The 115,343-nt window shown below is 34.7% G+C and carries 88 protein-coding genes, 1 pseudogene and 1 riboswitch (2 of these 90 running past the window's edge); of the genes and pseudogenes, 42 read left to right on the top strand and 47 right to left on the bottom strand.

What is annotated here, in order from left to right; translation table 11 throughout:
* From AC5ZCW_RS01990 to AC5ZCW_RS02000, 3 genes are all read right to left on the bottom strand, one after another.
* Positions 1–288: the start of a sensor histidine kinase gene (locus AC5ZCW_RS01990; protein WP_343544530.1), read on the bottom strand. 807 nt of this gene lie to the left of the window's left edge; the window shows 288 of its 1,095 coding nt (coding positions 1–288); it begins with the start codon at positions 286–288; its stop codon lies off the left edge, out of view.
* Positions 289–327: 39 nt separating this feature from the next.
* Positions 328–1,374: a beta-ketoacyl-ACP synthase III gene (locus tag AC5ZCW_RS01995; protein ID WP_177209785.1), complete on the bottom strand. Its 1,047-nt coding sequence runs from the start codon at positions 1,372–1,374 to the stop codon at positions 328–330.
* Between the two features lie 615 nt (positions 1,375–1,989).
* On the bottom strand, positions 1,990–2,823 hold the full coding sequence (locus AC5ZCW_RS02000) for a universal stress protein (RefSeq protein ID WP_343544531.1): 834 nt from the start codon (positions 2,821–2,823) through the stop codon (positions 1,990–1,992).
* Between the two features lie 630 nt (positions 2,824–3,453).
* Between AC5ZCW_RS02000 and AC5ZCW_RS02005 the strand changes: the two genes are divergently transcribed.
* Complete coding sequence (locus AC5ZCW_RS02005; protein WP_198855885.1) at positions 3,454–3,849, top strand: DoxX family protein; 396 nt, start codon at positions 3,454–3,456, stop codon at positions 3,847–3,849.
* Between the two features lie 207 nt (positions 3,850–4,056).
* Here AC5ZCW_RS02005 and AC5ZCW_RS02010 read toward each other — a convergent pair whose 3' ends face one another.
* The 8 genes from AC5ZCW_RS02010 to AC5ZCW_RS02045 all read right to left on the bottom strand — a co-directional run bounded on the left by AC5ZCW_RS02010 (position 4,057) and on the right by AC5ZCW_RS02045 (position 13,533).
* Positions 4,057–4,824: a LytR/AlgR family response regulator transcription factor gene (locus AC5ZCW_RS02010; RefSeq protein WP_338839065.1), complete on the bottom strand. Its 768-nt coding sequence runs from the start codon at positions 4,822–4,824 to the stop codon at positions 4,057–4,059.
* Positions 4,805–5,821, bottom strand: coding sequence for a sensor histidine kinase (locus AC5ZCW_RS02015; RefSeq protein ID WP_496117602.1), 1,017 nt, complete (start codon positions 5,819–5,821; stop codon positions 4,805–4,807). The genes AC5ZCW_RS02010 and AC5ZCW_RS02015 overlap by 20 nt, the downstream gene beginning before the upstream one ends.
* A gap of 232 nt (positions 5,822–6,053) precedes the next feature.
* Positions 6,054–6,782, bottom strand: a complete 729-nt coding sequence (locus tag AC5ZCW_RS02020) for a DUF1223 domain-containing protein (RefSeq protein WP_496117604.1) — start codon at positions 6,780–6,782, stop codon at positions 6,054–6,056.
* Between the two features lie 89 nt (positions 6,783–6,871).
* Positions 6,872–7,282 carry an organic hydroperoxide resistance protein gene (locus tag AC5ZCW_RS02025; protein WP_496117606.1) on the bottom strand — a complete coding sequence of 137 codons (411 nt, stop codon included), beginning with the start codon at positions 7,280–7,282 and terminating at the stop codon, positions 6,872–6,874.
* A gap of 92 nt (positions 7,283–7,374) precedes the next feature.
* The gene (locus AC5ZCW_RS02030; RefSeq protein ID WP_496117608.1) at positions 7,375–8,361 is read right to left on the bottom strand and encodes an alpha/beta fold hydrolase; all 987 of its coding nucleotides are present in this window, start codon (positions 8,359–8,361) and stop codon (positions 7,375–7,377) included.
* Between the two features lie 275 nt (positions 8,362–8,636).
* Positions 8,637–9,047, bottom strand: a complete 411-nt coding sequence (locus AC5ZCW_RS02035) for a cupin domain-containing protein (protein WP_496117610.1) — start codon at positions 9,045–9,047, stop codon at positions 8,637–8,639.
* Positions 9,048–9,546: 499 nt separating this feature from the next.
* The gene (locus AC5ZCW_RS02040; RefSeq protein WP_496117612.1) at positions 9,547–10,803 is read right to left on the bottom strand and encodes an aspartyl protease family protein; all 1,257 of its coding nucleotides are present in this window, start codon (positions 10,801–10,803) and stop codon (positions 9,547–9,549) included.
* A gap of 171 nt (positions 10,804–10,974) precedes the next feature.
* A complete protein-coding gene (locus AC5ZCW_RS02045) occupies positions 10,975–13,533 on the bottom strand; it encodes a dermokine domain-containing protein (RefSeq protein ID WP_496117614.1) in 2,559 nt (852 codons plus the stop codon).
* Positions 13,534–14,056: 523 nt separating this feature from the next.
* Here AC5ZCW_RS02045 and AC5ZCW_RS02050 point away from each other — a divergent pair.
* The 4 genes from AC5ZCW_RS02050 to AC5ZCW_RS02065 all read left to right on the top strand — a co-directional run bounded on the left by AC5ZCW_RS02050 (position 14,057) and on the right by AC5ZCW_RS02065 (position 16,229).
* The gene (locus AC5ZCW_RS02050) at positions 14,057–14,290 is read left to right on the top strand and encodes a hypothetical protein (RefSeq protein ID WP_095931884.1); all 234 of its coding nucleotides are present in this window, start codon (positions 14,057–14,059) and stop codon (positions 14,288–14,290) included.
* 293 nt (positions 14,291–14,583) lie between these two features.
* A complete protein-coding gene (locus AC5ZCW_RS02055; RefSeq protein ID WP_167398322.1) occupies positions 14,584–15,129 on the top strand; it encodes a DUF488 domain-containing protein in 546 nt (181 codons plus the stop codon).
* A 5-nt stretch (positions 15,130–15,134) separates the two neighbouring features.
* Entirely contained in the window at positions 15,135–15,614 is a 480-nt protein-coding gene (locus AC5ZCW_RS02060; RefSeq protein WP_496117616.1) for a DUF488 family protein, N3 subclade, read from the top strand.
* Positions 15,615–15,617: 3 nt separating this feature from the next.
* Entirely contained in the window at positions 15,618–16,229 is a 612-nt protein-coding gene (locus tag AC5ZCW_RS02065) for a dual OB domain-containing protein (RefSeq protein WP_496117618.1), read from the top strand.
* A 61-nt stretch (positions 16,230–16,290) separates the two neighbouring features.
* Here AC5ZCW_RS02065 and AC5ZCW_RS02070 read toward each other — a convergent pair whose 3' ends face one another.
* Both AC5ZCW_RS02070 and AC5ZCW_RS02075 read right to left on the bottom strand, forming a co-directional pair.
* Entirely contained in the window at positions 16,291–17,211 is a 921-nt protein-coding gene (locus tag AC5ZCW_RS02070; protein ID WP_496117620.1) for a DUF8370 family protein, read from the bottom strand.
* A 77-nt stretch (positions 17,212–17,288) separates the two neighbouring features.
* Entirely contained in the window at positions 17,289–17,417 is a 129-nt protein-coding gene (locus AC5ZCW_RS02075) for a hypothetical protein (protein ID WP_262510123.1), read from the bottom strand.
* A gap of 145 nt (positions 17,418–17,562) precedes the next feature.
* Here AC5ZCW_RS02075 and AC5ZCW_RS02080 point away from each other — a divergent pair, with 145 nt between their 5' ends.
* The 3 genes from AC5ZCW_RS02080 to AC5ZCW_RS02090 are packed head-to-tail and all read left to right on the top strand — an operon-like array spanning position 17,563 to position 19,311.
* Positions 17,563–18,222, top strand: coding sequence for an RNA polymerase sigma factor (locus AC5ZCW_RS02080; protein ID WP_496117621.1), 660 nt, complete (start codon positions 17,563–17,565; stop codon positions 18,220–18,222).
* Complete coding sequence (locus AC5ZCW_RS02085) at positions 18,219–18,515, top strand: hypothetical protein (protein WP_496117623.1); 297 nt, start codon at positions 18,219–18,221, stop codon at positions 18,513–18,515. Before AC5ZCW_RS02080 ends, AC5ZCW_RS02085 begins: the two co-directional genes overlap by 4 nt.
* The gene (locus tag AC5ZCW_RS02090; protein WP_496117625.1) at positions 18,508–19,311 is read left to right on the top strand and encodes an ImmA/IrrE family metallo-endopeptidase; all 804 of its coding nucleotides are present in this window, start codon (positions 18,508–18,510) and stop codon (positions 19,309–19,311) included. The genes AC5ZCW_RS02085 and AC5ZCW_RS02090 overlap by 8 nt, the downstream gene beginning before the upstream one ends.
* Before the next feature lie 48 nt (positions 19,312–19,359).
* On the opposite strand, the gene AC5ZCW_RS02095 is transcribed toward AC5ZCW_RS02090, so the two are convergent.
* Positions 19,360–20,103: an SDR family oxidoreductase gene (locus tag AC5ZCW_RS02095; RefSeq protein WP_496117626.1), complete on the bottom strand. Its 744-nt coding sequence runs from the start codon at positions 20,101–20,103 to the stop codon at positions 19,360–19,362.
* 334 nt (positions 20,104–20,437) lie between these two features.
* On the opposite strand from AC5ZCW_RS02095, the gene AC5ZCW_RS02100 reads away from it, so the two are divergent.
* Positions 20,438–20,773 carry a winged helix-turn-helix transcriptional regulator gene (locus AC5ZCW_RS02100; protein ID WP_248726574.1) on the top strand — a complete coding sequence of 112 codons (336 nt, stop codon included), beginning with the start codon at positions 20,438–20,440 and terminating at the stop codon, positions 20,771–20,773.
* 554 nt (positions 20,774–21,327) lie between these two features.
* Entirely contained in the window at positions 21,328–22,404 is a 1,077-nt protein-coding gene (locus AC5ZCW_RS02105; protein ID WP_496117627.1) for a calcium:cation antiporter, read from the top strand.
* 99 nt (positions 22,405–22,503) lie between these two features.
* Here AC5ZCW_RS02105 and AC5ZCW_RS02110 read toward each other — a convergent pair whose 3' ends face one another.
* Both AC5ZCW_RS02110 and AC5ZCW_RS02115 read right to left on the bottom strand, forming a co-directional pair.
* On the bottom strand, positions 22,504–24,357 hold the full coding sequence (locus AC5ZCW_RS02110; RefSeq protein WP_496117628.1) for a peptidase associated/transthyretin-like domain-containing protein: 1,854 nt from the start codon (positions 24,355–24,357) through the stop codon (positions 22,504–22,506).
* A 104-nt stretch (positions 24,358–24,461) separates the two neighbouring features.
* The gene (locus AC5ZCW_RS02115; protein ID WP_496117629.1) at positions 24,462–24,956 is read right to left on the bottom strand and encodes a hypothetical protein; all 495 of its coding nucleotides are present in this window, start codon (positions 24,954–24,956) and stop codon (positions 24,462–24,464) included.
* Positions 24,957–25,389: 433 nt separating this feature from the next.
* On the opposite strand from AC5ZCW_RS02115, the gene gnd reads away from it, so the two are divergent.
* The 4 genes from gnd (at position 25,390) to AC5ZCW_RS02135 (ending at position 31,115) form a co-directional block, all read left to right on the top strand.
* Positions 25,390–26,799 (top strand): NADP-dependent phosphogluconate dehydrogenase, encoded by a 1,410-nt coding sequence (gene gnd / locus AC5ZCW_RS02120; RefSeq protein WP_496117630.1) that lies wholly within the window; start codon positions 25,390–25,392, stop codon positions 26,797–26,799.
* A gap of 34 nt (positions 26,800–26,833) precedes the next feature.
* Positions 26,834–28,366, top strand: coding sequence for a glucose-6-phosphate dehydrogenase (gene zwf / locus AC5ZCW_RS02125; protein ID WP_496117631.1), 1,533 nt, complete (start codon positions 26,834–26,836; stop codon positions 28,364–28,366).
* Entirely contained in the window at positions 28,347–29,063 is a 717-nt protein-coding gene (gene pgl / locus AC5ZCW_RS02130; protein ID WP_496117633.1) for a 6-phosphogluconolactonase, read from the top strand. Before zwf ends, pgl begins: the two co-directional genes overlap by 20 nt.
* Positions 29,064–29,390: 327 nt before the next feature.
* On the top strand, positions 29,391–31,115 hold the full coding sequence (locus tag AC5ZCW_RS02135) for a tetratricopeptide repeat protein (RefSeq protein WP_496117635.1): 1,725 nt from the start codon (positions 29,391–29,393) through the stop codon (positions 31,113–31,115).
* 233 nt (positions 31,116–31,348) lie between these two features.
* Here AC5ZCW_RS02135 and AC5ZCW_RS02140 read toward each other — a convergent pair whose 3' ends face one another.
* From AC5ZCW_RS02140 to AC5ZCW_RS02150, 3 genes are all read right to left on the bottom strand, one after another.
* Positions 31,349–31,873 carry a hypothetical protein gene (locus AC5ZCW_RS02140; protein WP_496117637.1) on the bottom strand — a complete coding sequence of 175 codons (525 nt, stop codon included), beginning with the start codon at positions 31,871–31,873 and terminating at the stop codon, positions 31,349–31,351.
* A gap of 125 nt (positions 31,874–31,998) precedes the next feature.
* Positions 31,999–32,598 (bottom strand): REP-associated tyrosine transposase, encoded by a 600-nt coding sequence (locus tag AC5ZCW_RS02145; protein ID WP_496117639.1) that lies wholly within the window; start codon positions 32,596–32,598, stop codon positions 31,999–32,001.
* Positions 32,599–32,782: 184 nt separating this feature from the next.
* Positions 32,783–33,142, bottom strand: a complete 360-nt coding sequence (locus AC5ZCW_RS02150; RefSeq protein WP_343544554.1) for a nuclear transport factor 2 family protein — start codon at positions 33,140–33,142, stop codon at positions 32,783–32,785.
* A gap of 240 nt (positions 33,143–33,382) precedes the next feature.
* Between AC5ZCW_RS02150 and AC5ZCW_RS02155 the strand changes: the two genes are divergently transcribed.
* The 7 genes from AC5ZCW_RS02155 to AC5ZCW_RS02185 all read left to right on the top strand — a co-directional run bounded on the left by AC5ZCW_RS02155 (position 33,383) and on the right by AC5ZCW_RS02185 (position 42,098).
* Positions 33,383–33,742 (top strand): hypothetical protein, encoded by a 360-nt coding sequence (locus tag AC5ZCW_RS02155; protein WP_177209817.1) that lies wholly within the window; start codon positions 33,383–33,385, stop codon positions 33,740–33,742.
* A 216-nt stretch (positions 33,743–33,958) separates the two neighbouring features.
* Positions 33,959–35,053: an efflux RND transporter periplasmic adaptor subunit gene (locus AC5ZCW_RS02160; RefSeq protein ID WP_496117641.1), complete on the top strand. Its 1,095-nt coding sequence runs from the start codon at positions 33,959–33,961 to the stop codon at positions 35,051–35,053.
* Positions 35,054–35,103: 50 nt separating this feature from the next.
* Positions 35,104–38,220 carry an efflux RND transporter permease subunit gene (locus AC5ZCW_RS02165; protein ID WP_496117643.1) on the top strand — a complete coding sequence of 1,039 codons (3,117 nt, stop codon included), beginning with the start codon at positions 35,104–35,106 and terminating at the stop codon, positions 38,218–38,220.
* Positions 38,221–38,422: 202 nt separating this feature from the next.
* A complete protein-coding gene (locus tag AC5ZCW_RS02170) occupies positions 38,423–39,913 on the top strand; it encodes a TolC family protein (protein WP_496117645.1) in 1,491 nt (496 codons plus the stop codon).
* Positions 39,914–40,300: 387 nt separating this feature from the next.
* Positions 40,301–40,861: a Crp/Fnr family transcriptional regulator gene (locus tag AC5ZCW_RS02175; protein WP_198855914.1), complete on the top strand. Its 561-nt coding sequence runs from the start codon at positions 40,301–40,303 to the stop codon at positions 40,859–40,861.
* Positions 40,862–40,934: 73 nt separating this feature from the next.
* Positions 40,935–41,261 (top strand): DMT family transporter, encoded by a 327-nt coding sequence (locus AC5ZCW_RS02180; protein ID WP_026728926.1) that lies wholly within the window; start codon positions 40,935–40,937, stop codon positions 41,259–41,261.
* Between the two features lie 390 nt (positions 41,262–41,651).
* Entirely contained in the window at positions 41,652–42,098 is a 447-nt protein-coding gene (locus tag AC5ZCW_RS02185) for a GNAT family N-acetyltransferase (protein ID WP_496117648.1), read from the top strand.
* 4 nt (positions 42,099–42,102) lie between these two features.
* Here AC5ZCW_RS02185 and AC5ZCW_RS02190 read toward each other — a convergent pair whose 3' ends face one another.
* Entirely contained in the window at positions 42,103–42,966 is an 864-nt protein-coding gene (locus AC5ZCW_RS02190; protein ID WP_198855916.1) for a LysR family transcriptional regulator, read from the bottom strand.
* Between the two features lie 62 nt (positions 42,967–43,028).
* Between AC5ZCW_RS02190 and AC5ZCW_RS02195 the strand changes: the two genes are divergently transcribed.
* Both AC5ZCW_RS02195 and AC5ZCW_RS02200 read left to right on the top strand, forming a co-directional pair.
* Positions 43,029–43,550, top strand: a complete 522-nt coding sequence (locus tag AC5ZCW_RS02195) for a GNAT family N-acetyltransferase (RefSeq protein WP_496117650.1) — start codon at positions 43,029–43,031, stop codon at positions 43,548–43,550.
* 1 nt (position 43,551) lies between these two features.
* Positions 43,552–44,439, top strand: coding sequence for a DMT family transporter (locus AC5ZCW_RS02200; protein ID WP_496117652.1), 888 nt, complete (start codon positions 43,552–43,554; stop codon positions 44,437–44,439).
* Between the two features lie 259 nt (positions 44,440–44,698).
* Here AC5ZCW_RS02200 and AC5ZCW_RS02205 read toward each other — a convergent pair whose 3' ends face one another.
* Together AC5ZCW_RS02205 and AC5ZCW_RS02210 are read right to left on the bottom strand one after the other, a co-directional pair.
* Positions 44,699–46,033, bottom strand: coding sequence for a sensor histidine kinase (locus AC5ZCW_RS02205; protein ID WP_496117654.1), 1,335 nt, complete (start codon positions 46,031–46,033; stop codon positions 44,699–44,701).
* 2 nt (positions 46,034–46,035) lie between these two features.
* Positions 46,036–47,385, bottom strand: a complete 1,350-nt coding sequence (locus AC5ZCW_RS02210) for a sigma-54-dependent transcriptional regulator (protein ID WP_496117656.1) — start codon at positions 47,383–47,385, stop codon at positions 46,036–46,038.
* A 286-nt stretch (positions 47,386–47,671) separates the two neighbouring features.
* Between AC5ZCW_RS02210 and AC5ZCW_RS02215 the strand changes: the two genes are divergently transcribed.
* Genes AC5ZCW_RS02215 through AC5ZCW_RS02225 form a run of 3 tightly spaced genes read left to right on the top strand, consistent with a single transcriptional unit; the run spans position 47,672 to position 53,253 of the window.
* The gene (locus AC5ZCW_RS02215) at positions 47,672–48,382 is read left to right on the top strand and encodes an ABC transporter ATP-binding protein (protein ID WP_496117657.1); all 711 of its coding nucleotides are present in this window, start codon (positions 47,672–47,674) and stop codon (positions 48,380–48,382) included.
* A gap of 4 nt (positions 48,383–48,386) precedes the next feature.
* Positions 48,387–50,798, top strand: coding sequence for an ABC transporter permease (locus AC5ZCW_RS02220; protein WP_496117658.1), 2,412 nt, complete (start codon positions 48,387–48,389; stop codon positions 50,796–50,798).
* A gap of 31 nt (positions 50,799–50,829) precedes the next feature.
* Positions 50,830–53,253, top strand: a complete 2,424-nt coding sequence (locus AC5ZCW_RS02225) for an ABC transporter permease (RefSeq protein ID WP_496117659.1) — start codon at positions 50,830–50,832, stop codon at positions 53,251–53,253.
* A gap of 67 nt (positions 53,254–53,320) precedes the next feature.
* Here the strand turns inward: AC5ZCW_RS02225 and AC5ZCW_RS02230 are convergent, their stop codons facing one another.
* Positions 53,321–53,932, bottom strand: a complete 612-nt coding sequence (locus tag AC5ZCW_RS02230) for a DUF417 family protein (protein WP_496117660.1) — start codon at positions 53,930–53,932, stop codon at positions 53,321–53,323.
* Positions 53,933–54,011: 79 nt separating this feature from the next.
* Positions 54,012–54,824, bottom strand: coding sequence for a helix-turn-helix domain-containing protein (locus AC5ZCW_RS02235; protein ID WP_496117661.1), 813 nt, complete (start codon positions 54,822–54,824; stop codon positions 54,012–54,014).
* A 252-nt stretch (positions 54,825–55,076) separates the two neighbouring features.
* Here AC5ZCW_RS02235 and AC5ZCW_RS02240 point away from each other — a divergent pair, with 252 nt between their 5' ends.
* Together AC5ZCW_RS02240 and ilvD are read left to right on the top strand one after the other, a co-directional pair.
* Positions 55,077–55,646, top strand: coding sequence for a Crp/Fnr family transcriptional regulator (locus AC5ZCW_RS02240; RefSeq protein WP_496117662.1), 570 nt, complete (start codon positions 55,077–55,079; stop codon positions 55,644–55,646).
* Positions 55,647–55,704: 58 nt separating this feature from the next.
* Positions 55,705–57,396, top strand: coding sequence for a dihydroxy-acid dehydratase (ilvD, locus tag AC5ZCW_RS02245; protein ID WP_496117663.1), 1,692 nt, complete (start codon positions 55,705–55,707; stop codon positions 57,394–57,396).
* A gap of 110 nt (positions 57,397–57,506) precedes the next feature.
* On the opposite strand, the gene AC5ZCW_RS02250 is transcribed toward ilvD, so the two are convergent.
* Positions 57,507–58,061 (bottom strand): NAD(P)-binding domain-containing protein, encoded by a 555-nt coding sequence (locus tag AC5ZCW_RS02250; protein WP_343544573.1) that lies wholly within the window; start codon positions 58,059–58,061, stop codon positions 57,507–57,509.
* 163 nt (positions 58,062–58,224) lie between these two features.
* Here AC5ZCW_RS02250 and AC5ZCW_RS02255 point away from each other — a divergent pair, with 163 nt between their 5' ends.
* Positions 58,225–61,236, top strand: a complete 3,012-nt coding sequence (locus AC5ZCW_RS02255) for a sensor histidine kinase (protein WP_496117664.1) — start codon at positions 58,225–58,227, stop codon at positions 61,234–61,236.
* Here AC5ZCW_RS02255 and AC5ZCW_RS02260 read toward each other — a convergent pair.
* From AC5ZCW_RS02260 to AC5ZCW_RS02285, 6 genes are all read right to left on the bottom strand, one after another.
* Positions 61,233–61,862: a response regulator gene (locus AC5ZCW_RS02260; RefSeq protein ID WP_496117665.1), complete on the bottom strand. Its 630-nt coding sequence runs from the start codon at positions 61,860–61,862 to the stop codon at positions 61,233–61,235. The genes AC5ZCW_RS02255 and AC5ZCW_RS02260 overlap by 4 nt on opposite strands.
* Positions 61,863–61,867: 5 nt before the next feature.
* A complete protein-coding gene (locus AC5ZCW_RS02265; protein ID WP_496117666.1) occupies positions 61,868–63,298 on the bottom strand; it encodes a glycosyltransferase family 2 protein in 1,431 nt (476 codons plus the stop codon).
* An 11-nt stretch (positions 63,299–63,309) separates the two neighbouring features.
* A complete protein-coding gene (locus tag AC5ZCW_RS02270) occupies positions 63,310–64,131 on the bottom strand; it encodes a hypothetical protein (protein WP_496117667.1) in 822 nt (273 codons plus the stop codon).
* Position 64,132: 1 nt separating this feature from the next.
* Positions 64,133–65,347 carry a YaiO family outer membrane beta-barrel protein gene (locus tag AC5ZCW_RS02275; RefSeq protein WP_496117668.1) on the bottom strand — a complete coding sequence of 405 codons (1,215 nt, stop codon included), beginning with the start codon at positions 65,345–65,347 and terminating at the stop codon, positions 64,133–64,135.
* Positions 65,347–65,712, bottom strand: a complete 366-nt coding sequence (locus tag AC5ZCW_RS02280; protein ID WP_496117669.1) for a response regulator transcription factor — start codon at positions 65,710–65,712, stop codon at positions 65,347–65,349. The genes AC5ZCW_RS02275 and AC5ZCW_RS02280 overlap by 1 nt, the downstream gene beginning before the upstream one ends.
* Positions 65,713–65,789: 77 nt before the next feature.
* A complete protein-coding gene (locus AC5ZCW_RS02285; RefSeq protein WP_496117670.1) occupies positions 65,790–67,775 on the bottom strand; it encodes a GAF domain-containing hybrid sensor histidine kinase/response regulator in 1,986 nt (661 codons plus the stop codon).
* Positions 67,776–68,003: 228 nt separating this feature from the next.
* Between AC5ZCW_RS02285 and AC5ZCW_RS02290 the strand changes: the two genes are divergently transcribed.
* Positions 68,004–68,567: a hypothetical protein gene (locus AC5ZCW_RS02290; protein WP_496117671.1), complete on the top strand. Its 564-nt coding sequence runs from the start codon at positions 68,004–68,006 to the stop codon at positions 68,565–68,567.
* Positions 68,568–68,605: 38 nt separating this feature from the next.
* Here the strand turns inward: AC5ZCW_RS02290 and AC5ZCW_RS02295 are convergent, their stop codons facing one another.
* From AC5ZCW_RS02295 to AC5ZCW_RS02340, 10 genes are all read right to left on the bottom strand, one after another.
* Positions 68,606–69,244 (bottom strand): NAD(P)H-binding protein, encoded by a 639-nt coding sequence (locus AC5ZCW_RS02295; RefSeq protein ID WP_496117672.1) that lies wholly within the window; start codon positions 69,242–69,244, stop codon positions 68,606–68,608.
* A 195-nt stretch (positions 69,245–69,439) separates the two neighbouring features.
* Positions 69,440–71,719 (bottom strand): T9SS type A sorting domain-containing protein, encoded by a 2,280-nt coding sequence (locus AC5ZCW_RS02300; protein ID WP_496117673.1) that lies wholly within the window; start codon positions 71,717–71,719, stop codon positions 69,440–69,442.
* Between the two features lie 164 nt (positions 71,720–71,883).
* Positions 71,884–73,083 (bottom strand): cell surface protein, encoded by a 1,200-nt coding sequence (locus tag AC5ZCW_RS02305; protein ID WP_496117895.1) that lies wholly within the window; start codon positions 73,081–73,083, stop codon positions 71,884–71,886.
* A 26-nt stretch (positions 73,084–73,109) separates the two neighbouring features.
* A complete protein-coding gene (locus tag AC5ZCW_RS02310; RefSeq protein WP_496117674.1) occupies positions 73,110–74,255 on the bottom strand; it encodes a YncE family protein in 1,146 nt (381 codons plus the stop codon).
* The gene (locus AC5ZCW_RS02315; protein ID WP_496117675.1) at positions 74,252–76,300 is read right to left on the bottom strand and encodes a TonB-dependent receptor; all 2,049 of its coding nucleotides are present in this window, start codon (positions 76,298–76,300) and stop codon (positions 74,252–74,254) included. The genes AC5ZCW_RS02310 and AC5ZCW_RS02315 overlap by 4 nt, the downstream gene beginning before the upstream one ends.
* A gap of 110 nt (positions 76,301–76,410) precedes the next feature.
* Positions 76,411–76,614, bottom strand: a riboswitch (cobalamin riboswitch).
* A gap of 105 nt (positions 76,615–76,719) precedes the next feature.
* Complete coding sequence (locus tag AC5ZCW_RS02320; protein WP_496117676.1) at positions 76,720–77,367, bottom strand: porin family protein; 648 nt, start codon at positions 77,365–77,367, stop codon at positions 76,720–76,722.
* Between the two features lie 64 nt (positions 77,368–77,431).
* Positions 77,432–83,578 carry a M4 family metallopeptidase gene (locus AC5ZCW_RS02325; protein ID WP_496117677.1) on the bottom strand — a complete coding sequence of 2,049 codons (6,147 nt, stop codon included), beginning with the start codon at positions 83,576–83,578 and terminating at the stop codon, positions 77,432–77,434.
* Between the two features lie 384 nt (positions 83,579–83,962).
* On the bottom strand, positions 83,963–85,588 hold the full coding sequence (locus tag AC5ZCW_RS02330; protein WP_496117678.1) for a tetratricopeptide repeat protein: 1,626 nt from the start codon (positions 85,586–85,588) through the stop codon (positions 83,963–83,965).
* A gap of 100 nt (positions 85,589–85,688) precedes the next feature.
* A complete protein-coding gene (locus AC5ZCW_RS02335) occupies positions 85,689–86,600 on the bottom strand; it encodes a YybH family protein (protein ID WP_496117679.1) in 912 nt (303 codons plus the stop codon).
* 213 nt (positions 86,601–86,813) lie between these two features.
* The gene (locus tag AC5ZCW_RS02340; protein WP_496117680.1) at positions 86,814–87,878 is read right to left on the bottom strand and encodes an NAD(P)H-dependent flavin oxidoreductase; all 1,065 of its coding nucleotides are present in this window, start codon (positions 87,876–87,878) and stop codon (positions 86,814–86,816) included.
* Positions 87,879–88,121: 243 nt separating this feature from the next.
* On the opposite strand from AC5ZCW_RS02340, the gene AC5ZCW_RS02345 reads away from it, so the two are divergent.
* The 3 genes from AC5ZCW_RS02345 (at position 88,122) to AC5ZCW_RS02355 (ending at position 89,809) form a co-directional block, all read left to right on the top strand.
* Positions 88,122–88,715, top strand: a complete 594-nt coding sequence (locus AC5ZCW_RS02345) for a hypothetical protein (RefSeq protein ID WP_496117681.1) — start codon at positions 88,122–88,124, stop codon at positions 88,713–88,715.
* 126 nt (positions 88,716–88,841) lie between these two features.
* On the top strand, positions 88,842–89,327 hold the full coding sequence (locus AC5ZCW_RS02350) for a GNAT family N-acetyltransferase (protein ID WP_496117682.1): 486 nt from the start codon (positions 88,842–88,844) through the stop codon (positions 89,325–89,327).
* 2 nt (positions 89,328–89,329) lie between these two features.
* Positions 89,330–89,809, top strand: coding sequence for a MarR family winged helix-turn-helix transcriptional regulator (locus AC5ZCW_RS02355; RefSeq protein ID WP_496117683.1), 480 nt, complete (start codon positions 89,330–89,332; stop codon positions 89,807–89,809).
* Here the strand turns inward: AC5ZCW_RS02355 and AC5ZCW_RS02360 are convergent.
* A complete protein-coding gene (locus tag AC5ZCW_RS02360; RefSeq protein WP_035690806.1) occupies positions 89,806–90,162 on the bottom strand; it encodes a winged helix-turn-helix transcriptional regulator in 357 nt (118 codons plus the stop codon). The two genes, AC5ZCW_RS02355 and AC5ZCW_RS02360, sit on opposite strands and share 4 nt — an antisense overlap.
* A 109-nt stretch (positions 90,163–90,271) precedes the next feature.
* Between AC5ZCW_RS02360 and AC5ZCW_RS02365 the strand changes: the two genes are divergently transcribed.
* The 3 genes and pseudogenes from AC5ZCW_RS02365 to AC5ZCW_RS02375 form a co-directional block, all read left to right on the top strand.
* Positions 90,272–90,904: a nitroreductase family protein gene (locus AC5ZCW_RS02365; RefSeq protein WP_496117684.1), complete on the top strand. Its 633-nt coding sequence runs from the start codon at positions 90,272–90,274 to the stop codon at positions 90,902–90,904.
* A 269-nt stretch (positions 90,905–91,173) separates the two neighbouring features.
* On the top strand, positions 91,174–91,551 hold the full coding sequence (locus AC5ZCW_RS02370; protein ID WP_496117685.1) for a hypothetical protein: 378 nt from the start codon (positions 91,174–91,176) through the stop codon (positions 91,549–91,551).
* 286 nt (positions 91,552–91,837) lie between these two features.
* A pseudogene (locus AC5ZCW_RS02375) lies at positions 91,838–92,284 on the top strand (transposase); the annotation flags it as partial.
* Between the two features lie 220 nt (positions 92,285–92,504).
* Here the strand turns inward: AC5ZCW_RS02375 and AC5ZCW_RS02380 are convergent.
* The gene (locus tag AC5ZCW_RS02380) at positions 92,505–93,023 is read right to left on the bottom strand and encodes a hypothetical protein (RefSeq protein WP_496117686.1); all 519 of its coding nucleotides are present in this window, start codon (positions 93,021–93,023) and stop codon (positions 92,505–92,507) included.
* 310 nt (positions 93,024–93,333) lie between these two features.
* Here AC5ZCW_RS02380 and AC5ZCW_RS02385 point away from each other — a divergent pair, with 310 nt between their 5' ends.
* The 6 genes from AC5ZCW_RS02385 to AC5ZCW_RS02410 all read left to right on the top strand — a co-directional run bounded on the left by AC5ZCW_RS02385 (position 93,334) and on the right by AC5ZCW_RS02410 (position 111,838).
* Complete coding sequence (locus AC5ZCW_RS02385; protein ID WP_496117687.1) at positions 93,334–94,092, top strand: DUF6597 domain-containing transcriptional factor; 759 nt, start codon at positions 93,334–93,336, stop codon at positions 94,090–94,092.
* A gap of 30 nt (positions 94,093–94,122) precedes the next feature.
* Complete coding sequence (locus AC5ZCW_RS02390; protein WP_496117689.1) at positions 94,123–95,313, top strand: FAD-dependent oxidoreductase; 1,191 nt, start codon at positions 94,123–94,125, stop codon at positions 95,311–95,313.
* Between the two features lie 122 nt (positions 95,314–95,435).
* Complete coding sequence (locus tag AC5ZCW_RS02395) at positions 95,436–96,503, top strand: BamA/TamA family outer membrane protein (protein WP_496117691.1); 1,068 nt, start codon at positions 95,436–95,438, stop codon at positions 96,501–96,503.
* Between the two features lie 415 nt (positions 96,504–96,918).
* Positions 96,919–108,915 (top strand): PKD domain-containing protein, encoded by an 11,997-nt coding sequence (locus AC5ZCW_RS02400; protein WP_496117693.1) that lies wholly within the window; start codon positions 96,919–96,921, stop codon positions 108,913–108,915.
* A 55-nt stretch (positions 108,916–108,970) separates the two neighbouring features.
* Positions 108,971–109,894 carry a PorP/SprF family type IX secretion system membrane protein gene (locus AC5ZCW_RS02405; RefSeq protein ID WP_343543180.1) on the top strand — a complete coding sequence of 308 codons (924 nt, stop codon included), beginning with the start codon at positions 108,971–108,973 and terminating at the stop codon, positions 109,892–109,894.
* Positions 109,895–109,906: 12 nt separating this feature from the next.
* Entirely contained in the window at positions 109,907–111,838 is a 1,932-nt protein-coding gene (locus AC5ZCW_RS02410; RefSeq protein WP_496117695.1) for an OmpA family protein, read from the top strand.
* 290 nt (positions 111,839–112,128) lie between these two features.
* On the opposite strand, the gene AC5ZCW_RS02415 is transcribed toward AC5ZCW_RS02410, so the two are convergent.
* The 4 genes from AC5ZCW_RS02415 to AC5ZCW_RS02430 form a co-directional block, all read right to left on the bottom strand.
* A complete protein-coding gene (locus AC5ZCW_RS02415; protein ID WP_177209863.1) occupies positions 112,129–112,542 on the bottom strand; it encodes a 3-hydroxyacyl-ACP dehydratase FabZ family protein in 414 nt (137 codons plus the stop codon).
* Between the two features lie 613 nt (positions 112,543–113,155).
* Positions 113,156–113,863, bottom strand: a complete 708-nt coding sequence (locus AC5ZCW_RS02420; RefSeq protein WP_343543185.1) for a LytR/AlgR family response regulator transcription factor — start codon at positions 113,861–113,863, stop codon at positions 113,156–113,158.
* Positions 113,863–115,029 carry a sensor histidine kinase gene (locus tag AC5ZCW_RS02425; protein ID WP_343543186.1) on the bottom strand — a complete coding sequence of 389 codons (1,167 nt, stop codon included), beginning with the start codon at positions 115,027–115,029 and terminating at the stop codon, positions 113,863–113,865. Before AC5ZCW_RS02425 ends, AC5ZCW_RS02420 begins: the two co-directional genes overlap by 1 nt.
* A gap of 49 nt (positions 115,030–115,078) precedes the next feature.
* A protein-coding gene (locus AC5ZCW_RS02430; protein WP_496117698.1) for a CPBP family intramembrane glutamic endopeptidase crosses the window boundary here: on the bottom strand, positions 115,079–115,343 show its final stretch. Its footprint extends 464 nt past the window's final position; the window shows 265 of its 729 coding nt (coding positions 465–729); the start codon falls outside the window, past its right edge — the gene reads right to left on this strand; it ends in the stop codon at positions 115,079–115,081.

Raw genomic sequence — 115,343 nt, forward strand, 5'->3', positions numbered from 1 at the left:
TTGGGCAATGGCCCTAAAAGCCGGATTTTGTTCCCAACTTATGTAATAGTTTAATTTTCGGCCAACAAACAAAGTAAGTTCTGTAAGTATGGCGCAATACAATAAAATAATGAAGATATCGAAGGTCTGATCTAAGTCGAGCAAACCTTCCTCTTCAAAATTTCTATACGGATTCAAGAAATAATAAGACGAAAGATACACCAAAAAAACGGCTGGAATTACTATAACCCTGTAGTATTTATAGAAAAAATTCTTGCTCGATTTTTTATTTTGGTTCTTTCTCCCCATTAATTCACCCAACTTGTAAAAATTGAAAAATCCTATTTATTAGTGTTCTACTAAAACACCTTCTGCCTTATTGATGGCTGTAATAGTTTCAACTGATTTTCTCTCACGCATAACACCCCATTTCAAGCAAGTTGCTCCCCATGAAAATCCTGCTCCAAAAGTAGTTATCAATACATTCTGTCCTTCTTTAAAATCGTCTTTGAAATCCCACAAACACAACGGAACTGTTGCAGATGTTGTATTTCCGTAACGATCAATATTTACTTTTACTTTTTCAAAATCAATTCCTAAGCTTTCACCTACAGCAGTAATAATTCTCAAATTAGCTTGGTGTGGAACTACCCAGTCAATTTGGTCTGCTTCTAGTTCATTTTTTGCCAAAGCATCTTGCGAAACTTGGCTCATTGCAGCCACCGCTCTTTTAAATACAAAAGCTCCGTCTTGTTTTAAATAGTGCGTTCTGTGCAAAAGACTCTGCATAGAAGTTGGATTTCTAGAACCTCCAGCTGGTACAGCCAAAGAAGAAACACCGCTTCCGTCTGTTTTAAGAATTGTTTTCATTAAACCTGCATCAGATTCTGTTTTTTCTAATAAAACAGCTCCTGCTCCATCTCCGAAAAGAATACAAGTATTACGATCTTCATAATCTACGATAGAGCTCATTTTATCTGCTCCAACGATGATTAACTTTTTGTAGCGACCGCTTTCGATCATGTTTGCTCCCATTTCTAGTGCATACAAAAATCCGCTGCAAGCGGCATTCATGTCAATTCCAAAAGCATTTGTAAGTCCGCTTTTATCGCAAACAATACTTGCTGTTGGCGCCAAAATGTGATCAGGAGTTGCTGTAGCTACAAGCAACGCTTCTATTTCTTCGCGATCTACATTATAATTTTCGATAAGATTTTCAATCGCCGCTGCGGCAAGATCAGATGTTGCTGTATCGTCGTCTGCGATTCTACGTTCTCTAATTCCAGTTCTTTTGATGATCCATTCCTCCGATGTATCGACTGTTTCTGAAATTTTCTTGTTGGTCAGAATTGATGATGGTACGTAACCACCTATAGCTGTAATTACTGCGCTCATTGTTTTTTGTTTTTTTTAAAGCTTTGTACTCTTAGAACCCAATGCTTTTACCTTTTTCTTCTTTTTAACAGCTCATATCAAGGAATAAAATCTTTTAGAGCCATCGCAGGAAACTGCACCAGTATTCCTTAAAAGCTAATTAAATCTGATGGCAATAACTTTTTCTGAGAAATGATGTTTAAAAAAAATCTTAACAAACTAAAAACATTATACAAAATCCAATTAAAATAAATTAAAAACCCACACAAAGCCTTCTCTCGGTAGTACTCGGTACAGAACCTTTAATTTATTTTATTTTTAAAATCATACAATGCGGTTTCAGTTTGCAGATAATTCCCAATTTTTAGCTGTTGCCATACTGATAAAAAAACCTATCTGCATTAAGTTTTTAGAGTGCCACAAAATTAATTTAAAAATATCTGAAACAAGCAGACAATTAAGAATAATTAACAAAACTGCCTTAAATGTTAAAATATACTTTTGAAATTCGGCAATCAACCCTCAAAATTATAGAATCCCTAAAATCAAAAAAAATCTGTTAAAATTTATTTTGATAAAATTTCCTCAAAAAAACCTTGTAATTTTTATATCATTATTTTTAAATCAAATCAATCTTTAATAATTCGGAAACGACAATAATGGAATATCAAGTCCCGCTGCCAAAATCCTAGTTTTGCTTCTGTGGACTAAAGAATCCCAGAAACCATACTTTTGAGGCACCATAATAAGCAAATCGGCCTCATAATTTTTAATTTCTTTTCTAATTTCGTTAATAACGGCATTCGACCTTACCGTTTTATACATGTATTTTACATCTTCAAATTCTTTTTCGATATTCGAATTCATTAAAATTCTGTGCTGTTCTTCTTTCAAATCATCTAGTTTATCATCTACACTAAAGAACTCAATTTCCGCGCCAAAGTCGCCAAGAGCATTTTTGATCCAACTAAACTTTTTAATAGCCGAAAAACTTAAGCTATCACAAGCATACAATACCTTTTTTATATCTAAGAAACGTGCATTTTCTGGAACAGCTAAAACCGGAATAAGCAAGCTTTTAATTGCTGTTGTAGTTGAATTCCCCAATAATTCCTGTTCAAAAGAACGTTCTGCCATTCCCATTACCACAACATCTGCATTTGTTTCTTTGATAATTATCGGAAGTTCATCTTCAAGAAAAGAATAAGTACAAATTGAAGCGGTTTCAATTTGATGCGAATCAGCTATTTCTTTGGCTGCATTCTCAAGCTTAGAAATAGCTCTGTCAATCTGCTTTTGCATTGCATCTGCAGTGATATGTGAGTTGGCACTGTGTACACTTAAAGAAAACGAATTAAATAAAACCAATTTAGCGCCAGTAGCTTTTGCTAGTCCAGCTGCGTAGGCAACGGCGTTATTTGCAATATCAGAAAAATTTGTCGCGGCGATTATAGTAAGAGGTGAAATCATAAAAAAATAGAATTAAGCTTTCTGCAAAATTGCTCAATTATATGCTTTAAACCTTTTTTATATAACTGAATAATCAATTTTCACGACCCAACCGTAAAATATCATTCCTGAAAAAATAGACTTTCCTTTTTTGTTTCTTACTTTAAAAACGATAAAATGCTGGTGTGATTTAACCGCAAAGAGCGCAAGGATATTTACTCTTTGGGATTTATAAAAACGCAAAGGTCGCAAAGCTGTATGTATAAAGCTGATGAAAATTGCTCGTAATCGTGATAGCTATCGAAAGCGAAGCCACGAAGGATTATATTTTTAAAGCCACAGATTAATAAGATTAAAATGATTTTGTTTCACGCAGATCCTGCAGATTTTAGCAGATTTTAATTTTTAAATCTTAAAAAAATCTGCGCTTATCTGCTTAAATCATTTAAAATCTGCGTGAAATAAACCTTTGTGAACTTAAAATCTCCAGCATTTATATAAAAAACCTTAGCGCACTTTGCGGTAAAAAAACACCACCTCTCTCCCTGTCCAGTTCACCCTAAAGTTTGTCCGTTTCAACAAGTTTCCGATTTCGTTTTTAAGGCTTTCAACGCACATTTGTACCGTTAAATAACTTTAAATATCAAAATCATGAACTCAAAAACAACAAAAATTATCTATTGGACAGGCGCAGTATTAACTTCTTTATGGTTTGGCGCAAGCGGTTTCTTCGAATTAACAAACAATCCATTGGTTTGGGGAATTACACAACAATTGGGTTATCCTGCACATTTTATTTATATCCTTGGCGTTTTTAAAGTAGCTGGTGTTATTACACTTTTAATTCCGAACAAATTATTACGATTAAAAGAATGGGTTTTCGCAGGGGTATTTTTCGATATCATCTTTGCTTTCTTTTCAAAAATTGCCGTTTTAGGTTTTGGCGCTGCGACAGATGCCATTATTGCCTTTGTAATGGTAAGCGTAACGTATGCTATGTACAGAAAACTGTACACAGCAACTTATACTCCATCAGCAATCAATTAAAACAAAAATACATTAAAATAAAAATGCCTAATAATTGATATTAGGCATTTTTATTATTTCTTACTCTAATACAAACTAAGATGAAAAAAATCATTCTAATTCTCTGTTTTATACTTTCAGCTTTGTTTTTCATAAGCTGTTTTATGTTTCCAGGATTATAAAATCAAGCCAATTAGGTTATCTCAGGAAATGGTAAATTAATTGGTTTTATCGGTTTTCTAACCAGCTTAAAAATGCGGTTGCTTTTTCTTTTCCAACCAATATTTTTTCTTCTGTCGGAACACTTAATTTCACGATTATTTTACGCGAAAAATAATGTTCTGCTTCGCGAATAGCCGAAAAATTAACCAAATATTGTCTGTTGATTCTAAAGAACTGAATTGGCGATAAAAGCTTATGAATTTCATCTAATGACTGCGTTAACGGATATTCATTTTTATCTAAAGTCATAATCGTTGGCGTTTCGTTTTTGATAAAGAAAAACGCGATATTCTCCGTTAAAACGGTTTGATATTTATTGTTTTTGAAAACTAAAAAGCTGCTTTTTCCTTTGTTCTCTCCATTTCTCGTTAATAAATAATCGAAATCGGGCATGGCTTTTTTATTTCTCTGAAAGAAGTTTTTCAGTTCTCCCGCTTTCTTTAAAGCTTGCGAAATGCTATCTCTCGAAAAAGGCTTCAAAACATAATCAATTCCATTTGATTTGAAAGCTTCAATGGCATAATCATCAAAAGCGGTGCAGAAAATTACAGGCGACAAAACCTCAACATTCTTAAAAATCTCAAAACACTGACCGTCTGCCAGCTGAATATCCATAAAAATAAGATCTGGCTGATCGTTTTCTAAAAGATAATCTACTGCGCCGTCAATGCTTTGTATATATGACAAAATCTGAACATCGGGTCTGATGCTCAGAATTAATTGGCCAAGTGCTTTGGCTGTTTTTACTTCATCTTCAATTATTATGATAGTCATAATTAAGTGGTATTTTAACTTTAAAGGTAGTTTCGTCTTTGTCAATTTCGATTTCTTTATGAATCAGGTGCATAAAACGCTGGTTGATATTATCTAAACCAACACCTGTAGAAACCGCTCCTCTTTTGAGCTGAATTTTATTTTCAACTACCAAAAACTCGTTTTCTGTATAAAGTCTAATTTTTAAAGGTTTGTCTAAAGAAACGACATTGTGTTTGATGCAGTTTTCGATTAATAACTGCAAAGTAAAAGGCGGAATTGCCGAATCGTACTGTTTGGGATCAATTTCGTTTTCTAAGACAAATCCGTCTTCAAAACGCGCTTTTAGCAGATATACATACGAATCTAAAATCTGTAGTTCTTCGCGAAGCGGAATCAAATCCATTTTTCGGCTTTCTAACGTAAAACGATAAAAATCGGATAATTTCAAGATAAAATCTGAACTCTGCGGATCTTGGATATCGACCATCGATTTTAGCGTATTCAAACTATTAAACAAAAAATGCGGATTTACCTGCTGTTTCAATAATTCGTATTGAGCGCCAAGGTTTACGGCTTTTGTACGTTCTAACTCAACTCCCATTTGCTGTGTCTGATAATTTTGAAAAAGCAAATGCAGAAACATATACACAATCAAGTTGATTAAAACTCCGCGAAGTTCAAACATGATTGGAGCATCCATTTTTGATACCTCAAACAGTTCTTGATGCGCGATTACTAGAATCACCATTAAAACAATCCCCAGAATAACACTTAGTAAAAGTTTCCAATTAAAGAGACTTTTATTGGCATGATTAGCAGAAAATTTTGGCAAACTGTAAATGTTGTAATACCATATAAAAAGAGAGAACAACAGCGTAATCGAAGAATTTATAATAAGGTCTCCAGGTGTAGAATCGGCATCAAATAATTTAGGTATCGAAGCCATAACTGCCAATGCAATCGAACTTCCCCAAATGACTTTGAGCGAAACCTGAAAACGTTTTGTTTTTTCCATATTGTAATTGGTTTGTTATGATCAAAGATAAGTTTATTTGAAAAAGATTTGACGCAGATTTTTAATGATTTTAGGAGACAAATTTTAATCTCGCAAAGTCGCTAAGACGCAAAGTTTTCATTCTCATTTTTGTGGAATGAGAAAATTTCTCTCGCAGATTTAGCAGATCTAGCGGATTTATTTTTATCTGCATAATCTCCAAAATCTGCGAGAGATTTTTTTAATACTAAAGCTAAACTCTCTTAATTCCTAAAATAGTACCTGAATTCATATCTTGAACAAAGCCAATGATTTCGAAATCCTGCGCATTATAATTTTTAGGAAGATGAATCGCCGTTGTACCTTTTTTATTTTTATTTAAATCTACAGATTGCAGACTACGAACAATTTGATAATGCGATAAAACTCGATTAGCATTCTCGCCTCTTTTCACATTGCTTTTAGCTTCTTTCTGAACAACTGCAAGTAATAGACGACTGTTTCTTGAAGTGCCTTCTACATTATAATTTACAGAAAGTGAATTCTCATTTTGATTTGCCTCTAAACTTAAACTCGCTAAAGCTGGTTTAGAAAGTGCCGATTTAATTCCGTTTCTCAGACTCGTTTCTTGAGAACCTATATAATCTGTTTTTCCGTTAATGATTACTTGAGGCGTGTAGATTGGTTCTTTTCCTAGAAATTGAGCATAATCGTATTGTCTTTTGGTGAAATCGGCATTGCTGAAAATATCTTTCCAACCCTGTTTGTCCCAATAATCTACATGATAAGCCAATATATAAACATTTTTATCCTTGTATTCATTCTGAATTCTTCCTAGCAATTCATCTGCTGGTGGACAACTCGAACAGCCTTCTGAAGTGTATAATTCTAAAAGTGTAAAACCTTTTTTATCTGAGTTCTGACTAAAAATACTGTTTCCAATTGAGAGAAATAGCATTGTAAAAGTGATTAGTAGTTTCATGTTTTTTGTTTTTGGTTGATAGTTGCCGGTTGATAGATTGCATTATTTTAAAAAGCCAACAACTATCAACCAAAAACCATCAACTAAATTTAAAGAATATTAATCTCAACGTTTATATTTCCTCTTGTCATTTTAGAATACGGACAAGTCTGATGCGCTTGTGCCGCCAAAGCTTCTGCAGTTTGAATATCAATTCCTGGAAGACTAATATTTAATCTTGCCTGAAGCGAATATTCTCCTTCCGTTACGCATAAATCTACTTCGGCATCTACAGAGGTTTCTGCTGGAAGTCTAACGCCAAGTTTAGAAGCTGCAATTCCTAAAGCTCCAATAAAACAAGCCGACCATCCTGCAGCAAACAACTGCTCTGGATTTGTTCCCGGACGCGAAGATCCCGGTGCGCTTAATTTGATATTCAATTGTTCGTCTGAACTTTGAGAAGCTCCTTCTCTACCGCCTGTTGTGTGTGTTTTTCCTGTGTATAAAACTTTTGTGTCCATGTTTTTTTTTGTAAAATGTTATTTGTAAAAAGTGAAATGTTTTTTGTTTTTTGTGAAATGTAAAAAGTAAAATGTGAAAGAATGATTCACCATTATTTAGATACGTCAATTATCGCTTGTGCAAACGCTTTTGGATCTTCTTGCGGAACGTTGTGTCCGATTCCTTTTAAAACTCTGTGTTCGTATTTTCCAGTGAATTTGTTTGCGTAGGCTTTTCCATCCGCGAAAGCGCCATCAAAATCACTTCCTATTGTAATGGTTGGAACTTTAATCTCTGGTTTTGCAGCAAGGCGTTTTTCTAGATTATCGTATTTAGCTTCACCTGCTTCTAGAGACTGTCTCCATCTGTAATTGTGAATCACGATTGCTACGTGATCTGGATTGTCAAAAGATTGAGCTGTTTGATCATAAGTTGCTTTGTCAAAATTCCATAAAGGAGAAGCAATTTTCCAGATTAGTTTATTAAAATCGTAAGTGTTTTGAGTGTAACCTTGTCTTCCTCTTTCGGTTGCGAAATAATATTGGTACCACCATCCTAACTCAGCTGTTGGAGGAAGCGGTTTTAAGTTTGCTTCTAAGTTCACCACCAAATAGCCACTTACCGAAACCAAACCTTTTACGCGTTCTGGCCAAAGTGCCGATACTACAACCGCTGTTCTAGCGCCCCAATCAAAACCGCCAATTACGGCTTTGTCAATTTTAAGGGCATCCATAAAAGCGATAATATCACTTGCTAAAGCTGCTTGTTGACCGTTTCTGAAAGTGTCTTTCGAAAGGAAAGTCGTTGTTCCGAATCCGCGTAAATAAGGTGCAAAAACGTGATAACCTTTTGAAACCAAAATCGGAACGACTTCGTTATAACTGTGAATATCGTAAGGCCAACCGTGAAGTAATATTACTGGAGTTCCGTTTGATGGACCTGCTTCGGTATAACCTACGTTTAATAATCCAGCGTTGATTTGTTTTAAAGTTCCTAAAGAACTATTTACTTCGATTGTTTTTTGTTTTGAAGTTTGTGCTTGAGTGAAAGATGCATTCATAAAAAGAATAGCGATTAGAATATTTGATAGTGTTTTCATAATTTTTATTATTTGATTAGTTGATTATCAGTTAATTTCTTCGTCAAAGGTATTTTGACAATGCTTGTTTTAAAAGGTAAAAAAAGGTGAAGTGGACAAAGTTTCGGTTGAAGTGGACAGGGAAAGATTTTGCCACGAAGACACGAAGGCACTAAGATTCTTTTTTTTTAGAATAATTATTATTAAGGCATTTATAATAAAAGTCTTTGTGGAATTTGTTATAAAATAAATCTTTGCGTCTTTGAGCCTTCGTGGCAAGAACCTTAAACTTGGAACTATTTTTTCATTACAAGTATCGGTTTCCCTTTTTCTACGATATAAGTCGCCAGTTCTGATGCTTTTGCATTTGTATTATTTTTAGCCGAATGCACCACGCCGGCCGGAATAAAAAGTACTTCGCCTGCTTTTAATGTTACAGGTTTTTCGCCTTCGATCTGATATTCTAGCGAACCTTCAACTACATAAATCACTTCTTCGCCTGGATGAGAATGTTTGCCGAAAGCAGCATGTCCGTCAAAATCGATTCGTGCTTGAACCATTTCTTTCCCCGGAGTACTTAGATCGTGTTTTTGCAAATCGATACGTTTTACTCCTTGTGCCGCAATCTGATTCGGAACTAAAAAGGCAATGATTCCTAAAACAATAATTGCGATTATAATCCATGTTTTTTGTTTTTTCGTTTCCATAACTTCTGATTTAAATTATTTGTTTTTCGTTAATTTCTTTGTCAAAAGTATTTCGATAACCCTTCTTACGAAATCAGAAAATAGGTGAAACGGACAAACTTCAGGGCGAAATGGACAGGCCGTGAGTTGTGATTTGTGAGATGTGAGATGTGAAATGTGAATTGTAAAATGTGAAATACAGAGAATTTTTAACGCAAAGCTTTGTCTTTATTTTTTTTGCCACTCCCGATAGCTATCGGGAATAAAAATTAAAAGGATTTCTAATCTGTGGTAATCTGTGAAATCTGTGGCTATAATAAAAATTCCGAAAGTTTTATCCTCAAAGCTTTGCGTTCTTATTGTAATAAGTTTAACCCTAAAAAATATCTTTGCGTGCTTTGCGTATCCCGATAGCTATCGGGATTGCGAACTTTGCGGTTAAATAAGCAGTTAGCAAAAAAAAGTCAGGACTAGTATTTTACTACTATTCCTGACTTATATAATTCTTCTGTGGCTAATTTTAATTCTCTAATTTCAAATAATTGCCATCAAAACTAATCACAACCTTTTCAAATTGGCCAAGTACATCCTGACCAATATTCCCATAGTTTACTTCGCCATAAACGCCGTAATCCTTTGGGGAAATTTCCATTTTTGGAAGCTGAATAATTTTATTTCCAAGTGATATTGGCTGATCTTTTAAAACCAAAACTTCCGTCGAAACAACTTCTGCACCAGCACTAGCGGATTTTGTCGTTTCTAAAGCACCTATAGAATCAAGATCGGTTTTGAATGTTTCATAAAACGCTTTGTTAAACAAACTTACTTTTGCACCGCTGTCAAAGTTAAATGGCAGGATTTTGCTTTTATATTTCAGCATTACAATCGCTCTTAGTTCGTCTACAAACAAGTTTTTTTCGTTTGTACCTGATTCTGATTCTTTAGAAAACGTCAATTTATCTTTTTCAAAAGTAATGGTTCCTAACTCTTTTATTATCGGAAAACCAATAATTCCGTTAATCACATACGCTCCATCTGCAAAAGTAAAAGCCTTATCAGGATAAACTAAAAACACCGCATTATGAATTTTCAATTCTCCTAAATTAATTTCAGACGCGACACCAATACGCACTTTATTTTTCTGCCCTGTAAAACTCTCCACCGAAATATTATTGTCTGGAAGAATTTTAACACCCACTTTTTTAGCTATGCTTTCTGTAATACAGCTAATTCCTGCTCCAGTATCAAAAACAAAATGAGACACCGTGTCTCTTACTTTAACCTCTGTTGTAATCAAACCCGCTTTGTCTTTTACGGCGGCAACAGTAATTTTAGTAAACTTATCTATAGATTGTGGCCTAGTACCTCTAAGCGTCTTCCAAATTTGCTGTGTATTTATTTCATCCTGAAGTTCTTCTTTGGTAAAACGCTGCTGAAATTTCATCGTCAAAATTTTAGAAGCCATATAAGCCGAATTATAACTAAAGAGTTTGATATAATTATCATCTTTCAACTTTGTAAATTCATAACTATTTATAAGTTCGTTATTTTTCAGACTGTCCAAATACTGATTTGACAGCTTAGGATTATTGCACACATTGGCATATAATCCTTTGTAGAAATAATAATCTTTACCCTTTTCTTTGCTGTTAAGACTATCCATTTTAGCAAACTGATGCTGTTTACTCAGCTGTTTTAAAATAGAATCTGATTTCGTCTGCCCTAATACTATTTGTACCGCAAATAAAAGCCCCAATAAAAGTTTGTTAGAATTCATCTATCTGATTTTTTGAATGTTAAATATAAGGAAAATCGGAAAAAAATTGAAGTTCAAAATTCCGATTATTTGATTTGGAATTTGGGTTTTCAAAAATTGAAATTTCAAAAAAAATCAGGATTTGCATTTAACAGCCATCCTGATTTTCTGAATTAAAATTAACCTTCACTTTTATCTTCTTCCTCTAAAGCCGCCTCCACCGCCTCTAAAACCTCCACCGCCGAAGCCTCCTCCATTAAATCCGCCTCCACCTCTTTGAATGTTTTGGAAATTTCGGGTTTGCATTTCACCGCGATCTCTTGACATAGCCGAACGATCAAGATCGTTTGTAATGTCAGGACGTCCAGGCTCTCCAAGTGGTTTACTTGGCTGTCCGAGTGTTTGATTTGCTTTAGGGAAATTATCTCTCTGAATTCCGTCTCCCATTCGGGTTTCGCCTCCTAGGTTTTGACCAGCTTTTGGCAAATTATCACGTTGAATTCTTTCGCCTGCACCATTTGCGCCAAGTCCTTCATTTGGTCTATCACGCTGAATCCTTTCTCCTGCTCCATTTGCGCCAAGTCCTTGATTAGCTCTATTCTGAATCCCTTCACCCGCTTTTTTGGATGATCCCAAAGTTCCCGCTTGTGTCCAGCCACCGTTTCCGTTATTGTAATGGCTCCAGTTTCCGTTAGCATCTCTTTTATAAACATGTCCATCGTGACCAGCATAGAGATTATTGTTGGTATGAATCGTTGTTCCTCCGCCTCTTCTGTGTGTAATTACACCTTTATTTCCGCCCGAAGTTTCATAACCAATTGCCGTTCCACGTCGTGTAGTGATATGTCCTGTCTGCGCCCACTGATTTCCATTTGTAGCAGCCGAATGTCCCCATTGCGCATACGCATTATGTCCTTGATTGGTTCTCGCATAATTACCCGTCCACGGATTGTATGTGCTTGCAGCCGTGCGCCCGCCATACCAGCCTTGCACGCTTGCAGAACGCCCGTATCTTCCCGTTGCAGGATTATACCAAGCCGAAGTTCCAGCCGCGCCATAAGGTCCGTAAACACGTCTTCCGGCGGCATAACCACCCGTCCACGGATTGTAGACTGCACCGCCTCCGTACGCATAAGGCCACGGACGATAGATCGGATACAGTCCGCCGTAATACATATAAGGCGGATAATACCATCCTGTGCCGTAAGTTAATATAGCGCCAAATGTTGCTCCAATAATAAAAGCACCCAAATAACCCGCTGTTGCACTGCTTTCAACTGTTGTGTCGGTTGTAGTTTGCGTTACATACGTAACATTATATACTGGCGAACTTGGCGGAATTGTATAAATTTCTTGCGGAACAGAATCGCATGTCTTCCAAGGTCCATTCGGACTTGTCGACATAAACCAAACCGCCTGAAAACACAAATAATACAGATCGCCCACTTTTATAATCTTCTCTTGCGTATTGCTTGCATATTGCATTTTGGTTCCATCGATAGGTTTAAACTGAGGTGTTCCGCCATCATACGATACTTTCACTTTTGCCTCAGCATCCGATTTCTTTAAAATAGCCGTTGTAGGAACTTGCGACAACATTACAGCATCATTCGCTTCCTGAGTTCCAGGCACAGATGACAATACATTAGCACGCGGAGAATCTTTCGGAATTTTAGCAAAATCGGCTGGAAGATTATTGCTGGCATAACTCCATGGTCCAGTTAATTCTTTAGACTTAAACCATCTTCCAGATAACAATATATAATACTGACCTTTATTTTCATCGGCAAAAACATCATTTTCGGTATTGTCAATATATAACAATTTAGTTCCCGGAATTTTAACAAATTTCGGACTTCCGTTTATGGCAATCAACTCAGCAGGTTTATTGCTGTAGAAAACTTCTGGAGCTGCACCAGAAGACGGAGGCGGAATCATTTTCTTAACATCATCAAAATTCTGACCCGAAGGCAGATTACTTAAACCCGAAGGCAGTTTGGTTGTTTTGGTCCATTTGCCCGCGACATTTTTCGAAGTCAGCCAGATATTCTCTACCAATAAATAATAATCTTTTGTGGTTTTATCAAAAAACAAATCCCAATTGGTATTTACCACATATTGAATATCCGTTTTTTCTACAGGCACCAAAACCGGTTCGCCTTGCACAATAAGCAAAATCGACGGATTCGTACTGTAAAAAATCGCAGGAGGATCGTTTTTAGCCGCAATTCCCTTTGGCGGACTTTTGGTATGACTCAAATCTGCCAAAATACGATCTACCGAAATAGGATCTCCACTATGAGGCAGCGTTTCTTTAAACAGCTTTTCCATTTCAGGAACTTTCTTTTTGTCAAGAGCTGGAAACCGGATATCGGTTACCTGAAGATTTTTTATAAAAGCGCTTCGGTTATCTTTGTCTACCAAAGTTTCCGCTTTCAAAGAAGCCACACCCAAAACCTGTTTTCCGTCTTTTGGAGTCAGCGAAAAAGCTACTCTAGCAGTAATTTCTTTAAAATCTTTCCAATCGTCTACCTGAGGCTGATAATAAACCAGTTTTGTTCCGTTATTTTCGGCCTCGCGAGGCCAACCTCGATCTGCAATTAATGTAGAGTCGGCAGTTTCAGACTTTCCAGTTTCAGAACTTGACTGCTCCGTATTTTTATCTTTTTTGCAGGAGAACAAAATTGCACTCAAACAAACTCCAATTATTAGAAAAGCATTTCTCATAAATTTAAAAGTTAGATTATTCATTGAAAACTTATTTTCTCGATAGTCGTATAAAATTGTTTCGTATAAAATTAAATTCACCGCATAAATAAATCTACAAATCAGTCACTTACTTTGTTTCACTTTATAATTTGAAACCAAATAAGTGCCAAAATGACCTTTCTTTTCTAGAACCAAAATTTTAATCTGAACCCATAAATTGAGCAAAAATGAAGCATTGATATTGATTAGGAGCTATTTCCTGCTATCCGCTATATCTTTTGTGGCGAACCCCGCCACAAAAGGATGCCGCTACTATCAGGGCTAGGGCACTCATTTTCAAAAGGAAGTTCTCGGGAAATTATTATTTAAGAATTGTATTACTTTTTACAGTTTTAAACCAACTTCTTTTTTAATATATTTGCAGTCCTAAAAGTTAAGACATGATTACAGAAAAAAAGTTTGCCCGTGTGGTATGGTGGCGGTATTGGAAACAACTGCAACGCGTTCTTAACTGCGTAGGACACCTAACCTACGCGGGTTTTATATTTCCCTAAAAGTTAAGATTATGAGTACCAAAACCCTTTCAAAAGAAGCCGAAATCGGTTTAATGAATTTCTTCAACGACAGAATTGACCCACTCGATATGGCGAGAGCCATAAGACAGGTAAATCTAACCCTCGCATTGGGCGTTCTAAACGATCAAGAAAACATTCAGTTAAACGCTGCCAAACTTGGAGACAGCTTCTATTGGCTCAATGAACTAGCCGAAATTTTAGATCCTTATCTGGATTTGGAGTAAAAAGGTTCTTATTTGAAAAATTAAAACCCTTGGTCTTTTTGGAGATTGAGGGTTTTGTTTTTTATTATCCGTATAAATACTCTTTTTTATTTATTTAAATAACAATATACTTGCCTTAAATATTTTTATTTAAAAATTACGGATTTCCATAAAAATATTATTTACTAAAAAATAATATTTGCTTTGGGATTAAAAATGAAACTTATGATATGTATTCAAATTAAAGATTAATTTAACTGAACATCACAATAATGGTTTTTATATTTGTGATATTCAATTTAATTAGAAATAATATGAACCGCAGCACAATATATTCTATTGGACATGGAAACAAAACTTTGAAAAAATTCATCGAAGAGTTACTCGCCTATAAAATAGAGTTTTTATTCGATGTAAGATCGAAACCATATTCTAAATTTAATCCGCATTTCAATAAGGATTCATTAGAAGCTGAACTTACACAAAATGGTGTAACATATATATATGCTGGTGATTTTTTAGGTGGGCTTCCTAATGATATAACTTGCTACGTAAAAGGAAAGGTCGATTACGAAAAAGTAAAAGAAAAGGATTTTTTTAAAACAGGAATAAATACAATAGTTGAAGCAAATCATGAAAAAATGATAATAGCATTAATGTGTAGTGAAACTAAGCCTGAAACCTGTCACAGAAGTAAATTGATAGGTCAAGAATTATTAAAATACAATATTTCTGTTAATCATATTATTGATTCGAGTTTAATTAAAGATCAAGCAAAAGTGATGAACGAATTCATGCAAGGTAAAAATTTAACAAATCTATTTGGAGATGAACCTTTAACATCTAAAAAGAAATATTAAAACTTATGAAAATTTATACTATTGGTGTTTACAATTCAACTGAAGATATTTTCTTTAAAAAACTTATTGAAAATAAAATTGATACTTTTATTGATGTAAGACAAAGAAGAGGTGTCAGAGGTTCAAAGTATTCATTTGTCAATAGCAATAAATTACAAGAAAAATTATCCTTATTAAAAATAAAATATATTCATCAATTAGATTTAGCTCCAACTAATGAAATTAGGAATTTACAAAAGAAAGCTGATCTAAAAAAAAATGAGCTAAAACAAAGTCGTGAAGAACTCGACAGCTCTTTTAAAAATGCATACAAAAGCACAGTCTTAAACAAGTTTGATTTCCAACACTTTATAGACAATCTTCAAGAACAAAATTCTTCAAAAATAGTTTTGTTTTGTGTAGAAGAAAACTCAAGTGCTTGTCATAGATCTTTAATTACAGAAAAAATAAAAAATGAATTTAACTTAATTATTAATCACTTGTAATGTATGAATGTACTAATCGTGGCAAAAACAAAATGGGGAGACTACTTCTGCATAGGAGGAATTGAAATTACCACAAATAAATATTTACGTCTTATGGATTTAAATGGTGGCTATCAACCATTTAACACTCCTTTTAAGGTTGGTCAGATTTGGAACATTACATACAAACCAACTCCTGGTGTACCTCCACATATAGAAGATGTTCAAGTTATTTCCAAAACACATATTGATACGGTGAACCCAAATCAGTATATTTTAAATAATTGTAAAATCTGGAAAGGTGATCTAAATGATGTTTACGATTTTAAATTAAAATGGAACAATGGAAGAGGTTTCTTAAATGATCCTAATGATCTTCCCATAAACAGTGTTGGTTTTTGGCAAACTGATAAAGATTTGATTTTAGGAGATAATTTTGGAAAGCCTTGTTATAATTACAATTATAATAGCTTTTTAAAAAGAAATAAAAAAATGCCTTATAAAGGAGAAGTTCCCCCTATTGGTAATATTCCTGCTGGGACATTAATAAGACTGTCTCTAGCAAAATGGTGGAATCCACCTGACAATCCTATGATAGAAAAAAGATGCTATCTTCAACTTTCTGGATGGTATTAAAAAGTCCAACATACTAAAATGTTGGACTTTTTAAATATTAACTTCTTTGAACATATCCAAATTAACTTAACATTAGTAATAATTGTTCATCGCTAATATTTGGGAAATTATTTTTAATATGAGTTTGAAATTCTAAAAGAGAACCATTATATTTTTTAACGAAATCAACCAACTCTCCTTTAGGTTTTTTGAAATGTTTATTAATATTTTTAATAATCGCTCTTCTGGTACCATTTTTTAGTCTATTTATGAATCCTTTTGAGCCATTAACCTTTAATGTTCCTGCTAGAATTTCTTTAGACAAATAATTACTAGATATAAACCAATTAAATGCATTAGTGTAAGCTCTTTCTCCTCCTATCAAAAATTTAGGAACCAATATGATTTTTTTTCCTGCGAATGATGGAAGATTAGCGTCTTTAAACATCCAACAATTTCTAGTGGAATCAAAATATTCAATTTGAACTTTTGAAGTTGGAATGTTATGTAATATACATTGCTCATAAGTGAAATCAGCAAAAATATCTCTGCAAACATTTGCCAAGGTATCAGACATATTATCAGCTCCAATTCCCTTCACCAATAGTAACACATTATGAGCCTCATTCGTTATTGATAATCCCTCTCTTGCGAAAAGATTATTACTTAATGAATCAAAAATTACTTCAGCTTTAGTTGAACCAATTCCTTTTCCTTTATTAGTTTTAGAATATCCAAATCCATATTCATTCGCTTCCTGCAAATGCGAAAGAAAAGCAAGTCCATTAATTCTGTCGTTTGGAATAATGTAAGTTCTATTCAAATTTTCTAAAAACGATTTACTTCTCAGATATACCCTTTTAGCTACTTTATTTTGCAAATTATTAGCAATATTATATGGATCAATAAAAAGCTCCAAATCACTTCCTAACAAAATATTGACATGTTCTGTTGGTTTTGTGACATTAAAATGCCCATTAAAATTTTTCTTTATCTTTTTCATAATATTTAAAATTATTTTTTTTTATAATTCCACTCCATTTTTTAATAGAGTGGAATTATTGATTATGTCTGACAGTATTATTTTTTACCTTTACTATCACTTCTATTACTTCTAATATGTTCTTTAACTTCTATCTTTTTCCCATCAACAACTTTTGTATATGCAGGAATTCTATTGAACTTCTTTCCGTCCGAATCTTTAGCCATAATTTTACACCTCCTTTCTAATATTTTGTATTATTAAACTTCTTATATTTACATATACAAGATTCAGTGACAAAGTTTTATTCAAGCTAAAATCTCTGGAGAATGTCACTGTTTTAAGTATATATTAATATAAACATTCGATAAGTTGAAGAAAAGTGAAATAGAAGATATGCTTATGAACTTCTCTTACAGAGAGGAGTTTGCAGCAAATGCGCAAAATTCATTTATAACATTTTATAGAGAGTATTCTAAGTATCTTTATAAAGTTATAAGTGAGGCAAAGAAAAAATATACTTTTTTGAGAGAAGACATTATTCACGATATTGTAAACAACACTTTTTTAAAGATTTATGAAAATCCATTACTATTTCAAATAGATGAAGCTCATAGTGATATTATCACTGACGCTCGTTTTAAGGCGTACTTAGCCACCATTGCAAAAAATAATCTGAAGGATTTATTAAAAACAGAAATAAAAGAAAACCATTTAAAAATTATTGATGATGATGAACAGATTTTTGATCCGCCAGAAATTGAAATTGAGGAAAATATTTCTCTTTCACAATTAAGAATAATATTGGATGAAGTTTTAAATTCATTCAAAGAAAGAGACAAGGCTATCTTACTTACTCTCTATGAATTTTATGAGGAAGGAAAAAATACTCCTTCTGAAACTTTGGACTGGCTTTGCGAAGTTCATAATACAACTAGAGATAATATAAAGGCTATTAAGAGTAGATGTACTAAAAAAATCATTGAGCATTTTAATAGCAAACTGGGAAATACAAAAACAATCTCTAAATGAGCAAACGAAATAAATTAATAAAAGTAATTCGATCTCAAGGATACATCTTTCCAACTGATGAAGAAAGTGTAATTGAATTTGAAAAAAATTACAAAAAGGATATTGAAGCAATTAAACCCAAAGAATGGGATAATCCTCTTAATATTCTAAAAAAAGGTTTTGTAGACAAAATTGATATTTTACAAGAGAAAAATCCACATTCTGATAATTTGGCTCAAGCTGCCAGAGAAGGCAAACAATTATCTATTGAAATACTTAAAAAAATGCGAGAGGATAGAAAAAAAAATGAATAAATATTTATCACTACATCGAAAAAATGAATTGTCAGATTTAGCAGAATTCATTGCTAATTCCTATTGCCCAGATAATGTAATAAATCCAGAACATATAGCTAGTAAAAATTCTATTTCTTTTTGCTATGGGAACTATGAACAATATTTCGATGGAATGATTGAACATTTAAACAATAAATTTCATATCTATTTAAATGTAGATAGATTAAAACACTCACATACAGCAAGATGCAGATTTACATTTGCGCATGAATTAGGACATTATTTTATAGATGAACATAGAAATGCACTTTCATCAGGGTTAGTTCCAGCGCATAGTTCTTTTACAAACTTTTCTTCTGATAAGTATGTAGAATGGGAAGCTGATTATTTTGCTTCATCATTACTTATGCCCAAGCAACGATTCATAAATGATTGTTTGAAGAAGAAATTTAATTTTTTATTATTAGACCAATTATCAAAAAAATATCAAACGAGCTTAACATCTACTGCAATTAAATTTGCGGATATTGGCAATCATCCAATTTTAATTGTTTTTGGCCAAGATAATAGAATAAAATGGTACTGGTCTAGTGTTGACTTTCCTTTTAAAACAATTATATACGATAAATATAAGATTCCTGAACAAACTGTAATGGGAGAGTATTTTAACAAGCAAAAGAAACATGAAAAAACACAAGAGGTCTGGGCTATAGATTGGTTTCAAAATGTATCAAACAAAGATACAAATAGAAAATTTTTTGAACATTGTATACCTTACAGAAATCAAGCTTTAAGTATCATTTGGGAAATCTAAAAAGAAAAGCCTGTAATTTATTGTAGACTTTTCTTTATTTAAAACAAATCACCCCAAACTCATCCCACCATCCATAATAACATCAGCTCCAGTCATAAACACCGCAGCATCACTACTCAAATGCGAAACCATTTGAGCCACATCTTCTGCCCTTCCCATTTGTTTTAGTGGGACTTTTTCTACTACGACATCCATAATGCCTTTTATGGTGGTTTCGTCTAGACCTACTTTGTTCATGACTTCAGTTTGAGTTGGTCCTGGGCTAACCGAATTGACACGAATCTTTCTTGGCGCTAATTCTAAAGCCGCCGATCTCATAAACGAATTCAAAGCCGTTTTACTCGCCGAATAAACCGAAGATCCCGGACCTGGCATACTTGCAGTATTCGAAGAAAGAAATACTACCGAAGCACCATCTTTCAAAATCGGGATAAATTTGCTTAAAGTGAAAAAAGCACCTTTTAGATTTACATTCATAATATTGTCGTACAATTCTTCTGTGGTTTGTTCGATTGTTCCTAAACCCGCGATTCCCGCATTGATAAACAAAATATCTACCGAACTGAAATCGGCTTTTACTTGAGTAGCCAGTTTTTCGATATCCGAAATATTCGATTGGTCTGCTGTGATGGCTGTAACGCCTAGTTCTAAAGCTGCCGTTTCTATCGCCTCTTTTCTTCTTCCTGTAATAATTACGTTTGCTCCTTGCTGCTTTAATTGTTGGGCTGTTGCGTAACCTATTCCGCTGTTTCCGCCTGTTATCACTGCCACTTTATTTTTTAGATTTTCCATCTTTTTGATTATTTAAAATTTATTTGGCAAATTTAAATTCAAATTGGTATAACTTTGTAACCAGTATCATGGAGTATACCAAACTAAATAATTTGATTTTTCAATGGAAAAAATTATAGCCACGAATTGCTCCGCCTATTCGCTGTCGCTCGAGTCACGAATTTATTTTTATAATCTATGCCGAAAATGTGGTTAATTACACGAATTATATTGATTGAATATCAACCAATATAATTCGTGGGGAAAAACTTTGAAAAAGAAAAAATTCGTGAATTACTTCGTCTGTCCCTTCGGTCGAGTCGTGGCGGAAAAACTTTGATAAAAATTAAGCAAAATGGAAAGAAACCAGAAAGAAGAAGTACAAGCGCTTCAGGACACACTGCATGTTTTGGGTGGAAAATGGCGTTTGCCAATCATCAATTCGATCTGCAACGGAAATCATCGTTTCAGGGAAATCGAACGCAGTATTCCGGGAATTACGACACGTATGCTTTCTAGAGAACTCAAAGAAATGGAAATCAATATGCTGATCAAAAGAACCGAAGATCGCGATGCTGAGATTCAGGTGAAATACGAATCGACGCCTTATTGCAAATCTTTTGGTCCCGTAATCGAAGAAATGATCAAATGGGGAAAATCGCATCGAAAGGAGATTATTCGAAACTCTTAAAATATTCTCTCGCAGATTTTGCAGATTTCGCAGATTATACAAATTAAAAAAATCTGCTTTATCAGCTGAATCTGCGAGAGAAAAAATAGAGAGATGTTAAAATTGTTTTAAACACGAAGCCAACTTTGTCAAAGTTTAGACAATCGCAACGAAAGGAGATTATTCGAAACTCTTAAAATATTCTCTCGCAGATCTTGCAGATTTCGCAGATTATACAAATTAAAAAAATCTGCTTTATCAGCTGAATCTGCGAGAGAAAAAATAGAGAATCGCTAAAATTATTTGAAACACGAAGTCAACTTTGACAAAGTTCTAAACTTTGACAAAGTTTAAACAACTTAGGAAAATCGCAACGAAAGAAATCGTTTAAAAATTCTTAAATAAAGCTGTAATTTTATTTGGTCAAAAATGTGCTTTTTGATTCAAAAAACGCTCAAATAAACTTAAAAAGCGCTTAAAACTGCCTTTTTTTATCATTTTTAGCTATAAAAGTTCTATCTTACAAAAAAGGCAAACTCCTGTTCTTTTGTCCTATATTCTAAAAACTACAAAAAATGAAACAATTATTACAGTGGACCATCATAATTCCGATTCTATCATGGGCGCTCCTATTTAGCGGACTTATAGAAAACAGCACTATTTTTCAAATCGTTGCAAGTATTCTGCTTATTCTAAGTGTGATGTCGGCTGTGCATCATTCAGAAATTATTGCCGAACGTGTTGGAGAACCTTATGGTACGATTATTTTGGCTATTTCGATCACTGTAATTGAAGTTTCTATTATTGTTTCTTTAATGCTTTCTGAAGGTTCAGAAGCCGCTTCTTTGGCCAGAGATACGGTTTATGCTGCAACTATGCTTATCTTAAATGGAATTATAGGTTTGTGTCTTCTTATTGGAAGCATTAAACATTACGAACAGAATTTCTCTCCTTCTTCGGTAACCATTGGTTTGGTTTCGCTAATTTCGATTATTGTATTTACTCTAGTGTTTCCAACATTTACAGAAAGTGTCCACGGTTCTTATTATTCAACGCCTCAGCTCATTTTTGCTTCGATTGCCTGTCTTATTATTTACGGTTCTTTTTTATTTGCACAAACCAAAGGATATCGCCAATATTTTCTAACCAATACTACAAACGAAGACGAATCTAAAACACATCCAATTGAAATTAATAATAAAACATTTTACACTAGCCTAGTCTTTTTATTAGTGAGCTTAGGAATTGTGGTTTTACTGGCCAAAACCCTTTCACCTACTATTGAAACTATTATTATAAGTCACAATCTTCCAAAATCTTTGGTTGGGGTTATAATCGCCATCATCATTTTATTGCCAGAAGCGATCGCAGCGATAATTGCTGCCAAAAAGAACAGATTGCAAACGAGTTTAAACCTAGCTTTAGGTTCTGCACTTGCCAGTATTGGTTTAACTATTCCAACTGTTGCGCTCGTTTGTATTTTATTGGGAATTCCTATTGTTTTAGGGCTTGACATTAAATCTATTGTCCTTTTGGCACTGTCTGTTTTTACGGTAATGCTTTCTCTTAGCAAAGGAAAATCGAATATTGTTTACGGCGTTGTGCTTTTGGTCAATTTGTTTGCTTATATGTTTTTGATGATTTATCCTTAAGCTTTCAATTAATTTTAGTTGCTTAAATGTATACTCGGATTCGATTCCTGGCGACTTTAAACTGTAAAATCAATATTTACAGGCTTTTTTTATCATTTTTTAAAACAGCGTCAATCCAAAACTCCATCCTATCCATCCGAGAATGTCTTTGCTATTATTATTGATTATAGTATAGCGTTTGGTACGATCCTGAACAAATGTAGAAGTATTTATATTGCCATTTTTATCTTGTTTCTCAGACCAATAGAAATTTAAAGAAGGTCCTGCAGATATCGCTACGCCTTTACACAATTGAAAAGAAAAGGGAGAATCAAATTTAGATAAGGAATTATAAATGTCCCAATTTCCTAAATAAAGATACTGCGTGCTAAATTCGGGATTAAAAGTAAAACGTTTCCCTAACGGAATGTTCTTTCCTAGTCCGATTCCGAAAGAGAATAGTTTTTCTTCATCGGTTCTATCGCTTCTTCCCGCCATTAAAATAGTATACATTTTATGATCTCCTGTTTTTACAGCAAGATTTATATCTGAAATTTCGTTGCTCGTTATACTGATTTTTTTATAACCGCCTTTTTTAAAGTTTAAAAGACCAAAACTATAACCAGACGGTGAATCTGTAATGTTGACTAATCCAAATTGGACTCCATGTAATTCTTTGGCATAATTAAAAAGACCTGTAATTTGAGCGCCTCGCACGGTATCTTTTCCAATATTGTAAATTCCCGAAAGCTGTAATCCGTTTTGCGAACCCTTTACTGTATTACCAATTCCTGCAATTTGAAGTCCTTTAGAATCTTTATATACATTGTTATAGATACCGCCCATTTGTAAACCGACTTGCGAACCTTTTACACTATTATGAATACCACTTACTTGTAATCCTCTTAAATTGCCAAAAACATTATTATAGATTCCGGCTAACTGAACTCCGTTTACAGATCCTCCAACGGTATTAAATATTCCGGCTATTTGAAGCGCGTCAACATTCATACGATTGATGTTGTAAAGTCCCGCCATTTCAAGCCCGCGAACTCCAGCATTATAACCTCCTAATATATTCAGCGAAAAATTATTGACAATCTGCGTATTCAGCATTCCTCTTGTACTGATACTAGGAATTAAAGAAGCCTGCAAAGGAACCTTAGAAATAAATCCTCCTAGATTGAGCGCTTGTATTTTTTGTTTGGAAGAAATAAAGAAACGGCCAATTCCTGATCTTTCAATTTCAGAGAAATCACCATCAATATAATCTGTTTTATTTTTTTTGTCTCCCATCTGAATTTTAATTTCAGACAGAAATACCATCGTTACCGTTTTATAATTCTCCTTAACGGCTGTAAGTTCTATAGCTTGAGGTGCATTTTTTAATCGAAGTTCAAAGAAACCATCTTTATTGGTCAATGTAGATACTAGTGCATTCTTCTCCAATACACTCACATTTTCAACACGATTATTGGTTTTTGTATCTACAATATAACCAATTACAATTTGCTGTCCGTCACTCATAACGGTATTTTTCTCCAATACAAGAGCCAATTCTAAAGGCGCATAACGAACAATAACAAATCCTGGCGATTCTTTAAACTCATATTTGGCACCTAACAACTGATCTAAAACTCCTTTAATAGTATTATTATCGGTATGAATGCTAACGACGCTATCTTTTACAGCCAGTTTGCCATAATAAGCAAATCTAAAATTTCCTTTTTCTTCCATTAAGTCCAAAACACTGCCTAATGGCTTCTTATCTGCCTGAATAGAAATTTCATTTTCTAGTACCGATTGTGCATTTGCTTTAAAAAAGATACCCGAAGTAAGGGTTAAAAAGACGGCTGTAAAAACAAACTTTATGTTTCTTGGCATAAAAAGGATATAATACTTTAGTGAATTAAATCTTGGATCCAATGATTGGGTTTCCAAAATTACCCCAATTCCTATATTTTCAATAACCATTTTTATAATTTTTTACTTCTTTTTTCTTACGAGCATCAAGCTGCTTCTAATAAAAGTATTTGCAAAAAATAAGACAAAAAAATCACAATTGAGAGGCTCGCTTCTCATATTCTATATCTTCGTTTTTTTACGTACTGAATTACGAGAAATACAATTAGTCCAACTATTAAATAAAAAGAAATTTTAAAATAAATATTTACATAAAAAGAATTTATTTCAGAATTATAATATTCCTCAGGAGCATTCTTCAAAAAAAAATCTCCAGTTAATTTACTTTTATAAAGAGGCTGCTTATTAAAACTTGATTCAAGGTAAGCAAGTTTAGTTACTCTTAATTCTAATTTAGAATTGTTACTCAAAACTATCCCTTTTACAAGGTAAGATAATCGAGTTCCTTCACCTGTTCCTGTATCTTCAGAAATTTTCTTTATCAATAAAAAATCATCACTCATGTATAATTTTTTATTTCTAAAGCTTTTTAAATTTTCATATTCACTCAAATAGCTGTGGGAACAGATACTTCCAATTGTTATTGTTAATGAAATTATTACATTGCAAACAAAAGCGAAAATTAAAAAGGAGATTAGTATTTTTTTCAAAATTTCAAATTATTATTCATATTGTACATATTAAAAAATGCGAATAAATTTCAATTTTTATAAACGTTTTCAAATTATCTCTTTTACTATGATTATATCATCAATAAAGGAAAATCATATCGAAAGTAAATTATTAGAAACTCATAACCAAACAATCGTACTATTACAACGTTTTAGTAACATAAACTGATAAAAAACAGGAATAATAAATGTTATTTTTACACATAAAAAGTATCACAATAAAGACCAAAACTGAACGATTTTACCCCTCATTTTTCAGCATTTTTCTCTAACTTAGCGCTCTACATTTTGAAATGTAAGATTAAAATAACCATTGTTTTTTGGCAAAACATTGAATGAAAAAGAATTACCATACTTTCTCTTACTTTTTGCTGCAAAAACATTCTTCTAATAATTTAGTTAATTGAAAACTATGAGCAAATTTGATTTTGGAATTGTAGGACTCGGCGTAATGGGTCGTAACTTACTTTTAAATATCGCCAGCCATAACTTTGCGGCTGCAGGTTTAGACTTAGACACCGAAAAAGTCAATTCTCTTCAACAAGAAGCCGATGCTAATCACACTATTGAAGCGACAACAGATGTAAAACATTTTGTAGAGCTTATTCAGCAGCCAAGAGCGATTATGTTATTGGTTCCTGCTGGAAAACCAGTAGACAGCGCCATCGCTAGCTTATTGCCTCACTTAGATAAAGGAGACATTATTATTGACGGTGGAAATACTTATTTTACAGATACTGACAGAAGATTTATTGAATTATCTGAAAAAGGAATCCACTTCTTCGGAATGGGAATTTCGGGTGGTGAAAAAGGTGCTCGTTTCGGTCCTGCTATGATGCCAGGAGGAGATCAGAAAGCGTATGAAAGATTACGTCCTATTTTTGAAGCAATTGCGGCAAAAGTAGAAGGCGAACCTTGCGTAGAATATTTAGGAAATGGTTCTGCTGGAAACTACGTAAAAATGGTTCACAACGGAATTGAGTACGGAATCATGCAATTAATCTCTGAGATTTATGACTTAATGAAAAGAGGTTATAATCTAGATGATGCAACGATTCAAAAAACTTTTGAAGAATGGAACCAGACTGATGATTTGAGATCGTATCTGATTGAAATTACTGGAAAAATCTTAAAACAAGAAGATACAGACGGAGGTCTTTTAATCAATAAAATTTCAGATTGGGCAAGATCTAAAGGAACAGGAAAATGGACTTCGCAAAATGCGATGGACTTGCAAGTTCCAGTTCCGACAATCGACGCTGCAGTTAACATGCGTGATATGTCTAAAACCAAACCAGAAAGAATTGAAGCGGCTAAAAAATTAGTTTGGAACACTGGCGAAACAAATATTTCTCAAAGCGAAGCAATTGCATCTCTAAAATCAGCTTTATTCTTTTCTATCGTTGTGACTTATGCTCAAGGTTTAGCTCAGCTTCACACAGCTTCTAAAGAATATAACTACGGCTTAAATTTGGAAACAGTTGCTAAAATCTGGCGTGGCGGATGTATTATTCGTGCAACAATTTTAGAGGATTTTAGAAAAGCTTATGTTGCAAAATCAGACTTGCCAAACTTGCTTTTAGATAACGGAATTGCTTCAAAACTAACCGAAAATCAAGCAGGAATGCGTGCTGTAATTCAATTTGCAGTTCAAAAAGGATTACCTGTTTCAGGATTAATGAATTCGCTGGCTTATTTTGATGCTTACAGATCTGCAAATCTGCCAACAAACTTAATTCAGGCACAACGTGATTTCTTTGGAGCGCACACTTACGAGCGTATCGACAAAGAAGGCGTTTTCCATACCCAATGGGCTGAATAAGACAACTAAAAAAACAACACAACTAAACCACACAATGACTAAAAATAAACTAAAGAATCCAACAATCATTGTTATTTTTGGTGGAACTGGAGATCTAGCGAAGAGAAAGCTATTCCCCGCTTTTCAAAATCTGTACCTTGACGGACGTATGTCTGAAAAGTTTCAGATTATTGCTCTTGGAAGAGCTGAAAAAACCAATGAAGATTTTCGCGCTTATGTAGCAGAAAATCTAAATCTATTCTCAAGAAGAAAAGGAATTGATGATCCAGAAACAGAAAAATTTCTTTCGCACATCTCATACCACAGTCTTGATATCGATAAAGAAGAATCGTACATTGGATTAAATGAAAAAATAAACAATTTTGACCTTGCCTTTGGCGAACGTTCTAATCGTCTTTTCTATCTTTCGATTACGCCTTCTTTCATTTCAACGATTTCAAGCAACATCAAGAAAATCGGACTTGCTGCAAATCCGAAACAAGATCGTATCATTATCGAAAAACCTTTTGGTTATGATAAAGCTTCTGCAATCGAGTTGAATGAAATGCTTTCGCAGACTTTCAAGGAAGAGCAGATTTACAGAATCGATCACTATTTAGGAAAAGAAACAGTTCAGAATATTTTGGCTTTCCGTTTTGGAAATTCAATGTTTGAGCCTTTATGGAGTCGTAACTTCATTGATTTCGTGCAAATTACCGTTGCAGAAGAAGTTGGCGTTGAAGAACGAGGCGGATTCTATGAAGGTGTTGGTGCTTTGAAAGATATGATTCAGAATCACTTGTTTCAGATTTTATGTATGACAGCTATGGAAGCGCCTGCTTCTTTAAATGCTGATGACATTCGTAATCGAAAAGCAGATGTTTTAAAGTCAATTCGTCGTATTAAACCAGAAGAAGTTGATCATTATATTGTAAGAGGTCAGTACGATGCTGGAGAAATAAAAGGAGTTCCTGTTCCGGGTTACCGTCAAGATAAAGGCATTGCGCCAGATTCTAATACAGAAACTTATGTTGCCATGAAAATCTATTTGGACAACTGGAGATGGCAGGGAATTCCGTTCTACTTGCGTTCTGGAAAAAGAATGGAAGAAAAACAGTCTTCGATCATTATTCAGTTTAAACCAGTGCCGCATTCTTCATTCTCATACGGAAAAGAAGGCATGACACCAAACCGATTGATTATCAATATTCAGCCTTCAATGGACATTAAACTGCAGTTTATGACCAAAAAACCAGGCTTATCGATGTCTTTAAGACCTGCAGAAATGGTTTTTGATTATTTTTCTTGTTCTACAATGTCGCCAGAAGCTTATGAAACCTTAATTGCAGATGCATTATTAGGAGATCCTACCCTATTTATGCGTTGGGATCAGGTGGAAGAAGCTTGGGATGCAATTGAAACGATTCAGCAAGTTTGGAAAACAACGCCTCCAAAGAATTTCCCAAATTACAAAGCAGGAAGCTGGGGACCTGAAGAAGCTGATGAATTGTTAGCACGTCAAGGCCACAAATGGATTCCGAATACACAAACAAAAGAAGAAGTTTTAAATGATACAGATATACAATAATACAGAAGAAATTAATACTAAGGCTGCAAACCTTTTTGTGGAATCTGCACAAAAAGCAATTGCTGCAAAAGGCAAATTTACAGCTGTTCTTACAGGAGGTTCTTCTCCTGCAGGAATTTACAAATTATTAGCTTCTGATGCTTGCAAAAGTAAAATAGACTGGAGCAAAGTTTATATTTTTTGGGGTGATGAAAGATGGGTTCCGCTTAATGATGATTTGAGTAATGCTAAAATGTCTTACTCCACTTTATTGAGCCACGTTCCTATTCCGCAAGAGAACATTTTTGAAATGTACAAAGACGGCGTTACACCAGAAGAATATGCTGCTGATTACGAAAAGTCTATCAGAACAGTTTTAGGCGAAGAAGGTAAATTTGACTTGATTCTTTTAGGAATGGGAGACGACGGACATACAGCTTCTCTTTTCCCAGGTGAAGCAGTTCTAGAAGAGCAAACCAAATGGGTTGATGCTTATTATTTGGCTCCACAAAAAATGTATCGCATCACACTTACAGCTCCGTTAATTAATAAAGCTGAAAAGATTGTAGTAGTAGCTTTTGGAGAAAAGAAAGTTCACGCTTTGAAAGAAGTGACAACTGGCGAATACAATCCAACGCTTTACCCAATGCAATTGATTAAACCTGTTTCGGGTGAATTATTGTTTTTGGTAGATAAAGTTGCTGCTGGAACAAACTAAGAAATTGTTTATTACCATATAATTCAAGGTCTATGCTGAAAAGTGTAGACCTTATTTTTTTGATTTTTTTCTCTCGCAGATCTTGCAGATTTGGCAGATATTATAATTAAAAAAATCTGCTGAATCTGCTAAATCTGCGGGAGAACAATATGCTCAAATAAATTCAAAATTTATCACAAAACACTGAAAAACAAATATTTACACAAACCTATTTCTTTTTTGTTTAATTTTGTTTAATACTCTCCGTATCAAACCATTATAGTATAAGCATCGTTTTTATTCTTTTGAGCTTTTACACTGATTATATAATTTCAAATACATTTTGCAATGAAATATAATTACTTTCTAATTGCTGTTTTTTTTCTTTTTATTTCCTGTAAAGAAAAAAACACCGAACCCAAATCAGTTAAAGTGAGCGCTTCGCAAGGATGTTATATTCCGAAAACGAACGATAAAGATTGGTACACCCAAAACAAAAAAGCACCTAAGTTTAGAAGTCTTGATGGTGTAAATTTTAAAATTACAACCAACAATCCTGAAGCGCAGGAATACTTTAATCAAGGAATGATGCTCGCTTACGGATTCAATCACGCCGAAGCAGCAAGATCATTTTATGAAGCTTCGCGTTTAGACCCGAATTGTGCTATGGCATATTGGGGTTTTGCTTATGTTTTAGGTCCGAATTATAATGCGGGAATGGAAGAAGATAATTTTCAGCGTGCTTATGATGCGGCTCAAAAAGCTAAAAAACTTTCTGGGAAATGTTCTCCGAAAGAAATCGCTATGATTGATGCCTTATTGGTGCGTTATGCTAAAAATCCTCCTGCTGACAGAAAACCGCTTGACATTACTTATGCCGAAGCGATGAAAAAAGTATATACTCAATTTCCTTCAGATCCAGATATTGGTGCACTTTACGCGGAATCTCAAATGAATCTCCATCCGTGGAATTTGTATGAAAAAGGCACCGGAATACCTAAAAAATGGACTCCAGAAATACTTGCTGTTTTAAACGAATTGATTACAAAAAATCCGAAGCATCCCGGAGCGCATCACTTTTTAGTTCATGCTGTAGAAGCATCCTCACACCCAGAAAACGGACTTAAAAGTGCCAAATTGCTAGAAACTCTAGTTCCGGGATCGGGACATTTGGTGCACATGCCGTCTCATATTTATATTCGAACGGGAGATTATCATCAAGGCACACTTTCAAACATCGAAGCGGTTAAAATTGATAGTTTATATTCTACTGCTTGTAATGCACAAGGCGCTTATCCTCTCGCCTATTATCCACACAATTATCATTTTTTGGTGGCAACAGCAGCTTTAGAAGGAAATTCAAAATTGGCTTGGGAATCGGCACAAATATTACAACAGCATATGTCTCCCAAAATCATGCGCGAAGCTGGTTGGGGCACATTGCAGCATTATTACAGCATTCCGTATTATATAGCCGTAAAATTTTCTATGTGGGATAAAATAATGGAGATTCCACAACCTGAAAAAGATCTAGTATATCCGAACGCAATTTGGCATTATGCGCAAGGAATGGCTTATCTTGGGAAAAATGATATCACTAATGCTGAAAAACAGCTTGCTACTCTGAACCAATTAGCCAAAGACAAAACCTTAAAAGAGGTTACCATTTGGAATATCAATACCACTTACGATCTTGTTCAAATTGCTACCAATGTTCTTTCAGCAGGAGTTGAAGCCAAAAAGAATAATTTGGATAAAGCCGTTACTTTTTTAAATAAAGCAATAGTAATTGAAGATCAGTTAAATTACAACGAACCTCCAGATTGGTTTTTCTCTATTAGACATTATTTAGGCACAGTTTTACTTAAAGCTGGAAAATACGCCGAAGCAGAAAAAATCTACAGACAAGATTTACAAACGCTCCCAAAAAACGGCTTCGCCCTAATTGGACTTTATAATGCTATAGCTGCACAGAAAAAAGAAAAAGAGGCTTTACAAATTAAAACCTCTTTTAATAATGCTTGGCAATATGCCGATTTTAAGATTAAGGATTCTTCTAGTATTTTGGAGTGATTTTTAGTTTTTATGATTTTTCAAAGTAATGAATAATACTTTTTCTTAATTTATTTTTAAGAAGCAATAGTAAAAAGTCAAAGACTTTTATCAGGTTTAAAATTTCTAAGACAAAAAAAATGCGCAAAGTCTAGATGAACTGCCCCAAAAAAGTTAGACACTATTTGGGGTCAGTTCAGAGACATTTGCGCAGCTTTATAATTCAAGTTTGGCACTCTTTGCAGAGCGAGGGATTATCCTATGCTCAATAACTGTTTCTTTCTTAAAATCCATTTATTATTTTTTTTCTCAAAGTAATATTTTGCTTTTACCATACTTATGCCTATTCGCTTTTTTACAACTATTTGAACAATACTATCATCTACCGTAAAATTTGAAAATTGAACGAATAAAAATTTTATATCTTCGTTGTCTCTATCTACAAGTTCTGTTTCATAATCAGATTTATACTTTGCTATAAAACTCTTATCTAATTTTAAATTTAAAAAAGCTCCAAAAGAGTTTTTATCCGTTATTATCGAATCAACTAATCCTATTTTAAATTTCTCAATTTTTAGATTTTTAAATTTAGGGTATTTACCCATATCAAAACTTTCAACAGAGTCAATCAAGATGTTTATATTTTCTACAACAAACTCTTTTGCTTCATGTTCTTTTAAAACAGCTTTTTTTATATTACTATCAGTTTTTTTTTCGCAATTTAGAAATAATACTGATATCAGTAAAACAATAACCTTACCATCCATTTTTTGTTGCATTTTTTGTTGAACCCCCTGCTCTCCAAAGTCTTACTTGAGAGCGCTGCGCAAATGTCTCTGACTTTGCGCCACCTCTAATGCTTCTCAAAAACACAAAAACATCTAAAAAGTCTCTGACTTTTAAACTAATACAAGTTATAAAGATTTATCGATTTCTGATCTAGCACATTAACTATTGGATTATCCGCTTTCTCAATTTTTAATAAGCCCGAATCGCTTATATAATTACTTGCACTTGAATAAATGTAATCTGAAGCTTTTGCTACCAATCCGGCTCTCACAGGATTCAAATGTACATAATGAAGCTTTGACCACATAAATTCTATTGAATAAATTTCTTCTGCGTGATTTCCGTACTGCCAAAATTGGAATTTTTTATTTCTCTGATGGCTTTCTGTTGCCAGTTCAAAACGTTGCAGCATCCACTCTCTTCTACTTTCAGGACCATTTTGAATCTTTTCCAAAATATTTTTTGCAATAAACTTTTTAAAATCTCTTATCAAATCTGATAATTTTCCATCATCAGATTGTATTATTAAATGAATATGATTACTCATAATTACGTAACCATATAAAATCATTCCTTTGTTTTTAATGCAGTAATCCAGACATTCAATAACAATATCACGATAACATTGACGTGTAAAAACATCAATCCAGTCTACAACTGTTGGCGTAATAAAATGAGGCAGTTTTTGATCTCGAATAACATAACCTTCTTTCATTTGATTTTTTTTATTCAAAAATAATGATTTTTCTTACTTATTGGATTTTTAGAAGTAATCGTAAAAAGTCGGAGACTTTTATCACGTTTAGAAATTCTAAGACAGAAAAAAAATGCGCAAAGTCAGAGACATTTGCGCAGCTTTATAATTCCAGTTTGGAACTCTTTGCAGAGCGCGGAAATAATTAATTCTCAATTAACTCAATATCCATCGTTTTAATCAATCCGTCTTCAAAAGTATAAATATGCTTTACAAATCCTTCAAACATCAAATTACCTTGAAGATCCTTTACTGTTTGGTGAACTTTTACTTCTAAACTTCCATTTTCTCTTTCATCAAAACCAACTGGTAACACTTTCGGATTTATTTCTGTCCATTGTCTTGTCCAATACTCTCGAATTTCATCATGACCACTAATATAACCACCTTCCCAAGCTTTTGACCATTGTACATCATCTTGCATTGTAGATAAACAATTAGCTATATTTCTTTCGTTAAAAGCATTGTAAGCCTTTTCTATTATTGGTTGAAATTGATTTGACATATTTGATTGTTTTTTAATTAGTTCTATAAAAGTAGCACAGAAACAATAACTTTTTAATACAAATCTCAATAAATATCAAACCCCTAAAAATCAACTCCAATTATTATCAAATTTTTAAATCTCATGGTTTTTAGAAAAATTTTAAGAAACCTTGTTTTTCAAATTACTATATTTGGCGCACTTTAGAGAATAATTAATCCACTTTCTAAGAAACAAAATTGTAATTCCTGCTGTAGTTGTATGAAACCCACTAAGTTCATATATATCGTTTTACTTTCGCTGCTTTGTTTTTTCAGAGGCACCGAAACGTATTCGCCGATTTATACTTTCAGCAACTGTATTACTTTAGATAGCGTTGCGGCAGACGACACGCAGATTTTTTCTTCTGACTTTTCTTCTTCTAAAAATCTAGAAGTTCATTACAAGCTCAAAAAGAAAATGAAATGCAGAGCGACTACTTTAGAACAAAGTACGATCAAAGCTCCTTATTTCAGTAATTTGGTTAATTTTAAGCTTTATAAAGAAAGCTTAATCTATGGTATAGCTTCAATATACCATATAGAAAGACATCCTCATCTTCATTTGTACCAACTTTTCTAGGCTACAAAATTTCGTCGTTTTTATATTCTAGTGTTCTGGAAAAATACCTCATTTACGTATGTGATTGAGCTGTTATTGCTATAAAAACATTTCCCTAAAACGGTACTTTTTCAAATAAAAGCATCCGTAAACCTTATTATTTTCAAAATCCAAATTCAGACTCCCGATATTTTAATATCAAGGGAGCACATCTATTTATTCAAAAATTTAAACCTAATGATGAGCATTTATAAAAATCCATTTCTTTTATGCACCTTGGCTTTATTCGTTTTAGTCTCGTGCGGTGATAAAGCAAAAAAAGATTCAAACAACATAAAAACGGTTCCTGTTTATAAGGTAACTCTAAAAGACACCATAGTTTCGAGCAAATTTGTTGCCGATGTACATGCTAAAAACAATGTAGAAATTCACGTTCGTATTCCAGGTCTGTTAGACAAAGTTTACGTTAGCGAAGGACAAAAAGTAAAAAAAGGGCAAATCCTTTTTAAAATAAGTGATGTTGAACTTCAGATTCAATTGCTAAAAGCCGAAGCCGTTTACAAAAGCGCAAAAGCCGATTTAAGAATTGCAACTGTAGAACTGGAACAAGCGCAAACTCTTTTCAATAAAAAAGTAATTGCAGATAAAGAATTAGAATTATCTAAAGCAAAAAATGATGCCGCTTCCGCGAAATTGGCTCATGCTGCTGCAGAAAGAAAAGCAATCAACCAACAGATTAGCTTTACCACAATCCGCGCGCCATTTGACGGAACGGTTGACCGTATTCCGTTTAAGGAAGGAAGTTTAGTAGAAAACGGTTCATTATTGACAACCGTTTCTCAATTAGACGATGTGTACGCCTATTTCTCAATTCCTGAGAATACCTATTTCCAAATGATGGAAGACAAAACCTTAAACACACAAGGCGATATCAAATTGGTGTTGCCAAACGGACAAGTTTACGATCAAAAAGGAGAATTAAGAACTGCCGATGGAGATATCGACAGACAAACAGGTTCTATTCAATACAAAGCAAAATTTCACAATCCGCAAGGATTTATCAAGCACGGAACATCTGGCAAACTGATTATTTCAGAGCCAAAAACCAATGCAATTTTAGTTCCACAGAAAGCTGTTTTTTCTATTCAGGACAAACAATATGTTTTTCGCGTGAACAAAGATGGAGTAGTTAAAATGACAAATGTTACAATCGAAACCACTCTAGATGATGTTTATATCTTGAACGAAGGTCTAAAAAGCGACGACCTAATTGTGCAAGAAGGTACGCAATCATTGAGAGACGGTGATAAAATCAACATGAAACAAATGTAGGTTATCGACTTGCAAAACAGTTATTTAATTATTTATCTAAAACATTTAAAATGATAGAGTTATTTATCAGGAGGAAAATATTGTCATTAATCATCTCGGTTATGATAGTCCTTCTGGGATTGCTGGCGTTGTTTCAGCTTCCTATTACCCAATTTCCAGATATTGTACCACCATCTGTAACCGTTACAGCAAAATATACAGGAGCAAACGCAGAGGTTTCCGCCAATGCCGTCGCCCTTCCGTTAGAAAGAGCCATAAATGGAGTTCCCGGAATGACGTACATGTCAACCGTAACTTCCAACGATGGTTTGACATTAATTCAGGTTTTCTTTGAAGTAGGAACCGATCCCGATTTGGCTGCCGTAAACGTTCAGAACCGTGTAACGACAATTCTAGATGAACTTCCAGAAGAGGTAATTCGTGCTGGTGTTACGACCGAAAAAGAGGTAAACAGTATGTTAATGTACTTGAATATTACAAGTACCGACAAAACCCAAGACGAGCAGTTTATCTTCAACTTTACCGATATTAATATCCTTCAGGAATTAAAGCGTATTGATGGTGTCGGTCGTGCCGAAATCATGGGGCAGAAAGAATATTCGATGCGTGTTTGGCTAGATCCGGAAAAGATGCTTTCGTATAATATTTCGGCAAATGAAGTTATTGCTTCACTTCAAAAGCAAAACATTTCTGCCGCGCCTGGTAAAGTGGGTGAAGGTTCAGGACAAATGAACAATCAGCTGCAATACGTAATTAAGTACGGCGGAAAATTCTTTGAACCAAAACAATACGAAGAAATTCCGTTGAGAGCCAATCCAGACGGAACCATCTTACGATTAAAAGACATCTCGAAAATCGAATTTGGTGCGATGAGCTACGGAATGGTTTCTAAAACTGACGGAAAACCTTCTGCATCGATCATGTTGAAACAGCGTCCGGGTTCAAATGCTTCTGAGGTTATTGCGAGTGTAAAAGAAAAAATGGCCGAATTAAAAGGTTCTTCTTTTCCTCCCGGAATGGAATTTAATATTGCTTACGACGTTTCGCGTTTCCTTGACGCTTCGATTCATGAAGTATTAAGAACTTTGGTTGAAGCCTTTATTTTGGTAGCATTTGTAGTTTTCCTTTTCCTTCAAGATTGGAGATCGACTTTAATTCCAGTATTGGCAGTTCCTGTAGCGCTTATTGGTTCGTTTACTTTTATGTCGATGATGGGATTCTCGATCAACTTATTGACGCTTTTCGCTTTGGTACTTTCTATCGGAATTGTGGTCGATAACGCGATTGTCGTTGTCGAAGCCGTTCACGTAAAAATCTCCGAAGAACATATGTCGCCAATGGATGCTACCATTAGCGCGATGAAAGAAATCACGGGTGCCGTTATTGCAATTACGATTGTAATGGCTGCCGTATTTATTCCGGTTGCTTTCTTGAGTGGTCCTGTCGGAGTTTTCTACAGGCAGTTCTCATTGACCATGGCAATAAGTATCGTAATTTCAGGTATTAATGCCCTTACCCTTACTCCTGCCCTTTGTGCGATTATGCTGAAAGCGCACGATCCTGATAAAGAGAAAAAATCACTTTTAGACCGTTTCTTCCATAGATTCAATCATTGGTTTGATAATATTACTTCAAAATACATCAAAGTATTAGTAAAATTTGCCGATCGCAATACCGTTACGGTTGGTTTATTAGTACTGTTTTGTATTTTAACTTGGGGAACAACAAAATTCTTAGCATCTGGATTTATCCCAACTGAAGATCAAGGAATGGTTTACGTGAGTGTTACAACGCCACAAGGAGCAACAGTAGAACGTACTGAAAAAGCTTTGGACGAAGTTACCAAAATTGCTCGCGAAATTAAAGGCGTTGACAACGTAACCACTCTTGCAGGATACAGTATTGTAACCGAAATCGCGGGAGCTTCTTACGGAATGGGAATGATCAACTTGAAAGACTGGAGCGAACGTGATATTTCGGTAACCGAATTTATGGCGGAACTTACAGAAAAAACCAAAAACATTACCGATGCACAAATCGAGATTTTTGCACCGCCAACCGTTCCAGGTTTTGGTAATACGAGTGGTTTTGAGCTTCGTTTGCTGGATAAATCTGGAGGAAGTATTACCAATACCGATAAAGTAACCAAAGAATTCATCAAAGAACTAAATGCTTCGCCAGAAATTCAGAACTCATTCTCGAGTTTTGATGCCACTTTCCCGCAATATTTAATTCATATTGATTACGATTTGGCGGCCAAAAAAGGAATTTCAGTAGACAATGCCATGTCGACTTTACAAACCATGTTAGGTTCATTTTATGCAACAAATTTTATCCGTTTCTCTCAAATGTATAAAGTGATGGTTCAGGCAAGTCCGCAATTCCGCCAAAATCCAGAAAGTATTTTGGATATGTATTTGAAGAATGAAGCAGGCGAAATGGTTCCGTTTTCTACTTTCATCAAATTAGAAAGAGTTTACGGTCCTGAGGTTTTAACACGTTACAACATGTACATGTCGGCTATGATTAACGGTGAACCAGCCGAAGGTTACAGCTCTGGAGATGCCATTGCCGCTGTTGAAAAAATTGCGGCAGAAAAATTGCCAAGCCGTTTCGAATTGGAATGGTCTGGTATGACACGTGAAGAGATTTTATCAGGAAATCAAACCATCTACATTTTTGCGCTTTGTATACTTTTTGTATACTTATTACTAGCCGCACAGTACGAAAGTTTATTGCTTCCGTTCCCTGTATTATTAAGTCTTCCGGTTGGAGTTTTCGGTTCATACATTGCGCTTGTAATGGTTGGACTCGATAATAACATTTATGCCCAAGTAGCACTCGTCATGCTGATTGGTTTGCTCGCCAAGAACGCCATTCTGATTGTTGAGTTTGCGATGGCACAAAATAAGCTCGGACGAGATATTGTCGAAGCAGCAATTGAAGGAGCAAGACTTCGTTTCCGTCCAATTTTAATGACCTCGTTTGCTTTTATTTCAGGATTGATTCCGCTGTGTATCGCTTCTGGTGCGGGTGCAATTGGTAACCGTTCCATCGGTACAGCAGCTGCGGGCGGAATGTTAATAGGAACTGTATTTGGTCTTTTAATCATTCCTGGACTTTACATACTGTTTGCGAAATTGGAAAAACGAATGAATAAATCTTAATGTATAATTTTTTAAACACATAGAATCATTCCCGATAGCTATCGGGATTAAAAAGCGAAAAAAAGGCGTTTCACTAGCATAAACACACATAGCTATGTGTTAGAAACTAGTTTCTTTCAACTCCCTTTTGAAAAGAAAAATCTATATTTCTATGTGTTAAAATAAAAAACTAAACAAAAGATTGAACAAATAAAATTAAACAATGAGAGAGATATTAAATCAATATAAAAATGCTGATGTGCAGTTTCTAAGGACAACCAAAAGTGCTGTTGTAATAGCAGGAATTTTACTTTTGACAGCTTGTTCTGCACCAAAAGTCAGTACTAAACTAGACGCGGCAAAGCTTCCAGAAAATTTTGATGCACAAAGAAAAGAAGCATCAAACGAGACTTTTATTCCATTAAAAACAGAAACCTTTTTTAAAGATCCAAAATTAGAAGCGTTATTAAAGAAAGCCATTGCCAAGAATCCTGATTACTTAATTATGCAGGAAAGAATTTTAATTGCCAATTCGCATTTAAAAGTGGCAAAACTGGCGCTTCTTCCCTCTTTAGATTTTGTTGCCGATGCTTCTGGAACACATTACGGAAAATATACAATGGATGGAGTTGGTAACTTTGATACTAACTTTTCTCAAAATATTAGCGAAAAACAAAGAATCAACGAAGATGTAACTCCTAACCTATTTTTAGGCGCGAAAGTTTCCTGGGAAGCTGATATATGGGGGAAACTGAGCAATCGTAAAAAAGCAGCACAACAGCGATTTTTTGCTTCTCAGCAAGGAATGCGATTGTTACAAACACGTCTTTTAAGTGATGTTGCTGACTTATATTTTAAGCTGATTGCATTAGACAAACAAAAGTCGATTTACGATAACAACTTAAAAACGCAAGAAAGAGCATTAGATATTGTTTCGGCACAAAGATCTGTTGGAAAAGCTACAGAATTGGCTGTACAGCAATTTAATGCGCAAAACAATAACATTCATGCCGAAGCTTCAGAACTGCATTTAAGCATTGATCAGACCGAGAAAGCTTTATTGACACTTTTGGGCGAATATGGCGGAAAAATTGACCGAAGCAGCGATTTCCTAGCAGGACATCTACAAGTTTTAAACCAAAAAATAAGCGTAGATTCTATCATTCATAAAAGACCAGATGTATCTGAAGCTTACTTCGAATTATTAGCAAGTAACGCAGATGCTAAATCGGCTCGCGCTGCCTTTTTCCCAACGGTAAATCTAGGCGGTTATGCAGGATTCAACTCGTTTTCATTCAACACTCTTTTTGATGCGGGTTCTTTTGCTTGGCAGTTATTAGGAGGTTTGACAGCTCCTGTTTTTAATAAAGGACAAATCAAACAGGAATTTTATGTTTCGAATAGAAGACAGGAAATCTCATTCCTTCACTATCAAAATGCAGTGACGACAGCGTTCAACGAATTGAGCGCTTTACTGCACCGAAATGAAGCTTATGAAGATGTTTTAAAATATAAATTGAACGAAATTGATCATCTCGAAATTGCCGTAAACGTTTCAAACGACTTGTATTTGAGTGGTTATGCCAATTATCTGGAAATCATCAACGCGCAAAAAAATAAATTGCAAGCCGAATTGGATTTTGTTGATATCCAACTTCGAAATGCAAACTCACAAGTATTGCTGTACAAAGCTTTAGGCGGAGGAATAAATTAGTTTATATGTTGGTCAAAAATGGCTTCTGTTTATAATAGCTCATCGCAGAGGTTATTTTTAAATCCCGTTTCTATTTTGAAACGGGATTTTTTTATTAAAACATGACCCGTAGGACTAAATTTTTTTTAACACATAGATAAAAGCCATATATTTTACCGCAAAGTCCGCAAAGTTTTTGTAGAATCATTATAATGAAAAAGTTCGCAAAACCTTGTGAAGACATAGCTTTGCGAACTTAAAATATCGATTAGGATTAGTCTCAAAATAAAAATGTCTTTGCGAACTTTGCGTTAATTTTTATGCCCTTCAACAGGAAAGCTATTGTTTTTTTATCGAAATTTTTCGGTTACATTTAACAACTATTATCTTTATTCCAAAAAACAAAAAATGGATATTTCCAAAATTCTCGATTACATACACGAACTTCCTGAGCAATCTAAGCTTGCTTTGCAAAACAATGTCACCGAAATTGCTTTTGCTAAAGGGCATATTTTGCTAAAAGCCAATAAAGTAGAATCGAATATTTATTTTATAAAAAAAGGATTGGTACGAGCTTATGTAGAAAGAGATAATGAAGTCACTTTTTGGTTTGGAAAAGAAGGCGAAACCATTATTTCGATGAAAAGTTATGTGGAAGATCAGCCTGGTTATGAAACCATCGAGCTTTTGGAAGACTGCGAATTGTACGAACTCAAAACAGAAAATCTAAGAAAACTCTTTAATGAAGATGTTCACATCGCCAATTGGGGACGAAAATTTGCAGAAAAAGAACTAATCAAAACCGAAGAACGTTTGATCTCTAAACAGTTCAAAAATGCTTCTGAACGCTACTTGGAATTAATGAAAGATCATCCTGAGCTTCTCCAAAGAGTTCAATTAGGACATATTGCCTCTTATTTGGGAATTACACAAGTCAGTTTAAGCAGAATACGTGCAGATTTAAAATAACTTCATTTTTTATCATTTGTTAATTTTTTTCTGATTTCCATAAAAGAACTTTGCATCACAAAATTTTAAATATATGAACTGGATTATTTTAATCATCGCGGGTCTATTTGAAGTAGCCTTCGCATCATGTCTTGGAAAAGCAAAAGCAACTACTGGAACCGAAATGTACTATTGGTATATTGGTTTCTTTATTTCCTTAACTGTAAGTATGCTTTTATTAATGAAAGCTACAGAAACGCTTCCTCTAGGAACTGCTTATGCCGTTTGGACAGGAATTGGAGCTGTGGGAACTGTATTGGTCGGAATTTTTGTTTTTAAAGAACCAGCAGCTTTCTGGAGATTGTTTTTCTTGGCTACTTTAGTTGGTTCTATTGTTGGGTTAAAGGCCGTTTCTCACTAAAAATATATTTTACGATTATACTCAACTTTGTCAAAGTTTCGAACTTTGACAAAGTTTTTTTTACATAGAAAAATGCGTCATCGTGCTAAACATAGCCCGTGGTTTCAACCACGGGAACGCTATCATAATTACCATACGTATCACCGTGGTTGAAATCACAGGCTATGTTTTTCATACAATGATTTTAAAATCTTGATGGAGCTACTTGCGGAGATTCCTCCTTCGTCGGAATGACAAACTGTTGCCTGAAGTTTGTCAAAGTTTAAAACTTTGACAAAGTTTTCTACCTGACACACTAATGCAATTCCAGCATCACATGATAAAAAAATAGCATTTTTAATCATTATTCTCTACTCTATCTTTGCCAAAAATTAAAGCCTAAAATTAAAAATGACATTCAGCCATTCCATTAAATCTTTTGACGAATTAACCAATCACGAAATGTACAATATGCTTAGGTTAAGAAGCGACGTTTTTGTAGTAGAACAAAACTGCCCCTATCTTGATTTAGACAATAAAGACCAAAAAGGTTTTCATTTATTGTATTATGTCGATAACGAATTGGCAGGTGTCACGCGCTTACTTCCAAAAGAAGTATCGTATGATGAAGTTTCAATAGGAAGAGTTGTAATTGCCAAATCGCATCGCGGATTAGGTTTAGGAGTAAAACTAATGGAAGCTTCGATTGCAGGCTGCGAAGAGAAATTCGGAAAAAGTCCAATCCGAATTAGTGCGCAATACCATTTATCCAAATTCTATCAGTCTTTGGGATTTGTAGAACAAGGCGAAGTTTATGATGAAGATGGAATTCCGCATATCGGAATGCTTAGAGCTTAACGCTTTACGGAATAATCAATTTTAAAACATTGGCTAATACCGGATTATGATCTTCGGTTCTCCAATTGACATATAAATCGGTTTCCAGCGGTAATTTGATAAATCGGATTCCTGGAATTTCATGAAAGACATACGAATCGGGTAAAATCGCGATTCCGAGTCCTTTTCGAACCAAAGCAATTATAGAAGAACCAAATTCAGACTGAAGATAGGCTTCTGGCGCGTTATCCAAAGAATTGAATAATCTCTGAATAAGGTCGCTGTAACTGCTGCCTTCGTCATTGGTTGGCAAAATAAACTTTTGAGAAGCAAGAGTTTCTTTAGTAAAATCCTCTGGCGTTTGATATGGATGATCTTCTGGAACAACAACTGCTAAGTGATCGGTATAGATTTTTTGAGATTGAATATCTTTTGAATTATTGATATCTCTGGTAATCGCCAGATCAATTTTATAATTTCGCAGAAAATCCTGCTGATTCTCGTACAGCACCTGAACCAGTTTGATTTTTAGTTTTGGAAAAGCTTCTGAAATACGGGACAAAATTTCGGGCATTAGAGAAGCCGAAATAGAATCGGGATGAGAAATGGTAATGGTACCACTCTCGCCTAGCTGAATTTGGCGGGCAGATTGATGAATAAACTCTAGTTTACTCAATTCAACCTCCCATTTTTCTTTTAAGAACTGACCGGCAGCAGTAAGTTTAACGTTGCGTTTATTACGCTCAAACAACTGCACGCCAAGCTGATTCTCAAGAGACTGAATCTGACGGCTAAGTGCCGATTGTGTAATATTCATCTTTCCGGCGGTGTTCCAGAAATGAAGTTCGCGGGCTAAGGCCAAAAAATATTTAATCTGCTGTAAATCCATTGATGCAATTTACGCATTTATCAGAAACAAAAAATAGCTTTAAACGCATTAAAGAAACAAAAATGAATACGCTAAAAATAACCAAAGCCACAACAGATGACCTTTTAAAGCTTCAATCGATTGGCAGGCAAACCTTTTCTGAAACCTTCGCCGATGTTAACAGCGAAGAAAATATGAAAAAATATTTGGAAGAAAGTTTCGCTACAGCAAAACTGACTGCAGAATTAAACAATCCGTCATCTTATTTCTATCTAGCTGTTTTAGATGAAAAAATAGTCGGTTACTTAAAATTGAATACAGCTGATGCACAAACCGAAAAAGAAGATTTAAATGCCTTAGAAATAGAACGTATTTATGTAGCAAAGGAATTTCATGGTAAAAAAGTCGCGCAGGCACTATATGCTCAAGCAGAAGAAATTGCCCAAGAAATAAAAGCTACGTACATGTGGTTGGGCGTTTGGGAAAAGAATTTCAGAGCTGTAAGTTTCTATACTAAAAATGGTTTCGTACAATTTGATACCCATATTTTTAGATTAGGCAACGACGAGCAAACCGATTTAATGATGAAAAAAGTATTGAATTAAAATGGAAAGAAGACAGCTTTTATTGTTTCTACTAATCTTAGGCACTGCATTCTGGGGAGTATCCTACTCCGTTACCAAAATGGCAATTGGCCACTATTCTCTAAACGTATTTTTATTCTATCGTTTCCTACTGGCAGTTGTGGTATTAAGTGTTATTTTTTGGAAATATGTCAAAGACATTAATCGAGAAGCCATTAAAACAGGCTTTTTGCTCGCTGTGCCCATGTTTTTAGGCATTCAGCTTCAAACTGTTGGACTTAAATATACAGATGCTTCTCAGTGCTCTTTTATTGCAGGATTAACCGTAATTATTATTCCGTTATTAAAACTAGCGATTTATAAAACCAACGCTTCACTAAAAATCTGGATTGCCGCTTTGACGGCTTTAACTGGGTTATTTATTATTGCCATTCAAGATAAATTTACCATAAACTTTGGAGATTTATTTACCATTGCAGGAGCCTTTGCTTTTGCAGTTTATTTGATTGCTGTTGAAAAACATTCGGCCACAAAAAACCTTTTGTATTCTATTGTGCCAATGTTTGCGTTTTGTGCGCTTTTTACTTTTTTTATAGCATTAACAGATAGTTCATCAGAATGGTTGCCTCAAAATAATACGTTTTGGATGGGCGTAATTTACTGTGCTTTGTTTTCTACGGCTTTTATGTACACGGTTTCAAACGTTTCGCAACGCTATTTATCAGCAGAACGCGTAGCGGTTATTTATTTGTTTGAGCCTGTTTTTGGGGCAATTGGAGCGTTCTTTATTTTAGGTGAAAACCTTTCATGGCGTTTACTTTTAGGCGGAACTTTGATTTTTTCTGCTACAATTATTTCTGAAGTCAATTTTAAAAGTGAAAGATTAAAGCTGTTTATTAGAAAAAACTAATACTCTACTGAGTGTTTGGATGCTTAATACTTTACGAAGAACTCTGTTGCTTCGTAAACTTTGTCAAAGTTTGAAACTTTGACAAAGTTCCGTCAATGCTTGTCATTCCGAGGAACGAGGAACCACACTAGAAACTCCGCGCCGAATTTCTCCAATCTTTGTCGAATCCCACGTGAGATTTGCTTCGCCTGTTCGCTATCGCTCAGGTCTCCTTCGTCGAAATGACAAAAATGCGCAAACTAACTTTAGAGTGTATCTATCAATCCTCAATCAAAGAAATCTCAAAAGTCGTTTTTCCATTTTCGATTTTATGCGAAATATAACCGCCGTGTGCTTCTATAATGTTCTTAGATAAAGTCAAACCAATACCAGCGCCTTCGGTTCGGGTGGTGAAAAACGGAAGGAATATTTTGTCCTCAATTTCTTTTTCGATTCCTTTTCCTGAGTCCGAAACTTTTATAAAAATGCGATTGTTTTTGGCTTCCGCCGAAATCGAAATTTGCTTCGTATTGCTATTTTCTAAAGCATTAATCGAATTCGTCAACAAATTAATCACTACCTGTTCTAACTGTTGAGAATCGACATTTATCAAGTAATTTTGAGTGATGCCATTAATCACTTCGATATTATTTTTTCTAAACAACGGATTCATAACTTCAATGCAGTTTTCGACCAAATAGAGCAATTCTGCTTTTTCTTTTTTGGGTGAAGGAAGCATTGCCAATTTTCGATATCCCTCAACAAATTTCTGCAAATGGTCGCTTCGTCTCAGCATTGTTTGCACGCTGTTTTTTATGTCTTCTAAATCTTCTGTCGAAAGCGAATCTTGTTCTACTAAATCCTCTAAATTCTGGCAAATCGAACGAATTGGCGTTATAGAATTGAGCAATTCATGCGAAATCACTTTCATCAAATTAATCCACGCATCTTTTTCTTTCTTTTCTACTACATTCTGAATCGAATCCAACAGAACAATAAAGTAATCCTGACCGAAAATTTCAGTTCGTGAAGCCTGCAAAACAAACGTCTGTTTGCTTTGTTCGTTTATACTAAGTTCGATTGAAGTTTTAATTTCATGAAAATCATCTTCTTCGATAATTTCACACAAAGATGGCAGCTGATTTTTAAGATATTTCCATTTTGAAACTTTCGGAACATTAAAATGGCTCGAGAAATAATCGTTCATCAAAAAAATACTCCAATCGCTTTCTTGTTTCTGCAAAATAATTACACCCGATTCTATATTGTTTAAAATCGAACGGTAAATAATATCTCTCGTAACTTGCTCATTTTGTTTACTTTTTAAAGTTTCATACAAGGTAAAAAGCTCGTTATAAGTACTGTTGAATTTATGCTTAGAAAAATCGGAACTAAAATCATCCTGCAATATCGAAGAAATGGTTTTATTGTAAATCAGAACCATATTTCTAACATAAAAATACATTTCCCTTCCTAGCAGAAAAACCATGCATAGACCAAAAACTCCCGTAAAAAGCAAGCCAATTCTAAAGAAATACAGCGACAATTCGATTCCGATCACGATAAAAATTAATCGCAGAAAAAGGAGTTTATAAGTTTGTAAAGTTCTTAGCATAACTAGTCGATATTGATATTAAATTTCTCCAAACGTCTGTACAGTGCGCCTCTTGACAATCCCAATTCTTCGGCAGTTTTACTGATATTGTTGTTGTTTTTAAGCAGTGCTTTTTCAACCGCTGCTTTTTCAACCGAAGAAAGCTGAATGTCATCTGAGTTTTCCTCGTAAGGCGTTATCGTTTCTAAATCCAGATCAGAAACCGTGATGGTGTTATTTTCACAAAGAATAACCGCACGTTCAATCTTATTTTCCATTTCACGGATATTTCCGTTCCAAGCATGTTTTTCAATCTGTTCTAAGACTTTTTTATCAAAAGTGATTTCGTCACGGCCATATTTCTCAATCATTTTATCCAAAAGATATTCGGCAAGCGGAATCTTATCTTCGTGACGTTCTCTCAACGGTGGCAAAATAATTTCCATCGTATTAATGCGATAATATAAATCTTCGCGGAAGTTTTTGTCAGCAACTTCAAGTTTTAAGTTCAAATTGGTTGCTGTAATAATTCTAACATTCAAAGGTCTTGCTTTAGTTTCTCCCAATCTTGTTACGGTTTTGGTCTGAATAACTTGCAAAAGTTTTGATTGTAAATGAAGCGGTACATTTCCTATTTCGTCTAAGAAAATGGTTCCGTTCTGCGCCATTTCAAAACGTCCCGCTGTATCGGCTTTTGCATCGGTAAAAGCGCCTTTGGCATAACCAAACAATTCGCTTTCGAAAATATTTGAATTTAAAGAACCCAAATCAACTGCAATAAACGGCTGATTTTTCCTTTCAGATTGTGTATGAATATGATGCGCGAGAACAAATTTTCCTGTTCCGTTTTCACCCAAAATCAAAACATTAGCATCTGTTTTTGCAACTTTATCTGCCAGAGAATAAGCCTTCTTTATAATCTCAGAACTGCCAACAAAAAATTCCTCTTTTATCTCAACTTCCTTGTTTTTCTTCTGTTCTTTTCGAGCTTTATCGACTGCTTGTTTTACCGATTCTAGAAGCTTTTTATTTTCCCAAGGTTTCAGAATATAATCAAAAGCACCCGATTTTAAGCCTTCAACAGCTGTTTCTACTTTTCCGAAAGCGGTCATTAGAATTACAACTGTTTTCGGCGAAAGCGTTTTTATTTCCTTCAATAAATACAAACCTTCTCTCCCATCTTCAAATCCTAATCTGTAATTCATGTCTAACAGTACAACATCAATGGCATTTTTTGCCAATAATTCGACAATGTTTTTCGGATTATTGAGCGTATAAATGTTTTCAAAATACTTTTTCAGATAGACTTTTGATGCAAAAAGAATGTCTTCCTGATCGTCGATGATTAAAATAGATGCGTTGGTCTTTTTCATTATTGTTCAGTTTTGGACGAAAGGTGTCCACTTATGGACAGTTTAAATTTATTCAGAAAAATAATCCCTTAAAAACAAGGTATTTACAGGGTTTAATTTACTGGCACGAAAATCACATTAGAACTTGTAAATCATTAATAATTAACCTCTTTCGGAAGTACAAATAACAAAATAAATAGCGATAAATTAAAAATAATTTATCTTAATTTTCAGACTTGTTTCTGTCATTTCCAAAGGGCGTAAAAATTTTAAAAGAAAATCAATCAAAAATTAAAACAGTCAAATTATGATTACCATTACAAAACTTTCAAAAGTATTTAGAACTGAGGAATTAGAAACCAAAGCATTAAGTGAAGTTTCACTGACCATCAATCAAGGCGACTTCGTATCGATTATGGGGCCGTCTGGAAGCGGAAAATCGACTTTATTGAATATTGTAGGACTTCTAGACAGCGCTTCAAGCGGAAGTTATAAACTTCTTGATCAGGAAATGGTGGGTTTGAAGGAAAAACAAAAATCGCAAGCCAGAAAAGAAAACATCGGATTCATTTTCCAGAACTTCAATTTAATTGACGAATTATCGGTTTTTGATAATATCGAACTGCCTTTAATTTACAGCAATGTTCCTTCTGCCGAAAGAAAATCGCGAGTAAACGAAATGGCAAAAATTTTGGGAATTGCACATAGATTGAAGCATTTTCCGCAACAGCTTTCGGGCGGACAGCAGCAGCGTGTAGCCGTAGCAAGAGCTCTAATCAATAACCCTAAAATTATTCTGGCCGATGAGCCAACAGGAAATCTAGACAGCATAAACGGAAATGAAGTAATGGAATTGTTGACCGATCTTCACGCCAGCGGATCGACAATCTTAATGGTAACACACTCAGATTACGATGCTTCTTTCTCTCAAAGAACAATTTTAATGAAAGATGGTGAAATTCTTTCTGAAAAAGTAAATCATAGAAATGTTGATGTTTTAGTTAATTCTAACTGCTAAAGTCATGTTGAAGAATTGGACAAACATATTTGTTTATCATATAAAGAACAACAAATTCTTTACAGCCCTTAATATATTGGGCTTGAGTATAGGAATTGCAGGTTTAATCTTTGCAATTCTATACTGGAACGACGAACATTCTTATGATCAATGGAATCCTGAGAAAGATAAAATTTTCATTGCAATGAATGATTTTGGAGGTGGAAATATCTGGACAACAAATTCTCCAATTCCAGGTAGAATGCTTAATGCAACTACTTCATATTTGGATAAATACTGTTATTTCAGAGTAAACTATACCACGGAAACTATTCAGTATAATGGAAAAATCGAATTGGTTGACAAAATCTTTTCAGCCGAAAGGAGTTTCTTTTCTTTCTTTCCTTTTGAATTTATTCAGGGTGATGCTAAGACAGCTTTTAGCGACCGCAACAGCATGGTTCTTTCTAAAGAAACTGCTGCGCGCATTTTTAAGAATGAAAACCCAATGGGGAAACAAGTAAAATATGCTGACCGCATTTTTGTTGTTCGCGGTGTATATAAAATGCCTGAAAAATCGTCAGTAATGCCTTCGGTAATTACTCCTATTGTAGAAGAGGAATTAGAACAAAACAAAGATAACTGGGGTTTCAGTTACGGATTAATGTTAAAATTCAAAAAGCCAATCGACACTACAGCAGTTATTCAAAATTTAGACAAAATATTTCTTGAAGACAACTACAAAAAACAGGCAAAAGCTGAGGGATTATCTATTGAACAGTTTATAAAACAATATGGAGATCCTATAAAATCAAGGCTTCTTCCACTTTCAAAAGCAAGGCTTCGTCAAGGAAATTATGCATTTCCTGAACAGAATGCCAATTTGCAATTTCTAAAAATTATAATGGGTTTATCCATCTTAATTTTAATACTTTCGGTTGTAAACTACATTAATATGGCTACTGCAAATGCGGTAAAGCGAGCCAAAGAAGTTGGTGTTCGCAAGATAGTCGGTGCTACGAAATCGCAAATTGTTACGCAGTTTGTTTTTGAAACCACACTTATTACCTTGTTCTCAGTTTTACTGGCAATGGTAATCGTAGAGCTTTCGCTTCCTTTTTATAATGCTTTTTTAAACAAAGACTTAATGCTAATTGGAAATCAATTTTACTTCCAACTTATTTTAATTTTCTTCTTTGTAATTATCGTTTCGGGCGTTTTTCCTGCTGTTTACATTGCAAATTTTGAAACACTGAAAGTCTTAAAAGGCAATTTTTCAAGAAGTAAAAACGGCGTCTGGATTCGTAACGGAATGCTTGTTTTACAATTCTCTATTGCTACTCTTTTTATCATCGGATCTTTTATTGTTCATAAACAGGTAAATCACATGATTGCCAAAGATGTAGGTTTTAATGGTGCGCAAGTTATGGACATTGCTTTTAGACCTATAAAAGATAAAATTCAGTATGAAAGATATAAAACTATAAAACAGGAACTTTCAAAAATTAAAGGTGTTGAAGCTGTTTCTACTGGAGTTTTTTCCATTGGAAGCAATCTCAATTCTTGGCAAGGACTTCATTATAAATCTAATAAAGAAGTTATTACACAGCAATTGGGACTTGACTTTGGTCAATTAAATTTACTAGGAATTAAAATTGTTAAAGGAAGAGATTTAAGCAGCAAACTGGCAACAGATAGTATTACAAGTGCATTATTGAATGAAACTGCTGCAAAAACTCTTATGGTAAAAGATCCTATAAACAAAGAAATTACTTTCGGCGGTCAAAAATATAAAGTTGTTGGCATCGTTAAAGATTTTCATTATATCGGAATGGAATATAGCGTGGCGCCTATGATTTTCTTTCACATTAAATCTGTTTCCTGGATGGAAAATTATTTGCAGTTTATTACAGTTAAAATATCACCTGACGGAATGCCAGAAACGATTGCTTCAATTGAAAAATTCTGGAAAACTAAAGTCGATCAGGAATATCCGTTTGAATATGGTTTTGTAGATAAAAACTTTGCTCGAACTTATAAAAAATATCAAGATCAAAGAAACTTATTTGCTTTACTGAATGTGGTCGTAATATTAATTGCTGTTTTCGGATTATTTGCTTTGGCTTCTTTTTCTATGGAAAGAAGATTGCGCGAAATCGCCATTAGAAAAACGCTTGGCGCCGAAACCAATATACTGCTAAAAGAATTGTCAAAACAGTATGTTCTTTTTTGCATAATTGGTTTCCTTATCGGAATTGTTCCTGCTTATTTATTAATGCAGAAATGGCTAGAAAACTTTGCTTCTCGAATCGATATTCCGTTTCTGCCATTCTTAGTTGCTTTTGTTTCGCTTTTATTTTTAACGCTGACCATTGTTTTAGCAAAAGCCTATCAAGTGACCAAAGTAGATGTTTTAAAATATTTAAAATACGAGTAAACTAACTCCAAAACCAAAAAACACCAACAAAATGCTAAAAAACTGGATCAATATATTTATCTATCAAATCAAACACAGTAAGCTTTTTACTGCTCTCAATATTCTCGGATTATCAATAGGAATTTCAGGTTTAATTTTCGCGCTTTTGTATTGGAACGACGAACACAGCTACAATGCTTGGAATCCAGAAAAAGACAAAGTTTATCAGGTTTTAGCGCAATTAAGCGATATGCCTGTAACTGCAAATAATCCTGTACGTTTAAAACCTCATTTAGAAAATGATTCCAACGTAGAAGCTGTTGTTTATGCAGATGAATGGTATCAAAAAGACAAAGTGATTTACAATGGCCAAAAGGAATTTGTAGATAAAATCGTAAATGCCGAAAAAGATTTCTTTTCTCTTTTTCCGTTTGAATTTATTTATGGAAATGCCAAATCGGCTATAAAAGACGAAAACAGTATTGCCATTTCAGAGAAACTTGCAGAACGCTTTTTTGGAAATAAAAACCCGATGGGCAAACAAATCAAATGTTTGGATGCTACGTTTACAATTTCAGCTGTTTATCGCATTCCAGGAAATTCATCGATCGCACCAAACATAGTGATAAATCACATGAAAGACTTGGCTGATCCTGACAAAAACCCAGGCCTTTTTGTTCTAAAAGTATTGGTAAAACTAAAAGATCCATCAAAAGTAGAATCGACCAGAAAAATGCTTGATAAAGTATTTTATGACGAGGTTATTGTAAGAACTGCCAAACAAGCCGGTTTTACACCTGCCGAAATGGTCAAGAAAATGGGAAGTTTCAAGGTTTTGATGGAACCGCTTTCATCTGCCAGATTGCATTCTGTTATTGATGGATATCCTGAAGGAAGAGGAAATTATCAGTTTCTGGTAATTATGGCTTGCTTGTCGGTTTTAATTCTTATTCTGTCTATTGTCAATTACATCAATTTGGCAACGGCAAATTCGATTAAAAGAGCTAAAGAAGTTGGAGTTCGTAAAGTATTGGGAGCTTCCAAAAAGCAGATTGTTTGGCAATTCATTTTTGAAACCGTTTTGATGACTGCTTTTTCGGTTTTATTAGCGTTAATGATTGTAGAAATTGCTCTTCCTTATTACAATTCTTTTTTAGAGAAAAATTTAAGGATAATCGAAAGTCAATTTTATCTTCAGTTGATACTAGTTTTTTTCATAACTATTGTATTTGGAGGAATATTTCCAGCTTTATATGTTGCTAATTTTGAGACTTTAAAAGTTTTAAGAGGCAATTATGCTCGTAGTAAAAGTGGCGTTTGGATTAGAAATGGAATGCTGATTTTTCAATTTGCCATTGCTTCCTTTTTTATTATTGGTTCTGTAGTGGTCTATCAGCAAATTAAATATCTAAATAATAAAGATCTTGGTTTTAAAGGCGATCAGGTTATGGCAATTTCGTTAAATCTTCCGTCTTCCTACTATCAGGGGGAAAATGTTGGAAAGAATATTTTTGAAAGATATAACACTATAAAACAGGAACTTTCAAAAATTAAAGGCGTTGAAAAAGTTTCAACTGGTCTTCTTTCTTTTGATGGAGCAGACAATTCACAATGGCCAATTTGGTACCGAGATGTGCTTTTCAAACAAAAAGCAATCGGACTTGACTATGATATGCTAAATCTGCTAAATATAAAAGTAATAAAAGGCAGAAATCTTAGTCCAAACATAGCTTCAGACACTATAAATTCTGTTTTAGTTAATGAAAAATCATTGAGTTTAATGCAGATAAAAGATCCTATTGGTAAAGAGATCAAAATTGGAAATCAGAAAATGAGGATTATTGGCGTGGTAAAAGATTTTAATCTTTTAAGTCCAGAAGTCGATGTTCCGCCGATTACTTTTTATCATATAAAATCTCTAGATATGGCCAATGAAATGAATCGAATCTATGTAAAATTAAAAGCAGATCAGATTCAAAGTAGTATTGCTGCAATTGAAAAATTCTGGAAAACAAAAGTCGATACCGAATATCCATTTCAATATGATTTTGCCGATAAAGAATATGCTCGAACTTACGAGTCTTACGTAAAGCAGAAAAATTTATTTTCTCTGCTCAATGTCATTGTGATTCTTATTGCCCTTTTTGGACTTTTTGCTCTGGCATCTTATTCCATTCAAAGAAGAATGAAAGAAATTGCGATTCGAAAAACTTTGGGCGCAGAGACCAATATTTTACTGAAAGAACTGTCTAAACAATATGTAGTGTATTGTGCAATAGGTTTTCTTATTGCTGTATTTCCTGCCTATGTTTTATTGCAGAAATGGCTGAATAATTTTGCTTTTAGAATCGAAATTCCGATGCTGCCGTTTCTACTTTCCTTTTTGCTTTTATTGTTTTTAACGCTATGCATTGTTTTAGCAAAAGCGTATCAAGCAACAAAAGTCGATGTGCTGAAATATTTAAAATATGAATAATTAGTTTTGAGTTTTTGTAAAAAGCTGTGCAAGTCTGAGCCCTTGCACAGCTTTTTTTTATTTTTGATTAAGCGTAAAATCGTTTTAAAATTTTCTTTGCATTGTCTGAAGCTACGATCAATCCGCCACTCATCATGATAATATCTTTGAGAACCAAACGGCCTCCAACGGAAAGATACGGAAACCCAAATTCTGGTGTTGGAAAATCTCCGCCCAGATTCGGCACATAAACTTCTGGCGTTGTGATTAAAAATGATAAGGTTACAAACGCCATTCCGAATGTCAGAAGTCCCCCAAAAAAGCCCATTTTAGGAAACCAGATTCCCAAAAGAACCAACAAACCAATTGTCACAATAACAGTTCCTAGCCCGTAAGAGAAAATATAAGTTCCGTTGGCTTCGTGCCATTTGATGTTTTTCTCAACAGTTTTACCTTCAACGTTTTTATAAAGTGTGTAGGCTTTTACCGTTTTACCTTCATCATTTACGACTTGTTTATTAGCATCTTTATAAAAGAAACTCATAAATGGACTATTCGCTACAAGCGGAACAATTCCATCAGCTTCATATTTAAAGGCTTTTAATCCTCCAATGCACGCCATTACAACAAATATGGCAATTCTTAAAAAGTGAATAAAGTTGTTTTGTCCACCCGCAATAAATCGTATAAATTTTTCCATTTTGATTCTGTTTTAAATACATACCAAAATTACTTTATGCATATCTGGATAAAAATGGACGTAAAGGAGTTTTCATGGACTATTTTGCCACGATAGAAATACCAACTTCTTTTCTGAATTCTTTAGGCGAAATGCCCACACTTTTCTTGAAATATCGGCTGAAATAAAATTCGTCTTCAAAATTAAGATCGTCTGCGATTTCTTTTATTGTTTTGGTTGTCAAATGAAGTAATTTTTTAGCTTCCAAAACAATGCGATCTTGAATAAGCTGAGAAGGCGATTTCCCGAAATGTTTTTTGATTCTTTTACTGAAAGTATTCACACTCAAATTGTATTTAGAGGCATAAAAAGCGACTTCTTTTGCCTCTGAAAAATGAGAATCCAACAAATGCTGAAACTTCAAAATGTCAGCGTTTCCAATAGATTCCTGAATCTGTGGTGACATTTTGAGCTGTTTTTCTTTACTGCTTAAGGCTAGAATAACCTGCAGATAAGACTTTAGAATCGAATTATCATAATCCATTTCTGAGTCTTCTACCCTTTTCATTCTTTCCATAATGCTCGTGATTTCCTCGTAAATAAAATCGGAAACCGTTACAAAAGGTTCACTATAAATATCATTGAATAAAATTCCGTTGCAAGCCACTTCTTTTTTATGGTATTCAATACAGTAAAAATCTCCGTGAAAACTGAGAATATTTAGGAAAGGTGCTGTCGAACTTTTCCATTGCAATAACTGATAGGGAGTTAAAAACAAAAGACATTTCCCTTTACATTCGTAATCAGTTAAATCAACAGAAAAAGCCGCTTCTCCATCAAACATCAAAATGTTGTAATACGGTTCATTGATTGTCTTTTCAAGAAAAGAAGATTGTTTCAGTTCGATTTTCATTTTACTAAATTACAGATTTGTTTTTGTTTCTCGCAGATTCCGCAGATTTGAGCAGATTAAAACTTCAAAACTTTGCGTCTTTGCGACTTTGCTAGATTATATTTTAAGTATCTTTTTCCTTCCTTTGAAAAATTGCTCGCAAAGTCGCTAAGGCTCAAACTTATTTATATTCATTCTTAAACCGATTTTGACATTCGTCAATGTTTTTTTCCTTGATTAGCTTTACTTTTGATAATGATTAATTTTTAAGAAATGATGAATGAACTTGAGGCTTTAATTCAGAGCAGATTACAACTAGAAAATGATGAACTGAACACCATTCTATCCTGCTTTAAATTAATACAAGTAAAAAAGAATGAACCACTGCTTAAAAGCGGAACCGTTGCAGATAAAATCTATTTTATTAAAAAAGGCTGCCTGCGATTGTATTACAGCACAGAAGATCATAATATCGCGACTCGTTTTATGGCTTTTGAAGGTACTTTTTTAACTTCAATAGTTAGTTTTATTTCTAGAGAACCAAGCACCGAATATATTGAAGCGGTTGAGGCTTCAGAGCTTTTGGCTATTTCTTATGAAGATTTTTTTCATCTTCGCAACACCATTCCGCAATGGGATAAAATGTACATCTATATTCTCGAATATGGTCTTACGGTGATTACTTCTAAACTCAGCAGTTTATTGACACAAAATGCTGCCGAACGGTATCGAAATCTTCTTAAAAACAACCCCGAACTTATTCAGAGATTGTCCAATGCCAATCTTGCTGCATACCTTAATATTTCGCCAGAAACATTAAGCAGAATAAAATCGCAGATTTAATTATAATCTGTTAACTATCAAAAAAAGCAAAAAACAACATTAAAAAACATTTTCTATCATGAGAAGTGATGAAGTAAAAAAAGGCGTTCAGCGAACTCCTCACAGATCCTTATTGCGAGCTACGGGCTTAAAAAATGAAGATTTTAGCAAACCATTTATTGGAGTGGCAAATTCGTTTATCGAAATTATTCCAGGACATTTTTTCTTAAACAAAGTATCTGAAATTATCAAAGAAGAAATTCGCGCCAATGGCTGTGTACCTTTTGAGTTTAACACAATCGGAATTGATGACGGAATTGCAATGGGACATGACGGAATGCTATATTCGCTTCCGAGTCGTGAAATTATCGCCAACTCTATAGAAAGTGTCATGAATGCGCATAAACTGGATGCGATGATTGCGATTCCAAACTGCGATAAAATTGTTCCAGGAATGATTATGGGCGCTTTACGTGTAGATGTTCCAACCATTTTTGTAAGCGGAGGCCCAATGTCTAAAGGATATACTAAAAACGGAACAGCAATTGACTTAGCTACAGCATTTGAGGCGGTTGGAAAACACGAAGCAGGAAAAATCTCTGACGAAGAATTATACGATATTGAATGCAACGCTTGTCCAAGTGGCGGAAGCTGTTCTGGAATGTTTACCGCAAATTCTATGAATACTTTGATGGAAGCAATGGGAATTGCTTTACCAGGAAACGGGACTATTCTAGCACAAACTCCAGAACGTGAACAATTGTACCGTGAAGCAGCGAGAAGAATCTGTGATATTGCAAAAGACCAACAAGCTATTGAAAAATTCAAATTAAAAAATATTTTGAACGAAAATGCCGTTCGCAACGCTTTTGCTGTCGATATGGCAATGGGCGGAAGTACAAATACTGTTCTTCATATGCTTGCAATTGCGAACGAAGCTAATGTTGATTTTAAATTAAAAGACATTAATACCATTTCGGGAAATGTGGCGCATATTGCTAAAATCTCGCCAAGTTTAAGCACGGTTCATATGGAAGATATCAACCGAGCTGGTGGTGTAAATGCAGTTATGAAGGAAATAAACAAAAGAGGTTCAGGCGTTTTAATTGATAATCTAACAATCAGCGGTGAAACTTTATTGGAGAAAATTGCTAATGCCGAAATTAAAGACACCACTATTATTCATACCATCGATAATCCGTACAGTAGAGTTGGTGGATTGGCCATTTTATACGGAAATCTTGCTGAACAAGGTGCGGTTATTAAAACTGCAGGATTAACTGGAGATCGCGTATTTACGGGTAGCGCAGTCTGTTTTGATGGTCAAGCCGAAGCGATTGCAGGAATTATGATGGGAAAAGTGAAAGCCGGAAATGTAGTGGTTATTCGTTACGAAGGGCCAAAAGGCGGACCTGGAATGCAAGAAATGCTTTCTCCTACGAGTTTAATTATGGGAATGGGACTTGGAAGTTCTGTAGCCTTAATTACAGACGGAAGATTTAGCGGTGCAACAAGAGGAGCATCAATCGGACACGTTTCTCCTGAAGCTGCCGAGGGCGGTATGATTGGTTTGTTAAAAGATGGTGACGAAATTCATATCGATGTAGATCAATATATTTTGTCTGTTAATTTAAGTGATGAAGAAATTGCTGCAAGAAGAGCTGCTTTCAAACCATTAAAAAAACCATTAAATTCAAAATGGCTTTCACAATACAGAGCGTTAGTAACTAATGCAAGTACTGGAGCTGTCTTGAAAACAGATTTAGATTAAAAATTTAAAAAAATCTCAAAAAAAATGTCCCAGAAAGTTAGCTTTTCTGGGAACATTTGGGATTGAACAATTCTAATTATTCAAAGCTGGTTTCGTTATATATTTCTTTTCTAATTCATGAAACAAGAATGCATTGGAAGTTGGTATAATTCTTCAAAATCGATTCCAGCAAGATTTAGGCTTTTAAAAAATGTTTTTGCTTTATTTTTTGCCTGTTTATTCAATCCGGTATAAAATATTTCATTGCCATTCTGATCTTGGTTTATCATAGAAAGCACTTCTGGGTTCACTATATTAAGGACCTTTATAACATGAGATTCTGGCAAAAGCGATGCGATGATTTCGCCCGATGATTTCACATTTGGCTTTAAGCATTCTAGACTAAAAATAGGATTGCTTGCATATATCAGTACCTTTTCTTCCATTTCTGGCAAGTCTGCTAAAAATAGTGCAACATCTTCACGCGGAATAAAAAGTATCAATATATTGGCTTTTGCAGCTTCGTATTTGCTTACCAATTTTACATTCTTCCCTAAGGTTTTAGCTATATCTTTAAACTGGCTATTTTCGCGGGTAGAACTCAATAATACTTGATGTCCTGCCTCGACCGCACGGCTCACAAAATCCATTGTAAAACTACATAAACCAATTACTCCTATTTTCATACTTATAAACTTTGCCTTGAACCTTATAAAGCAAATATAGTCTTATAGACTATTAGAAAGCTTATCTTGTCTGTCTCAATAAATCTACAACGTTGTAGATTTAAAACTACAAACCGTGATTTCTGATTTATGTTTGCTAAGTTTGCCATATAATTTTAGTCAGATGCCAAAAATAGCGGTTCATATTTTACGTTACTGTTGTTTTCTGCTGTTGCTTACTACAACTAAAATGATCTGCCAAGAAAACTACTTGGCGAGATGGTATACTGCGGATAATAATGAACTGCAGCAGAATAGCATAAAAGCAATAGTTCAAGGCAAACACAATTTTATATGGATGACTACCGAAAATGGTATTGTTCGTTATGATGGAAATAATTTTCTTGTTTTTAATTCTTCCAATACCTCTTTAGAACATACTCGTTTTACCGATATTTTCGGAAGCATTGAAAAAGACAGTCTCACAAGTTACAATGAAAGCAAAAAAGAACTTGTCTTTATCAGAAATGCCAAAGTCCAAATTCTTAAAAAAAATGCTCCAAAATCTAGTTTGCTACGAAACGGAAGACATTTCTTCTTTCATGACGGTCTTCCATCCAACTATTCAATCAATCAGCATGAACCTTATTACATTCGATTATCTAATGGAAATATATTTTTTATAGATAATCAAACCATTGAATTATGCGATTCTAAAATGAAAAGCATCTCTAAAGCTTCTTTTAAAAACGATAATGTTTTTAATTTTTTCGCCATCAGCAATTCTCTTTTTTACCTGTCCGATAACGGCTATTATCATTGTTTTTCTAAAAAAGGTGAATCTTCTGGAAAACTGAATGTCATACCCACAAGGAATCGTAAGTTATTCTGGAACATTACTACAGGTCAGGTTTTTCTATCTGTAAAGAATAAAATTTATCAGTTAAAAAATCAAAATGACCAATTAACAGCTCAATTAATTGTCGAATACAAAGATTTTGAAACAAGCAATATTATCGCAGTTTATTTTGATCAGAAAAATAAAAAACTGTACTTAGGAAGCGGTACAAACGGATTGTGCATTATTTCTTTTCCTACTTTTAAAACCATAAAAAAAAGTAAAGAGAGAACCGAAGTTTATTATGCTGCGCAGGCTTTTAGCGATAGCACCGTAATCACTTCTGAAGGATTGATTATCAACAATAAAAGAGTTATTGACAGTATTCCTTTTCCTAAAAGTGTTTTTTTGGATGAACGACTAAATATTGCTCTTGACAATGAGAAAAATATCTGGATAAGCCGATCCATGAAAGTATTTTGTTATCTAAAAAAATCGGGATACAAAAAATACATCACCTACCCTTTTGATCAAAATCCGAAAACAATATTTAAAGATAACAGTAATACCATTTGGGTCTCTTTAGGAATAGATGAGTTTAATAAACCTAAATTGTATGCTATAAAAAACGGAACAGTAAAGTTTGAAGCCGTTTTTAAAAACAACATCAATTATATCGTTCAGCAAAATAGCATTTTGTATTTGGGTGGAGATAACGGACTGTTTTTGTATGATTTAAAAACCAAAAAACTGCATTTTGCAAAAAACACTGAAAACATAAACATTAGGAGCGTTTTTATAGATAGCAAACAGAAAATATGGCTTACCACATACGAAAAGGGCTTCTTTCTTTATGAAAACCAGAAACTATATTCTTTTCCAACAGACGAGGAACATTATTTAAATTCTGCGCATTGTATTATTGAAGACAAAAACGAATTTTTCTGGATATCAACCAACAAAGGTCTCTTTCAGGTTTCTAGAAAAGCGTTGCTGCAGCATTACAAAAATAAAAATACGGTTATATATTACCATCAATACAATAAAGCAGACGGTTTCCTGATTAATGAATTTAATGGTGGCTGCCAACCTTGCGGGAATTTTCTAAAAAATAATGATATTGTTTTTCCGTCTATGAATGGCATTGTATTTTTTAATCCGTATAAAGTGTCTCCTTTACTTCCTGGCAAAGACCTTTTTATTGATAGAATTGTTCTAGATCAGAAAGTTATTACTCCGAAAGATACTATTGTCTTAAAAAACAATTTTCAGCGAGTAAGTTTTTTAGTTTCGTATCCTTATTACGGAAATCCAAAAAATGTAGCCATCGAAGCAAAAATGGACAAAATTGGCAGTGATCGCTGGGAACGATTGAAAGCCGATAAATCAATCTCTTTTACAACGCTGCCTCCTGGAACTTATACGCTTACCTTTAGGAGTTTATCTGGTTTTGATGCCAATTATGCTTACAAAACTGTGATTCTTGTTGTGCCAGCAAAATTTTATCAGACCATCTGGTTTGCTGTTCTTTGCTGTTTCCTTAGTGCTGGTTTTGTAATTTCACTTTGGCATATACGATTGTATTACCAAAGAATGAAAAGAAGACAGCTGGAAGAAGTAATTGCTAAAAAAACAAAAAAATTAGCTTCTACCGTTAAAAAACTAGAAAAAGCAGAAAACAACTTAAAACAAGAAATTAAACAGCATGAAATGTTGGTTAAAAGTATGAGCCATGATATCAAAAGTCCGCTAAAATTCTTGTCTTCTTCTATAAAACATCTTTTTGAAAACAGTACCATACAAGGAGACCCAAAACTCAAACAGCAATTGGGTACTTTACAGACATCAACTTCCCAACTGTATGAGTATGTTGAAAATCTTATCAAATATTCTTCTATTTTTATTGAAGGAAAAAAATTAGAAGATGAATGTTATTCTTTATATGAACTCATCGAAGAAAGTATTCAGATTTTTGAAAAGATTGCAGAAGCCGAAAACAATATCATTATCAATAATGTACCTAATGCTTTATTTGTGAAAACAAACAAAAAAGCGCTTTCGATCATTATTCATAATTTAATTGATAATGCCATAAAAAATACCAGAAACGGAAGAATTGCGCTATTATGCACTACTCAGAATAACATTTTAAACTTAAAAATAATCGATAATGGAAAAGGAATGAGCAAAGAACTTCTTGATTATTATCACAATTTTTATAAAAATCCAATTTCAAAAAATTATCATCTAGGACTCCACATGATTATTGAGCTTCTTATTCTTATTGAAGGAAATATTAACATTATCAGCGACCTAGATAAAGGAACTACGATCGAGATTATGGTTGAGTACAACTAACTCTTAAACGTTTTATATAAGTTGATAAGCTCTACCAAATTATTGACCTTTAGTTTTTCAAAAACCCTTGCCTTGTAGGTACTCACAGTTGACATGTGAATGTTGAGTTTATTTGAAATTTCTAAATTGCCATTTCCCTGAACCAACAGATCTGTTATTTGAAGTTCTCTTTTAGACAAACCTTCCAACGGATTTAAAGTCTTTTTGCTAGTCTGAATATTGACCAATTTGCTAACTAATTCAGACGAAATATAAGTTCCAGATTCAAAAATTGAAGTAATGGCAAACATGATTTTTTCTTCGCTGCACAGTTTGTCGACATAACCGTTGGCACCAGAAGAAAGGTATTTTAAAGCATATTGTTCTTCTTCATGAGCCGAAAAAACCAATATTTTGACATCGGGCTGAATGGCTCTAATGTCGGTTATCATATCGGTATTTTTTCCTCCCGGAATATTAATATCTAAGATAACTAAATCAAAAGGCAGATTTTTTAAAAGTGTAATCGCTTCAAAGAAATTTTCGGCATTCGAAATGGCAACATCTTCAAATTGTCGCTCCAAAATCATGGCAACTCCATTTCGCACTACCAAATGATCATCTACTATTAAGATTTTCTTTGTCATCTTCGTTATTTCTTGGTAAATCCTTTTCTGGTCATTTCGCCCCAACCTTTTGTTCCCATAATTTTTTCTTTATATCCAATTAAAGCGGCATAAACCGTAAGCGGATGAAAGTAAAATGGTTCTATAAAAGCGGCCATTAGCAACTTAAAAAAATCAACTTGTTTTGGATATTTATGATAGGTTTTTTCTTCGCTGTATAAAGCAATCACCGAAAAGAACACTGCAAAGGTATACACAAAAAGCAGCAGTAAAAAGAAAAAATGCCAATTTAAAATACCAAAGATTATAAACACTGCAGTGATGACCAAACCAATAAATTCTATGGCAGGAGCTAGAAATTCAAACAAAGTCCAATAGGGCACACTTAACATTCCGAGTAGTTTGTATTTCGGATTTAAGAACATTCCGCGATGAAAACTTAACGTTTCTATAGTTCCTCGCATCCAACGAGAGCGTTGTTTTTTGAATATTTTGAAATCTTCTGGCGCTTCTGTCCAACAAAGCGGGTCTGGAATATAACTTACTGAATAAGGCAGTTTATTATCCATCATATAACGGCGCATTCTTACAATGAGTTCCATATCTTCTCCAACCGTTTTGGTACTGTAACCGCCAGAAAGTATGGCTATTTCTTTGTCAAAAGCTCCAAAAGCACCGCTAATAAGCAGTAATCCATCTAGTTTTCCCCAAGCCATTCTTCCTAATAGAAAAGCTCTAAGATATTCTAAAACCTGAATTCTCGATAGCATTACATCTGGAACATTTACTTCGACCAAACGTCCGTTTTTAATAACACATTGGTTGGCAATTCTCACGACACCTCCCGTTGCAATAATACGTTTTCCGTGCGATTCTAAAAATGGTTTTGCGAGTTTTAAAAGTGAGTCTTTATCTAGGATACAATCAACATCAATACAAACAACATAAGGATTTTGCGCAATATTAAGTCCAACGTTTAAAGCATCGGCTTTACCTCCATTTTCTTTATCAACGACAATCAGTTTTTTGAAAGCCGCATTTCTTGAAGTGTAAATTCCTCTGATTTTTTTGGTTTCAATTTTTGGATGAAATTCCAAATCAGTCAAAACAAGATCGTAAGTTTTGGTCAAGATTTCCATCGAATTGTCTTTACTTCCATCATTGACCACAATAACTTGATAATTATTATAATTCAGCGAAAGCAGTGATTTTACATTCTCTTCAATCGTAAGACCTTCATTGTAAGCCGGAGCAATTAGCGAAAGGTGAGGAGCAAATTCACTGGTCAGTAAAACATCATAATCGACAAAACTATTTCTTTTAAGATACTTTCTCAGCTCTTTTGTAGAAAGATAAGCCAAGATTAGGTACGAAGACATGATAAGTATGGCGTAACCAAGAATAAGGAGTATATATGCCTCCAAAAACCACGTTATTTCTGTATTAAAAAAAGTCATTTCTTATTCAATTATACCGTTAATGTCTGCAAAAGACTCTGGGCTTTGTATTTAATTACAGTGTTTGAAGTATGTTCTGCCAAATGAGCCACATAAGGAAGCTTCTGTGTTAGTTTAAGCTCTTTTATAAGTTTTAAACCAAGTGCAATTACTGTTGTATTTTGCGATTCTAATAAATGTTCGATTCCTTCAGTATCGCCAATATCGTGTTTTTTAAAAGCTCCAATAATATTCAGCTGCATCCAATCGTCTATAGGATCTGAATGTTCTACCAAATATTTTACGCTTTCTGTTCCTTCAAGTTTTATCGCCGCATTGAGTGCAACAATTTTTAATGTTTTCTTTCTGGCTTTAGAATAAACAATAATCTGATCAAATGCTTCTTTGATATTAAACTCTGCCAGCTCGGTAATTCCTTTGCATTTCACTTCCCATTTCAGGCTTTTGAGTTTTTTAAATGAATCTTTTATCAATCCAGAATCTTTGTAAAACTCTTCTAGTTTCTGAGCATAAATGCCTTCGTAATTTTTATGGAGATTTATAATCGATTCGGTTAAAACTTCTCTGAAAAAAGCAGTATCAAAAAGCACTAGAAAATTTTTGTCTTTTTTTACTTCAGCAAACAGAGCATCCTCAAAAATAACAGCTGCCATTACTTTGTCTATTATAAAACTGTATTCTTTACTAAGGCGTTCCTTTTTTATTTTAGTGTTTCTGCTGGCCACAATAACAAGATACAGAAAGAGTGAGGCTGCAATAAACAGATAAATAGAAAAGGTAAGAAAAGGCACTTCCCATTGACCGTTTTTATATAGATTCCAGATTTCTGTCATATTAAAAACGTTTCGTTACAATTAACTGTACATTAAACTTGTTTCTATATTCTCCTGGGATATATTCTTCATATTCGTAAAGGAAAATCGGACGTACGAAAAACGAATCGCCAAAACGATGCTGATACTGAATTCCAACACGATACGCTTTTAGTGGTTGTGTAAAATTATTGTACAAATAGAGATAAGGAACATTTCCGTATTGCAATTCCAATCTGATAAGACGCTCTTTTTCTTCATTTACTCGCTGCACACTCAAAACATGAGAAAACAATTCGTTCGAAATATCGTAATAAGGTCTGTACGCAAAACTGTAAATTCCTGCATTATAGGCAACTTGTCCCGTAAGCAGTGTAATATCGTCTGTATCAAAATGCATGAATCGTCCTCCAAGCGAAAAATCGAACTTTTTCTGTGGCTTAAAATAATATTCTAAACCTGCTTTGGCTACAGGAAATATTGTTTCTCCTGTTGATACACCAGCATTTGCATAGAGATAGCTTTTGTTTGAAAAGGTCTGATAGAAATCGGTTTCAAATAACATTTGGGTTTCATTGCCTATATTTCCAATATTGGCTCTTCCTACGATTGCCGATTTGCTGAATTTATGCGAATATTCAACATACCCATAATGAAATGGCTGCTGTCCGGGATCTGAAGTCGAAATATTTAAATAGGAAGCCGAAACTGTATTTTTGGCTTTACGTCCAATAAGTGTGCGTATTCCGCTAAAGGCCTGAGTACTATTATCAATATAAGATGCTTTTTCGATTAAATCTAAAGCTTCCTGATCGCGATTTAGTTTCTCCAGACAAGTGGCTTTAATCTTCAAAACATCGATAGATTTTGGATCAATAGCCAGATATTTATCGCAATACAAAATACATTTTTCATAATCTTCAGTCCAGAAATAAACATTTACAAGTGCTTGCAAAGCTTCAGGATTCGGATTATTTCTGTCTGCCATTGGAGACAAAATTTTTATAGCAGTTTTATATTCTTTTTTCCAGCTGTAAATACGTCCTGCGTAAGTCTGAATATCTTCATTTTCAGGATATTTGGCACGCAGAGGCTCAATAATAGATAAGGCTTTATCAAAATTTTCTTTTTCAACCTCGCGCTTCACATTAGCCAAAGCTTCGTCTATGTTGATTTCTTGCGCAATTGCAACAGAAGAAATAAAAAGCAGGAAAATAGAATAACAAATAAACTTCATCAGATTCGGGTTTTTAGTAATTTATTAATTCTCACTAAAAGTACTGCCGGACTTACTGGTTTAGCAATAAATTCGTTTGCTCCAATATCAAAAGAATCAAGCTCGGTTTGCTCGACACCAGAAGAAGTCAATATAATTACGGGAATATCAGATTTAAGGTTCTCTCGAACATGCTGCGTAATTTCCATTCCGCTCACACCCGGCATATTTATATCTGTCAATATTAAATCATAGTTTTCATTTTCGATCGCTTCAAGCGCCTCTTTTCCGTCAGAAAACTGGTCAACACTAAATCCTTTAGACTCTAAGAAAAAAGATAACGATTTGCGTAGGATATCATTATCTTCGGCTACAATAATTCTCATTTTTATTATTTTTTTATCTGGGGGATATTCAAAATTATAACATCTTTATTATAAAGCTACTGCATATTTCTTTTATATCATAGCTCTTTCAAAATTTTAACGACTTCTTCGATTCCACAGTGAAAAATATTCACTTTATCTAATGTTTCGGTAGTAAATTCGCCAGATGACGCTTCTTCTTCGATAATCGACAGACAATTGCTCAAATCTTGCAGCATAAAAATATCCATACTTGATTTCATATTATGCGCCAGTTTTTTTACGCTGTCGTAATCGGTGTTTTTAAATGCTTCTTCTAGCTGTGCCGACTGACTTGGAATTTTTTCAATAAAAAGACCTATCATATCTTTCCTAAATTCGGCATCGCCTCCAGACATTTCATCTAAAAATGACATATCGATAATTCTTTTATGATGTGCATCACTGTCTGGTGTCATTGCCGTTTTTATGGCTTTTAAAAGTACAGTCTGTTTAAAAGGTTTTGGCACATAAGCGTTCATTCCAACTTTGTAGCATCGCTCCTGCTCTCCTACTAAAGAATGCGCTGTCATGGCAATAATTGGTATGCTAGAATTCATTTCATTCCTGATATATTCTGTGGTTTGGTAGCCATCTTTTACAGGCATCTGCAAATCCATTAAAACCAAATCATATTCATTTTGAGACAAAAGCTCAATACCCTCTTCACCGTTTTGTGCAATATCCAAATCGAAACCAAAATTATTAATTACGCTTTTTGCAAGCTTTTGGTTTAGAACATTGTCTTCGCAAAGCAATATTTTAAGATTTCCTAAATCGTTTTTAGAAACTGTTTTTACTGTTGTTTCCTCAAAGTTTGATTTTTTGTACGAAAGGGTAAAGAAAAACTCCGAACCGCGATTTAGAGTACTTTTTACGTGAACTTCTCCTTTCTGAAGTTCTACTAATTGTTTTACAATATTAAGACCAAGTCCGGTACCGCCAAATGTTCGTGTCGTGCTTTCTTCGCCTTGTGTAAAACGTTCAAAAATAGTTTCGAGTTTATCTTTTGGGATTCCGATTCCGGTATCTTTTATAGAAAACTTAAACGAATAACTGTCTTCCGTTTCCTCTATTTTCTTTACCGAAACGGTTACCTCTCCTTCATTTGTAAACTTAAGTGCGTTACCGATAAGGTTTACCAAGATCTGATTTAATCTTCCTTGATCGCCAACAACCAAATCTGGCAATTCGGCATCCAGAAAAAGGTTAAACTCAACGTCTTTTTGTGCTTTAACTTTCAGTAAGCTATAAACATGTTTAAGCGTTTTCTTCAAATTAAAAGGCTCCGATTCTATAGGTAAATTTCCAGATTCAATTTTAGAAAGATCGAGAATATCATTTACAATCAGAAGCAAATTTTCGCCTGCAATCTGTACACTTCCAATATAATCGCGCTGTGTATCGTCGAGTTCGGTCTGTGCAAGCAAATCTGTGAATCCGATAATAGCGTTTAACGGAGTTCTAATTTCGTGGCTCATATTGGCCAAAAAACTATCTCTCGCCAAAACGGCACGCTCGGCAATTTTTCTCTGTGTATATAATTGACTGTTTTTTGTACCTAATTCCAGCTGTGCGATTACGTGTTTCGCTATAATAGAAAGTGCATTACGCTGATTTTCATTCAATTCTTTAACCTCGTGATCAATAGCGCATAATGTTCCAATATTATAGCCATCTGGCGTTGTAAGCGGTACACCAGCATAAAATCTCACATTGAAACCTCCAGTAACATTGGGATCGTCTTTAAATCTTTCATTGACATGGGTATCATTGATTTCAACAATTTCGGTATCCAAAATAGTGTAATTGCAGAAAGTTATTTCTCTTGGCACTTCAGAAACTCCAATTCCAATCTCCGATTTAAACCATTGTCTGTCTTCATCGATAAAAGAAATATGGGCAATTGGTACACCACAGATATAAGAAACAAGCTTTGTAGCATCGTCAAAAGCATTGTCTGGAAGCGTGTCAAGTATATTATAACGTTTAAGGGCTGCTAAACGCTGTAGCTCGTTTTCTGGAATTGGGTAATCTTTGTTCATTTCTTCTGCGTGGTAAAAGTATAAAGGTAAGTCAAATTAGTGTAAAACCCTTGCTCTATCTCAATTTAAATTCTTTTTAAGGTTAAAAGGAATGGTCGTTTTTTGAGTTTTACAGCGAAAAAAAATCTTTAAAAAAGGCATTTTTGCATTCTATATTTTTAGAAAAAAACACTTAATAAATTTCGAGTCATTTTTATATATTCGCTTATAACTAAACCAAAACCAAAAATGAATTATAACCCCAATTATAATGCTGCTTATCAATTTGAAATTGATCCTAAAATAAAAGAAACTTACCGAAACGCTGATCGAATTTTTGGTTCTAACCCAGACACAATTACAAAAATTTCTAAAAGACTTTTGATATTTGGCATCATAATAATGCTTATTAGTATAAAAGCAGTACTTAGCTTATTATGGTTGCATATAACTCCTTTAACGTTTATAGCCGCACTTGGTGCATTTTTGATTTATGCATCGGTTTATTTACGTAAAAATATTTCCAAATTTCCTATCTTAATAGTATATCAGGATGAAATACTTTTTAGAAAGCAGAAACATTTTGGCCGTCTCAAAACCATAGACATTTATAATTTCTACAAAAATCCAGCAGAATTTGAAGCCTTAGATAAAACCGATTTAAAAGAGGCAGTTATACCAACTGGCATTTTTAACACCGGCGATCTTTATGTAGAGACAAAAAAAGGCGAGAAAATTTTTCTCTTGCTAAATGTCGAAAAAGAATATCGAGACTATATTGCTTCTTATTTACAGCGCTATATCAATAATTGATAATTGATAATTAATAATTGTTAATTGTTAATTGTTAATTATAAACTAATAATCTTATCAAGTTCTAGCGTTGTGTTTCCTGATGGAAGCACTTTTGGTGCTTTTACTAGTTTTTGGGCTAAAAATGCAGTTGTAATTGGTTTCAGATTTTTAAAAAGTCCGATTGCATTAAAGAATTTTATGAATTTAACTGAAATCTTTTCGCCTAAACGATCTGTATTTTCTCGAATTAAAGGCCCTGGCCTGAAAATAATATATTGAGGAAAATGAAGCTCTTGAAGATGGTCTTCTAATTTTCCTTTCATCATAGAATAAAAAACACTGCTTTTTGCCAAAGCGCCATAAGAAGAAACCAAAACCAAAGAATTAACTCCGTTTTGTTTTGCGGCAGCTGCGAATTCGGCAGGAATATCGTAGTCGATTTTCCATTGTTTTTCTTTAGAACCCGCATCTTTTAAGGTAGTTCCTAAACAAGAAAAAAGCACGTCTCCAGTAATTGCGCTTTGAAATGAATTTATGTTCGAAAAATCAACAACATTCTCTATCAATTTTGGATGTGATTTTCCTGTTGATCGTCTCACAAAAATTGAAACTGATTCATAATCATTGTTTTCTAAAAGCAGATTAACCAGTTCTTTTCCTGTTGCGCCTGTGGCTCCAATTACCAATGCCTTCATAATGTTTGGAATTTTGTATTGTAAATATAATGATCTTTTTTATTGAAAAAAACGTCTATCGATATGTCGCTCCTCTGGAGCTTTCTTCTCTAGCTATTTTATTTGCTATAAATATTATGCTTCTCCGAAGCATTTCGTTACACAAAAAAAGGCTGTCAATTTGGTGACAGCCTCAAATTATTACAATTTTAAATTTTATCTTTTAATAAATTTCTGAGTATATTTCGCTTTGTCTGTTGCAATATTGATAATGTAAAATCCTTTGGCAAAATTACTTACGTCAATTTGATTGTTATTTAGTCTCGTATTGATGGTTCTTCCATTAACATCATAAATAACAACATCTGTAATTTCGTCTTCACTGCTGATATTCAAATAATCTGAAACTGGATTTGGGTAAATAGATAATTGCACTTTCGTGAATTCGTCTCTGCCTAAAACCGCTGTATCAACCAAAATCGATTTTTCGACTATTTTACCATTAGAATTAAAACTGATTACAATTGTCGCAGTTCCTCCTATTTTCGGTGTTAAAATCAGTTCTTCGTTAGCATTAATTTCTGCCGAGACAATCGTTTCATCACTGTTTAATTTTATCGTTTTTACAATTGCTGCAGATAAATTGTCTTCATCTGAAACTACCGTTTTTAAATCAATAATTGTTGGACTTCCCGTTGAAATTTCTGAAGGCAGAATTGCATTAACAACTGGAGCTGCATTATCTGGAAATACCGTCATTGCGGGAAACCAATAATAATCGTTTAACGTTTTTGTATCGATCAATTTTCCTGTATTGTCAAAAGTATGAATCCAGTTTTTTTGGTAATGTGCTCCAAAACCGCTTTCTGTTGTGTTTACAATAATCTCATCTGAAACAGGATCAATTCTCAACGCTGCTCCATAAGGAATTTGTTTAAAGCTTCCCGTTTGTCCCGGAAGTGTAGCAAAACTTTCATTGAATTTTTTGGTTGCCACATCAAACTTTACAATTTGAACTCCCGATGTAAATGCGTTGACAGAATTCATCCAATACAAAGCATTTTCTTTATTGCTGTATGTAAAACTACCTGCATTCCATGCGCCCCAAGAACCTAAATATTGAGTGGTTGGTATGGCATATTCGATAGCTGCAAAAGTTATGGGGTCAATATTAATTATTTTCTTATTCTGGATTCCCCAAATGCTACCGTCCTTAGATTGCGTAACCGAATGAAACGCACCAGCAATTGTTTTTACAACGCTATTTGTTTTAGGATCAATGACCAAAATTCCACCATTTTGTTTTACTGCAAATACATATTGAGAAGTACGAATCATGTTTCCAATCTGCCCCGCATACTGACTTCCGCCTCCTGTTCCTGTAATGAGAGTTCCCACTTTCATATTGGCAATGTCAAAAATAAAAACTCCGTTTGAAGCACCTATATATCCCGTTTTTTCATCAACTCCAACAAAAGAACGTCCATCTCCTCCACCTACATTATCAAATTCGGCAAGGGTTTTCATCGTTAAAGCATCGGCAACAACTAGCCTTCCGCCAGGAGTATATTGTGTATCGCCTCCATCTTTAGCCTGTTTAGAAACAAAATAAAATTTATCTCCATAAATAGTTCCGTATTGCGTTGTAGCACCAAAAGCTTTATTTTCGTTTACATCGCTATACACTCTATAATTGATTTTTCCGTCATTGCTAACAAAATTTACAGATCCGTTGGTGTGGCCAAACCATTCTTCGTTTACCATGAAATACCCTTTTGTAAAATCTATGGCATTTGAATAAGGCGTTACAGGCGTAAATGCTGCGATGGGTTCTTCTGCAAACGAAACATTAAAATTCCAGACGTCCCAAGAACCATCTTGTAAAACTCGGCTCGATGCGCCTAATCCAGAATAATCAAAACCATTGTTAACATCATCTCTCACCCAATAAGACCAATATCCTTTAGTTGTCCAGCCCGATTGCCAGTGATCGGATGCATCAATTGGTGCGTATTCGTCAAAATCATAAACGGTTGTATTTACAATACCACTCACAGGATAATAAGGATAGGTTAGGTTTCCGCTTTTGTACAATCCGATTGTATTGGCTCCGTCCAAATCGAAACCGAAACCTCCAATTGCAGTTCCAAATTGAGTTCCCTGCAATAAAAGAGTGTAAAAACGAGGATCAGCTTTTGCAATGGCTTTCATCATATCTTCGCCAGTTGCACTTCCATTCCATTTAAATCCCCAGATTAAAGCATCTGCATTTTTTCCGTCATTCCATTGCACTGCAAATGCTGCTCTATTAGCACCGGCACCAACCCAAAACTGAATATCATCAAATGTGGTTACATTGGCACTTTTTGCTGTTAGTTGTTTTTGCGTTGCCGTTTTTAATTTGATGTCATTTCTAAGAACGCCTTGCAATGTTATTTGTGCGTGGGTTAGAAATGCAAAAAATAGCATTATTACGATAAAGTAGTTTTTCTTCATATTGTTTTGGTTTTAAAATGTTGTGTTAATCTGTTGTTTTGTTTAACACATAGAAAAATCAGGATATATCTTATTTGTCGTAAACTTTGTCAAAGTTTAAAACTTTGACAAAGTTCTAGTAAGAAATCACAAGGCTAAATCTATGTTTCTATATGTTAAAAAAATTAGTTAAGATGCAAATCATAAGCACCTGAAACTTCTGTAGAAACTTCTCCAAGCCAGCCCGCTTCCTGATTGATTGCGGTGTATATTTTTACGAAGTCTATTCCAGGAAGTTTTACGTATTTTCCGTTTTTATCGACTGCCCAAGAAATATCGATATTCGAAGCTTCATCATTATTTGGGGCGTTATCTGCATAACCAAATTCAAACGATTTGCCTACCCAATAAAAGCCTTCACCACTTTGATCATAGAAATTATCTGCTATTCGAGTTCCTTTTAAAGTGTAAGACGCATCGGCAATCCAGAGCGGGTAATAATTTTGTTCATGAAACACATTTTGTGATTTATAACCTGAATTTCCAGCATTATCCTGCCATTTGATATATTCGGTATTAACCTGCCAAAATTCGTTTCCTACGACTGGCAATTTGTTTGGATCTGGTTTGAAATAAGTAATCGAGTAATTTTTTGTAGTCGTGTTTTTAAAGTACTCGCTTCCAGCTATTTCAAACCATTCGTCTTCGTCTGGTTTTCCATTTTTATTCTTATCGTAAGCCACCATAATAATTCCGGGTTCACAAGATCCTGCACGCGCTTCGTTGGCTTCATTTCCCCAAAAAGCATTTCCTAAAACTTTAAAATCTCGTCCGCCCATGTTCGGAATCGTATGATCAAAACCAAACACTACATAACCACCAAAACCGCCCAGCGAAATCATTGTGGTGTTGGAACCTACAATTGCATTTTTTGCTGCAGAAATCATATTGGCTTCTGTATTTCCTGATGTATATAGCGGAATTTCGTTTGTAAATTGTCCAACTGCAGGACGAAAATCAAATACATTAGAAATATATTTACTGTATGTTCCTGTTTCTTTTACAACGTTGATTGATGCGTTATAAAGTTTAATTTCTCCATTAACTTCTACTTTTAAAGTCAGCGGATAATTCTTTGCGTACGGACTTATAAAATCTAAATCGGCATTTTCTGAGATAATCGAATCTTTAATGCTCCAAGTCAGTTTTGCTGTACTTGGAAGATCTGTTGCTATATTCAGAACTTTAAAACGATCAATCGTGTAATTTTCCTTCAGCACTTCTGCGGGAAGCAGATTTTCCTCATTGTCATTATCCTTATCACAAGCCACAAATCCCAAAAAGAGAATTGAAAACAAAGCGATTTTTAAAAGGTTTCTATCCAACATTTTTAATTTTTAATTTTTAATTTTTAATTTTTAGTTATAAAAGCAATATGAGCAGGAATATTCCCTGCGGTTGTTTTCCATTTTAATTTTCCATCTGGCGTAAAACAGTAGATATAACCCGTTACGACGTAGTTTTGCGCATCGGTAATGTAGATTTCTTTGGTTTCTGGATTGACTTGAAGTCCGTACGGAATCATGATTTTTTTATCGGTTCCGTCCGTGATAATCTGATTGGTAATTACTTTTTTAGTTTTCGTATCCAAGATTCCGTAACTCACTTTATTACTGCCTGATAAGTAACTCCAAGAAACGCTGTAGTAATACAGTAAATCATCTACCAGACAAGTTCCAGAAACAGGAATATCGAGCTGCATTTTCTTTTCGTCTGTTTGTGTATCAATCACAAAAAGATTAGATGGCGTGTTGTAGTAATCGCCTCGTGAACTCACGTAAATATCACCGCGACTATCAATTTGCATGCTGTACAAATTAATGCCCACATCTATTTTTTTGATTTCTGTGAAAGTCGCCAAATCAATAACTGAAACAGTTCTATCGTAATTTGGAACTCTGTAACCGCCAGAATTGGCCACATACAATTTTCCGTTATGAATAACCATTTGTTCAGGCTGATAACCCACGGTTACTTTTCTTTTTATTTCTAATGAAGTGGTATCAATTTCGGCCACAAAACCGATTTCTGCATTTGGATTAATGGCAACTGGCCCCGAATAAGAACTTATATAAGCTTTGTCTTTATAAAAAGCCACATAACGGCAATTGGGAATATCTATTTTTTTGATACGTTTTGCCGTCCATTTTTCTAAAACTTCCACTTTGTTAGAGCAATTTATGACAGCATAAACTTTATTTCCGTAGATTTTAATATCGTTTCCAACATCTCCCAATTCTTTTACCACACTCGGGTTTCGCTCAGAATATACATCTGTGGTATAATTTCCCGTTCTGTAATTAAAAACATCGAGGCTGGCTCGGTTCATTCCCATATTTCCTTCATTTAAAAGATAGAAACCTTCAATATTTCCATCACTTCTGGGCGCGGCAACAGCTATATCTGAAGAAAGAAATATTGTTTCATCTTCGCGGCAGGAAATCATTAAAACCGTTACGGCTAAAACAATTAGTATTTTTAAAAAGCTCTTTTTCATAACTCAAAACTGATTATAAATTTGAATGTTCGCCCTGGCATCGGGTAATTGTAGATTACTTCGTACTGCTGATTGAAAGCGTTGTTGACTTCAATCGTTCCGTTTAATTTGTAATTTTTAAATGCGAAAGATTTCTGAACCGCCAAATCATGCGTATACCAAGGCTGTACTTCGTTTACTTTAATATTATTGACATTTCCGTTGTAGCGCTTTCCGACATAAATGAAGCTGTAATTGAAGTTCCAAGATTTGTAATTGGCATTCAAAATTCCAGATCCGCTATGCCAAGGCGTGTACGGAATCTGATCTCCGTAAGAAGACATTTCTAAACCGACAATTGTTGTAAAATCCTGACTTTTAGAATAGGTATACGTTAAATTCGCATCAAGTTTTAGCTTATTAAAATGAGTTCCCATGTTTAGAACCGTTTCGATTCCTTTTCCTTTAACCTGACCGATATTCGTCATCATCCAGCGAAATAAATTTCCAGTCGGTGCGGCAACAATTTTGTCTTTTGTATTGGTGTAATAAGCATCTGCCTGAAAAGAAAATTTATCGAAAAAGTTTTCTCTTACAGGGAAATTATATGTAAAACCAACATCATACTGATTCATATATTCGGGCCTCAAAGTGCTCGAACCAATCATGGTATAGTACAAATCGTTGAAAGTTGGCATTCTGAAAATACGCTTTGCAAATGCTCTTAAATTGAAATCGTATTTCTTAAACGGAGTATAACCTAGAAATATAGCGGGCGTAAATTCGGTTTTATTGGGTGCTTTGGCATTGTATTCTACTTCCTCAATTACACGGGTTCCTAATACATTTCCTAAAACTTTAAAACCTTCATATCGATACGAAGTTGCTAGAGAAACAAGCGCTGTATATCGCTGTGGAAAAGAGAATTGTGTTTGGATTCCTCTTCTTGTCGCATTTAGTTTATTGTACTGAAAATCGGTTGACAGCGAAACATCCCAAGTGGGTAAAATGCTATACATATTAACCGCCGAGAAATACGCTTCCTGCTGGTAATAACTATCATCCGACTGTGCTCCTTCGGTTACAGTTTCGCCTAAAACATTGGTAGTATCTCGTGCAATATAATGCGTGTAGTCATAAGCGAATTTTCCTTTTAACTGGAATTTATATTTTTCTGAAACGTCTTTCGTTAAAGAAGATTGTCCGAAAAAATTCTTATCAAATTGTCTGAAACCGTCTTTAAACTTATTTTCTACAATTGCTCCCGGCGCACCACGTTCAGAATCATAATAATAGACTTTGGCATCCCAAGTTCCTTTATTAATTTTTCCATACAAACCAGATTCAAATCGAAATGCTTCTATATCGCTGTTCCATCGTGTAGCTGTGGTATCATAGGCAATGCTTCCGTCTTGATTTTTTCTTTTGTATCTAAATTTATACTGTCCGTTTGATTTGATGTATTCGGAACTGACGCTCAAACTCACTTTATCGCTCAGCTTTTGCTCCCATCTAAAAGAAGGATCATAATAATTAATGGACATTGTTTTGTAACGAACCAGCAGATTTGTTTTTTTATTGCCAATAAAAGAAGGACGTTTGGTTCGCAAATAAATCGTAGAAGCAGCCGCAAAGTCTTTTGCCGATTGAAAAATTTCGCTTTTCTGTCCATTGTACATCGTAAGCGATTCCATATCGTCAAGCGAATACTTTCCTAAATCGGTTACGCCGTTTTGCGCATTTCCAAGCTGAATTCCATCATAAAAAACACCAACATGGTGCGTTCCCATATTACGAACATCAACTGTTTTGAGTCCGCCGACTCCGCCATAATCTTTGATTTGCGTTCCTGCAAAATAACGAAGCGCATCGGCAACATTGTGACTGGAAAGATTTTCGAGCAAAACACCCGAAAGACTTTGCACGGGAATGATTTCCTGATAGGGTTTTCCTTTTAAAACCAATTCTTTTAAAACCCGCGAACTATCAGTCACTGCTTGGGAATGAAGACAAAAAGGAATCAATAAAATAAAAGTTGCAAGAAGCGTTTTTCTAAAATTATACATCACGATTTAATTAAATAAACTTTGCGTGATGCCGTAATTATATAACAATAGTAATCCCGCTATGCAATAGCAGGTTATTATCTTGTCATCAACTTCATACCACGAAAGTTTTAAACTATGTGATCGTGGCAGGTCTCCTGACTTATTCTATCTTTAAACGGCCTTCTCATCCCTCAAAACGGAACAATGGCATTGGTAATGTTTAAAGACTTTGTGTAGAACTTACAGTAGCGGGTCTGTTCAGGATTTACACCTGATTCCCTTTTAACTGCTTTTTCAGTTTGAAAAAGCAGACCAAAATCTGGGGTAAAGATATAACTCAGGTATGGTGTCTGCAAGTTAGAATTTGATTTTTTGCAAAAAACAAAAAACCACTCTTAAAAAAGAGTGGTTTTTAACAGTGATGAAGGTTACTAACTCTAATTAAAAAAATAACCGATTGTTATTTGAAAAACTTTATTCTTCATATCCCTGTTTATAATATAATTTGTGTTTGCTGTTACGTCTTTAAACACATTGGTATAAGACAAATTATATCTTGCATCTGCATAAAACCTGTCTTTAAACTGATACCCTAATCCGAAATTTACAGAAGCATCTACTCCATTTGAATAGTCTGACAAATTCATTTTTTCGCTATTCTCATAACCCAAAAAGTTGTCTTGATATTTGTTGTTTGCTTTTAGTAAAATTCCAACTTGTGGTCCTGCTTGAATACTTAAACCTTTTACAACATAATACTTCAACATTACAGGAATGTTTAAATAGTTTAAGGCAATAGTGCTTTTGTAATGCGAGTTCTGAACATCTGGATCTGAATAAGACAATTTCATTCCCTGCTGGCTATACAGTAATTCTGGCTGTACTGAAAAGTTTTTTGCCAAAGGAATTTCAGCCATTAAACCGGCAGTAAATCCTGTTTTAGAAGATGAGTTCAATTCATTTTCATCAAATGTAAGGTTCGCAACATTTAATCCTGCTTTTACGCCCAGTTTAACCTTTTCGGTTTGAGCCATTGCACCTGCACACATCATTAGTGCACAAATTATCAGCTTTGATTTTTTCATCGTATGTTTTTGTTTTTTAGAAGGGCAGTTCTGCGCGAGAACTGCCGTTTCTATCTGTAATTTGTTACTTTTTAATAATCTTAGCCGTGTACTTTTTACCTTGTACCGTACAATCTAGAATATAAACTCCAGTTGTAAGCTGACTTACATTTACGCTTGACGGAACAGCTGAATAGGTTTTACTCCAAACTGCATTACCTTCCATAGAATAAATTTTCATTTCTGCTTGACCTTCTGCTTTTTCAGCCAAGAAGATGTTTACATTGTCTGCCACAGGATTTGGGAACACTCTGAAAGAATTGGTCAATTTTCCAATAAGAAGACCTTTAGAATCAATTGGAGCCGACATACTTGTACAGCCATGTGCATTAGTTACTTGAAGACTATAGCTACCTTCCCAAATAGTTGAAACCATTTTTTCGGTTGCATTTGGCAAAGGTCTTCCGTTCAAATACCACTGATAACCCGCCGCATCAGCAGAAGCTGTTATTTTATTTCCTTCTAATGCCTGAATTTCTGGAACTACATTCTCAAGAACATTGATTGTCGTTGTAAAAATTTTACCTAATCCGTGTTCGTTGTAAACTGTTACATAATATTCACCGCTTTCTGTTGCAGTGAAAGTTGGATCTGTTGAACCATCAAACCATTCGTAAGCGGCATAATTTCCTGGATTTAAAACTACTTCTGGACCACAAACGTCACCGCTTGGAAGATCAGATTCGAAAGTGTCAAATACTACCGTTACCTTCTCAGTAAGACTGCATCCGTTTTTCATTGTTGCAGTTACAGTATACTCTCCTGCTTTATCAACATCAATAGAATTGGTAGTTTCACCAGAATTCCATTTGTATGAAGGCGCTTCTAATTCGTTTGCCAAAAAGTTTCTCTGAGCATCAAGGTATACACTTTTACCAGCATAAGCATGAACAACCGGAGCATCAAATATTTTGAAATTTGAAGAAACACCTTGATATACATAATCATTGATACTATTATTTTGTGCTATAATATCACCTTCCAAGTTTGCTTTTATATTAAAAATATGAGAATCTCCGCTGTCATCCAATTTAGGCTGTTTGATAAAAGTATATTCAATGCTTTCTCCAACTGGAATAGCCGCTGCAATAGTTTCAGAAATTTTCTCCGATGTATTTAAATATTCTAAATCCAATTGAATCGAATTTTCTTTTATTGCCAGCTGGCCTTCATTAGTAAGCTTTACTTTTACAGTACTGTTACCGCAAATGTCTAATGGAGACAAAATTTGCAATGCAACATCTGAAACTGCCTCAGTAATCACTTTTACATCATCTAAAACCATATAAGAATATCCATCTGATTTTGCGTGTCTGAAACGGAATAACACAGATTTACCAGCATATTTCGCTACATTTACTGCTGTTTTTTGCCACTCTGTATCTGCAAAAGTTCCTTGTCTTGCATTTCTCCAGATTTCAGTCCATTCGCCACCTGCAGGTTTAATATCTACAATTAAAGCATCATTAACATTACTCTGCATTGCATAATAAAACTCTACAGCAGTAGTGTTTCCTGTAAGCTTATACATTGGCGATATTATTTCACCGTTATAATATGGTCCTTCTAATTGGCTGTATAACATTTTTCCATTAGCAATACCTGCATGATCTTTTAACGGGATTGTTAAATAAGTGTTATCTGGAGTAAGAACTGCTCTCCATGGATAATTTTCGTCACTCTGATTAGATATAAATCCTTTTGTTCCAAAAATTGAACCTTGTGTCAAACCGTTAAAGTTTTCTGAGCTTAAATCTGACGCTTTTTCAACCACTTGAAAAGTTCCCGTTATGGTTTGTGCGCTTGGTGCACCTAAAGCAGTTGCTTTTACATTAACTTCGTAGTTTCCAGCTGGCAACGTTGGAAGTTTATCTAATGTATAAACAATAGTCTGCCCCACCAACATTTCATCATTTTTCTCTAAAGCAATCGGATCTCCAACAGCAGTTCCGTTTTGCGTAATTTGATACTCAACCTTAACTTTGTTTACTGGTGCGTAAGATAAATTCTTAACACCCACAAAAAATTCATGTGAAGGAGTATTCTCGTAAATCGTTTCTGGCGCACTTAAATTAGACAATCTTAAGAAATCTTTTTTTTCTTTAACTTCGATATTATCTACTGCAAAACCACTAGCAAATAATCCATTGTCATTATGCACAAATGCAACTTGAACACAAGATTTTCCAGCATAAGCAGTTAAATCTATTTCATATTCCCACCAAGCGCCGTAATAAGGCATATGGAATATTTCCTTCCAAGTCTCACCACCATCTGTACTTACTTTTACAGATCCATCAGAAAGATGTAATGAGTCTCCGTATCCATCAAACGATAAATGCGCTTCTTTGTAATTTGTCAAATCAAATACTGGAGAAACCAGCATATCGTTTGATGCATCACAGTTGCATTTGTCATCATTTGCTGCAATAAATTTAGTATGATCTGCAATAAACCATCCTGGCGATCCTAAATCTGGACGAGTTCCATGTTTCCAGCCGGCAGCACCTTTGTTTTCATAAGTTCTCCAGCCATTATATTTAGTATCATCTTCAAAATCCATTTTATAAGGAAGTACAGATACTTTCATATCTTCATTTTTCCAATTGTCATAAGTAAATGTTACAGCGTTATTACCTTGTTTTAGATCCTGTGTCATAACTTCAGGAAAAACAGAAACAGTTACAGTATGCTCACCAATAGTCTGTAAGTTAACATTTGTAACTTCATAACTTATGGTATCTTTAAACTTAGTAAAATTTAAAGTTGTCTTTTCGGTTTTTGAAAAGATTTCCTTTTTTGCCGCATCTAGAATTTTGGTCGTAACATTTACCACTTCACTTGATGTAACAAAATTGTTAGTTATTTTAGCTACTACTGAAGCGTTATTATTATTTATGTCACATTTTCCTGCATCTAATTTTGCCGATACAACTTCTAAATCATATGGTGCATCAGTCACCAAAATATTATCAACAAACGCACCTAAAAATCCGTCATTATAGTCATCTGTTTTAATATGGAAACGAATGGCTACTTTTTTACCTTTAAATTCATTTAGACGAATTTGATAAGGATCTTTTTTCAAACTGTTGTTTATTCCTGTAAACCATGGACCTCCAAATGATTCGTACTCATCATAGTGTACTGTTTCAGGATAATTAACAGTCTCAATTTTTTTCCAGTTTTTACCTTTATCTTCAGAATATTCAACAATTAAACCATCATATCCTTTGTGAAGCAGATAATACAAATCGAACTCAATGTAAGGAGATACTGAATTTGTAAAGTCGAAAATTGGAGATTCTAAAACAAAATCAGAATTTAAAGCCACTTTACCACCATTACTTTTTAAATCTACAGTTCCCCAAGTATATTGCGATTTAGTAGCTCTAAACGACAAAGGGTAATTTTGGAAAATAAACTTTTGAGTACCTGTTAATGCTTTAGTATTCCATCCTCCAGGAGTTCTTTCAAAACCTTCAGCATATGGCAATTGTGTTACAATTCCGCTATAAGATGCATTTAAGATACTATTATTGGTCGTAATTGGATCTTGCGCTAATGTCACATAACCTTCATAGGTATGCAAACCAGGCGCTGATAAATCAATGGTAGTATCAAAAGTAACTGTCATTTCAGATTTACCTTTAAAAGCAGTCTGCAATGTAACATCTTTCCAAACTGTTGTACTTCCTGCTTTTGTATTGGCATATCCTACTTTTATAACCGTTCCAGCTGGAATATCTTGACAGCCTAAATTGTAAAACGTGATCTTTGGAGTGTGACTTGCCGTTAAAAGATCTCCAGTATAATCAGGCATATCTAAGCCTGTTACTTTAATATCAAAATCTTTCTCTGCTGGCGGAACTATTATATTTGAAACAAATGAAATTCCGTCTTTTGCTCCAAACTCTACAATAGGTTTTAGATCTAATTTTACTTCAATATAATTTACCGCCGTTGTACTTACTTGATAAGGAATTTTTGCTTGAATTTTAACTCTAATTTCTTCACCAATCGCTAAATCTTTATCGAAAACAACCGTACCATCATAGGTGTAAAACGTTATAAGGTTTCCTAGAGCACTTGCCATTGCTCTCATTTTGAAACTTAAAACATCATTTGCTTTAATAGCTGCTGTTCCTGTATTTCTAATCGTAACATAAAAAGGCTCATCTCCTTTTAGCTGTCCACATGGTATAGACGGATTTTCAACTTTAATTAATACCAGCTGCTTATCTGTATATGCCGCTCCAACTCCAATAGCATACCATGCGTTTGTAACTTGCTTATACTCTTCAGATCCTAAACCATATAAATCTTCTGCCGCTAATAACGATGCCTGACGCATGTCTGAGAAGTTTGAAGATGGTGTCAAATATTCTGTAAGTGTAACGTAAGCTATTTTTTCTGCTTTAGCAAGACCAATAGATTTAACACTGTAGTTGTTGCCAAGATCATTTACTCCTTCACCGCCCTCTACTAAAAGATAATACCAGTAATTGGTAATACCACTGTTTTGATGCACACCACCATTATCAATCTGGATGTTTCCAGGATTTGTCCAAAATTCTCCCCCATAAGTATCTGGCTGACCAGCTGCTTTTGGATTAGCCATACTTCTCAAACTTCCGTGAGAGTATAATTCGTCACCTAGCATCCAGATATCATTTTTAGTGTCTTTTCCAGCATAAAGCTCAATAGAAATTCCAAAAATATCACTAAAAGATTCGTTCATTGCTCCAGATTCTCCTTGATAAATTAATCCAGCAGAGAATTGTGTTACAGCGTGAGTCATTTCATGTCCTGTAATTCCTAAACTTACAAAAGGCTGATCTAGTCCATCTCCAAACTGTGCCCATCCTCCTGTCCAAGAAGCATTCTGAACGTTGGTTCCTAAATGCGCCAATGCAAAAATGGTCATTCCTTTATCATCAACGCTATTGCGATCAAATTTTTCTTCGTAATAGTTCAAAGTCTTTTGAATTCCCCAATGAATATCAATTGCGGCTTCATCATGATCTTTATTGTACAAATCATTCCAGTTGTTGTCTTCGTCGATATATTCTGTCAATACTTCGTCTGATGCGTGTTCAGCATGATTCATATTCAAAGTATACATTGGCACTTTGTATTTTCCAACTAAGTCTTCCAACTTATAACCTCCTGCATATTGAGTGGTTCCAAAGGTGACATCCCCAGCAAATCTTGCTTTTCCTTTACCAATTGCAGCTCTACCGTCAGCAAAAGGCGATACGGACGAACGAAGATCTCTATTTAAATCAATTTTTAAAATTACTTTTCCAGTATTAGCATCTACATAAATCGTCTGGCTCGATTGTGGATTTGTTGCGAAAATATCGTATTTCCACGCCAAGTGATATTCTGTTAATTGAGAAGAGAAATTCGGTCCTACATAAACCAATTCTCCTTCTGGTTTAGTACTGATTTTTTTATGTACTAACGAAGAAAGTTTCTTGCTCTGCCAAACATATTCTTTAGCATTTACAGTATTTAAAGCGTTTTGCAATGCAGCCGATGCATTTACTTTATAATTACTGTTTGCAGGCAGTTTTTTACTTATATGTCCGAAAGCTTCAATTTTGCTTTTGTTATCTCTAACTTTATAAATTGCACCTTCAACAGGAACAGCATTATGCATCTGCTGATAGGTGGCCAAACTTCTGCCGTGTTTATCTGAAACCGATTTCAGCTGCATTTTGTCTGCATTCGACAATTCGAAATCTGCCTTTTTAACTTCAAATACATTTCTAACTGTCAAATTAGACGATTTGGCAAAAGATTTCACTTTTGTACTGTCAGCCGTTTGAACATTTTTAGCTGTTGAACTGCTTGAACTATTATCAAAAAGTTTCTGGCTTGCTTGTGATCTCTTCTGTACATCTTCACTTTCTTGCTGCGAAAGTGTTGTTCCTTTTATACTTTTTTGTGTTAAAAGAATATTGGAATCATCTTCCTGATTAGTACTTTGGTCAGTTGTTTTCTGAGAAACCTGATCCTTTTTCTGAACGGCATTTGGCGATTGTATGGCCGTCTGCGCATTCGATGTTTTGTTTTTTGGCAAAGGTGACTGAGCCATTCCGACGGAACAGATCAAGAAACCTAACACTAGAAACAAATACCTGGGTTTAAAGTAAATTTGGTTCATTTTTTTAAATTTAAAATTAGTATTAAGGCTGCGAGTTAATAGGTACAAGGGTTCGCAGAAAACCACAAAAGCAAGTTCTTAGAATCAATTCGGCGGTTGATTCTTAGAACTTGCTTTCGTTATTTTTTGTAGAATTTTTAAGAGCGCACTCTTTTTTGTTTTTGTTTCTTCCAAAAGCTCTTCAAGGCTTTTCTTCGGTTCTTCTTTCTTTGAGGTATTCATCAAACTTATTTGTTTCAATAGTTTGGTAAAAGTAGAACGCAACTGTTAGGCTCAAAAAAAAAGGACTAATGCAAAAACACTCGTAGGTAAAAATGTATCACCAAAAAAACACTCATTTCATTTTAAACTTAACAAAATCAAAACGTTATATTAAAGTTTAATTTACATGTTTTCTGATTTAAAAGAGTTTAGATAAGTGGAAAGATTTACTTTTTCGTTCGTCAAATCGAACTTTTTACGCAATCTGGTTCGGGCATTTTCTATAGACTTGAACGATTGTCCTGTAATTTGAGAAATTTCTTTTGTTGTTAAATCTAAATATAACAACGCGCAAAGTCGACGCTCTTTTGGAGTAAGTAAAGGATAATCGATGGTCAATTTATCGAAGAATGATTTATGAACCTGCTCAAAACTAATTTCAAATTCTTGCCAAATATCGGTATTCAAATCTTTTTCAAGACGCTTTAACACAATATCAATTGCCTGCTGTAATTCTTTGTTTGGTGTTTTAAGTTTGATTTTTTTAAGATCCGTCAGGATTTCATTGATATTGTCTGTTCTATGTATTTCTGACATTGCCTTGCCAACCAAAACCATATTCTTAGCCTCTAGACTTTGCTTCAATTCCTGCTCTTTTGCTTTTAGCTTTTCCTTTTCTAGCTGATTGGTAATATTTCGGTTTCGATAACGAATCAGCAAAAGAATCAAAGTCAAAATTCCGATTACCAATATTAACCCGACTACATAATATTTAAACCTAGTTTTCTCCTCGACTAAAGTTCGAATCTGACTTCGCACTTTATAATCTTGCTCGAGTCTTATTCTTTCCAGATTTACAGCTTTCTGCTCAATATTAATGCTGTCGCTAATCTCATTATACTTCTGAAAATAATGAACCGCATTTTTATAATCTTCTTTCCCTAAATAAGCCTGATACAACAATTTATTCATTCTTAACCCAGCAAAACCAAATTCATTGCCTTTTGACAATTCTAAGGCCCTTTTGGCATTTAGAATCGCTTCATCTAGTTTTTTTTCTTGAAAATTATATTCCGAAAGCGACTCATAAGTAAAAGCTTTTAACGATTTATTGATAGAAGCATCAGTTAAAGAAAAGGCTTTCTCAAAATAAAAATCCGCATTTTTATGATCTTTTTTTAATCCGTAAGCTCTAGCCAAATTGGTATAAACGTAAACCTTTAAAGTTTTATCCTTCAATGTTTTTGCAATCGCATCGGCTTTGTGATAGTAATAGAGCGAAGAATCTAAACTTTTACCCAAGTAAGTTGTACCAATGTTGTTTAAGATTTTTACCAATTTATCAGACTCATTCTTAGATTTTTGGTAACGATATACTTTCAGGAAATATTCAAGCGCTTTCTGTTCATTATTACTTTTGGCATAAATAATGGCAAGATTATTTTCTACTCGAGCAATTTCATCTACAAGATTATTGCTTTTGTAAATCTCATAGGCCTTTAAATAATACTGCAAAGTAATATCTATAACATCTTTTGCGTCGTAGATTTTAGCCGCTTTTGCATAAACTTTCGCTAATGTTAAATCGGTTTTCTCTGTTTTTTTTGCCTCTGCTTCAGCCAATTCAATATATTTTAAAGCTCTTTCCCAATCCGAATCTTGAAGCTTGGAAGCAATTTTGAGCGCTAAATCCACTTTTTTCTCATGATTATCGATAGTATTTAAACTATCAATCCATTCTTTTGTTGAAGATTGCGGATAAATATAAAAAGTGGTAAGAATAAAAAATATGCAAAGTAATCGACCCATCGTGTGTAAAAATGATAAAGATGGAGGCAAAATTATAGAAAATTATCAGCAATTAACAACAAACAGATAAAATAAACATTATTCTGAATAAACTCAAAAGTTAATCATGATTTACGATTTGGCGAAAAAGCAGTAATGTTCCGTTATTATCTTTTTTCCAAACGTTCATGCTTTTTCCTTTTACGTTTCCGTGATTTTCACCGTCATGCCAATCCACACTATAAAAACCAAATTCTATAATTGCTGTTCTAGCATAGATAATTCCCGAAGTCAGAATCGAAATCTTGTCAATACTTAATGTTCCGGGTTTTTCATGTTCCATAAAATAGTCTGTAATTTCTTTTTCACCAGAAAGAATTGGTGTGTAATACGTTAGATACATGGCATCTGGCATAAACATTTTGGCATGTTCTGCTCCTTGCCTATTTTGAACGAACTCTTTAATGGTTTTATTTCGTTCTTTAACTTCAGATGCTAATTTGTCTGAGACGTTATAAACTTCTGTTTCTGGAACAGAAGAATCATCAATATTAGGAATATTTCTATCATCAAAATTGCTTGACGAGCCCCATATTTCAGCAGCAATTGTTAAAGGAAGACTTCTTTGCGAAGGTTTTTTCCATAAAACCGCATATTTTCCAATATATGAGAATGGATTTTGTTCGGTTAGATTTAAGGTTTCATCAAAAGTTCCAATTTCTAGAATATAGTTCCCAAAATCTTGCAATTCCAGAATTTTTCTTTCGAAAGAAGCAATTTTTGCCTGAGAAAGCCATTGTTTGTAAAAATCTTCAATCGCTTTTCTGCCCACTCGCTGTCTACTATGCTCTGGCATAAATACGGTTTGATCGGTGTAAGCTTTTACCAAATCGCCCCTACTTCCTTTTATAAAAGCGCTGGCAAATGAAGAATTGTACTCTTCAATCTGTTTCTTAATAATCGAATCGATTTTATTTCCCTGAGCAAAAGCACTGAATGCAAAAAGGAAAAAGATAAAACTTAACCTATTCATATTTGGGCTTATTTAATTGGATAACTAATATACAAAATATTACTATTCAACAACTTACTTCACAAATAGATACAAAAAAGAACTCCAATTAATTATTTTTCATTCTTTAAATAATTTAAAAAAATCACAAATATTTGTCGAGTTTCTCCTGAAGATTTCTCCTTCGTCAAAATGACAAATAGTACGTTTTTGAACCATTTCTAAACTGAAATTTCAGATAAAATTTTCTGTTTCTTCTATTAAGTTTCGGATGATAATTTCAGTTGAAACTTCACTATAACTGCCAATTGACTGTCCGGTCCAAATACTAACAAAATCGGTCTTTTGTTCTAGTTTTGCTGTTTTTCTGAGCTCTGCAGTCAGTTTATTTTGATACGGATACGGTAGCACAAACTCAGAATTTTCAATTTCTTTTATAAAAGCATTTCGAATTCCGCGCGCGTATCTTCCTGTAAAGCTTTTGGTTAATACAATTTCATTTTCTTTTAAATTTCTAAGACGGTGCTTTTCAAAATCCTGCAAGGCACTTTCACCAGATCCTAAAAGCAAACTTCCAATCTGGAAACCATCTGCGCCCAAAGTTTTAGATGCTAGCAACGTTTTTGCGTTATAAATTCCGCCAGCATAAATAACAGGCGTATTTACAGTTTCGGTTACTTGAGAAAGCAACGATAATCCTCCAATCTGCGGAATGGTTTCTTCTAGAAAACTTCCGCGATGGCCTCCTGCTTCAATACCTTGTACACAAATAATATCAATACCACTATTTTCTAACGCAATAGCCTCTTGAACCGAAGTACAGGTTCCAATTAAAAGCACTTTATTTTCTTTTAAAGTCGAAATACTTTCGTTATCCAAATTTCCAAAAGTAAAACTCACAATATTGCAGTTTTCCAATAAGATAGCTTCAATCTGATCGTGATAATCAGTGAGTTTGATTTCGTTTATAGGTGGAAAATCGGCTTTAATCCCCGTTTTCTCAGCAAACTTTTCCAAATGATTTTTCGTTTTAGCATAATCAGCTTCCAATTTTGGTGTAATTGGATCTATTGAGTGAACAAAAATATTCACGGCAAAAGGTTTATTGGTTAATTTCTTTGTAGCCCTAATTAATTCGATACATTTTTCCGCAGTAAGATCGCCCAATGCCAGCGATCCCAAAGCTCCAGCATTACTTGCAGCCGCAACCATTTCTGGAGTTGTAACGCCTAACATTGGCGCTTGTATTATCGGATAATCCGTTTTAAATAAATCGGTCAGAACATTTTTCCATTCCATGATATTTAATTTTATTGTTTGAAGAGAATCTTTTAAAAGATAGAATCTTCAAAACTTCAAGAGAATATAAAGATAAGTCAGTTTCAGCAGAAAATATTAGATTTTTATTCGCAAAGAAGTTAATTTTTCGACAAAAAAATCTTAACGATGCAATATTTGGTTTCATAAAATGTTTATATATAAAAGATTATGATGCATCTAATTTTTTTAATCAATACCACACTAGATTAATAGTATAAAAACATGAAAAAAATATTTTTTATAATTGCCCTTGCTTCCTTTTCACTGCATAGTTTTGCTCAAGAACTTGATAATAAATTCAAATCGATTCCAGCAAAAAAATCTCCAGTAAAAGAAGTTATTCCGCCAGCAGAAGCTGCTCCAAAAGAAAATCCGCCAGCGCCTATAGAGAAGCCTGCACCATTACAGGTTAATCCAGACGAATTATTTAAAAACACAAACCTTTATAAGCCAGAAGCTAATGTTGAAGGAATATTTTATAGAAGAAATCAATTCTTAGGCAATTTCAACACAACTGCGGTAACTTCTACTATAATGTACCGTGATGCCGCTTTTGTAGACGGCGATAAAGTAAAAGTATATTTGAACGATAAAGTTATTGAGCCTGAAGTCTTTTTAAACGGAGATTTTAAAAGCGTCAAAATAAACTTGGAAAAAGGAATTAATAAAATTGATATCGAAGCTTTAAACGAAGGTTTTGCTTCTCCAAATACAGCCGAATTCAAGGTGTATGATGATAAAGGCCAGGTTATTTCGTCAAGCGAATGGAATGTTGGAACAGGATATAAAGCTGTTATTGTATTAGTTAAAGAATAAAATCAGAAATAAAAAATTGTAATAAATCATAAAAAACACTTAAAACTGCTGAGTTCGGCAGTTTTTTTCTTGCATATATGTAGTCAACTACGTAGTTTTGTACTGTTATTTAATTTTTGAAATACCATGCAGATTCAGCCCATACAAAATGAGTACGAAAACCAGATCGTAGATTTAATCTTAAACATTCAGCAAAAAGAGTTTAATGTTCCGATTACTTTAGAAGATCAGCCAGATTTACAGGATATTGCAAACTTTTACTATAAGCCAGGCGGAATTTTTCTCGGCGCGTTTATAGACGAAAAACTTGTTGGAACTATTGCTCTCGTAAAATTTAATAAAGAAGGCGGAGCTATCAGAAAAATGTTTGTAAAGAAAGAATTTCGAGGAAAAGAGTTTAATATTGCACAGCATTTATTGGAAGAGTTGATTAAATACAGTAAAGAAAATGGAATTCAAGACTTATACTTAGGAACGGTTTCTATTTTGCAGGCGGCATTACGTTTTTACGAAAAGAACAATTTTATTATCATACCAAAAGAAGCACTTCCTGTAGATTTTCCGTTAATGAAACCTGATAATGTTTTTTGTCATTTAAAATTAAATCCATAGCAATGAATATAATTGACGAAATTGGCATTTTGGCCATATCAACTCGCTTGCAGCGCTTGAGCGAACAATTGCGCAAAGACGGTGCACAGATTTATTCTTATTTCAATATAGATTTTGAACCGAAATGGTTCCCCGTAATCTACACTCTGCATGTAAAAGAAATGCTGAGTGTGGTCGAAATTGCCAGCGAAATTGGTTATAGCCATCCTTCAACCATCAGTTTGCTAAAGGAGCTGGAAAAAGAAAAACTTATCAGTTCTAAAAAAGACAAGCAAGACGAACGCAAGAGATTGATAATTTTAACACCAAAAGGAAAAGAATTGGTTTCTAAAATGCAACCGGTTTGGGCGATTATGGCCAAAGCTTTAAACGAAATTACCAATCCTCAAAATAACCTTCTTCGAGCAATTGAAGAAGCAGAAGATAATTTGACGCGCCAAAGCTTTTTTCAAAAAGCAATTGAACTAAAAGACAAAGACTAATCTTTTCCTGTAATTTTCTTTCTATGGTTGTGTCCCCACTTTGCTAGAGAATCTATAACTTCTTTTAAAGTATGTCCGTATTCTGTTAACTCATACTCAACCGTAACAGGTTGCGTGTTCAAAACTGTCCGGGTGACCAATTGATTTTCTTCTAGATTTTTTAGTTCCCTGCTAAGCATTTTTCCAGAAATGCCTTCCACTTCTCTTAATAGATCGGTAAACCTCAATGTATTAAAGCATAGAGATGCTATAATAGAAATTTTCCATCTTCCGTTTAAAATATACATGGCGTCATGCACTGCCATAATATGCTGATTGCACGATTTTTTATCGTGTATTGGTTCTTTTATCATGTCCTGTTAGTAAGTTACCTCGATGTTACAGTTACTTTTGGTAATCTGATGACAAAAATACACTTAAGTTTTTTTACATTTGAATACAATTTTAATCAATTAAAAAAAAATGGCCTTAATAGATGCACTAAAGTGGCGTTACGCTACAAAAAAAATGAACGGACAAGCTGTTCCGCAAGAAAAAGTAGATTATATTCTTGAAGCTGCAAAGCTAGCTCCTTCTTCTTCTGGTTTACAGCCTTATAAAATCTTTGTTATTACAAACCAAGAGCTTAAAGAAAAACTTAGAGCGGTAAGTTTCGACCAAAGCCAAGTTACTGATGCTTCTCACGTTTTGGTTTGGGCTGCTTGGGATGGTTATAATTTAGAGAAAATCTCTACTGTATTTGACAAAACAATTGCTGAAAGAGGAATTCCTGCTGATGCAATGGATGAGTACAAACAAAGACTTTGGGGAATGTACGAACCTCTTGGACAAGAATGGCATGCTAACCACGCTGCAAAACAAGCTTATATTTCGTTTGGTATTGCAATCGCCGCTGCTGCCGAACAGCAAGTAGATTCAACTCCTATGGAAGGTTTTATTCCTGCTGAAGTAGATAAACTTTTAGGTTTAGGTGAACTTGGTCTAAAAAGCGTTTTAATTTTACCTCTTGGTTATAGAGACGATGCAAATGACTGGTTGGTAAACCTTAAAAAAGTAAGAACTGCTCAAGAAGAATTTATAACAGAAATCAAGTAAAAAATTAATTTTTGCTTAAATAAAAATGCTTTTGGAATGGCACAACAGTGCTTTTTCAGAAGCATTTTCAGTTTAAATATTTCATTTTCAAAACAAAAACAAACTCAGTTTGCAAGAATAAAAAACTGGTTTTAGAACGCTAATGTTATTTTTTAATTATTGTATAAAAAAAGGTACACAATACGGATAATTAAATAATATTGTATCCCTAATTTTGCTTTTATCCAAAACAATTCAATCTTATTTACAACATTTAAAATTCTAACATTATGTCTGATTTTTTAACGCAATTTGGGGAAGACCTAAAAAAGAATGTCCCAGGTTTTATTGCCGTTTCGGTAGCTGAAATCGCGAGCGGTATGTCCTATTATTCTCAGTCTGTTGTCGCAGATTTTGATCCAGAATTGGCATCTGCATACAACCTTGAAGTAGTTAAAGCAAAAATGAATGCGATTAAAGCTCTAGGATTAAAGGATCAGGTTATTGATAACGTCATGATCACCTTAAGTTCTCAAATTCACATTATTGATGTTTCTGATAATCAGGAATACTTTATTTACTTAGCGGTAGACTCAACAAAGGCTAATTTAGGTATGACAAAATCTATCCTTAATAAGTATAAAAAAGAAATCGCAGCTAAATTATAACACAATTTTGCCCCTGATAAAAAGGAATATTCAACTCTTGAATGTTCCTTTTTATTTTTTAGACCTAATTATAAAATTTGTCGCTCCACTGGAGCTTTATATTCTTTATGCTATTTCCTTCTATACATATTTCGCCTCTCTGAGGATCTTCTAAAATAAAAACAATCTTTTTCTAGAAATACCTCTCTTAAAGAAATCACAAAAAACCTTTCTATTTTTATATAAATTGTTATTCGGTTCTTTTAAAATAATCTATATTTCGAAATGTTAACAAGGAACTGTATAAATGGAATTACGCGCTTATTTCGAAAAATATTCTGACGAAGCAACCTGCATTGAAGAGCTCAAAAACAAACGTTTAGAAAACGGACTTTTGTGCAGAAAATGCGGGCACGACGTACATTCTTTCAGACAAAATGATTTAAAATTTCAATGTCGAAAATGTGGCAGCCGAACTAGTCTTCGATCTGGCACTGTAATGGAAAACTCTAATCTTCCTATTCGTTATTGGATGATCTGCATTGAATTGATGACGCTTTCGCATAGAAAAATATCGATTCTTAAAATTCAATATTTGCTTGGCCATAAAAGATACGAGCCGATCTGGCTGATGGTTCAGAAAATACGTCTGGTAATGAAAATTAGAGATGAGAAATACCGATTAAGAGCTTACTCCGAATTTGACCCCGAATTTCTTCAGAAAATAGATAAACTTGCCATGCAGAAAAAAAAAGCAAAAACTGAATGATGGTGAGATGTGAAATGTGAAATGTGAATGGTAAATGGTGAATGGTGAATTGTGAAACGCAAAACTTAAATAAAAATAGCCACAGATTACAAGATTAAAATGATTATTTAAAATCTGTGTTAATCTTATAATCTGTGGCTAAATAATTTTATTATTATGATTGCTTTGGAAAAATTTACAATTAACCATTCACAATTCACAATTATTATTTCTTTTTATTCTTTTTCGCTTTAGATCTTTTTGCTTTGTTTTTAGCGATCTTTTTTGCTTTTGCTTTTTCCTTAGCTTTTTTAGCTTTTGCTTTCTTTTTAGCTTTAGCTTTTAGTTTTGCTTTTTTAGCTTTCTCTTTCTTTTTGTCTTTTGCTTTTTCTTTTTTCTTAGCAACAGCTTTTTTCTTTTTCTCTTTTTTCTCTTTTTCCTTTTCTTTTTCTTTCATTTTTTTACTCTTTTTAGATTTTGGCTGATTTTCGTTTTCTTCAGATGTTTCTTCTTCAGCCTCAGATGAAATTTCTTCTATTTGTGTTGATTCTTGCACTGTTTCCTCTACTGCATTATCCTCTTTTTCGGCTACTTTTTTTGGAGCTCTTTTCGGTTTTGGTTTTGCTTCTGGAGTTTCAGCAGATTCTAGAACTGGAGTCTCTTTTTGTTCGATTTCGTCATTTGAAATAACCGAAACAGCTTCTGCCTCCTGATTGATTTCATCAACAAGTATTTCTTTTGCCATTATTCTGTTAATTTTAAGAAATTGATTAAATTTATTTTTAATTAAACTAATTTTTAATGTTATTAAATCATTAAATTAACATCAAAAAATAATAAACAAAGATAGATTGAAAAAGACATTCGCCAATGTTAAGTTTTTCATTGCAAGAAAAAAACACATCTAATATACTAAAAAACAACAACTTACCCAATGTTAAGTTTTTTATCACACTTTTTATCAAATTAAAAAGTCTTTTATAAGCTTTCTATAAGTGATACTTTTAATAGAAATAAAGTACATTTTGCTTAATTTCACTTTAAAATTTGATAAAATGTATCACGATTTATCCTATCAATACATCAAACCCAACAAAAACCTTTCAGATTTTGTGGATAGTTTTTGGTGTATGGAAAATAAATCGGATGAATCACTAAAAACAATTGGCCTTCCTGACGGTCGAATTGATTTATCGCTTATAAAAACAGCTGAAAACCCTTTTCAAATTAGACTTCTGGGTTTAGGAACACAACAGTACGAAAAAGGGATAATTCCAGCTAACAGTATGACGTTTGTGATTAGTTTTAAACTTCTTGCTGCTGAATATATTTTTCATGAAAGCATTGCAGATCTTATAAATTCAGGAAAAACATTAGAATCTAGTTTTTGGGATTTCGAAGAAAGTGATCTGGAAAATTTTGAATTGTTCTGCGAAAAAGCAACTTCAAAAATCAACTCCTTATTAATAAAGGAAGTTGATCCCCGAAAGCAAAAGCTATTTCACCTTATTTATGAAACTCATGGAGCAATGACTGTAAAAGAGTTATCTGAACAATCTAGCTGGAGCAGTCGTCAGATTAACAGGTATTTCAATCAGTATTTCGGAATTTCATTAAAAGGATATTGTTCGATTCTTCGTTTTCGCGCTTCATTGGAGCATATTGCAAAAGGGAAATTGTTTCCTGAAGAGAATTTTTCTGACCAGACACATTTCATTAAAGAAATCAAAAAAATATCGGGCTCGCTTCCAAAAGAACTTTTTCAAAACAAAAACGACCGATTTATACTATTATCGGCTCTTTCATCACAATAATTTTGCAACATAGATTTTAAATACAAAACTATGTTACTTAAAGATAAGAAAGTCGCTATTATTGGCGGCGGAATGGGCGGTTTACTATTAGCTCGTCTTTTACAATTGCAAAATATTAATGTGAAAGTCTACGAAAGAGACCTCAACTCAGAAGTACGTGTTCAAGGTTCTCCTTTAGATTTGCATGAAGATTCGGGTTTGATAGCCATGAAATATGCCGGTTTATTGGACGAATTTTATAAAAACATTCGTCCTAGCGCCAGCAAAGCTCGAATTGTGAATCAGAATTTCGAATTAAAATTTGACGAACATGCTATTCAGAAAGGCGTTTCTCAAATAAATTCAGAAAACAATCAAGATTCACTTCAAGACATTTCAAAACCGCGTCCAGAAATAGACCGTTCGGTACTTCGCACTATTTTATTGAATTCTCTCCTGTCTGAAACCATTGTTTGGGACAGTCAATTTATTTCTATGGAAAAAGAAAATGAAGGCTGGAGATTGTACTTCAAAAACGAAACAACTGTTTATGCCGATCTGGTTATTGCCGCAGATGGTGCAAATTCTAAAGTGCGTCCTTATATAAGTACAGAAAAACCTATTTATTCTGGAATCACGATGATTGAAGGCACTATTTATAACGCCAAAGAAAATGCTCCAAAACTTTTTGAATTTTCTAAAGGGGGAAAAGTTCTTGCCATGGGAAATGAACAAACCATTATGTACGGTACAAAAGGAGATGGCTCACTGATGTTTTTACTCAGCTGCAAAATTCCTGAAAACTGGATCGTCGAAAATGGTTTGGATTTTAATGAAAATCTGGAGATTTTTGAATGGTTTAAAGACATTTATCAAGATTGGAGTTCTGAATGGCACGAGCTATTTATGAGTAAAGAGTTGTATTTTATTCCGCGTCCGCAGTATTATTTTCCGTTTAATCAATCTTGGAAAACACAAGAAAACCTAACTATTATTGGCGATGCAGCTCATAGAATGCCTCCTTTTGCAGGAAAAGGCGCCAATCTAGCTATGCTTGATGCTTTTGAATTGGCAGATTGCTTAACGAACAATCTTTTTTCTGACAGGAGAACTGCTATTTCTTATTTTGAAAATCGTATGCTGGAAAGAGCATCAAAGGCGTTAGCCGATACTTTAAACAACAGTGAAGAGCTTCATTCAAAAAATGCTTTAGAAAGATTGCTTGCAATATTTAACCGATAGAATAAAACTTAATTATTTTTATTTCAAACACTTACATTTTTTGTTTAAATTTACAAGTATCGGAAAAGCGTAATTTTAAGTAATTATACGCCAATATAAGTTTCACCAAACAAATTTATACAATGAGGCATCTTCTACTCCTATTCTTTTTTACAGCTTTTATATCTTCTTGTTTCGGTCAAAAAATTAAAGATTCTGTTGCCGAAAAACCTAAAGAAAAGAAAATTGAATTAAGGGTAATGCCATATTTGAGTTATAACAGAAATCTTGATTTTATGTTTGGTGTTATTCCAATGGCGATGTATAAAGTTAATCATGCCGATACTATTTCTCCTAAATCATTGTCTGGAATGTCGGCTATTTATACCACTAATAAATCTTATGTTTTGGCTTTCTTTAATAGATGGTATTTGAAAGAAGACAAATGGCGATTCAAACTTTTCTTTTTTACAGGAAATCAGAATTCGCAATTTTATGTTGATGATGTAGATCAGCCCGATTTTTATGATTATGGAACCAAAACAACTATTTTAGGCATCGGTGGACAGCGCAAAATTGTTGGTAAATTTTATGGAGGACTATCGTATACATATTCCCATTACAACACAGTATATGAAGATAATATTTCTCCATCGTCGGTTTCACATAGCAATGCTTTAGTTGTAAACTTATTATATGATACTAGAGATGCCGTTTATTACCCTACGACAGGATACAAAATTAAATTGGACTGGTCTACTTATCCCGATTTTTTAGATAATGATCTGGCATCTAACAGAATATCCTTTCAAGCCAATAGATATATTCCAACTAGAGATAATAAAGATGTCATTGCAGTTCGTGCTTTTGGCAAATTCGGACTAGGAAATGTTGCATTTGAACAGCAGAGCACCATCGGTGGAACAGATATTCGCGGTTATTCTGAAGGAAAATATAGAGGTGCTGGATTAATGGATGTTCAAGGCGAATACCGATACAACTTTGGACAGAAAATGGGATTGGTTGGCTTTTTCGGTATTGCCACTATTTATGGTTCTGATACTCCAAGCTTTGATTGGAAAATGTATCCTGGTGGTGGTGTTGGATATCGCTACAATCCATTCAAAAAATCAAAATTCAATGTTGGTCTAGACGGTGCAGTTGGTAAAGGAGATTGGGGAGTTTATTTTAGAATTGGCGAAGCTTTTTAATTTTCAGAAAAAGATTATAGCGGAGGGCTGTCTTAAAAAGGCAGCCCTTTCTTATTTATATCATAATTCACATTCTACATCTCTCTACTAAGTCTTTTTTGACGGTTTGAAAATTAAATTTGATTAAAATATTTCACACTGCTTAAACTTTTTTGTAAAAATAAGACTAAGTCCACTTTTATAGTAAACGCTTACTGACGATATTATAAAGCGTTTTATTGTTTCAAAATATGTTTTTTATGTTTCATTTTATAATCTGCAACATACAAAAAAAAATTTCACAACTATCTTTCTTTAAATTTGAAGTAACCCCAAAATATATTCTAAATCTTAACTACGATTAATGCTCAAAATCAATTTATTAATTTAAGGTAGTTATAAATTTGCTGTGCTGCCTTTTCATTCCTGATTGCTTATGGCACAATTTTATTTTTCTTGGAGAACTTGCACTTTATCAAAAAAACTAGTTTTTACTGCATTGATAATTTTTCTTACTGCTTTTCAATCAAATGCACAAAACTGTACTGTAAACGCCGGAGTATTAAATACAACCATTTGCGCAACCGACGCAATGGTTTTAACTGGAAATAATCCGAGTCCAATTATTGGCACTGTCAAATGGACTCAAATCTCTGGTCCAGCAGTAACTATTAATTCACCAACAAGTTCAAGCACAACCGTTTCTGGATATACCGGTGGAAACACCTATATTTTTAGATATAGCGCGACCTGTGGCGATGGAATTACAGCTTATCAGGATAAAGTTGTAAATGTTAAGCCTATTACTACCGCAATTGCAGGAGGCAACATAGCAAGCTGTCCAAATAGTTCTGGAAATTTATCTATTACAGCAAATGCCCCTCAAAATACAGGAGAAACTGGTCGTTGGGAAATCGTTGGAGCTAACAATGCTGGCGTAGTAATTAATTTTCCAGATCTGCCAACCTCAACGATAACTTTGCCTTCTACAAGCTGTGGTGTTACGACGCTTCAATGGGTTATTGAAGGACCTGAATACGCTCCAGGCCAGCGCTGTAGAACTACTTCTCAGATAACTGTAACCAATTATGGAGGTGTTAAACCAGTTTCAGCAGGGCCAGATCAAACGCTCAGCAATTGTTATACTACCACACAAAGCACCAATCTTGATGCAACTTATGGAGGTTGTGGCCTTAACGGCCAAAATGGTCAGTGGACTTTTGTAAGTGGTCCAAATACGCCAACAATTGCCAATCCTAGCGCTAATAATACAGGAGTTTCAAATCTTGTTCAGGGGACTTACACTTTTAGATGGACTGTAACCGGGCCTTGTGCTTCTGGCAATGATACAGTTGTAATTAATGTTCCTGCCGCTACACAAGATGTTACGACTCTTCCTGGTGGCGATGAAAATATTTTCTTTTGCGACAATACTATTAATCAAGTAACTTTAGTAGCACAAACTCCTTTATACGCTGGAGAAACTGTTCGATGGACACAAATCGATGGTGATACTGGTGCAGTAATTGTTTCCCCAACAAACCCTACTACATTAGTTACAAATATATCTGATCAAGGTGATCCATATACGTTTAGATATACGCTTACCAATAACAATACAGGTTGCGTTTTTACTAAAGATTACCATGTACAGTATAACGGCGCAACAAGAACCATTGTTGCCAATAATGGCGATGATATGGTTGGGAGCTGTAATGCAACTGTGTTTACAATACCTCTTACCGTTACAGGAACTGGAGTAAATCAGTATCGAATTGTAACAGGACCCGACAGTTCTCCTCTTGGCCCCTTTCCTACTGCATTGCAAGATGCGGGTAATTCTTTGACTTTGACCCTTACTACACCAGGAGAATATACCGTTGAATTTATCAGAAGCCAAAACGGATCAATTCTTGCTGGCTGCGATTATGGTTTTGACACTCTAAACATTCTTGTTTCTGGTGATCCTACTCCATCTAATGCAGGATCTGATGTAAGCTTGCCTTGCGGTGATACAAGCACTATGCTTTCTGGAGTTGTAACTGGAGATGGCATGCATTTTTGGAGTCAGCTTAGCGGACCAAATCAGGCAGTAATTGCAGATAATTTTGCTATAGACACGCAAGTTACAGGGCTTATTCCTGGAACTTATGTTTTTCAATATATAACCAAAGGAGGCGGTGCAACCTGTGGTTTTTCAGTTTCGACAGTAACTATTTATGTATCTGATACTAATTTAGGAACTCCAGATGCGGGACCCGATCAGATTGTCTGTGCCAATTCTCAAGTACTTCTTGGAGCTGTAGCAGTTCAGGCGGGTGAAATTGGCACATGGAGTCAAATCTCTGGACCAACTACAATTTCGTTTTCCAATGTTAATGACCCAAATGCGATAGCAACAGGTTTTACAACAAATGTATCGCAATACGAATTACAATGGACGGTTTCTTATCTTCATCCTGGACCATCTTGTAGTTCATCTGCGTCCGATACTGTGACAATTAGCACTAATAATTCGACAGCAGCTTCAACATCAGATGCTGGTCCTGATGCTTGTTACCCTTCTGGAACAACTTCTTTCAATCTTAGTGGAAATAATCCTAGTTTTCTAGAAGTGGGTATTTGGTCTGTAACACCTTCAGCGGGTGTTGTTATTGCAGATACTAGCGACCCTAATACGTTGGTTACCGTTCCAGGAAATGGAACTTATGTGTTTACTTGGTCGATAGAGCCTCTTACAAGGCTATGCGCACCAAATCAGAGCAGTGTTTCGGTTACAATTGCCAATACTCCTCCTGCAGCAAATGCAGGTCCTGATCAAGAAATCTGCGGATCTACTATTACAATGGCTGCTACAGCCAGCAGTGGAGCAGTTGGAACTTGGACAAGAATTTCTGGTGTTGGAGATTACACCATAAGTGACATTCATGATCCAAATGCTGTTTTTACTTTTATCTATAGTGGTTATTATATTTTTAGATGGACAGTAGATGCTTCTGTCTGCGGTCAGGCATTTGACGACGTTAATTTAACAATAGGTATTCCGCCTCACCAAGCTGTTGCAGGACCAGATCAAAACATCTGTGCCAACACCAGCGTTACAATGGCCGGTAGTACTTACGACAGCTTTTTTGAAACTGGACAATGGTCTGTACTAACTGGCGCGCCAAATCAGCCCAATATTGTAGATCCTACTAATCCAAATACTGTAATCAATGGGCTTGTAGCTGGAACTTACACTTTTAGATGGACCATAACTGCAAAAAGCATTTTCTTATGCCAAGGAACTTTTGATGATATGGTTGTAGTGGTGACTCCAGCCGCAGATGCAGGACCTGATCAAACTTATTGTGATGTTACTAGTATTCAGCTTACGGGAAATAAAAATTCAACTGGAACCTGGACACTTACCAGCACATCAGGAAATCCAGCAGCTGTTCATATATCCCAATCTCCGCCTAACAGTTATATTGCAAATGCAACTGTTGTTCCAGGAACTAGTTATGTTTTTACCTATACCACTTCTGCTTCAACTTTTCCAGGTGGATCTACATGTCCAGGATCTTCTGATTCTGTGAATGTTGAAATATTTAGCGGAGCAAGTATACCGCCTAATGCTGGTCCAGATCAAACTTTGTGTATATCTGATGTTAACGGAACTGCAACTTTGCAAGGAAATGTTCCGCCACCTGATGTTAAAACTTTTGAATGGCGTTTTGCCTCTCAACCTGCTGGGAGCGTAGCCGTAATAACAACGCCTAGTGCTCCGCTTACAACAGTAACAGGTCTAACAGTTCCTGGTTTATATATTCTGGAATGGGTTTTTGAAAGCCCTTCTTGCAGAACATTATCTGATATTGTGAGAATCGTAATGAACGCTCCTCCTAGTGCCGCAAACGCAGGCCCTGACAATACGGTAGCTTGCCAAACAACTTATAAAACGGCAGCCGTACCTCCAGCAGTAGGTATTGGAACATGGACATTTGCCTCTCAGCCTTCTGGAGGAAATGCTATTATTGACAATCCAAATAGTCCAGTAACTACCTTATCCAATATTAATGTTTTAGGCACTTATGTCTTAACATGGACAGTTACAAACGGCCCATTTACCAATCCTTCGTTATGTCAGCCAACCTCGGACACAGTCAATATTACTTTTAACGATAATCCACCAACGATAGCCAATGCAGGCCCTGATCAAGAAATGTGTAATGTTACTACAGCAACTATGGCTGCGAATACTCCACTTATTGGCACCGGACTATGGAGTCAGGTTTCTGGACCTAATACGGCAACAATATCGGCTCCAAATAATCCAAACTCGCTGATGTTAAATTTAATCCCTGGAACTTACATATTTAAATGGACAATAACTACAACTGGATGTATTTCTGAAGATACTGTTCAAGTTACAATTTATGCAAATCCATCCACAGCAGAAGCAGGTCCAAATCAAAGAGTTCCTCAATTTACAGCAGTAAACATGAATGCAACTCCCCCAACAGTTGGTACTGGAGAATGGACTCAGGTTTCTGGACCTAGTACTGTAGGTTTTATGGATGCTACTTCTCCCACTACAGCTGTTACAGGAACTGTTCCGGGAATATATATACTACAATGGACTGTCAGCAATGGTAATTGTGCAGTTTCATCAGATACCATGACTCTGACCATTCTTTCAATTGCAGATCTTGAATTAACCAAAACAGTGTCACCAGCAACTGGAAGTATTGGCGATGTTGTCACGTTCAATATAAATGTTTTTAATAACAATTCTTTAGGCGGATCTACTACGGCTACTAATGTCGCTATACGAGATTTTATCCCAATGGGCTTTGCACTTGTTGCCGGAACGGTTAATTCGGGAGGAGTATACAATGTTGGAGACAATACAATTACTTGGAGCGGTATCACAATTCCTAGCGGAAGTATATTAAATTTATCCTTTAAAGCTAGAATTCTTGCTGGAGGATCTTACGTGAACACTGCAGAAGTTGTCGCATCTGACCAATTTGATCCAGACAGTACGCCTAACAACCAAAACCCTTCAGAAGATGATCAGGATAGTGCAACAGTAGTGCTAGATGTAGCCGATTTATCATTACAAAAAACAGTTTCACCAGCAACCGTTAGCATAAATGATAATGTGGTGTTTACTATTAGGGTTACCAACAGCGGACCTAATAATGCAACTGGAATTACAGTTTCAGACCATTTACCTCCAGGTTTTACGTATGTGAGCGATAATGGAGGTGGAAAATACAATAACACCACTGGAATTTGGAATGTGGGTAATCTAAACAATGGAAACTCTCTTGCCTTGCAAATTACAGCAAAGGTAAATGTCGTGACATCAATGAGTGATTACTTTAATACGGCAGAAATTCAGACCGCACATCAATTCGATCCCGATAGTACTCCAGGAAATGGATTGCCAGAAGATGATATATCAACCGCTTCTGTCTCGCTAAAACAAGCTGATTTGGAACTTACTAAAACAGTAACGCCAACTTCTGCCGCGGCTGGAGACCAAGTTAGCTTTACAATTAACGTAGTAAACAAAGGTCCCGGAAATGCTACTGGCGTTGGTGTAAAAGATGTTATTCCAGTAGGATATACGCTTATCCCTGGATCAGTATCTGCTGGTGGAACCTACCAAGTTGCAACGGCGACACTAGAATGGAGAAATCTAGTATTGCCTGCAAACTCCAATGTCAATCTTACTTTTAATGCTTTTGTTAATCCTTTAGGAAACTACCTTAATATTGCTCAAGTCATAACAAGCGATTTACCAGATCCAGATAGCGTACCAAATAATAATGTCGCCTCTGAGGATGATCAAGATGATGCTCAAATTACATTTATTGGGCCTTCTGCCGACTTATCTTTAACCAAAAATGTAGTTACAGGTAATACAAGCCCCGTGGTTGGAAGCCAAGTTTCATTTGAACTTAAAATAAAAAATGACGGTCCAAATAATGCAACTGGAGTGCAAGTAACAGATTTATTGCCTTCTGGCTTTCAATACGTAAATTATAGTTCGTCTGCCGGAACATACGACAGCACTACTGGAATATGGAATGTTGGTACAGTTGATACTGGTGTTACTGAATCACTTATACTTGATGCAAAAGTATTACCTACAGGAGATTACAAAAATATAACTCAAGTTACTGCTAGTGATCTTCCTGATCCTGACAGTATGCCAAATAATGACGATGGAGATCAAAGCGAAGATGATGAAGATAATGTGGTATTAACTCCAATACCTCCATCTGCAGATTTATCATTGACTAAAACGGTAAGTAATGCTACTCCTCTGGTTGGTTCCCTTGTAACATTTACTATTATCACTAAAAACAGCGGTCCACAAGACGCCGCTCAAGTTCAGGTAACCGATTTATTACCTTCTGGATATACTTTTGCTACTTTCAACGCAACAAGTGGAACTTATGACAGTACAACTGGTTTATGGACTCTGGACATATTAGAAAGCAGTGAGTCTGAAACCTTACAAATTAATGCAATAGTGAATCCAACAGGAGATTATACAAATATTGCAGAGGTTACTAATAGCGATACTCCAGATCCAGATTCAACTCCAAATAACGGAGTGCCAACAGAAGACGATTATGGAACAGCGACGACCACTCCTATTCAGCAGTCTTCAGATTTATCTTTAGCTAAAACTGTTAATAATGCAACTCCATTAGTTGGTTCACTAGTTACTTTTGAAGTAGTTGTGACCAATAATGGTCCACAAGACAATCTTGGCATACAAGTTACAGATCTGCTTCCGTCTGGATATACTTTCACTGGATTTACCGTTTCAACAGGAACTTATGACACCGCTACAGGAATATGGAATGTCGGTAATTTGGTAACGGGTGATGCAGAAACACTTCAGATTGTGGCAAGAGTCAATCCGAGTGGCGATTATCTTAATAAGGCTGAAGTAACAGCTGCTAATCTTCCAGATCCAGACTCTACTCCAAACAATGGAGTTACAACAGAAGATGATTATGCAGAAGCGATAACAACTCCTATTCCTACATCGGCAGATTTATCTTTAACCAAAACCGTAAATAATGCTGCTCCACTTGTTGGTTCGCAGGTAACTTTCAGTATAGAAATAACTAATTCTGGACCCGAAGAAGCTAATGGCGTCGCTGTTACCGATTTACTGCCTTCTGGATATACCTATGTATCCTATAGTGCAACAACAGGAAGTTATAACCCAACAACAGGTCTTTGGACAGTTGGAAACATGCCTATTTCAGATTCTTATACTTTACAAATCACAGCTACAGTAAATGCTTCTGGAAATTATACTAATACTGCTGAAATTACAGCAAGCAGTCAGCCTGATCCAGATTCTACTCCAAACAATGGGGTTACGACAGAAGATGATTATGCAGAAGCCATAACAGTTCCGGTATTAGCATCGGCAGATTTATCTTTAACTAAAACCGTAAATAATGCTGCTCCACTTGTTGGTTCCCAGGTAATATTCAGTCTTCAGGTAAGCAATGCTGGACCTCAAGATGCAGATGGTGTTGCCGTTACCGATTTACTGCCTTCTGGATATACTTACGCATCTTATAGTGCAACAGCTGGAAGCTATAATTCGTTAACAGGTTTATGGACAGTTGGGAATGTAGCAATTGGATCTACTCACACTTTACAAATCACAGCAGTAGTAAATGCAACAGGAAATTATACCAATAATGCTGAAATTACAGCAAGCAATCAGCCCGACCCAGATTCTACTCCAAACAATGGGGTTACAACAGAAGATGATTATGCAACAGCAACGACTACCCCAACAGCACTTTCTTCAGATTTGTCTTTAACCAAAACGGTTAGTAATTCATCTCCGATTGTTAACACAGAAATTACATTTGAAATAATTGTTACTAACAGCGGGCCAGAAGACAATACGGGGGTTCAGGTAACCGATTTACTCCCTGCAGCGTTTACCTTTACCAGATATACCGTTTCAAGAGGAACTTATGATCCTGCGACAGGCTTATGGAATATTGGAAACTTACCAAAAAATCAATCAGAAACATTACAAATTGCAGCAATAGCAAATGCAATTGGAAATTTTGTTAACATCGCAGAAGTAACCGCAGCTGGTCTTGCTGATCCAGATTCTACTCCTAATAATGGAGTAATTTCTGAAGATGACTATGCAAGTGTAGCTGTTCTAACAAGAGCAGAAATACCTCCTCCTCCGCCAGTTTCTGACTTATCATTAACTAAAACTGTAAATAATTTAACCCCACTAGTTGGCTCACAAGTTACTTTTGAGGTTATCATTACCAACAGCGGAAAAGATGATAATAAAGGTGTTCAAGTTACAGATTTGCTTCCTTCTGGTTATACACTTACTGGATATACAATCTCTACAGGAACGTATACACCTGCAACAGGTTTATGGAACGTTGGCAATATTATAAATGGAAAATCTGAAACTTTACAGATTACAGCGACCGTAAATGCAACTGGAAATTATACCAATATTGCAGAAATAACTGCCGCTGATTTTGAGGATCCAGACTCAACGCCAAATAATGGAGTTACTACAGAAGACGATTATGCGACCGTGACAACTACCCCGACATCTCAATCTTCTGACTTGTCTTTGACCAAAACAGTAAATAACACTATTCCCGAAGTAGATTCACTTGTAACTTTTGAAATTGTAGTGACCAATAATGGACCACAAGATAACAATGGAGTGCAAATAACTGATTTACTGCCTTCTGGGTACTCGCTTGTCAGTTTCAGTAATTCAACAGGAATATACAACACAACTAACGGATTGTGGAATGTTGGTAATTTAGCAATGGGCCAATCAGAAACGCTTCAAGTAATAGCGCTTGTTAAAGAAACAGGCGATTACCAGAATATTGCAGAAATAACAGCAGCGGCACTTCCTGATCCAGATTCTACTCCAAATAATGGTGTTACGACAGAAGATGATTATGCAACAGCTATCGTTACTCCTGATAGATCAGGACTATTTTCTGATTTATCATTAACGAAAACAGTCAATGCTATTTCACCGCTTGTAGGTTCTCAGGTAGTTTTTGAAGTCGTTGTAAAAAATGATGGTCCACGTAATAATACAGGCGTAGAAGTAACTGATCTACTTCCTTCAGGATACACTTACAATTCTTACAATATATCAACAGGAACTTACAACCCTACAACAGGAATCTGGAATGTTGGTAATTTAATAAGCGGAAAATCAGAAACACTTCAAATTACAGCTACCGTAAATACTTCTGGGAATTATCTCAATATTGCAGAAATAACTGCTGCAGATGCTCCTGATTTAGACTCAACGCCAAATAATGGAGTTACCACAGAAGACGATTACGCAACAGCGACTGTTACTCCAAACGCACAAGCGGCAGACTTATCTTTAACTAAAACAGTTAATAATACGGTACCATTAGTAGGGTCATCAGTAATATTTGAAGTAATTGCAACTAATAATGGCCCTCAGAATACGACTGGAGTTGAAGTTACCGATTTATTGCCTTCTGGATATACTTTTGCCAATTACAGTGCTACAAAAGGAACTTACAATTCCACAACTGGAAAATGGACAATTGGTACATTCTTAAACGGAGATTCGCACGTATTACGTATAACTGCTATTGTAAATCCAACAGGAAATTATGTGAACGTTGCCGAAGTAACTGCTAGTAACCTACCAGATCCTAATTCAACTCCTGGCAACGGCGTTCCAACCGAAAATGATTACGGTACAGCAACTACTTCTCCTTTAGGACAAGCAGCCGATTTATCTTTAACTAAGACAGTTAACAATGCCACTCCATTAATTGGAACACCTGTAACTTTTGAAATAGTCATAACTAATCAAGGACCGCAGAATGCAACAGGCGTAGAAGTAACCGATTTACTTCCTTCTGGTTATACTTTTAGTAGTTTCACAGCAACAAAAGGAACCTATACCAACACAAATGGAAAATGGATTATTGGTTCATTAGCGAGCGGAGACGCGCAAACACTTCAATTAACTGCTACTGTAAACGCGACAGGTAATTATTTAAATACTACAGAAGTTACTGCCAGCAGTCTTCCTGATCCAGATTCGACTCCGAATAATGGAATCACAACAGAAGATGATTATGCTGAAGTTGCAACAACTCCTGTTGTTCCTATGGCCGATTTATCATTGACAAAAGCCATAGTCGGCGGTAATCTTAATCCTATATTTGGTGCTACCGTTACTTTTGAAATAACAGTAAAAAACAGTGGGCCACAAAATGCAACAGGTGTCAAAGTAATAGATATGCTACCAAGCGGTTACGAATATGTTGTATACGCTTCGACAGCTGGACAATATCATAATTCAACCGGAATCTGGGATGTTGGAACAATTCCAAATGGTAGTTCCGAATCTTTATTAATTGGGGCTAGAGTAAAAACTACAGGTGTTTACCAAAACATTGCAGAAGTTTATGCTTCTAACGAATTGGATCCTGATTCTACTCCAAATAATAATGTCAGCGGTGAAGATGATATGAGTTCTGTATTATTAACGCCAGTTCCAGCAGTAGCCGATCTTTCGATAGAGAAAAAAGTAATCAACAACATACTTACTCCTGCAGTAGGATCGCAGATCTCATTCTCTATTACAGTAACCAACTCGGGACCAAGTATTTCTACAGGTGTTACCATAAAAGATGTATTGCCTTCTGGATACGATTATATTTTCTATAATTCGACTTCGGGAGCTTACAATCCTGCAACTGGTGAATGGTCTCCTGGAATTATACTGCCAGGAAATAGCCATACTTTGGTTTTAAACGTTTTTGTAAAAAATCCGACTGGCACTCCTGATGAGTACTTAAATACAGCCGAAATCATGACTGCAGATCAGCATGATCCGGACAGTACACCAGGAAATGGAATTACGACTGAAGATGACTATGACAGTATTTCTGTCACACCAGTAATTGTAATGGCAGATTTATCTATTAAAAAAACAGCACTTAACCAAGATGCAGTTCATGATGTTGGTTCAACAGTTATTTTTACTGTTACTGTTACCAATGATGGACCAGCGGATGCTTCTGGCGTAAGAGTTAAAGATTTGCTGCCTCCTGGATTTACCTATCAGACCAGCAGTCCTACAAGTGGTTTGTACAACTACATTACAGGTATTTGGAATGTCGGAAATATTCCTACTGGAACAGATCAGTCGCTAGATATTTATACAACCGTAAATAAGCCGTCAGGAATACCAGGCGAATATACAAATATCACCGAGGTTATTGCCAGTAATCTGCCCGATCCAGATTCGACTCCAAATAACGGGGTCACAACCGAAGACGATTATGACAGCTTACAGATCAAAATTGCCGTTGCCGATTTAAGTCTAGAGAAAACAGCTAGCAATCAAAACGCAAATGTAAACGAAGTTGTCACATTCACCTTACAGCTTAACAATGAAGGTCCAAGCGTTGCTACTGGTGTCGCTGTTGAAGACTTAATACCGCTTGGACTCAAGAATATCTCAAATATCAATAATGGAGGTATCTTCAGCAAGGATATTATAAAATGGGTAAATCTAACTGTTCCTGTGGGAGGTATTACATTAACCTACCAAGCAACTGTAGCCAATCCGTTTGGACTGGAAAGTGTGGATTATGTTAACATTGCTCAAGTAACAGCCAGCAATCAATTTGATCCAGATTCAACTCCAAACAATGATAACGGAGACCAGAGCGAAGATGATGAAGATTCTGAGTCTATCAACATCCCTTCTACTGATATAGCCATCAATAAAGAAGTAGATAAAACAGATGTTCCAATGGATAGCCAAGTAGTCTTTACCATAACAGCAGAGAATTTAGGCAATTTAACTGCAACAAACGTAGAAGTTCAAGATGCACTGCCTAAAGGATATTCATTAGTAAACTCAGCGACAACTTCTGGAACTTATGATTCTAAAACAGGAATATGGAGCATTCCAACAATCAATAAGGGAACTACCCAAACATTAACCCTAACGGTTAAGGTTATTGATTTTAATGATTATTTGAATAATGCTCATTTGGTTAAATTAGATCAGATAGACACCAATTCGGCAAACAATCAGGATAGCGCTACCGTTTCGCCAAACTGTCTGAAAATTTATAATGAGTTTTCACCAAATGATGACGGCCAAAACGATTTCTTCTACATTGACTGTATTGAAAGATATCCAAATAATCAGCTGGAAATCTTTAACCGCTGGGGTAATCTGGTTTACTACCAAAAAGGCTATAAAAATACCTGGGACGGAAAAGCGGAAGGTTCTGCCAAAACGCTTCCTGAAGGAACCTATTTCTATATCCTTGATTTAGGAGACGGATCTAAAAAAACCTCTGGATGGGTTTACCTCAAATAAAACCATCCAGAAAAAAGAAAATTTAAGAATAGGATTAACCAAAATAAAATTGGCTATGATTAAAAATATAAAAAAGGTTTTCGCGATAATAACTCTATTCTCGGTATATGGAGCCTTTGCACAGCAAGACCCGCAATACACGCAGTATATGTACAACACACTCACCGTAAACTCGGCTTATGCCGGTTCGCTGGGACATTTAGCTATAACAGGAATTTACAGAACACAATGGGTTGGTATTGAAGGTGCTCCAGACACACAAAGTTTTTCATTAGATACTCCTGTCGGGAAAAATGTGGGTCTTGGAATTTCAATCGTAAACGAAGAAATCGGACCAACAGATGAGCAATATCTAGATGCCAATTTCTCTTACACCATTAAATCTGGAGAAAATCATAAACTTTCTTTTGGAGTAAAAGGAGGCGGACGTGTCATCAATATCGATTGGTCTAAAGGAAGTTACAAAGATCCAGATGTGCAATTTCGTGAAAACATTACAAACAAATTCCTGCCTGTTATTGGAGCTGGATTGTATTGGCATGGAGAGAGAGATTATATCGGACTTTCGATTCCGAATTTTATGACCCGCGAACGTTATACATATGATGATATCAGCGAAGATTTGGTCAATCAGAGAATACACGTTTATCTTATCGGGGGTTATGTTTTTGACCTTTCAGCACATACCAAATTCAAACCCGCTGTTTTTCTAAAATATGTATCTGGTGCTCCAATGATTGCCGATATATCTGCCAATTTTATGTTCAACAATGCTCTAACTCTAGGTGTTTCCTATCGTACATCTGATTCTGTGAGCGGTTTGGTTGGAATACAGATTACGCCAATGATTATGGCAGGTTACGCTTACGATTACACTACAACCGCTTTGCAGAATTACAATAGCGGTACGCACGAAATTATGCTTCGTTTTGAACTGGTTTCACGCAAAAAAGGACTAAAATCACCAAGATTCTTTTAATACGGATAGTCTATGAAAAGAACAATTACTATACTCGCATTATTGGTTATACAGCTAATTTATTCGCAAACCAAAAACAAAACTGCCGATGCTCTTTTTGATAAGATGTATTATGTTGAAGCCGCAAAATCGTATGAACTTTCCATTAATAATGGAGATGTTTCCAAAGAAACGCTTCAGCGACTTGGAGACGCTTATTATTTCAATACAAAAATGTCTAGTGCTTCAAAATGGTATGGAAAGCTAATTGCTGAATATCCGAATGAAGTTTCAGCCGAATATTTATTTCGTTATGCACAGTCGCTGCAAGGAATTCAAAACTATGACTTGGCAAAAAAATGGATGAAGGCTTTTGCAGAAAAAGAAAAATCAATCGATGCGACAAGAGCTAAGAATTTTTCGCTTAAGAATGTCACACTTGAAGATATTGAAAATATAAAACCCTCTTTTTTGCTTGAAAACTTAGAAATTAATTCTCCTTATTCCGATTTTGGTCCAATGTTCTACAAAGGCGATCTAGTGTACTCCACTACAATCGATTCTTCTTATTGGAAAACAGATAGATACGGATGGAATGATCAGCCTTATCTGAATATGCAATTGGGAAAAATAAGCGAAACGCAATCGAATGTTACTTTTAAAGAACGTTTCGGCAAAGATATCAGTACAAAATATCATGAAGCCTGCATCGCTTTTTCTCCAGATGAAAAGACCATTTATTTTACGCGAAATAATTATAACGGAAAACTGAAACGTGACAGCAAAGGCATTAACAACCTAAAAATCTTTTCTGCTACAGCAACAGAGAACAGTAATGGTACAGTTTCTTGGAAAGATATTAAAGAACTCCCTTTTAACAGCGATAATTATTCAGTTGGACATCCTTCTGTAAGCAAAGATGGCAAAAAGCTGTATTTCGTTTCAGATATGCCTGGAACAATTGGTTCTACCGATATTTTTGTGGTTGATATTTTGGGCAATAATCAATTCTCGGAACCCAAAAATTTAGGCGAAAAAATAAATACGACAGGACGTGAAATGTTTCCATACATTACCGATCAGGCGCTGTATTTTTCTTCTGACGGATTTTTAGGTTTAGGAGGCTTAGACGTATTCGAAAGCCGATTAAACGATGGCTTTTTTGACACACCAGCCAATCTCGGTGCACCTTTAAACAGCAATAGAGATGATTTTGGATATATCGTTAACGAAGCCACCAACAAAGGTTTTGTCTGCTCTAACAGAAAAACAGGAAAAGGCGATGATGATATTTACTCTTTTGAAAGATCATGCAACCAAGCCATTAGCGGTTATGTTTATGATGCCATTTCAAACAACAGAATTGCAGGTGCTATGGTAACGCTGAAAAATGCAAACGGAATAAAAGTGGCAGAAACCGTTTCTCAGCTTGACGGAAAATACGATTTTAATAACAATGTAAATTGCAACACGCCTTATACCATTGAAGTTTCAAAAGAAAATTATAACGCAAATAACAAGGCAATTGTTACCGCAAACAGTTCTGGAAAAACAGAAGCTCTTGTAGGTTTAGATCCTGCTTTAATTGCACGGGAAAATGGAGTTCTGAAAATAAAAATCGGAATTATTTTCTTTGATTTAGACAAATCAGATATACGTTATGATGCTGCTATAGAACTAAATAAAGTAGTTCTCTTAATGCATCAGTATAACACTATTGTAATCAAAATTGAATCGCATACCGACTCCCGCGCCAACGACCAGTACAATCTCGAACTCTCTGATCGAAGAGCAAAAGCCACAAGAGATTATCTCATTTCTCAAGGAGTTGCTCCCGAACGAATAGAAAGCGCAATTGGTTATGGAGAAACTCAGCTAATCAATAATTGTTCTAACGGAGTCCCATGTACAGAAGCGCAACATCAAGTCAATCGCCGAAGCGAATTCATCATAACAAAAATGTAAAAAAAATGAAAACCCCCAATGGGGTGAAATATTTATAGAATTACCGTAAGATAAATAGAAAAAGCTCCAGAGGAGCGACATATTTCATAAATAGATATGTCGCTCCTCTGGAGCTTTTTACTCTAAAACTTTATTCTAAACTATAAATATTTCGCTTCTCCGAAGCTTTAAAAAAACCTCTTTTCGATACATCCACTGCATATTCTATATCTAGCTTCTTTCTTCTATAGTCTTGCCTCTTGCTTCTATAATCTTGCCTCTTGCTTCTAACCTCTCTCTTCTATCCCACACTACTGAAGCTTCACACACATCCATTCGCCTTTCATAATCAATTTATCCTCATCAAAGGCTTCACCAGACTGTTTTATGATTTTTTCGCTTGTACGAATGTTTTTTACCACAAATTTAACGAGTTTATTGAATTCAACACCTCCAAAAAACTCCACTTTATCTAAGCTAACTAAGCCAAAAACTCCATCTGCGATTCCTAAAAGCTTTATTCCTGCACCACCACATTGCGCCATAGCTTCGATCAAAATAGTTCCAGGAACAAAATTAAAATCTGGAAAACTGCCCTGGAGCCAAGCATCTTTATCTGTAAATGTCTTTAAACCAATGATTGTGTCTGTTGTATAAGAGATAATTTCATCAACAAAGAGAAATGGAGCACGATGCGGAATTAAGTCTTCTATTTTTTTAGTCATGATTTATAATTTTCAACAATGTACGAATCTGAACCGAAATAGACAATATTAAAGTTACATCTATGTTAAAAGCGGGTTAAAATGTTAAAATTAAGAACTCTTCGTTCGGTTTTCTAAAACTAACTAATAGCATAAAAATTGAATTTACAGACACCTTGTTGTTCTTCTGAATCAATTTAAAAAAAATGATCAATTCAGATAAAAAAATGATCAGATCTATCAGTAAATAAATTGGTCTTTTAAAGGTATTTTATTTTTTTTCTTCTTCTAAAAAGCTAGAAAAAGAAGCAAAAACTAGCTTCCTCACATAAAATACTCATTACTTTTAAGCATTAAACTTATTATTTAATTAAACCAATTTAAAACCTAATAATCAACAATTTAAACCATTACAATAGAAAACCTCTATAATAGAAAATCTACTTAAAAAACAATTATTTTACTTTAAAAATCTATTTATCAATTTCTAAAAAAGAGATAAAAAAAATCTTTGCCAGAACATTCTTCAATCCATAATTTTCAATTTAAATCTTATAGTTTTTCAGTCAAAAATTCACACATGAAAAACTCGCATTTTCTAATTATCGAATCTTCTAATCATCGCATTTTCTACTTACCGTATTCCCAATAACTGATACAATTCGTCCTTCTTATTTAGAGCTGCCGAAATAGTTTTCCCATCAGTTAGTTCAACCAAATTTCCGTTGAGACTTCTCACCGCTTCCAGATTTATAATAAAAGAACGCTGAATGCGAAAAAACATCGGAAGCTTCAGCACTTCTTCCATAGACTTTAAAGTTCCTAAAGTTGTATATGATGCGCCATTGATGACGAATTTCAGATAATCGCCTTGCGCTTCGACATATAGAATTTCATTCAAAAGAATCTTAATCAATTTTCCTTCTGATTTGATAAAAATGCGATCGGAGTTAATTTGATGCACCGAAGTTGTTTTCTTCAACAAAAGATATTCTTTAGCGCGATTTACCGCTTTTAGAAAACGATCAAAACGAACGGGTTTTAAGAGATAATCTGCCGCACCTGTTTCAAATCCCTCGAGAGCAAAATTGCGGTGTGCTGTAATAAAAATAATAACCGGAGCATTGGTAAGGGACTGCGCCAATTCTAAACCATTAAATTTAGGCATTTCGATGTCGCTGAAAACAATATCAACTTCATTTTCCTGCAGAAATAATAATGCTTTAGAGGCTTCTGCAAACGAATCCTTCAGTTCCAAAAACGGAATTTCAGCAATAAACGATTCAATAATATCTCTTGCAATCGGCTCATCGTCAACGACAATGCATTTTAATTTTTCCATTATTTCCTTAAAACTATTTTTAAATCGACTCTAAACGAACTTTCCAGTTTTTCAATTTCTAACTCATACCTATCAGGATATAGCAACTCTAAGCGTTTACGAGCGTTTTCCAACCCTATTCCGCCAAAGACTATATCATGTTCCATTTCTTCATAATCGTTCTTTAAACTAAACCAAAATACGCTCTTTTCAATCTTAATATCTAGTTTTATAAAAGCGTTCTTGGTTTTTAAACCATATTTAAATGCATTTTCTATAAAAGTAAAGGTCAAAAGCGGTGCTATAAAAAATCCCGCTGTATTTCTTTCCCCTGCAATGTTAACTTGAATATCAGTATCAGCTGCATAACGCATTTTTTCTAAAGTGACATAATTTTTGATAAAATCCAATTCTTTTTCCAAACGGACAATTTCGGTATTCGATTCATAGAGCGTATAGCTCATAATATCAGAAAGATTCAAGATTAATTCTGGAGCCAGATTGTCTTTTCTAACTGTTAGTCCGTAAAGATTATTCAAGGTATTAAATAAAAAATGCGGATTTAACTGCGCTTTTAGAAAGTCTTTTTCAATTTGAATATTCTGAATTTCCAAAGCTGTTTTTTCTCTTTCAATTTGAAATTTCTTATTATACAATTTCGTGATTTCGACCAATATTTTAGCAAAACAAAAAGGTGAAAGCAATGAAATAATAATTATAGTTTGGGAAAGCATTCGTTTTGGAGAAACCGCTTCCAGAAAAGTTTGATTTGCACTCATTTTAATGACGCCTTTCAGTTCTCCAAAAGTAATTTCAAAACCTAAAGCATAATAAAACAACGAAATAAAATACGTTGACGCCATCCAGACAAATATTGAAACTGGAAAAACCAATAGCAACAGTATTATAATTCGGGTTTTGCTTCCTGAGAATATCTTTGGCAATAGTAAATAAAACAGCATATAAAATACAATCATATTTACTAATGCCATTCTTATTGTTAGCAAAACAGCATCAAAACAAACTAATTTATAGCCAATTACATAGCTCAAAAAAAGCAAAATGGAAAAACCTAACCACATAAAAACGTGGAGTAGAATTCGATTTCTTCTGGTAAAAAAGTGATCAAAATTCAGCGAAGTAATTTTATCTAAAAAATATCCCGAAGTTGATGTGGTATTTGGCATGTAATAGATTTGTAAAGCAGTTTCAAATATAACTTTAATTTGGCAGGTTTTATAAAATTCTGATAACCGCATTGATCAAATTAATCGTGTTATGACCCAAGATAGAATAAATAAGATTTCCTGAAAACTGTCTTAAAATACCAACGCTCAAAGAAGAAATTAATGTTAAGTAGACCATTGTAATAATATCAAATTTCAAATGCAAATCTTGGTCTAAAACTGCTCCGTGAGAAACACCAAACAAAACCGTTACAATAACAAACGCCCAGCCAAATTTGATGCCTCGATAGTTCCATCTTGGCGCAAAAGCTTTG

The organism is Flavobacterium sp. PLA-DH12, assembly GCF_059511845.1.

Excerpts from the sequence above, each read along its gene's own strand:
- AC5ZCW_RS02170 (WP_496117645.1), top strand. The coding sequence starts at position 38,423 with ATGAGAGAGATATTAAATCAATATAAAAATGCTGATGTGCAGTTTCTA.
- AC5ZCW_RS02025 (WP_496117606.1), bottom strand. The coding sequence starts at position 7,282 with ATGGACACAAAAGTTTTATACACAGGAAAAACACACACAACAGGCGGT.
- AC5ZCW_RS02200 (WP_496117652.1), top strand. The coding sequence starts at position 43,552 with ATGGAAAGAAGACAGCTTTTATTGTTTCTACTAATCTTAGGCACTGCA.
- gnd (WP_496117630.1), top strand. The coding sequence starts at position 25,390 with ATGAGCAAATTTGATTTTGGAATTGTAGGACTCGGCGTAATGGGTCGT.
- AC5ZCW_RS02410 (WP_496117695.1), top strand. The coding sequence starts at position 109,907 with ATGAAAAGAACAATTACTATACTCGCATTATTGGTTATACAGCTAATT.
- AC5ZCW_RS02090 (WP_496117625.1), top strand. The coding sequence starts at position 18,508 with ATGAATAAATATTTATCACTACATCGAAAAAATGAATTGTCAGATTTA.
- AC5ZCW_RS02065 (WP_496117618.1), top strand. The coding sequence starts at position 15,618 with ATGAATGTACTAATCGTGGCAAAAACAAAATGGGGAGACTACTTCTGC.
- AC5ZCW_RS02055 (WP_167398322.1), top strand. The coding sequence starts at position 14,584 with ATGAACCGCAGCACAATATATTCTATTGGACATGGAAACAAAACTTTG.
- AC5ZCW_RS02345 (WP_496117681.1), top strand. The coding sequence starts at position 88,122 with ATGAAAAAAATATTTTTTATAATTGCCCTTGCTTCCTTTTCACTGCAT.
- AC5ZCW_RS02215 (WP_496117657.1), top strand. The coding sequence starts at position 47,672 with ATGATTACCATTACAAAACTTTCAAAAGTATTTAGAACTGAGGAATTA.
- AC5ZCW_RS02415 (WP_177209863.1), bottom strand. The coding sequence starts at position 112,542 with ATGACTAAAAAAATAGAAGACTTAATTCCGCATCGTGCTCCATTTCTC.
- AC5ZCW_RS02420 (WP_343543185.1), bottom strand. The coding sequence starts at position 113,863 with ATGGAAAAATTAAAATGCATTGTCGTTGACGATGAGCCGATTGCAAGA.
- AC5ZCW_RS02280 (WP_496117669.1), bottom strand. The coding sequence starts at position 65,712 with ATGAGAATTATTGTAGCCGAAGATAATGATATCCTACGCAAATCGTTA.
- AC5ZCW_RS02190 (WP_198855916.1), bottom strand. The coding sequence starts at position 42,966 with ATGGATTTACAGCAGATTAAATATTTTTTGGCCTTAGCCCGCGAACTT.
- AC5ZCW_RS02020 (WP_496117604.1), bottom strand. The coding sequence starts at position 6,782 with ATGAAACTACTAATCACTTTTACAATGCTATTTCTCTCAATTGGAAAC.
- AC5ZCW_RS02000 (WP_343544531.1), bottom strand. The coding sequence starts at position 2,823 with ATGATTTCACCTCTTACTATAATCGCCGCGACAAATTTTTCTGATATT.
- AC5ZCW_RS02205 (WP_496117654.1), bottom strand. The coding sequence starts at position 46,033 with ATGCTAAGAACTTTACAAACTTATAAACTCCTTTTTCTGCGATTAATT.
- AC5ZCW_RS02295 (WP_496117672.1), bottom strand. The coding sequence starts at position 69,244 with ATGAAGGCATTGGTAATTGGAGCCACAGGCGCAACAGGAAAAGAACTG.
- AC5ZCW_RS02175 (WP_198855914.1), top strand. The coding sequence starts at position 40,301 with ATGGATATTTCCAAAATTCTCGATTACATACACGAACTTCCTGAGCAA.
- AC5ZCW_RS02225 (WP_496117659.1), top strand. The coding sequence starts at position 50,830 with ATGCTAAAAAACTGGATCAATATATTTATCTATCAAATCAAACACAGT.
- AC5ZCW_RS01995 (WP_177209785.1), bottom strand. The coding sequence starts at position 1,374 with ATGAGCGCAGTAATTACAGCTATAGGTGGTTACGTACCATCATCAATT.
- AC5ZCW_RS02145 (WP_496117639.1), bottom strand. The coding sequence starts at position 32,598 with ATGAAAGAAGGTTATGTTATTCGAGATCAAAAACTGCCTCATTTTATT.
- AC5ZCW_RS02270 (WP_496117667.1), bottom strand. The coding sequence starts at position 64,131 with ATGACAGAAATCTGGAATCTATATAAAAACGGTCAATGGGAAGTGCCT.
- AC5ZCW_RS02380 (WP_496117686.1), bottom strand. The coding sequence starts at position 93,023 with ATGGCAAAAGAAATACTTGTTGATGAAATCAATCAGGAGGCAGAAGCT.
- AC5ZCW_RS02075 (WP_262510123.1), bottom strand. The coding sequence starts at position 17,417 with ATGGCTAAAGATTCGGACGGAAAGAAGTTCAATAGAATTCCTGCATAT.
- AC5ZCW_RS02140 (WP_496117637.1), bottom strand. The coding sequence starts at position 31,873 with ATGCAACAAAAAATGGATGGTAAGGTTATTGTTTTACTGATATCAGTA.
- AC5ZCW_RS02370 (WP_496117685.1), top strand. The coding sequence starts at position 91,174 with ATGTCTGATTTTTTAACGCAATTTGGGGAAGACCTAAAAAAGAATGTC.
- AC5ZCW_RS02185 (WP_496117648.1), top strand. The coding sequence starts at position 41,652 with ATGACATTCAGCCATTCCATTAAATCTTTTGACGAATTAACCAATCAC.
- AC5ZCW_RS02255 (WP_496117664.1), top strand. The coding sequence starts at position 58,225 with ATGCCAAAAATAGCGGTTCATATTTTACGTTACTGTTGTTTTCTGCTG.
- AC5ZCW_RS02160 (WP_496117641.1), top strand. The coding sequence starts at position 33,959 with ATGATGAGCATTTATAAAAATCCATTTCTTTTATGCACCTTGGCTTTA.
- AC5ZCW_RS02230 (WP_496117660.1), bottom strand. The coding sequence starts at position 53,932 with ATGGAAAAATTTATACGATTTATTGCGGGTGGACAAAACAACTTTATT.
- AC5ZCW_RS02250 (WP_343544573.1), bottom strand. The coding sequence starts at position 58,061 with ATGAAAATAGGAGTAATTGGTTTATGTAGTTTTACAATGGATTTTGTG.
- AC5ZCW_RS02100 (WP_248726574.1), top strand. The coding sequence starts at position 20,438 with ATGGAAAGAAACCAGAAAGAAGAAGTACAAGCGCTTCAGGACACACTG.
- AC5ZCW_RS02165 (WP_496117643.1), top strand. The coding sequence starts at position 35,104 with ATGATAGAGTTATTTATCAGGAGGAAAATATTGTCATTAATCATCTCG.
- AC5ZCW_RS02360 (WP_035690806.1), bottom strand. The coding sequence starts at position 90,162 with ATGATAAAAGAACCAATACACGATAAAAAATCGTGCAATCAGCATATT.
- AC5ZCW_RS02330 (WP_496117678.1), bottom strand. The coding sequence starts at position 85,588 with ATGGGTCGATTACTTTGCATATTTTTTATTCTTACCACTTTTTATATT.
- AC5ZCW_RS02285 (WP_496117670.1), bottom strand. The coding sequence starts at position 67,775 with ATGAACAAAGATTACCCAATTCCAGAAAACGAGCTACAGCGTTTAGCA.
- AC5ZCW_RS02035 (WP_496117610.1), bottom strand. The coding sequence starts at position 9,047 with ATGGAAACGAAAAAACAAAAAACATGGATTATAATCGCAATTATTGTT.
- AC5ZCW_RS02095 (WP_496117626.1), bottom strand. The coding sequence starts at position 20,103 with ATGGAAAATCTAAAAAATAAAGTGGCAGTGATAACAGGCGGAAACAGC.
- AC5ZCW_RS02050 (WP_095931884.1), top strand. The coding sequence starts at position 14,057 with ATGAGTACCAAAACCCTTTCAAAAGAAGCCGAAATCGGTTTAATGAAT.
- ilvD (WP_496117663.1), top strand. The coding sequence starts at position 55,705 with ATGAGAAGTGATGAAGTAAAAAAAGGCGTTCAGCGAACTCCTCACAGA.
- AC5ZCW_RS02340 (WP_496117680.1), bottom strand. The coding sequence starts at position 87,878 with ATGGAATGGAAAAATGTTCTGACCGATTTATTTAAAACGGATTATCCG.
- AC5ZCW_RS02395 (WP_496117691.1), top strand. The coding sequence starts at position 95,436 with ATGAGGCATCTTCTACTCCTATTCTTTTTTACAGCTTTTATATCTTCT.
- AC5ZCW_RS02365 (WP_496117684.1), top strand. The coding sequence starts at position 90,272 with ATGGCCTTAATAGATGCACTAAAGTGGCGTTACGCTACAAAAAAAATG.
- AC5ZCW_RS02005 (WP_198855885.1), top strand. The coding sequence starts at position 3,454 with ATGAACTCAAAAACAACAAAAATTATCTATTGGACAGGCGCAGTATTA.
- AC5ZCW_RS02275 (WP_496117668.1), bottom strand. The coding sequence starts at position 65,347 with ATGAAGTTTATTTGTTATTCTATTTTCCTGCTTTTTATTTCTTCTGTT.
- AC5ZCW_RS02155 (WP_177209817.1), top strand. The coding sequence starts at position 33,383 with ATGAAACCCACTAAGTTCATATATATCGTTTTACTTTCGCTGCTTTGT.
- AC5ZCW_RS02085 (WP_496117623.1), top strand. The coding sequence starts at position 18,219 with ATGAGCAAACGAAATAAATTAATAAAAGTAATTCGATCTCAAGGATAC.
- AC5ZCW_RS02400 (WP_496117693.1), top strand. The coding sequence starts at position 96,919 with ATGGCACAATTTTATTTTTCTTGGAGAACTTGCACTTTATCAAAAAAA.
- AC5ZCW_RS02355 (WP_496117683.1), top strand. The coding sequence starts at position 89,330 with ATGAATATAATTGACGAAATTGGCATTTTGGCCATATCAACTCGCTTG.
- AC5ZCW_RS02180 (WP_026728926.1), top strand. The coding sequence starts at position 40,935 with ATGAACTGGATTATTTTAATCATCGCGGGTCTATTTGAAGTAGCCTTC.
- AC5ZCW_RS02385 (WP_496117687.1), top strand. The coding sequence starts at position 93,334 with ATGTATCACGATTTATCCTATCAATACATCAAACCCAACAAAAACCTT.
- AC5ZCW_RS02310 (WP_496117674.1), bottom strand. The coding sequence starts at position 74,255 with ATGAAAAAGAGCTTTTTAAAAATACTAATTGTTTTAGCCGTAACGGTT.
- pgl (WP_496117633.1), top strand. The coding sequence starts at position 28,347 with ATGATACAGATATACAATAATACAGAAGAAATTAATACTAAGGCTGCA.
- AC5ZCW_RS02040 (WP_496117612.1), bottom strand. The coding sequence starts at position 10,803 with ATGAATTCTAACAAACTTTTATTGGGGCTTTTATTTGCGGTACAAATA.
- AC5ZCW_RS02135 (WP_496117635.1), top strand. The coding sequence starts at position 29,391 with ATGAAATATAATTACTTTCTAATTGCTGTTTTTTTTCTTTTTATTTCC.
- AC5ZCW_RS02015 (WP_496117602.1), bottom strand. The coding sequence starts at position 5,821 with ATGGAAAAAACAAAACGTTTTCAGGTTTCGCTCAAAGTCATTTGGGGA.
- AC5ZCW_RS02315 (WP_496117675.1), bottom strand. The coding sequence starts at position 76,300 with ATGTATAATTTTAGAAAAACGCTTCTTGCAACTTTTATTTTATTGATT.
- AC5ZCW_RS02030 (WP_496117608.1), bottom strand. The coding sequence starts at position 8,361 with ATGAAAACACTATCAAATATTCTAATCGCTATTCTTTTTATGAATGCA.
- AC5ZCW_RS02290 (WP_496117671.1), top strand. The coding sequence starts at position 68,004 with ATGAATTATAACCCCAATTATAATGCTGCTTATCAATTTGAAATTGAT.
- AC5ZCW_RS02060 (WP_496117616.1), top strand. The coding sequence starts at position 15,135 with ATGAAAATTTATACTATTGGTGTTTACAATTCAACTGAAGATATTTTC.
- AC5ZCW_RS02235 (WP_496117661.1), bottom strand. The coding sequence starts at position 54,824 with ATGAAAATCGAACTGAAACAATCTTCTTTTCTTGAAAAGACAATCAAT.
- AC5ZCW_RS02300 (WP_496117673.1), bottom strand. The coding sequence starts at position 71,719 with ATGAAGAAAAACTACTTTATCGTAATAATGCTATTTTTTGCATTTCTA.
- AC5ZCW_RS02240 (WP_496117662.1), top strand. The coding sequence starts at position 55,077 with ATGATGAATGAACTTGAGGCTTTAATTCAGAGCAGATTACAACTAGAA.
- AC5ZCW_RS02405 (WP_343543180.1), top strand. The coding sequence starts at position 108,971 with ATGATTAAAAATATAAAAAAGGTTTTCGCGATAATAACTCTATTCTCG.
- AC5ZCW_RS02350 (WP_496117682.1), top strand. The coding sequence starts at position 88,842 with ATGCAGATTCAGCCCATACAAAATGAGTACGAAAACCAGATCGTAGAT.
- AC5ZCW_RS02265 (WP_496117666.1), bottom strand. The coding sequence starts at position 63,298 with ATGACTTTTTTTAATACAGAAATAACGTGGTTTTTGGAGGCATATATA.
- AC5ZCW_RS02260 (WP_496117665.1), bottom strand. The coding sequence starts at position 61,862 with ATGACAAAGAAAATCTTAATAGTAGATGATCATTTGGTAGTGCGAAAT.
- AC5ZCW_RS02195 (WP_496117650.1), top strand. The coding sequence starts at position 43,029 with ATGAATACGCTAAAAATAACCAAAGCCACAACAGATGACCTTTTAAAG.
- AC5ZCW_RS02390 (WP_496117689.1), top strand. The coding sequence starts at position 94,123 with ATGTTACTTAAAGATAAGAAAGTCGCTATTATTGGCGGCGGAATGGGC.
- AC5ZCW_RS02010 (WP_338839065.1), bottom strand. The coding sequence starts at position 4,824 with ATGACTATCATAATAATTGAAGATGAAGTAAAAACAGCCAAAGCACTT.
- zwf (WP_496117631.1), top strand. The coding sequence starts at position 26,834 with ATGACTAAAAATAAACTAAAGAATCCAACAATCATTGTTATTTTTGGT.
- AC5ZCW_RS02220 (WP_496117658.1), top strand. The coding sequence starts at position 48,387 with ATGTTGAAGAATTGGACAAACATATTTGTTTATCATATAAAGAACAAC.
- AC5ZCW_RS02425 (WP_343543186.1), bottom strand. The coding sequence starts at position 115,029 with ATGCCAAATACCACATCAACTTCGGGATATTTTTTAGATAAAATTACT.
- AC5ZCW_RS02105 (WP_496117627.1), top strand. The coding sequence starts at position 21,328 with ATGAAACAATTATTACAGTGGACCATCATAATTCCGATTCTATCATGG.
- AC5ZCW_RS02150 (WP_343544554.1), bottom strand. The coding sequence starts at position 33,142 with ATGTCAAATCAATTTCAACCAATAATAGAAAAGGCTTACAATGCTTTT.
- AC5ZCW_RS02320 (WP_496117676.1), bottom strand. The coding sequence starts at position 77,367 with ATGAAAAAATCAAAGCTGATAATTTGTGCACTAATGATGTGTGCAGGT.
- AC5ZCW_RS02335 (WP_496117679.1), bottom strand. The coding sequence starts at position 86,600 with ATGAATAGGTTAAGTTTTATCTTTTTCCTTTTTGCATTCAGTGCTTTT.
- AC5ZCW_RS02070 (WP_496117620.1), bottom strand. The coding sequence starts at position 17,211 with ATGAAAAAGATAAAGAAAAATTTTAATGGGCATTTTAATGTCACAAAA.
- AC5ZCW_RS02110 (WP_496117628.1), bottom strand. The coding sequence starts at position 24,357 with ATGGTTATTGAAAATATAGGAATTGGGGTAATTTTGGAAACCCAATCA.
- AC5ZCW_RS02210 (WP_496117656.1), bottom strand. The coding sequence starts at position 47,385 with ATGAAAAAGACCAACGCATCTATTTTAATCATCGACGATCAGGAAGAC.
- AC5ZCW_RS02325 (WP_496117677.1), bottom strand. The coding sequence starts at position 83,578 with ATGAACCAAATTTACTTTAAACCCAGGTATTTGTTTCTAGTGTTAGGT.
- AC5ZCW_RS02045 (WP_496117614.1), bottom strand. The coding sequence starts at position 13,533 with ATGAATAATCTAACTTTTAAATTTATGAGAAATGCTTTTCTAATAATT.